This window comes from Leptospira selangorensis (genome assembly GCF_004769405.1).
Lineage (GTDB): Bacteria > Spirochaetota > Leptospiria > Leptospirales > Leptospiraceae > Leptospira_B > Leptospira_B selangorensis.
The window spans coordinates 1-115,343 of sequence record NZ_RQES01000010.1; the positions used below are offsets into that span (position 1 = coordinate 1).

Genomic DNA, 115,343 nt, shown 5'->3' on the forward strand with positions numbered 1-115,343 from the left:
GCCCCCTCCTCCACCAGAACCTCCTCTGGAAGTACTAGAGTTTCTCCCTCCGGAAGAAGACGTTAGGGTATAGCAGCCAGATTTACAATTATCGCAGACAACTTTACAAACAAATCCAATCCCAAGAGAATTCTCATTGGTTGCGAGCAATAGACAGATGGAAAAGTTTTTATCACAATCTCTCGTACAACGATCGTCATTCATACAAGATTCCAAAAAGAGAAGAACCAACACGATCTGAAATGCAGATTTCATTTTTTTGGACCGATTTCATAAGGAAGAAGTAGTTCTTTGATCTGGATGGATTCTTCTAAACTTGCTTCTGAAAATGCAGTATGACCTTGTTTACTTTTAATATTCACATTCGCGCCATTCTTCAGAAGAAGTTTTACTATATCCAAGTTCCGATTATAAACTGCCATCATGAGAGCAGTATGTCCATCCCTGGTTTTAGCATTGATATCTGCGCCGCTTCTGACTAAAAATTCTGCGATCTCTACTTCTCCCTCTCTGGCTGCTATCATCAAGGGAGTAAAATTTCTAGTGAATGGATCTCTTGTGTCCACGGAATAACCGGCCCTCAAACAATTCTGTAAACCGAATAGATCCCCTTTATAAACAAAATCGGAAGGATAAGGACTTCCTCCTCCACCTGCATACTGAGGAGAAATACAACTCGTTAAAAAAATCGCCATAAGGAGCAAACCACTCCTAACGTAAAAAGGAATGAATGTAAGTTTGGAAGTGAAAAGATTCATAAACATCCTCTTCAACAAGAGGACCGAGTTCGAAGAAGAACGTTCCTGAATTTTGAAATTTTTATAAAATTGGAAATATTTTATTTATTAATGAATCAATCAAGAGGAGGAGAATCTGGCATAAAGATAAGGATACGTCCGTCTTCCTCCATTTTTACATTGGAGAGAGACAATGCCTTTTTATATTCTGAAAAGCAGAACTCGAACAGAGAGGATTCTTCCCTGTCTTGGAGTAAGACCCTGCCTTGGTGAACTTGAATCCCTCCGAAAAGTAATTTTCCGCCGGTAACATAAATATAATTTTTAGAATTTGTTTTGGGAGAGGGAACCTCTTGTTCCGAAATGAATTCGATGCCTAGGGCATTTTCATCCAATTTAAGATCTTTAATCCTACCTTCTACTTCAGGATCAGGGAAAACGGAAAAAGGTTCAAAAAACACCTTGTTTCCGGAAAAGATCAACCCCCTCCCCTTGGGAAAACGGACTAAGTCCTCGATGGAAACACCTACAGTATTTAAAAGTTCTTTTGTATAAGGATTTAATAATGCTCGAACGGTTTCATTCTCTACCAGGATTCTACCGGACTCGGGATCGATCTTGACAGTTGCAATTCCTTCAAAGGAAACCCAGACTACAAATTTGACCTCTCCTGAAATTTTAAGTTTCCAACTGCCATTATGAAAAATTGGGCGAAGTTTAATTTTACGAAGAGTTGATTCGGGAAAAGAGAATAATTTTCCATTTATCAGTTTTTCCAAACTTTCAAAAGAGATCCGAATATTTCCGTTTAGGATTTTGAGAGTAAAAAGTTCAGGTCGATCGAAAGGAAGAATTTCTCCGCTTTTAGGAATTGCTTCCAAGGAAAGACGATTCGCCTCCACGAAAATATCCTTCTGCCAATAAAATCGAACATTTTTGAGAATTAGTCTAGGTCTGGCGAAATAATGAGAATCGGCAACACCTTCGGTTTTAGAGCCAATATCCGAAAAAGGTATTTCCATATTTTCTAAACCAAGTCTTCCCATCCAAAAGGAAAGAAATGCAGTTAAGATCAGGACTACAAAGTAAATCCAAGAACGTTCAATTCGATTCTGTTTCATTTAGCTTTTTGCCTAAAGGCACGGTATTTTTTAGAAGAACCGTGGTTCTTGGCTATTCTTTTCCAAGAAAGATATTTGGTTGGAAGTCAAACAGGTCGAAAAGAAATTTTATTTGGACTTTCTTTTAGTAGAACTTGCGGCTTTGAGAGCCTTTTTCTTGGATTTAAGTTCTGCTTTGTCATCGAACTTGAAGAAAAATTCCACTGGCTTTTTATATAGTTTTGCCAGGTTCCAGAACTCGATAACGTCTATCCTTCTGTCTCCCGCCTCGATTTTAGAAATGAAAGATTGAGGTGTTTTAAGTGCCTCGGCAACATCCACTTGAGTTAGGCCTGCCTCTTCCCGTGCTTTCTTAAGCAACTTTTGGAAAATTTTGTATTCTTCGGTGTAGATTGTTTTAGCCAAGCGAAGCTAATTCTACTTCCCAATTCAGAATATACCAAATTAGGATATTCAAACGAGGATTGTCTAATTGATTTTTATCAACACTGGACCTTCTCTCCTATTTGAATTTTAGAAAGAAGATCTCGTCCCAACTCCTCTAAAATTTTCCTTCGAATTCGACTTGAAGACTTCTCCTAGTCATATCCAATATATCTATGCAAGAAACGTTCAATATCGGATTACTTATTTTTCCGGATCTAACTCCATTGGATTTTGTAGGTCCTTACGAAGTATTTTCCAGAATGAAAAATTCCAAAGTTTACGTAATTGCAGAAACCAAAGAACCAATTACTTCCGAAAGAGGACTTCCTATTCTTCCCGACAAAACTCTGGATGAAAATATAGATTTGGATTTGGTCTTAGTTCCGGGTGGACTCGGCATAAATCGGCTCATGGAAAATGAAAAGGTCCTGAACTGGTTGAAAGAAAAATCTAAAACCTCCAAATACGTTAGTTCTGTCTGCACTGGTTCTTTAGTTTTGGCGGCCGCCGGTTTATTAAACGGATACAAAGCGACCACGCATTGGCTCTCCTTGGACGTTCTAAAACTTTTTCCGGAAATCGATGTGAAAGAAGATAGAGTAATAATCGATAGAGATCGAATTACCGGAGGAGGAGTCACCGCTGGGATCGATTTTGCACTCCAAGTTGTAGCGGAGATCCAAGGACAAAAAGCGGCAGAAGAAATCCAACTTATGATCGAATACAATCCAGAACCTCCTTTTTTAAGCGGGCATCCCAAAACAGCGAAACCCGATCTGGTTTTAGAAACTATAGCTTCTAAGAAAAAGTCACAAGATCTTAGAAAAGAAATCGCAGCTAGATCCATTGCAAGACTTTCCAAATCTTAAAACTCTTTCGTGAATTTACAGTTTAACTATGATCGAAAAAATCCCGGTCAAAGCTACGATAGCACCCAACATCCATCTTGTCTGTGCAGAAATAAGTTTGTAGATTTCTGCGAATTCGGTTTTCATTTCGACTCTTAGTGCGGAGATTTCCTCTTTAACTTCCATTTTGAACTCTGTCATTTCTATTCGCAATCCCGCGATATCTGCTTTTAACTCCAGTCGGAGTTCGGCAATATCTTCTTTTACCTCCGTACGGAGTGCATTCAATTCTTCCGAAAGTCTTTTCTCAAATCTATCTGAAACGAGTTCCACCACATTCTCCTTATTGGCCGAGAAAGAATCGTTGATAAAATCAATAAATTCATCCGTCCCTTCGTCACCCAATACTTCTTCCAATTTTCGCGGTATTCTGCGAAACATAGGCATTGCCATAATTATGCTCCTTACGGAGAAGCTTGCAATTCGAATTTCCCCGTTATTGGGCTCGGGTTCGGAATAATGATTTCCGCGTGTACTTTTTATTAGAAAAAATTTTTTCCGGAATCAATATTCCAGAAAAACTTTATAAAAATAGAATATAATAAAAAAGGAGTCCGAAGACTCCTTTCTGAAACTGGAATATGTTTCTTACTTACTTATTCGGTTGAGGAGTATATCTCAGATAAGGTTTAATTTTCTTAAAACCTTTCGGAAATTTTTTCTCAGCATCTTCATCAGAAACGGAAGGAACAATGATCACGTCCTCTCCATGTTTCCAGTTTGCAGGTGTAGCAACACTGTAATTCGCTGTCAATTGTAGAGAATCAATCACTCTCAAAAGTTCATCGAAGTTCCTTCCAGTCGATGCAGGATAAGTCAAAGTTAGTTTCACTTTTTTATCCGGACCGATTACGAATACAGAACGAACAGTCGTGGTCTCACTCGCATTCGGATGGATCATATCATAAAGACCGGAAACTTTTTTGTCCGCATCCGCAATGATAGGATAGTTTACAGTGGTATTTTGTGTCTCGTTGATATCTCCGATCCAACCTTTATGTGAGTCTACCGGATCCACGGATAACGCGAGAACCTTAACATTTCTCTTTTCGAATTCAGGTTTAATTTTCGCAACGTAACCAAGTTCTGTGGTGCAAACGGGAGTATAATCTTTCGGGTGAGAGAATAAAATTCCCCAACCTTCTCCCAAATATTTATGAAATTCTATCGGTCCATCGGAAGTTTCTGCCTGGAAATCCGGGGCCACATCACCTAATCTAAGTGCCATAATCGATACTCCTGATTTCAGTTATGCCCAACTTATCCGGATATTGCAAGAATTTTATTCACTATAACAGAATATTTATTTAAAATATAAGATTTATAACAATAAAGCAGATTTTTGAGGGATTTTCTTCCCTTTTCTAACGTTTTTATATCCTTTTAGGGCCATTTACACTGTACCGATCCTGGAAAATCAGGAAAGTTTAGAATCTTGGATCAAACGTTCCAGGCTTTCTAAGCAGCTCTTGAGCTCTTTTTCAGTTTGCTCATCCATGATATTTCCTTCCGGATCCACTTTCTTATTCACGGAAGGAATACTTAAGACACAATCATCGTTTATTTTCACTGTGAGTACATTCAATAAATGTAAAAAAGCTTCCTGTGCTTTGGAGGCTCCTCCATAACCCGGAGATGCGTTGATGAGCCCAACCGGCTTTCCATAAAGTTCCGCACTTGATACGATCCAATCCAATGCATTCTTCAAAACACCTGGGATCGCAAATGCATATTCAGGACTGGAAAAAAGAATTGCATCAGCTTCTTTGAGTTCTCTTCTCCATTCTTGTACTTCTTTAGGAGGAGAATCCGTATCTAAGTCGGGATTAAAGTGAGGGATCCGATCTATAGGATCTGCGAGTGTGATTTGCAAAGAATCATTTGCGATCCTTTTTGCTGCGAGTAATAAGGCTGTGTTGGAAGAACCTTTTCTTAAACTTCCGGAGACGGCGAGTACTTTCATTTTTATTCTAACTCGATTCTTTTTGTATTCGGTTAGACTTGTTTGGAGGAAGAAAAGAATTGGAAAGGGAATAAACTACCTTTTTTTTAATATGGAGGTAAGTTCTCCTAGGTCTCGGATATCTCCTTCCGCATGTTTATGAAATGCAGTCCATCCTCTGGATCTTGTTGGCACAATATCCAACTCCACCTTATCACCACAATAAACCAGTTTGTCTGGAGAGAGTCCCGCTAACTTCTCCGCTTCTTGGAATATCAAAGGAGAAGGTTTTTCGTATCCGAATTCTGCAGAAACTATTACCGGATAAAAATAATCCAGAACTCCTACACTCGCCAATAATTGTTTGAGTCTATGATCCCAATTGGAGATGATCCCAAGGCCGGAACCTCTTTGCTTCGCAAATTCTACTAACTCATAAAAACCCGGATCTATTTCCCAGACCGAAGGTTCATCAAAACGTTTGAATATAGATTGGAAAATAGGATCTGGTTCCAAATCGGATCCTATTTCTTTTAAGAAGAAGCCTAATAATTCTCTCCACCAGCCTTCGCTTCCATCCGCATGAGCATGGAACTTATCTTTGAAATCCGGGAGTGGATGACGCGTCATGTGGGCATATGCCTTACGAAAGGCCCTTTCCATATAACCGTTTGGATGTTTGGAGCCATCCAATCCGAATTCTTTCAGAACTTCGAAATACACTTCTCCTGCAGGCTTTTTCATCGTTAGGAGAGTATCTCCCACATCCAGAAAAATGTAATGCTCTTTGGAACTCATTTGGTTATCAGTAGAGAGCTTAGAATTAGAACTCTCTATAGTCAATATGCTTAGGCTATATTAAAGGAAAATCAAAAACCAGAATTATCCGAAGAATTCAGGAAGCTCTCGTGCAAACTTATGTGCATCTCCAGGCCATCTTGCGGAAAGATAAGACTTATCTAAAACACTGAACCCCGGTTTAATATTTGCGAAACTGTCTCTTGCAATAGGCATTGGCCCTTCTTGGAAATCCGTGCTGGATTCCAGAAAGGAAACAACCTCATCCTGCAATGGTGTAGGATAAGTTCTATAATAATCCCCAAGCCAAGCTCGAGTTAAATTCCAGGCCAGAAGTTCCTGGGATTTCAAAAGTCCTGTGGTTTTTAGTCCATATAAGCTGGACTTTTTTGTTTTAGGGTTTTTGGATCTTGCGGCGAGAAGCACACCATGGCAAATTGCAGCCACCGGTTTTCCTTCTGCGAATGTATTGCCCACTAATATCTGCAAAGATTCGGATTCCAGATAGACTCTCATTCCTTTTGCATGTCCTCCGGGTAGAAGTAGAACATCAAAATGGTCTGATTTGACAGACTCGTATTTTTTAGGATTCAGGAATTCATTCGATTTTTCTAATTCTCTATAAAGAAGTACATCATCATTCTTTGCTCTTAGAACGGGAGAAAGAATCCCTAAACCTTTTCCGGTTACCATTCTGAAATCGGCTTCGCCGGAGGTTCCACTTGGGGTTGCAAATATGATCTTATATCCGTTTTCTTTTAGGACCTTCCAAGGAACGGATACTTCTGTAGGATCGAAATCGATTTGAGGGATTGGGATTAGAACAGTCTTCATTTAAGGATGATTTTGTTTCATCCCTGGTTCCGCTGCAATCCTTGTTTCATCTGCTCCTTCTTTAAGCTTAGGGTCTAAAGAAGTTCTGGCAGATATTTTTAATTCTCTTAGAAGAGCTTCTTCCCTATCTGGAGAAGGGATTTTATCCGTAGATACCAAAGAGGCCTTGATCGCATCTAAGGCAGAAGTTAAGACTAAGTCAGGCGCCTTGTCCCAGATCGCACTGGTCATCACTAAAACGATCTTACGATGAGGGATCACATAAATGAACTGACCACCTTTTCCATTCGCCATGAAACTAGGCTTTCCTTCGAATTCATGAAGCCAGAATTGTAGTCCGTATCTTTTTTCCACTCCAGGTTCTAAGGTCATGGCGATCCATTCAGGTTTTAATACCTGACGACCATACCATTTCCCTCCGTCCAGATAAAGTTGTCCTAACTTTGCCATATCGATAGGCCTTAGGCGAAGTCCAAAACCTGCGGTCTGTCTGCCGGATTTGGATGTATTCCATTCTTCTCCCTTAAAACCTAACCAGGAGAATGCAGTGTTCTTAGAATATTCATATAATGTTTTGCCCGTCTTAGCTTCCAAATAACCCGCGACTAATTGGGTATCTCCATTAGAATATTCGAATTTAGTTCCGGGTGCGGAAGATACCGCGGGGATCCAGGCTATCGCAAGCGGGTCTGCGTCAGTTCTAATATCTTCTTTTTTAGGAAATGAATCCCATCCCATTCCGGAACTCATACGTAATGCATCTTTGAGCCTGATCGATTCTTTTCCTCTTAATTCGGAAGGAAGAAGGCCAGGTAAACTGGACTCGGCAGTGGAAAGACTGTCCTCTAAATCCACCCCACAATCATTCGTATAACAAATCCCTAATAACATGGAGACCACTGATTTGGTCACAGAATACATATTATGATTATGATTTCGCGAGATCCCTCCGGCATATCTTTCAAATACCAGGTTCCCTTCTTTCAAGATAAGAAGAGAGCGGACTTCCGTTTTTTCCTTTCTCAGCTTTTTGGAAAATTCCACCAAAGGTCTGGAATCCAGGCCCAATTCTTCCGGGAACTCTACTCGGAAACCTTCGACTGGGTTCCTATCTAAGGTTTCGTTTTGATCCCAGGCAAGTCCGGAAGGAAGTCTTACCCAGCCCCAATCCAGGGCGCTACAATTAGAAATAAAAAGAATAAGTAAGGAGAGAAGAAAGAAACGTTTTACTGATGTACTTGTAAAAAAACTACTCACTAAAAAGACCCTCCAATCGATTTCTTAGGTCTTAAGTACTACTTAGACAGACTCTATTGTAGGTTATCCTACATTCAATACTATTGAGACCTTGTTTGGAAATTTTTTTCCAGCCGATTTCAGTATAAAAGAGCGCAAAAATTATGTATTTATTTGTTAACCGACGAAAATATTTGGTTAATCCTAATCCCAAAGGTCTAGTTTTTAGAGTTCTGATGAAAATTAAATTCGGAATATTACTGTTCTTCTTTATTCTAAACTGCTTTTTCGCAGTAGATTGGAGTTCCGACGAATCAGGAAAGATTAAAGGAAAAGCTTCTGTAGAAGATTTTCCGGAAGCGGAAAATGCCAACCTGAGCAAACAAGAATTATCCAAAAGAGGCAAAAAGGGCGAATTCAAAACTAGAGAAGAGCAGGAACTTTTCGATATGATGATCTCGGCAGGGTCCGATCAGAACACTGCTCGGAATTGTGCCGCCAAATATGGAAACTGTAAAAGCCAATGCTGGACCCAATATCCTATCCCGAAGGTAGAAACTGTTTTTACTGCAGTCACTGTGGATCGTAAGAGAGAAGATTGTATAGCAAGATGCGGCAATCTTTGTGATGATTATACTCCTTCTAGCTCCAGAGGCTCTATGCCTAATTCCGGAAAAGGAAATTATTCGGATCCCAACGCTCCCAGATACTGATCCGATCTTTCCAAAGAAAGACTGGACAAAGAATGAATACTTCTTATCCTCCTTTTTCTCGGAGGAACCATGTCTTCATCTCAAGAAATTTTAGTCTTCACTACTCTGGCAGATCGTGACCTAGCGGAAGAATACATCGCAGAAATGCTTCAGCTTGGGATCATTGTGAGCGGCACCATCTTCCCTGAAGTAGCTCTTTTGTACCAATGGGAAGGAAAGCTCACAATCGATTCCGAAAACAAAATTCTTCTAAAAGCAAAAGCAGATAAGTATGCAGCGATCGAAGAATATATTATGAAAAAACATCCTTATCTCGCCCCTGAGATCATCAAAATGGATGTTAGTTTCGGTTCAGATAAGTTTAAGGCTTTTATAAAGGACAAAATCGCGAAAGGAGGCTGACCCTTTCGCATTTTAGAAAAAATTCATATAAACGCACTCAGCACATATTGGACAAAGGCAATCAATGAAAGCGGTTGTACTAAGATTGCAACCGCTAGTCCAGTGAGCGCACCATAAAAGTGAGCATCGTGATTGATCCCATCCTGTCTGTTTTTAGAAGCGTAATAAGAATACGCCAAATACAAGATCGCATATATAGGCCCAGGTATAGGGATCGGAATAAAGAAAAAGAAAATTTTAGAATAAGGATAGAATAAGATAGAAGCAAATACGATCCCCGAAGTCCCGCCCGAGGCACCTAAACTTGCATAATTCTCATCCGCTTTATTTTTCTGAAAAGAGACCAGATTTGCGATCAGGATACTTGCTAAGTACAATCCCATAAACCCCAAAGGCCCGAGCACCATATCCACATGCCTTCCGAAAAAATAAAGGGTCAGCATATTAAACAATAAATGAGTAAAATCCGCGTGAACAAACCCACTGGTAGCCAATGTATAATAGTTCCCTTCTTTAGAATCTCGAAAAGGTCTCAGGATCAGTTTGTCTAAAAGATTCTGATCCACATACAATGTATAAAGGGTTATGGCTCCCGTGGCAATTATAGTGATAAGTGTAATGTCTAATCTCATTTTTCCTCTGTAGGAGTCGCTTTGATCGTAAGCATTTTATCTCGGAGAAGTGCCGCCCTCTCGAAATCCAATTCTTTGGCTGCTTTTAACATTTCTTCTCTGATTTTCTCTTTCATTTCTTCTTTAGAAGAGAAGTTTTTCTCTCTGAACTTTTTATTGATCTCTTCCGCCGCATATTCTTCAGGAGCCAGTTCTTTTTCTGTTCTTTCGATCATATCGGCAATTTCCTTTTTGATCGTTTGAGGAGAGATCCTATATTTCAGGTTATGTTCTTCCTGGATCGTTCGTCTTCTTTTGGTCTCTTCTATGGCTCTCGTCATAGAATCAGTCATCTTGTCGGCGTACAATACTGCAGTTCCGTTGATATTTCTCGCGGCCCTACCGATCGTTTGTATTAAAGATTTATAATTTCTTAAAAAACCTTCTTTATCTGCATCCAAAATGGCAACAAGAGAGACCTCAGGGATATCTAAACCTTCTCTCAAAAGATTAATCCCTATTAGAACATCATAAATTCCCTTTCTCAAATCCCGGATAATCTCTATCCTTTCTAAGGTTTCTATCTCGGAATGTAGATAAGAAACTTTCAGTCCTAGCTCTTTATAATAATCGGAGAGGTCTTCCGACATCTTTTTGGTCAAAGTGGTAACTAAGACCCTTTCACCCAGATCTATTCTTTTTCGGATCTCAACAAGGAGGTCTTCGACTTGGTTTTTGGTAGGTCGAACTTCTACATTCGGATCTAAAAGTCCTGTAGGACGAATGATCTGTTCTACTCTTGTTTTACTCTTCTCCAATTCGTATTCCGCAGGTGTTGCAGATACATAAAGAGTTTTAGGAGTTAAAGATTCGAATTCCGTAAAGTTTAAAGGTCTGTTATCTAAGGCGGAAGGTAATCTGAATCCAAAATCCACCAGAGTTTGTTTACGTGCTTTATCTCCTGCGAACATTCCACCCACCTGAGGAATTGTTACGTGAGACTCATCCACTATAAGTAAAAAATCTCCGCGGAAATAATCTAGAAGGCAAGCAGGTCTTTCTCCTTCTTTTCTTCCGGTGAGATGACGGGAATAATTTTCAATCCCGTTACAATATCCCATTTCTTGGAGCATTTCCATATCGTAATTTGTTCTGGATACGATACGTTGTGCTTCTAAAAATTTACTCTCTTTGGTGAACTTGATCTCTTGTTCCGCCATCTCATCTTTAATTCTTTTGACTGCGTCCTTTATCAAAGGAGGAGACATGATGAAGTGTTTTGCGGGATAGATAAAACATTTTTCCTGTTTAGCGATTACCTGAGCAGTAACCGGATGAATTCTTGAAATCGAATCCACTTCGTCTCCAAAAAATTCGATCCGAAAAGCATCAGTGTGATATGCAGGATAAACTTCGATAGAATCTCCCCTAACTCTGAAATTCCCGCGGGAGAAATCGGTATCGTTACGATTGTATTGTATATGAAGAAGTTTACGAATGACCTGATCTCTATCTATAATATCTCCTTTTTGTAATGCGACGACCGAGTTCACATATTCTTCCGGAGACCCTAAACCGTAAATACAAGAGACGGAACTTACGATCACCACATCGTCTCTTTCCAACAAAGAAGAAGTAGCTCGAAGCCTGAGCTTGTCTATCTCCTCGTTCATTGACATATCTTTTTCGATAAAAGTATCCGAAGAAGGTACGTAAGCCTCCGGTTGGTAGTAATCGTAATAGGAAACGAAATATTCTACCGCATTCTCAGGGAAAAACTCCTTAAACTCTCGGAATAATTGAGCCGCCAAAGTTTTGTTATGTGACAGGACCAAGGTAGGAAGTCCCATATTTGCAATCACCTGTGCCATGGTGAATGTTTTTCCGGAACCGGTCACACCCACTAAGGTGACCTTATCTTCTCCCTTATTGAATGCCTGGCCTATTTTTTCTATAGCTTGGACTTGATCCCCGGCTGCTTTGTAGTTAGAATGAATTTTAAATATCGAAGACATACTCTTAGAAAGAAAGACCCGAAAATCGAAGAAGTGTAAAACTTAAAAAACTGCGGAATTTACTTCGGAAGGATTTTTTCGGCCATAAATAAGGCCTGTCTCTTATCCTCTAAGATTTCCAGATCCATTTTATCGAATAATTTTTGCATTACCATCATCCCTCTCATGAGAGTGGCTGTGGAAGAAAATTTTCCCCTTTCTATATCTTCTTCGATATTCAATTCTCTTAGGTTGTTCACCAGTCGGATCTTAAAAATTCCACTTTTTTCGATTGTATAGGCGACTTCTACATTTCCACCGTCACCGTATTTGACGGCATTTTCCACTGCCTCGATGGAACCGATAGTCAGGTCCACAATCATGTCCTCGTCTATTCCGTTGGCTCTTAAGAAAGATTCCATTCTGCTTCGAACATATTGCATTGGTTGGAATTCTGTGCGGCCAAGAAGAAGATACTCTTCATTCTTAGAAGTTTTTTTACGGAGAGAAGATTCAGCGGAGAGAGTATATTCTCTAGGATCTAATTTACTTTTTGCTGCTTCTCCGGAGGTAACAAGTTCGTCTAGAACTTTTGGAACCCAGTCAGGTGAGAAGGAAGGTTCTTCTCTGAATTTTCGGAGAGTGTCCATACGGATCCACGCATGGAAATCCTGGGAATTACCTGTTAAACCGTTTGCTAGGAGTTCCCGAATGCGGGTTTCTATCTCTCCTAGGGAAAAGGACATTCCCATATTTTTCCATAGGACTGGTTTTTTCGAGGGGTGTAAATCCGATTTTTTTCGGAAGACAGTTTCCGATTCACCAACGACGGATTTGGCGTAATGCCTCGTATGCGATTACCGCGACTGCGTTACTCAAATTTAAACATCTACAATCTTCTTCCATCGGAATTCTTAGGATTCCGTTAGGGATCTCGGATTGAAAAATTTCCTGAGGCAATCCTGATGTTTCATTTCCGAATAAAAATACGTCATTCTCCCCATATTGAGGAGTTGTATAAGAAACTTCACCCTTAGTAGATATTAAATATAATTTGGAATCGGCGTCCAAAGATTTTGAGAAATCCACCCAACTTGGATGGAGGGTCAATTTTAGTTTATCCCAATAATCTAACCCTGCTCTTCTTGCCGCTTTTTCAGACAACTCGAAGGCAGGTTCTCCTACGATATGCAACTCCGCTCCTAAGGCGACGCATAGTCGGGCGATATTTCCCGTATTGGGCGGTATCTCCGGTCTATACAGCGCTATCCGAAGAGCCATTTATCCCTTTTTCTGTCCTTTGTTTAAGGATTTTGCAAGAATCGCTCCGAAAGATCCGGTAGAAGAAGTTTCCTCGGAAAGATATCCGCTATAATCCAGTCTTTCCTGAACTTCTTTCGCTTTTATAAGAGAAAGAGAGATCTGTCTTTTTGTGGGATTCACTTCTGTTACAAATGCGGAAACTGAATCGCCTATCTTGAAATGTTGAGCAGCAGGGATACGATTTTGTAATCCAGTCTCTCTATTGGGAACCAGTCCGGAAAAATGTTCATTCAATTTTACGAATACTCCGAAAGGTTTCACACTTTCTACCGTTCCGGTGACCAAATCACCTTCTTTAAATGGAACATTTTGGGCCCAAGGATCTTTTAGAAAATCCTTAACAGTAAAACTATGTTTTCCTTCTTCCCAATCTAATTTTAAAACTTTTGCTCTCAGAACTTGGCCAGGATGAAAATCTTTAGAAAGATCCGCTCCTTTTTTGAAAGTGGCCTCGGATGCTGGAACAAGTGCGGTAAGTCCATCTGCTTCTACAATTAATCCGAAAGTATGGACGGATTTGACTTTGCAGGTAACGAACATTCCGGGCTTCAATTCTCCTTTCAGGACCGAAATTTTAGCCTCTCTTTCCTTATCTGCGATTTTCTTTTGGGAAACGATGATCTTTCCCTTATTTCCTACTTCTGAAATGAGGAAACGAACCCTTTTGCCTACTCCGTTATTCTGCTTTTTCAGTTCAGGATCTAATTGGGAAAATGGGCAGAAGCCGGTTTGTTCGCCTAACTTGACTTCTACGCCGGCTTCATTCTCCCCTACGATATGGCCTAAGACAGGGATCTCGGCAGTATGAGCTACCGATACCATATCTTTGGAGATTGTATCTCCGTTTAAACAAGTGGTGAAATATTGGTCTCCGGAAGATTCCTGTAAAAAATACGCCTCGATAGTTTCTCCCTGTTTCGGGAGAGCTTCCGTAAATTCGTCTGCGGCGATAATCCCGGAGATACCTGCTCCTTGGACCTTTATAAAAACGTAATCCGATTTAGAACTAGTGACTAACGCAGAAACTTTTGCTCCGGGCTCTAAAGCCGCTTTTTTCCTGAAACTTTCGTCCAGCAATTTTTGAAACAGTTCTTTTTGATCTTCTTTCATCGTTTCTGCCCCTTAGTTTTCTTTTTTTCCGGCGGAGATGAGATCTCTGTTTTCACTCTCTCCGTAACAACCGTTCTTAATGTTTTTAGTTTATCCCAATTTTGGAGAGGGTCTTCTCTAAAAACCAAAAGATGAGCCGGTTTTCCTACGCGGATCTTCCCCTCATGAGCCGCCCCCAAATATTGGCAGGTGGTTTCAGTTGCCGCTCTCAATGCTTCTTTGGGTCCCAGAAGTTCGGATAAAATTCTAAGTTCCTTCCAGCCGGAAATTCCAGGGAACTGTAATTGATGACCCGCACCCGAACCGAGTAAGATCCTTAAGGTCAGATTCTTGCGGGCCCTCAAGAAAGCAAGATAGGATTCGTATTCTTTCTCTGCTTCTTCTCTTTCCGACTCGGAAAGTGCAGGCAAAGTTGAGAGTACCTCTTTAGACAGCGCTCTTTCTTTAAAAGTCGGACTCCATTGGGTCCATTTTTCCCATTCTTCTGCAAAGGAAGAAGTTCCTATTCCCTTTCTAGTAAAATAGATCCCGAAAAGAGGAGCCCAGATCTGTTTCACCAAATTATGAGCGACAGGACGAATCGAAGAAGTTTCCGGAATAGGATGATATAACACCTTCGTTTCGGAAGACAGAGCTTCCCAATTTGCAAATTCTTCTCCGAAAGTAGAGACAGATAATTCTAATCCATTCTTCTCCGCTTCACTTCTCATTCGATAGAGAAGTTTTCCATCCACTTCGAAAGTTTCTCCTTCATTATGCCTTAAGAATAAATGGACCTTTCCTCTTTTACCGGAAACAGAAGACATCGCTTCTTCAGGTGATTTTAGGATTTTATAACCGGAAACTTTGGGGTCGGAAATTTCTTTGGACTCTGCAAGCAAAACAGGAGGAAGAACGGAAATTTTAGGATACTGAGAATTCTTTTTTCTGATCTCGGAAAGTTCGGAAGCCCAAGGAGGATCCGCAATACTCTGGATATGAGTGAACCCATGTAGCAGAAATTGTTTCAGATCGGATTCCAATTCGGAACGGTCTTTCCAACCTCCTAGAGAATTTGCTCCTAAGGTTACATGAGAATCACAGAATCCCGGTAAAATGAACAGAGGTTCCTTCGATGCGGGAGAAGAAGAGATTTTTTCCACCAAACCGTCCTTCACTTGGATCTGGACGGGTCCGGAATATTCCAAGGTTTCCGGTTGGATGAGATATGCCCCAGTCCAAGACCAGGAATCCGCATAGATGTTCCAAGAAAATAGAAGGCACCCTAAAACATAGGGGAAGAATTTCGGCAAAATTCGGACCGAATTAGAACGGACCTTTTTTAAAGCTATTAGAATGAGTCTCTTGACAAACAAATCGAGTTCCGAAAAGTTCAAGGTTAATGGGTCAGGAAATCCGGGATATATCAGACAATATCCGGCTTACGGTGGAGGACGGAAGAATCCTCTCTCTAAAGACCCATCGAATCACCAGATCGGTCGAGGAACATATCCAACAAGCGATCGAGCTTATCTTGGATAAGGTCACTTATCCCACCCTTGTTCCAACGATTTACACTATCGTAAAAGAATTATCGATCAACGCCTGCAAGGCAAATCAAAAAAGGATCTTCTTCGAGGAAAAAGGATACGATATAGAAAATCCTATCCAGTACAAAAAAGGAGTCTCCGAATATAAGCAGTTATTCTCCGAAAGTATGGCGGAAGAATACGGGAACAAATCCAAAAAGAAGGGATATTTCTGTCTGATCACATTCGACTATTCCATGGACGGAATTCGGGTCGAAGTTACAAACAATACACCAGTCACGATAGAAGAAGAAAAATCCCTCCGAGAAAAATTAGAAAAAGGGATGCAGTACGGAGACATCGCCCAATTCTATTTAGATAACGCCGACAATACGGAAGGAGCCGGATTGGGACTCGCACTTATATTAATCATGCTAAAAGGAGAAGGTATCGATCCTTCTTTTTTCAGGATCATCATCCGCAAAGACGTAACCATCGCCAGATTGGAAGTTCCTCTTTCGTCTAATTTTAAATCCGTAAGAGATCAGGATTTTTCCCGCGCTTGATGTTACCAATCTCAGCCTGTATCATCACATTAAACGAAGAAGATAATATCGAAAGATGTCTATCTTCTCTAGATTTCGTAAACGAGATCATAGTATTGGATTCGGGTTCCAAGGACAGAACTGAAAGTATCGCAAAACAAAAGGGAGCAAAGGTTGTTCTCCGAAAATTTGATGATTACGTTTCCCAAAAAAATCATGTAATCTCTTTAGCAGTAAGCCCTTGGATACTCACTCTGGATGCCGACGAAGAACTTTCTCCAGGCCTAAAAGAAGAGATCAAAAGTTTATTCAAGAACGGTGAACCTGAAGAGGACGGATTCATAATCCCAAGACTTACGATGTATATGGGAAAATGGATCAGACACGGGGGCTGGCATCCGAATTACAGAGCACGTTTATTCCAAAAATCCAAAGGAAAATTCGTGGGCGGAAAGGTCCACGAAGCAGTGGAATTATCCGGTAAAAGAAAAAAGTTAAAACATCCTGTATTCCATTATTCTTACGAAAACCTATTCGATCATGTTAGCTTTATTAATCGATACTCGGAACTTGCAGCCACTGAAAAATTCGGGAAAGGAAAACGTAGCGGCCTATTCTTAGCCCTATTGGAAGCAGGATACAAATCCTTTTGGATGTATTTTGTAAGACTAGGATTTTTGGACGGAAGAAGAGGACTGATCCTCGCAATTATGGGCTTCTATTATAATTTCTTAAAATACGCCAAAGTATTCGAAATGACTTTGGCGGAAAAAGCTAAACTTAAGAAATAAGTTTAGAGGTTTATACTTCCAAGACGAATCCCGGAAGCATCACAATAAGATTAAATCAGTCTCTACGTTCTTTATTATGATTGATGCGGTTCATAATATAGAGCATTGAGTAGCCGCCCAAAAGTACCGCGATCAAATTCACATTTGCAACCTGGTAGATTCCGATCTTTGGTGAGATTAACCAATACACCACTTCTCGGATCAGGTCTTGGAAGATAGAAAGAATGATCAGAGATCCCAGAATAGCGACTAAAAACGCTACCCAGTAACCGCCTAAAAGATCCTTTCTTTTATAATAATAAAAATACCAGGCTAATCCACCACTAATAGACAGAACAAACAGTATATCCGTGAATGTCGTCCACCAACCCGAAGAAGAAGCTAAAACTAAAAAGGGTTGAGTGCCGAGTAAAGGGAGAAAATCGTTGAGCGAGGCCAGGATTCCCATCTGCTTAACAGGTTTTTCGGGTTTTCGGATAAAGTCGAGAATTTTAGTAAAAAAGAAGCGGAACCCATTGAAAATCTTTCGAGACAGCTCAAAATACTTCGGGATCGTAGGTCACCCCCTATCACATACCTTATCACCCTTGCTACACAGCTCATGGTATGAAGACCTGAGTCTGGACTGCGGCTATTTGGTTTTTCCAGTGGAAACTTTGGAAAAAGAGGAACTTCTTTCTTTGTCCAAGTTCGGAGTCAAAGGTTTGTCAGTCACAATCCCTCATAAGGAAACCGCATTTCAACTCGCAGATAAAACGGATGAAACCTCACAAACAGTTAAAGCGAGTAACACTTTAGTTTTTGAAAATGGATCGATTAGCGCGCATAATACGGACGGAATGGGTGCCGTTCGCTCTATCCAAGAATCTTTTCCGGAAAGTTTAAAAGGAAAAGTCTTATTAATCGGAAGTGGAGGAAGTGCTCGAGGAATTTCTTTCACATTATTGAAAGAAGCAGGAGTAAATGATCTTACTATTGCGGCAAGAAATTCAAAAACTTCCGAAGAATTGACCGGATTACTTTCTAAAATTTCCTCCGCAAAAATCAAATCGTCGGATCTAAACGAAGTACAAAAGAATTTTTCAGAATATTCACTCATTATTCATACAACTCCTCTCGGAATGAAAGGAAAAGATCCAGGACCTGCCATCCCGGAGTCTTGTTTTAAAGAAGGGCAAGTCGTATTCGATATAGTCTATAATCCTCTGGAAACTCCCTTGGTCTTAGGAGCAAAGAAGAAGGGAGCGAATATTGTGCCTGGAACAGAAATGCTTCTCTACCAAGCAGTGGAACAATTCAGATTATTCACTGGTGTTAGTTTAAGCCCTGACCTAATCGAAAAAGGAAGATCCAGACTGCTTAAAGCACTCGGATATGCCTAAGAAGAATATTAAAAAACTTTAAATGTCTATCCCAGATTTTTTAGAATTCGGATCCAAATTAACCAATTTAGAGAAAACTAGGAATTTTAACGTATTTGGGGATTATTCTCTGGATCCATTCCGTAACCTAGTGGATTCACATGGTTGGAGAACTAGGAAAAAAGAAAGAATCAGGATCTCGGTAGTAGGTACAAACGGAAAAGGTTCCGTCTCTCACTTTTTAGCGGGAAGTTTTTCAAATCTTGGATATAAAACAGGTTTATATACTTCCCCCCACCTATTCGATCCAAAAGAAAGGATCCGTCTTAGTCCAAATTTCAATCCGGTAAACGAAGAAGATCTAAAAGAGATCTCTAATATACTATTTACACAAGGTACTGCTGAGGAACTTTCCTTTTTATCTTGGTTCGAATGGTTTACTCTCGGAGCTTTCGTTTTATTCGAAAAAAGGGATATTGCAGTCCAAGTATACGAAGCAGGCTTAGGAGGAAGATTAGACGCCACTAAGCTGGCGGATCCGGATATACTCGTAATTTGCGCTATCGGAGAAGACCATAAAGCAGTTTTAGGAAATACAAAAGAAGCGATCCTAAGAGAGAAACTTGGGATCGTAACTGAAAGAACTAAGATCGTATTTGCATTAGAACCGGAGCCTTCTCTCTTAAAGATACTGAAAGAGTTTTGTTCCGAAAAAAACTTGGAATTATATCTTTATCCTTCTTTGCCTGAAGGAAGATCCTATCTGGATCATAACCGAGAATATGTAAAGTTTATCGTACATAGATTAGAAGAGATCATTTCCAAAAACAAAATCGGGATCGAAAAAACAGAAAACGTAGTTACCGAACCACTTCCTCTTCCGCCCGGTAGATTGGAGATCATATCCGATTCTCCATTTATTGTATTCGATCCTGCCCATAACCCAGATGCAATCAGAGTCACTCTTGCTTCTTTATCTTCCGCATTCCCAGGCAAAAAATTCTCCGTCTTAGCTGGATTTTTGCCAGACAAAGAAGGAGAATCCATGGCTGAAAAACTTTTGGATTATACAAAAACCCAAAAGTCAAATTTGTACTTTTTAGATTCTAAAGAATTCAAACTTCCAGAAGGATATGGATCTTACTCTATCCCGCCTGAAAAACTTTCAGGAATCCTAAAAACTTCCGAACAAGATGAAGCTATCTTAGTACTCGGAAGTTTTAGATTATACTCTTATATCAAAGCTTAAATATTTTGGCCGATACGCCAAAGAACTCCGGAAGGATCGCTTAGAATAAAATCGATCATCTTCCAAGGTTGTTCTTCCGGGTCCGTTAATTTTACCTGGAACTTCTCTTCTATATTTTTACTTTTTAAAATTTTATGCCAAGCATATACGTCTTCTACCAAAAGATGCATCATCAAATTTTCAGCCATCTCTTGATTATAAAAATTTTGGAGAAGAAAACTACAATGATCCACGCAGAAGTAAGCGACCCCGCCACCTTCGGATCTTTTAGTGAATCCGATCTCCTCGTAGAAACTTTTAGAAATTTCGAAATTTTTTGCGGGTAGAAATACCTTAATTTCCACCGTCTTTAAAGAAGTTTGATCCATTGATTACCTGCGTAATATATCAAAATCTCATATTAAATTTTGCGTAAGATTCCGTTTCATACTGACCTTCTATACCTCTTACGAATGTAGGCATGGTTTTGACAGGAGCCACTCCTACTTCTAAGGTTTCGGAATCTAGTCCAAGAGCGTAGAACGTCGCGGATAAGAGAAGCATTGTCCCTATACCATACAACATGAGGCCACCTTGGATCCCTTGGTGTTTTCCGAATCTTCCGGAGATAGATCTGAAATAGTCCGACTTATTTCTAGCATCGTTATATATACTTTCCTGATAAAAATAGGAAAGTGCAAATGTTTGGAGATTCGGAGAAGATTGCTGCAATTCCTGAAGAGTCACAATATTCGTGATCTGGACCATTGGCCTTGCATTTTCCAAAGCTTGGTCTGCTCTTAAATTGAAATAATAATATCCTGCATAAAAGAACAAACTTCCATAGAGTGAATAGATCGCAAAATCATCATAAGTATGATCTAAGAATAAATACTTTTTATTTCTATAATAAGAAACGGACTCACCTTCTTTCAGCTTGGCCTTAATTTCGGAAACTTCTCCTTTTTTGATCTCCACTCCTTTGAACTGATCCACATGATCGGCTAAAACGAATCTTAATCTGTTCCAACCTATTTTGACCGGAACTTTTGCGAGCGGAGTAACTCCTAAGTATTCCGAACCCAAATATACTTTAGCACCTTGAGGGTCGGAATCAGCGGAGAGGAAGCCTTCTTTTTTATCTTTTTCTAATACGATATCCAGATCCTTAGCGGATTCTCTCAGATCTACCTGGCCCACCCAATCGGAATATCCGTTTTTAGTGATACGAATATCATGGATACCAGAAAGAACATCATTTCTTTTTAAAGGGGTTTTACCTATATAATTCCCGTCCAAAAAAACAAGTGAATCATATTGATTTCCGGTTTTGATAGAAAGTGCTTTAGTATGTTTCCCTATAAGTGTTTTGCGGATCTCTTCTATAACCGGTCCTAATTCCTGATAGGACCGCCTAATACTTGTTTTGTGAAAGAATTCCTTTTTAGATCCGTCTTTAGAAGATCTCATCCGGATACTAATTCGGATTTCTTCTCCCTTCTTCTCAAATTCTCCGTAAGTAGAATAGAAACAGTCGTATTTTCGGGAGATAGGAATTAGAAAACCCTCATCAGGTGCGGTTTCTGATTCGTAAGGTTGTACTTTTAAAACTAAATATCTAGGATCTTTGGATACATTTAAAGAAAGTTCTCCCTTCTTTAATTTCTCGAGCCCGGCATAATCCCATTCTCCTTCTCTTAAATTAGAAGTAACACCGGAAGGGTTCGGACCAAAAGGATGTTGGATAGATTTTGGGATCAGTGATTCGTCATAGATCTGGACTAAAGATTTTAAACCTGAATACAGAACGGAAGCATAACCGGAAGAATAAAAATCCAAAGAGGTATCTCCGGATAAATTCCTAAGTGGAAATATACAAAGTTTTCTTTCCTTTTCGAATTGTATCTTCTCAGGAGAAGAATATTCAGGAAAACGATAATACTCATCTAGACCATTCCCGTATGTCGGAATTCCAACAAACAATGGAGACAAACAAATCAATAAAACATAAGCGGATAATTTTCGGAAGAATAACAGTTTCAAGAACGTTTTCCTCCTACTGTCATTACTAAACCTAAAATTCCCAATGTAGGAAACACTAAAGACCAAGGAGCATTCTGCGCATAATCTTTAGAAAATGCAATTTGTTCTCCTAAGCCGGGACCGAATACAGAACCGCCTGCGGAAATTCCTAAAAATCCGAATATGGCAAGAGTCATTACCACAGCAGGAAGTCCCGTGAATAAAAGTACTTTCAGTATTTGAAATGCCTGTGGAAGAAGATGTGCCCTAAAAACATAGGACTTACTAGCTCCAAAACAAGAAGCTGCCAATGCATATCCGCTTGTACTTACCTCGTCAATCTTAGCTCGAACTGTTTCATAAGCCTGGGCCCAATCCCCAAGCACGATTGCTAAAAACAAAGGGGCCGGCCCTGCTCCGAATACTTGAACCACAAGTAATGCTAAAAGTAAGGAAGGTAGAGAAACAAAAACGGAAGACAAAGGAGAGAATATATTCTTTTTAAAAAATGGGTTAGTGTAAGAAACTAAACCGATCAAAGAAGCCACTGCTAATGTAAGAACTCTTGCCGGAAATGCGAATAAAAAAGTTGCTAAACTCCCATAGGCAAACATAGAGAACACGTCTCTTCCCAATCTATCCTTACCGAATGGAAAATCAAAAGAAGGAGGAAGAAAGGATTCCTTTAAATTCAATTCAGTAGGAGCAGACTTAAATAATATTCCGAATATAACTAAAACTAGATATAGGGATATTGTTCCATAACGAAGCAGGTTTAGAGTTTTCAAGCAGCACCTGCCTCCCAACCTAAAAGACCGTCCCGAACTCTTTCGGAAACTCTGGTAAGAATATAAAATACGGTTCCGCTATAAAATAAAAGTGCGGAGAGTAACGCAGAATCCATAGTCCGGATCGCATGATACATGGATTTTCCGATCCCGGGAAAGAAAAAGATCTCTTCTACTACAATTGCACCCGAAAGCAAAGAACTCAGATCCAATAAGATCAGGATTAAAAGTACAGGTGAAACTTTAAGTAGGATATGTTTAAACAATATTCTATTTTCCGAATATCCTCTCGCCTTCAAAACGTTCGTATACGCGGATTTTTTTTCAGTCCCGGCCAATTGGTAGGCAAAAATAAAAAGTCTGGCAAATACCCTAGAACCCAGCGCAATTCCAGGTAAGATCACATAAGCTGTATTCCCAGGTTCGTAACCACCGGGAGGAAACCAGCCCAGTATCAGAAAAAAAAACACCAATAAAAAAACGGAAACTACGAATACCGGGGTGGATAGGATGAGTTGACTGATAAATCCGAAAACTTCTCCCAAAAATCGCCAGCCAGGAAGAAGAGATACTAATGCTAAAAAAACGGAGAAGAATGTGCCCGTTAAAACTGCAAAGCCGGCCAAATGTAATGTAGGCCAAAATCTAGAAAGAATATGAGAAAGTACGGGATCTCCGGATTCAGTTTCTCCTAGATCAAAACTAATAAGCCCTTTCCAGAACTGTAAATATTCTTTCACAAAACTAGTGTTAGCTGATTTATCTAAGGAATCCTGGACTTGGATCCCGGAATCCGCCTCTAAAAATTCCTTATTTAGAGATCTAAGCTGGGAGAAAAATACTGAAATCGCGGAAAGAAAAACCGCAAAGATCAAAAAGCGTTTCGCTTCTTCTAACAAACTCTCACCCTCTCACGCAGAGAAAGCTTTCCGGATCTCTTCGAAATTTTTGGAAAGGATCAGTTTTTCACGATCCTCTTTTACGTTGAGGGTTTTTGCGATCTGCGCCAGAGTTTTGATATGTTCTTGGAATTTGGATTTAGGAACGATTAGAAGAATAAAAATATGAACGGGAAGATGGTCGATTGCATCAAAATCGATTCCCTTTCGAGAAAGACCCATCACACATTTGAGTTCATCCACAAGATTGACCGAACAATGCGGGATCGCTACCCCACTGCCGATACCGGTAGACATGGACTTTTCTCGCGCCATGAGAGATTCGTACACGAGATCCCTATCGTCTCTAGCAATTAGCGTAGAGTCGACGGCCTTTTGGAGAAGTTGGTTAATCACTTCTTCCTTAGAAGAACCTTCTATTTCAAAAATTACAGTCTCTGGCTTAAGTAAAGCGAGGAGCTGGTTCATGCCTCTGTCCTATCTCCTAGGAAAATACGAATCAGGATGGATTCAATGAAAAAAAACGATGAGACCCACAGGAATGTAGGAACAAATGCCGGGGGAAGGAAAAAAATTGCCAACCCAAGAGGCGCCAAGCTCAAAAAAGAAAGAGGCAAAAGTGAGCCCGTATTTCTTCCCGGTAAATTTAGAAGTAAAATGAAGGAGAAAGTCCCGAGCCATACCGGACCTGAAACTGTTTCCCAACCTGGAATTTTGGCGATATGGATCCAAGTAGCAAGAAGGATAAAGAATCCTAAAGGCAGAAGAAGAGCCAAACTTCTTCTTAATAATAATGGAACAGCCAGAAGTATCCCAAACCCGCCGCATGCTTCCAAAGCAGAGTATCTAAATCCAGGCAATGTATTTTCCGTAAAAAAACCTGGAGTATAAATATCAGGATAAGAAGATCCTCTAAACACTAAAGAAGGTTCTGAAACCCAGCTATCTATTCCAGGTAAAAAGTAGAATATTAGAAAAAGCAAAAATTGCAATAGGGCCAATGGAAATCGGATCTTAAATCTCTGTTCTAAACCCCACCAAAGGCCAAGTCCAATCCCCAGAGCAAAAACTGCATGCAAAGCATATCTTGGATCTCTGGGAAGAAGAAGAGCAAAACTCAAAGTATGATTCACCCAATATAAGGGGTAGGACTTCCCACCGGTGAGAAGAAAGTAAGCGGCTGCTCCGAATAAAAGTCCGAAACCTGCAGGAATCATCGGATAATAAGATCCGCCCGAGCCTAAAACCAAAAGACCAATTGCCAAAATCGTAAAAAGAATATCGGGTAAAAGAAGGTCCTTTCTTCTGAAAAAACCGTTTTGGGTGGAGAGAACATAACTAAAAGCCATGATTCGCCTCCTTCCAAGTCCTGATCTTATTTCTTAAAGAAATGGTAGAAGGGCAAAGAAATGTACAGATCCCGCATTCCATACAAAGAGAAGAATTAAAATTGCCGAAGCTGGAAACTAAGGCCATTGGATTTGCTTGGGTAGGACAATTATAAGAACATTCTCCACATTCTACACACGGAAATTCTCTTCTCCCCGAATCATGTTTAGTCAAAAACACTAAGGAATAATTTTGTCTGATATCCCAATAGAATCCTTTTTTGATATCCCTAACCGGATTTTTTTCGTAAAAGGAATTTAGGGTAAAGTTAGAATATTTAGGACCGTATTCTTCGAATAAAAATTTCAAACTTTGTCCGTTTCGAATACGAACGGTAGAATCGGCCTTTCTAAGCCCTCCATTTTTCCCTAAAAAATAAAGAGCGATCTCTCTTTCTATAAAAGGAAAATCCGCAAATAAAGCTCTATAAAGATTATATAATGTTTCCGGGCCTAAGTATAAGATTTCTTTAATTTTAGAAAAAGATAATTTTTCGGTCTGAGAAACGAAATATTCAGGAATTCCCCAAGGATATGCATAATTTTTAACGGGAGACTTCAGACCGAAAATATAATCTCTGATCTGTGCTTCCGGAAAAAGAGATTTTAAAACTTCTAAAAAACGAGTATGACATTCTGAATTTTTTCTTAACTCAGGAAGATAATCCACATCTTGGGTTCTTGTAAACGGAGCTAAGATGATTAGAGACGTTTTCTGTCTGGATTTAAAATAAGATAAAAGAGAATGTTCCGGAAAATCCAGACTGACCAAACCAAGTCTATCCATTGGTTCGAGTGCTTCTTCTTTTTTAAGAGTTTTAGGTATCCAAGGTTTGGAACCGATGAAATTTCCGTCTTGAACGATACGGATTTTGGATCCTTCTTCACTATGTTCTAATGAAGCGATCCCGTTTACAGGAGAGAGAACTGAACCTGAGGATTGTTTGTAGAGAGGATCTCCTACACTTACCCGGACTGGAAAATCCTTAAGTAATAAGGCGTCTTTATCCGGGAAGAGGGTGTAGGGTTCGTCCAGGACCGTTTTGCGATTTCCCGTTTCTTTTACGGTCCTGGGTTGGAGGAGGAACGGTTTTGAGAACAATGCCCTTTTTAGTTAGGCGACTTCACCATGTAGATTTCATCTTTGATGGGAAGTTCTTTCTTCAAATTTTTGATATAAGGAAGGATTTCTCCCATTGGCTCGTAGAATTCGCAATCAGTCTGCATACGGCGAGCCACTGTGAAGTATTTGTATAACTTCTCTTCGCCGGAACGTTTGGACCATTTTTTCTTGGTACATTTGACCCGGAGGATGTATTTGTCCGCCTCGGATTCATACTGTCTGACGGTTACACAATGCAGGCAGTTGGCGCAATAGACTTTCTCACTCATCGGTTATCCTGTTTCCTGGGGTATTTGACAGATTTAGGCGAGGGCACAGGGAGTCAACCCGTTTCTCGCCTTTTGTATGGCGGAAGCTGTGTCAGGCTTCCTGAGGGATCTCTTCCTGAGCCGCGTTTCTTGCTTCTTTATATTTCCAGGTAAATTCTTGGAAAGATTTAAAAGCTACGAAGAAGAAACCGATCCCGTAGATCAATAGGAAGCCCACGATATAAGGACGTCCCACTAAGAAAGATAGCACAACGGAAAACACACAATAACAACCAAGTAAGAACTCAAGAACTACATGGAAGTCCAAAGGAACGGTATATTTCAGCCTTTCTTTTAGAGAGTCAGAGTTGTTTTCGATTCTCAATTTAGGAGTTCTTTTGAAGGAAGATTGGATCCCTAAAACAGCCTCGAGCCATGCTCTGGTGTTTACGATTGCGATCCCGGTTCCGATCATGATCAGGATTGGAAGATACACTAATCTCTTTTTCCAATCTTTGTATAATGTCTTCTGTGAATAAGCGTAAAAGAATAGCGGCCCAACTGATCCGATAGAAAGGATCGCTGCAGTTCCGGACAATACTTCTAATGGAAGATCGTAGAAGCTAAAACCTGACCAGTATTCCATTAATAATAATGGAGCGCTGAATAGAATATTCACGATCATAAGAGGGTGAACAGAATAATTGATCAAGTGGGTCACAGCCTCAGCCTTGGTTTTCCAAGGTAGATCCGCTTTCCAGATACGAGGAAGAAGTTTCACTGCAGTTTGGATGGAACCTTTGCACCAACGGAACTGTTGAGACTTGTATGCGGACATCATTGCAGGAATTTCTGCAGGACAAACCACATCTTTAAAATAACGGAACTTCCAACCTCTTAATTCTGCACGATAAGAAAGGTCGAAGTCTTCGGTAAGAGTATCATGCTCCCAACCGCCAGCATCTTCGATAGTTTTCTTTCTCCAAGTACCTGCAGTACCGTTGAAGTTCATCCAAAGTTTAGAACCGTTTCTTGCTACCTGCTCGATCATGAAGTGACCGTCGATACCGAAACTTTGAGCTTTGGTTAGAATATTATAATCTGCGTTGATATGTCCCCAACGTGCTTGCACCATTCCGATCTGAGGATCGTCAAAGTAAGCCATAGTTTTAAGAAGGAACTCAGGATCCGGCATGAAGTCCGCATCGAAAATAGCGATATAATCGCCTTTAGAAACTCTCATTCCTTCGTCCAAAGCGCCTGCCTTATGGCCAACACGATTGGTTCTATGAAGGTGATGGATATCGAAACCTTGAGCCTTGTATTTTGCGACTAAGGAAGCAGCTTTTTGGATAGTTTCGTCAGTAGAATCATCCAAAACTTGGATCTCTAATTTATCTTTAGGATATTTTAATGCAATTGTGGAGTCAATGAGACGATCAACAACGTAAAACTCATTAAAAATAGGGAGTTGAACGGTAACTACAGGAAGGCTTGGATCGTCCAGAGAAAGGTTTCTGCTCGGGTCTGTATCACAATTGGTGTTGTACTTTTTGTAAAGATACACCATGATATACGTGTGAATTCCAAAGAAAAATAATCCGAGGATATCTAGGGCGTAAATTCCCAAAAACAGAACAGTGACTACAGTGAGCATTTGGGACAAAAATTTTGGAAATACCTAAAAAGTCAATGGATTTTGCAGCGCAACATTCGAAGCCAAATTTTTCGCTCCCGAATTAAATCAGTTTCCATCCGGAAAAAATGGGCGTAAACCCTAAGGTCCGAACTCTGAAATCCGATATTCTAAATCGGATGGACCTTTAACCTCCCTGGTTAAAGCCAATCCACTGCGAATTTTCACTTTCTTGTAGAGGGGATGGACGAAACCGTCCCTTATTTTTTTGAAAACGCTTGTCTCAAGGACATAATCTACCTAATTTGCTCCCATGCGTTCGGCCATCCTAGGTTTAATTGCCGCATTTGCTTCCGTACTTTTAGCAATCTTATTGGAAGAAGCGCATTTTCTTTCCTTCCTCAAATTATCCGCACTTGTATTGATCCTGGGAGGAACCGCGGGAGCAACATTCGCAAGTTACACTCCGGAAGAATTCGCAAACCTGATCATTCACTTAAGAGAATCTCTTTTTCCTAAGAGAGAATTTTCGCTTTCAGACGTATTCTTGGACTTCGCGGAGAAGGCCCGCAAGAACGGACTATTATCCTTAGAAGACCAACTCGCAGGAGTGCCAGACGCGTTCTTAAGAAAAGGGATACAACTCATCGTAGACGGAACAGACCCAAGAGCTGTAGAAGAAATCCTCTTCGAAGCGGCAGAAGGTCTGGAGAATAAGGAAACACGCTCCGCAAAAATTTTAGAAACCGCCGGAGGATTTTCTCCTACAATCGGGATCATCGGAACAGTGATGGGACTCGTAAGTGTATTAGAAAATTTGGGAGCCGGAACAAGGGCTCTGGGCGAAGGGATCGCCACTGCATTCATCGCAACTTTCTATGGAATCGCTTTTGCAAACTTAGCTTATTTTCCATTGGCAAACAGACTTAGAACTTGGGCATTTTCCAGAGACAGAAGAAGACAGGCAATCATCCGAGGAATTATTTCTCTGCAAACTGGAGACAATAGAAGGATCCTTGTAGAGAGAATGGCGCCGTTTTTGTAGGAATTCCTACATTTGCAAATGGGCGCCCCCACCCTGGTTTGGGTGGTGGAGGAGGGCCCGTGGGAGAGCACTGGCCCGCTATATCATAAAATTCTAATTCCTTCAATCAAATTTTCACGCAGAATCTTGTAGGAGCTCCTACATTTTTAGATCAAATTAATCTATTACATTTTCTCACGATTCCCTTCTGACCATATTTTCTTTTCGCGAACCTCATCGATCAGATAAGGCTCCTTATACTTGCGAAGAGAGCCGAATTGAAACTTCCAGAACAAATCCAATCTTCTGGAATCGAAAATTTCTCCCCTTGTCAACAGGTTCAAAGAATCATAATATTCCTTAAGTTTAGGATCTTGGATCTTATTTTCTCCGGATTCCAAGGACTCAAAATATCCTAAAGGTAATTGTCTGACCTTATGGCCTACCCTACCCTTCCCTTGGATCCTAGAAAGAAGAGGATCTCCTAACGCAATTATATCGATGATATACTGATCCTGAAGAAAAAACCCGATTACGCCTGTATTATATTTAATGAATACTTTCTGATCAGTCGGAGGGAAAAACGGTTTTTTATTCGCCAGATTAGAAAGGATAGAACCATTTCTATCATGCCAAGAAAGACCTGTTCCAGGATAATACCAAAACTTCTCATCCGTAATTCCTACTTTATCTAAAACCCAAGGATTTTTGCTCACTTGCTGTTTAATAGAGTGAATAGGAGTGGAGAATAAAAGAATATTATAAAGAATTAAAGCAGATCCTAAGATATATATCTCTTTTTTCTCTATATTTTCCAGGCGAACCAATGCGATCCCAAAAAGAAAAATCACGTAAGTGAAAAATCTTCCGGCCATAAAGTCTCCGCCTACAAAGAGGATATACATTAAATATGGCAAAGAAAAGACCAAAGATATTAAAATAGGATTCGAATTCTTTCTCAAAACCGCTCGAACGATCACCACGATCGGAAGGAAGATACATACGATAGAATCCCATTTCAGTTCGAAAATATAATACTGTAATCCTTGCGAAAGTATCTGAACGAAAGAATCCTCTACGTTCGTTTTGGAATAGTATGTATTCGGCAAAAGAGAACCGTAATACAAAGCGGAAAATAGAAACCAAAGAATAGCAGGTAAGCTGCAAAGAACGATTTTAGAACTTAAAGAAAAAGTAATTCTTCTTCTCTTCCAATCTTGAAAAAAAACGATCAGAAGAGGAATTATAAAGATTAGAATAAAATCGATCCTGGAAACTAGAGCAAAACTGGCAAGAAGGACCAGGCCAGGCAATTTAGAATCGGTTCCTTCTTCTTTTTTAAAATATAAATAGAAGAAGATCACTTCTATTAGATAATTCAAAGAATTTTCCAAACCTGAATAGGTATAATCCACAAAAGATCTGGAAGATAAAAGAAAACACAAACCCAGCCAAAAGGAAACTTTTGAGACGGAGATCTTTCTTAAAAAATAGAATGCGGAAAGTCCCCAGACAAATGAACTAAAAAAAGACCAGAATACTATATTCTGATACATAAAATAAAAAGGGGAAAGCACCAGGATCAGAAGCGGATTTGTGAATGCCTGCACACGCTCCGCGATATTCCATCGTAAACCGAAACCGTTTACAAAATGATCTAATACCCTAAAACTAATAAATGAATCATCACTTAGCCAAGCGTTTTGGTAAGAGATATAAGAGAAGATAAAAAGAACTAAGGTCAGTTCGAAATAATTAGATCGAATGATCTTCTTCCAATCAAAACGATCCATTACAATGAGAAGCTATGCTTCCTTTCTGTCTCCCATTCTGGAAAGAATTTCTCTGATCTTATCTTCTGCGCCTTCAGGGGTTAAAACTAGAAGAACGTCTCCGTCTTCCATTTTGGTTTTACCGGTTGGAACCAAGTGTGAATCTCCCCTGTAAATCAAGGTAATCAAAGAGTTTTCCGGGAAATCCAATTCGTATACGAACTTACCTACCGATGCAGAACCGTACGGAACGATATACTCTAGAAGTTGAGTATCACTCTTGTCCTTGTTCTCGAATTCGAATGGATAAGAAGCTCTTTGTTCCAAAGCTGCCTCGAGTCCTAAAATTCGAACTGCAAATGGGATCGTAGATCCTTGCAATAACAAAGAAGTTAAGACCGTAAAGAAGACTATATGAAAGATCATCTCCGACTCTGGAAGTTGTTTTGCAAAAGGGAATGTAGCCAGAATAATCGGAGCAGCACCTCTTAATCCCACCCAAGAGACCAAAAGTTTTTCTCTCCAGTCCACATTAAATCCTGTCAGAGCTAAAAACACTGCGGCAGGTCTCGCAATCACTGTTAGGAAAACCGAAAACGCTATTCCTAACGCGGCGACGGAAGGAATTTTAGACGGGAATACGAGAAGTCCTAAGGTAAGGAACATCACGATCTGCATCAACCATGCAATCCCGTCCATAAAACGAACATTACTTCGTTTATGAACGAAGGATCTATTTCCTATGATAATCCCTGCGATATACACTGCCAAGAACGGGTTTCCACCGATCAAATCGGTTGCGGCATATACAAATAGAACGGAAGCGGAAAGTAATACAGGATACAAACCTTCGTAATCTAGTTTGATCCGGTTCATACCTCGGTAGATCCAATATCCTAAAAGTAGACCTAAGATAATTCCTAAACTGAATTGTTGGAAGATAGTCCAAGCTAAGGTGTCCCAAGAGGGAGAAGAAGTTCCTACAAAACCTAAAACGGAAGTGGTCAATAAAACTGCAAGAGGGTCGTTACTTCCAGACTCCAATTCTAAAAGAGAAGTGAGTCCCTTTCTCATACCTATATTGCTGGTTCTGAGAACGTTAAATACTGCTGCAGCGTCGGTGGATGATACGATCGCACCCAAAAGAAATCCGATAATAGGATCGAAACCCATTACAAAAATTGCAAACAGGGCCACGAAAACGCAGGTGAGAAGTACTCCCAGGGTCCCGAGAGAAATCCCTTTACCAAGTATAGGTTTTACCTTAACCCAGTCGGTCTCTAAACCTCCGGAGAATAAGATAAATGCTAATGCAATAGAACCGACCTTACGGGTCAGATCCGCGTCATTAAACCAGATCTTTAGAATGCCGTCGGAACCTGCCAACATTCCGATCGTTAAGAATATAAGTAGAGAAGGAATTCCAAATTTTGTGGAAACACGCAATAGGCCTATGCTAAGAATGATAAGGCTCGAGAGAGCTAAAATTTGAAACTCGAAGTTAAGAGCGTTCAATTCCACTACGATAGATTCTAATCCTTTGAAAATTATGCGATTTCTTTTTTTATCTGAAAAAAACTATTTTCAAAACAAAAATCAAAAACATTGGACCCATTAGACTACGTCAGAGTTCAGTTCGTACAATAAATCTTCCAGCTCTCTGGAGTCCGTGACTTCTACCAATCTATCTTCTCCGAATTCGTCTGCTTCTATCTTCACAGCAAAGTATCCGAAACTTTCTTCTCCCTTTAAAAACCCTACATCCAGATTGATGAAATCCGTTTCATCTTCAGAGGAAGGTATGAGTAAGAAATATTGGTGCTCGTCTAACTCTACTACTTCTCCCACGATAAAAGAATATGGATTTCCATCCTCATCCAATAAGTGCAGAAGCTCGTCGCCTAGCTCCTCATGCTCTGTGGATTCGGTTTCCTTATCGTAAGATTCCAGCATAGAGTCATTCCTCACTTTAAAGATCGGCCCAAAAAAGGATTCGGCTATGCCGTAAAAGGTGGACAAACCTGAAAATACGTCGTTTATAGGATGAAATTCCGTCATTTATGTATTCGAATCGCGTAATTTTCCCAATTTTTATTCTCTGCACTCTGCTCTCTTGGAATTGCGGAAGGACAGATTATGATTTTGGAGAAATTCGAGAAGGTAAACTAGACTCAAAAACTTGGGATCCGAATAAAACTATTCTTTCTCTTAGAGGAGAATGGGAATTGGTTCCGGGAAAATTTCTGGCTTCGGAACCTGAGCCGGAACAAATCCAAGATCGGATTTACGTATCCGTTCCTCAAATCTGGAATGAATTTGTAAAAGACGGTAAACTTCTATTTCCGAATGGAAAAGGTTTCGGAACCTATTCTCTTCAAATTCAACTTCCAGAAAATTGTCCTGAGTTGATGTTAAAAGTCCCGGATCTAGGAACATCATACTCAATTTACGCGGATGGAAAACTTTTAGAAACCGTAGGCAAGGTGGGAAAAACTCCCGAGACTTCGGTTCCATTCCTGCAAACTTCGATCGTCCTTCTTCCTCAAAATCTGAAAAGATTAGATTTCGAGATCTCCAATTTCGCACATATTAACGGAGGACTTTGGTTTACTCCAGAGATCGGGACACCTTCTCTTATATTAAAAAAATTGCATTCTAGCCAAGCTGTGGACATTGCAAGTTCCGCTGCGGTTTTGGTACTTGCGATCTATCAGATCATGGCTTTTATCAGAACGAGAGAAGAAAAAAGTCAAATTTACTTTGCACTATTTTCTTTAGCTTCCGTATTTAGATTTTTCCTAACTGGGAACAGATTATTCAATTATGTATTCCCTGAAGTTCCATGGGAGATCAGTTATAGATTAGAATACCTGAGCACGTACGTTCTATGTTCGGGGTTTTTGTCCTATTCTGCCACCGCATTCAAACAGGATTTCCATCCAAAAACAGAAAGGATCTCATTGATCGTAATGTTATTCTTTGCAATTCCTACTCTGGTATTGCCAGCCGAATATTATGCGAGATTACTCTTCCCTTTCCAATTTACGATCCTTATAGGTGGAGCTTATACTCTATTGGGTTGTGCAAGAGCGGTCATTCATGCAAGACCCGGCTCCAGATTTTTCTTAGTAGGGATCTCCTTCATAATCATCGCTGGCGCAAACGACATTCTATCGTCTAATTACGTATTAAATAATCATTATATATTAGCTCCGGCGATCTTTTTATTCATATTCTTCCATAGTTTAGGTTTTTCATTCTCCTTCTCCAGAGTTTTGAGAACTTCTATGGAAGCGGAGAAGGGACTACAGATCGCGAACCAAAACCTGAACGAACTAAAAACAGAACTGGAAAACAAGGTGGAATCCAGAACCGTTCAACTTACCGCTGCAAAAGAAAAAGCGGAATGGGAAGCAAAATATAGATATGACTTCCTGGCTATCATGAGCCACGAGATCCGCACTCCTTTAAACGGACTTTTGGGGACTTCTAATCTTCTTTGCGAAACTTTTTTAACCCAAGAACAAAAAGAATACGCGGAAATTATACAAGCATCCGGAGAGAACCTTCTCCACTTAGTGAACCAATTATTAGATCTTTCTAAAATAGAAAACCATCGTTTCGTGTTAGAGATCTTACCTTTCGACCCGTTCGCTGTTTTACAAAAAGCGGCAAGAGTGGTGAAAGCAAGAGCGGAAGAAAAAAGAGTTTTAGTAGATATATCTTATCCGGAACACCACCCGGGGATTTTTTTAGGAGACGAAGGAAGGATCCAACAAGTACTTCTAAATCTTCTGAGTAACGCGATCAAGTTTACAAGCTCCGGAGGAAAGGTTTGCCTTGGAGTTCGTTTTTATGGAGAAGATCTTTTCTCGCGGGTTTTAGAATTTTGGGTACAAGATGATGGAGTAGGTATCGCGGAAGAACAGGCATCGGTATTATTCGAACCATTCGTCCAAGCGGATTCATCCGTTGCTAGAAAATTCGGCGGAAGCGGATTGGGTTTAACTATCTCTAAAAAATTGGTGGAGCTTATGGGGGGAAGTATCCGGATCACAAGTTCTCCGGGAAAAGGATCCAAGTTTTCATTCTTACTTCCGTTTCCTCAAGAAGAACCGGAAAAACAAGAATTAGAAGAAGAGGCAGCTCCACCTATCGTTCTACCTCCGCTCAAAATTTTGCTCGTGGAAGACCAGGAATTTTCCAGAAGAGTTGCATTCGATATTCTAACTAAGCTCGGAATGAAAGTACATTCTTTAGGAATGGGTAAAGACGCAATCGTTCAATTAGACAGAGAGACCTACGAGATCATACTTTTAGATATCGATCTTCCTGATATTAGCGGCTTAGAAGTTTCCAAAAGAATTAAGGAATCTTTCGCCCATCCTCCGTATCTTGTGGCTTGGACTGCTCACGCTTTACCGGGCTCGGAAGAATTTTTCGAAAGTTCCGGATTCGATTCTTATCTCAAAAAACCTTCTCTCAAAAGGGATTGGATCCTATTTTTAGAAAGATATGTGCAGAGTAGACCAAAACCCTCAGACTAATCCATTCAAAATGCGCAATATACTCTTCTCAGTCTTTATCGTATTTATGTTGTTCGCATCTTCCAATTGTAATTCGGGGGGAAAACAGGATTGTGGAAGGGCCACACCAAGTGATAAAAAGACTGCAGAAATATTGCAGACTGCTTGTTTGGCGGATCAGAGTAATAAGGCAGTATGTGATCTATATCTTTTAGAAGCCGTATACCACACACATTGCTGGTAAGAAGATCAGAATTCTTCGAAAGGAAGTTTGTTCTTTTTGGAATTATTACAATCTTTGCAAGCAGGGACCAAATTCGCTTTGATGGACTTTCCACCTTTTGCCAAAGGAATCAAGTGATCCATGGTGAGTTCATCAGGTAGAAATTTTTTACCGCAGTAATGACAGATACCGTCCGCTTTTTTCTTTCTCCACCAAGGAGTTTTGCGTAATTCTTTAGCGATCTGTCTTTGCTTTTTGATCTCGGATTCGCTTACCCAAAGAAGCGGCTCTTCCGAATATTCTCCTGGTCCATTCATGATCTAAGAATATTGAATCCAATCAGAACCTGGACCGGACCAAGCCAAACGTAAGAAAGAAGATTTAGATTCACAACTAATTCCTTCTTTGATACCGGAAGCAGTGACTAAAACAGTATCTCCAGTTTTCAGATCCAGATCTTCTAATTTACATTCTCCACTTAGAACCATCAAAACATGGAACACAGGTTCGGATGAAAAAGAAGGAAGTGAAAATTTTTTAACGGAATCGATCTCTAAAATTTCCATTCTGAACTTATCATTTGCAGTTAGAACGGAACGATTGAATTCCAAAGAATCAATTTGTTTAGGACTCAATCTGTCCTTAGGATCCGCAGAAGAAAAATCCAAAACGTCCAATGCTTTTTTGAGATGTAACTCTCTTGGTCTTCCGTAATCATACACTCTATAAGTGGAATCAGAAGATTGTTGGACTTCCATCAGAAGGATCCCACCGCCGATTGCGTGAATTCTTCCCGGATTCAAAAGAAAAGAGTCTAGTTCTTTTACTTCTACTTCGTTTAAAATTTCTTCTACTCTATTCGTTTCTACGTATTCGGAAAATTCTTCTTTATTTGTTTGTTTAGAAAATCCGCAAACTAGTTTGGAACCTTTGTCCGCTTGCAAAACTGTCCAAGCTTCTTTTTTACCTGCACTTTCTGGATCAAACTTCTCCGCGTATGCGTCATCCGGATGCACTTGTACGGATAATTTTTCTTTAGCATCAATCAATTTGATCAATAAAGGAAAGCTCTGTCCCTTAAAAGGTTTTCCGAGTACTGCGTCTGAATCGGAAGTATATACTTCTCTAAAAGTTTTTCCGGAACATTCTCCGTTCGTAATTTTGGAAAGATCCGAACCGTAATCCGAAATCTCCCAGGATTCACCGATATCTCCCGAAGGAATAGAACGTCCCAATATGGTTTCTAATTTTCTACCGCCCCATACTTTTTCCTTATAGATGGGCTCGAATTTTAAAACCTTCTGCATATATGCCTATTTTTTTTGACCCTGAAAGAGTTCAATTTTAACTTTTAAGATCCGCTTCTTGAAATGAGTAAATACATCGGGGCGAAACCCAGATAAGTCCAAGGTATAAATCCTTCCCGGCACCAATGTACCTGGCTCGGGGCTCCATTTTAGGTATCTATAACTTTTATAACTACCCTTTCCTCCGCAAGAGGCGCAGTTCAGATCAGAACCCCTACATTCCGGGCAGATAGATCTGACTACCAAAGGAATAGCGGCGAATATTCTGCCCAATAACTCTTCCGGTTTGAGGCAGATACGAATATCGTGGTAGATGCCTGTGTATTTTTTGCGATCCCTACTTCTCATTCCGGCGCGAAGAAGGCCCCTTCTTGCAAATTCAACCGCTTGGGTAGCGAATAAGATCCTGGAAGGTGGGATCAGATGAATTCCATTTTTTGCATGTTCTTGTCTTTTACGGATCTTAAATTCTTGGTCGAAACGAGAACGTTCTTCGGGTTTAGAAAGTATCTGATAAGATTCCAAAACTTTTAAGAACACAGGTTTGGAACCTGTGAGCCTATTATCAGGATGAAAAATTTTGGCGAGTTCTCTATATCTATGTTTAATAGAATCGGGGCTGGCACCGAAGTTCAGGCCTAGAACGCGATAATGATCTGTCCAGACCGAACTCATGGTAAAATTTTAGACTCGAGAAATAGTTTAACGATTCGAATTATATTCTTGAAAGGAACCGCCACTTTCCAAACCGTCCAGCATGGTATCCACATCCTTCCTGTCTGCACGGATCGTTCCTTCCACATACTTGTCTATAGCCTGAACCACTTCCGCAAGATTATCACGATAAGAACGGACAAACTTGACTCTTTGGTTCGGATTCCGAATATTTCCGAGACTATACACCTCTTCTTTAGTTCCGGCATCCGTTTTTCTTTTTACAACTAAAACAATATTAGCAAGATCTGAGGCTACAACCTTCTCGTTCTTTAATTCTCCGATCTCATCATTGATCGGTCTGAGTTTAGTAACCAGTGATTTTCTAGTAATGAAGCGAACTCCATCCAGTTTTAAGGAACCTTCTCCCCCTGAAACTTTTAGATAAAACTTTTTATCTACCAAAAATCTGTCGCGAACTGGGAAATTAAAATTTTCCATCGCGGGAACAAACTGGAAATACTCATTATCAATAATTTTCTTCCTTCTATTAAGAAAAGGGAGCATATCCTCTATTCTTTTATGAAAGTCCTTGATATCTTTAGTCAGTCCTTCGATATCACGGACCTGCATCGGTTCGTAAGGAAGAATTTTGATCTGACCGTCCTTCTCAAAGTCTTGAGAAAATATTTCCCAACTGAATAAGCAGATCAAAAGAAGTAAGATAGACGGTTTCTTCATTCGTATGAGTCCGGACGATTCCTACATTTAGTGTCGTCCATTCCGGTAAAAAGCCCGGATTTTTCCTAAAAATTCGTTGAATTCCGGCCGGATTCTACGAAAAGGGAAGGGACGGATATGGAAATCAGCATTAGAAAATCCAGCGAAACAAATATAATCAGCCTCTCCGGGAGCCTGGACATCTATACGTCCATAGATCTCAAAAACTTTTTCGAACAGAACATTGATCGAAATAACAATAACGTTGTGATCAACCTGGAAAAGTTAAACTATATCGATTCCTCTGGGATCGGGATGCTGATTAAACAACTGAATTATGTCCAAGAATTGAGCGGAAAATTTTTCATCGCGAACATGAAACCTGCGATCGAAAAAGTTTTCAAAGTGGCAGGACTGACTTCTTATTTCCAAACTCTTTCAGAGTCAGAATTCACCAGCCAGTTTCCCTGATCTTCAAGGATATTCCGGGGCTGTGTAGGACAAAAACACGTCCCAAACTCCCCAAAACCTTCCTTTTTCCCCAGCTAGCGGCGTAAGATTCAAATTTAATCTACCTTCTCTCAACTCTGAGGGATCCACTGTGATGTACACTGGAGGAGTTCCTGCATAAATAGACTTTGAGTATAAGTTCGCATCCGGAAAGCGGATCGTTCTTTTTAAGATCCCGTTTGCGGAAATTCTCAGCTCCCTTTCCGGCAAAATCGCCGCATTTTCCGTCTTAGAGAATAGTGTGAGGTCAAAATAAACGTAGATAATGTCTTTTTTATTCGAATCTGCGATGAGTAGGATATCCAACCCTGTTTCAGATACCATTCTACATTGGTTGTCGAATAATCTGCCTGTCCCGGCACCGGGAGCAGGATCTTTTCTATCCGGAGCTAATTTCAGACCGTTATGATAGGCCCAAATGGAAAGTTCGGGGAAGGTTTTATAATCCTCGGAAATATAGTTTTCTCCCCCCATCGGTTTGGAGAAATTCTCAAAATTTTTCGTTTTCCGATTTTCCTGACTGATCGGACCCTGTCCGGCAGCGGCAAGAATTAAGAATAAGAGTATTGCAATTCGGCGCCAGTCCATCTTTTTAGAATATCGACCGTCCTTTGGAGAGAAACTTGAAAATTCTTAGAAGTCTGGAGAACTTAAAAAGCAACCTAAAGACTTCCACAGTCGTAACTTTGGGGAATTTTGACGGGATCCATCTGGGCCACCAGGCTCTTTTAGAAAGAACCAAGGAAATTTCCCTGGAAAAAGGTCTCCCTTCCTGCGTAGTCACATACCATCCCAACCCTGCTCTTGTTTTAGGAAAAGACAAAGACCTGGGAGGGATTACCACACAAGCAGATAAAGAAAATTTAATAGAATCTTACGGGATAGACTGGCTAGTCGTTGTCCCATTCACATTAGAATTCGCCCAAATCGAGGCGGAAACCTTCCTAAAAGAAATTTTAATCAACCAACTCGGAGCAAAATCGATTCTGATCGGATTCAATCATTGTTTCGGAAAAGGAAGAAGAGGAGATTACGAACTTCTCAAACAATATTCTTCCGAATACGGATACGATTTGGAAAAACTGGATCCTGTGTTCCTTGGCGCTACAAAACTTTCCAGCTCCTATATTCGATCCTTATTGAGAGAAGGTAAGGTAGAAGAAGCAGAAGAATGCCTCGGAAGGGAATTCTCCGTCACAGGAACAGTTGTACAAGGCCACCAAAGAGGAAGAACGATCGGATTCCCTACTGCGAATGTACAGGCTCTGCCTGAACTTATTCTTCCTGGTGTAGGAGTTTATGCGGGAAGAACGGAAATAGAAGGTAAAACCTATCCTTCTATGATCAATATCGGAAATAATCCTACATTCGGTGACCAAGCAGTCACTTTAGAAAGTCATATATTCGATTTTTCTGATGATATCTATGGGAAGAAGGTAAACGTAATTTTTACCAAAAAGATCAGAGAAGAGATCAAATTTCCAGGAGTAGACGCTCTGGTCTCTCAATTGAAAAAGGACGAGACTCTTTCTAGAAAGATCCTGCAAGAAAGATAGTCGCTTCCCTCCTGAAGCCCGCGAAAGCGGACTATTAGCTTTTCTTAAAATTTAAATCCGCCGAATATAGGAATTCCCTTTCTTCCTAAAAGGATACCTTCTAAATCCTTAGGGGGCGTATATCTTAGAATATTTGCAAATAGATGAGTGGGGATATGGTCTGCCCAATTCGGCACGGATTGGAAGAATGGGTCCCAAGATAAACCGTCTGAATCCTCCCCTTCTGCCAAAATGATCTCTTTTCCTGAAAATTCTTCGAACCATGACTTTAAAGAATGAAGTAAATTCGATTTATTTAAAATACTGACCCCTTTTGGAAAATCTAAAAGGTACTTTTGAGAGTATTTTGTCCGACAGGATTCGTTTGAACAGATGATATATCTGACTTCTTCCAAGAATGCAGCCCAATCTCTGAGTCTACCTCTGGATTTATACCAAGGAGTTTTGCTGGATACCCCACATTCCGGGCAAATACATACTGGAGTAAGAGTTACTCCTTTAAAGGAAAGTATAGGGGCCTCTTTAGAGGGATAGGATATTGATTCTTGGATCAAATAATCGGAGCTAGGTTCCATCGTTCCTACCGAATCCAGTCCACTCATTCGATTTTCCTCTTAGGCCGCGACGGAGCGTTAGTCGCGTCAATCCTATATACAATGTCGTCTAACGCAATCCATTTTCTTAATAAACAAATCCTGTTTCCTGGATTTTAATCTCCCTAAAAACCGTGGTTTTCCGGCCCAAAAAAGGTCCGTCGACAAGTCATTCGGGATTGATTCCGAATTAGGACCCGGTTAGGATGCCTCGAAGCGTCAGGCCTATGAATTATTACCTTTTTCTGCCAATAAGCGCTCTAATCATAAATACTCTACTTATTTCATATGTTTTTGCGAGAAGGTTCCGAAGTGCAGTTATCCGGGACTTTTTACGATTCGTTCTATTCTTAAATCTTTGGCTGGTTTCTTATATTTTGTATTGGAGCATGCTTCCACCGGAATGGATGACTCCAATTTTCAAACTTTCTTGTTTCACCTGGATCCCAGTTGGCCTCTTATTCTTAGAAACAGTACATAGATTTTTAAACATTCGTTCGACAATCCTGCTCCCATTCTTCCGTTTTTCCGTGGTGCTCACTATCTTCCTAACCGCTTCTACGGATTGGATCATCAAAGGTTCTATTTTATATGATTGGGGTTACGAATTGGAACCAGGGATTTTGTTCGTTCCATTCAGTACGGTCGCAGTTAGTGGTCCTGCGATCTGGGGATTATATCTTCTTTTAAAAGAAAGATTCAGGACAAAACAAAGGAAGATCAGACAACAATTGAATTTTTGGATCTGGGGCACCACGATTGCCCTCGGGATCAGCGCTTATACTGAATTATTCAATCTGGATGAACAAGGTAGATTTTTATTCGTTCCTTTAAGCCCCGCAGCAATCAGCATACAGGCATTTTTTATTTTTGTGGCGATCACACGTTATGGATTTCTAAATATCAGTTTAGAAAGGATTGCAGTAGAATTATTCAGAGACATTCACGATGGGATCGTTCTTACGAAAGAAAACCATGAGTTCTTTTTTGCGAACCAGGCTGCAATCGCGATCTTAGACGGTTCTCCATCTAGAGAAGGTCTGTTCAAACCGGAATGGCATTTTGCAAATTATAGAAAAGAACAGGATCATATTCCTAGAGATTACCAATTAATAGGTAACTCAGTTTTACAGTTTATAGAACTTACTGTTTCCGAGATTAAGATCACGGAGAATGAATCCGGGACCTTATACCTTTTACGGGACATCACCGAAAAGAAGGCAGCCCAAGAAAAAATCCACCAACTATATTCACAAATTGTAAACGACTTGGAGATTGCAAGGGTCACTCAGGCTTCTATCATTACCCAAAAATTTCCGGATAAAGGTTCTTATAGGATACACTCTTTTTTCCAGCCCATAGATAAAGTAGGCGGGGATATGTTAAGGGTGATCGAACACTCGGAGAGAGTGGATATACTGTTTGCAGATGTTTCCGGTCATGGGATCGCCTCAGCCATGGTGGGCGGAATGCTTTCAATCGCATTCCAGATTGTTTCGGATAAAAAACTTTCTCCCAAGGAAAGTTTGTCCGAGATCCACGAAATGCTTTCTAAGGTAGTATTACACCATCATATCTCTGCCGTATATGCGAGTTTTTATCCAAAGGAAAACAGAGTTACATTCTCTTACGCGGGACATCATCCAATGCTCGTCTTCAGAGAAGGTAAAATTTACCCCCTAGAAGGAGAAGGTAGGATCTTACTCGCAGTTAAGGAATTACATCTGAACGATTATCATTTCGACCTACAAACTTCTGATAGATTATTATTCTATTCTGATGGTTTATACGAAGTAAAAAATGATCTAGGAGAAATTTTCGGTTACGAAGAATTTTTAGATTGGATCCAAGGAATGGCGGATAGGGATACTCGTTCTTTATTAGAAGCGGCTCATAGAAAGGCGCTCGAATTCGGGAACGGAAAACATAATGACGATTTGGCAATGTTGGCATTGGAGATCGGATCGTGAACCCATATCTAATCCTCCCATTATTCGCATTATTTATCAATCTATGGTTGTTCACCTATGTCCTAGCGTTAAAAGGAAAACATAGAGTAGTTCATTTATATCTTTTCTACTCCGCAGCATTAAGTCTTTGGATCATTTCTATTATTCTATACTGGTCCTTCTTACCATTTCATTGGATGACTTGGATCTTTAAGATCAGTTCTATTTCCTGGTTATTAGTCGGCCCTTTATTTTTAGAGTTCGTATTCGCATTCTTATCAAAAAACCCGAATATAGTTTTATATCTTTTGAGAGGATTGGCACTCGCTATATTTCCGATCACATTGACAACTGATTGGATCATAGCAGGTGTAGAAAGAAAATACTGGGGAGATATGTTGATCCAGGGTCCTCTTTACGTGTATGGGATCAATTTGCTCACGGTTTCTCCGCCGGTTTACGCGATCTTTCTTTTGATTTTTGAATCCAGAAAAGAAGAAATAGGATTCAGAAAACAATGTTATCTTTTGGCATTCGGAACATTCCTTTCTTCCGTGCTTGGATTTTTAACCACAGTCCTTCCTAGGATTCTATCCGAAGGAGATCTACATTATCCACCATTGAGCGGAAGTGTGACAGTGATCCAATCAGCGTGCGTATTTATAGCGATCGCAAAATACGGATTTTTAGAGATCCGATTGGAAAAGATCGCTCTCCAATTATACGCAAAGCTTAGAGAAGGTGTGATCCTATTATCCGCATCCGATGATCTACTGTATTGGAACGAAAGTGCAAAAGAAATGTTAGGTTTTCCTAAAATAACAGCAACTCCGGAGAAGCTGGACCTAGGAAAATTTTTAGAAGGATTTACGAGAAGACCCTTCTCTAGAATGGACTTCAAAAGAAAATTTTCCGAAACAAAAAAGATCTCCTCGGAAGAGGACATGCTCCCCTCCTCCGATTCGGTTTATTTAGAAGTTTCCAAATCCGAAATCCCAATCTCGGGAAGAGACTTAGGCAGAGTGTACGTACTTCGAGACATCACCGAAAAAAAAGAAGCTTCCGAAAGGATCAATATGCTCTACTCCAGAGTGATCCGAGATCTAGATATAGCGAGAGAAGTCCAAAATACGATTACCACCAGAGATTTTCCTTCTTCCGATAAATTTAAGATATTTTCCTATTTTCGTCCTTATGATCGAGTAGGAGGAGATGTTCTAAACTGTTCCGAAAGTGCAGATGGAAGTCTGGAGATCTTATTTGCGGATGTTTCGGGACATGGGATCTCTTCTGCGATGGTGGCTGCAATGGCATCCATCTCATTCAACGTATTTTCTAGAAAAGGAAACAAACCTAAGGAAGGTTTATTATTCACGAATGATCTACTTTCTTCCGTGGTAACCCAACATTTTATCTCTGCGGTTTTCCTTAAATATAATCCCAATACAAGAATATTAGAATATAGTTATGCAGGTCACCATGCTGGGCTTCTTCTCAGAGATGGGCAAACCTTGGATTTGCAAGGAAAAGGAGGGGTCTTACTTGCCGTAGGAACTCCTATCTTGGAGGATTTTCAGATCCAACTAAGGCCCGGGGACAGAGTGTTATTATATTCGGACGGTTTATTCGAGGTCAGGGGATCTAAAGGAATTCCGATGGGTAATACCACACTCGTGGAAGCGGTAAAAAAACTTTCTTACCAGGACTCGGACAGTCTGATCCGCTCCTTAGTATCCTATTCGGAATCCTTCGGAGACGGGATCATGACGGACGATCTCACCTTATTCTGTTTAGAAATTACAGGTTAATACGCCGAGTGCCGGTTTCAGGAACGTAGTGACTATACTGCGAGAGAATCAGCCTGTTCTTTTACTTTTTCCAAGAACGGAAGAAATTCATCCAGAACTGCAGGGATCTCATACTCGATAATATCTCCTGCACGAATAATATCTTTTTCTTCTAAAGCTAAAGCAACAGATGCAAGTGTATCGTTTAAATCGTTCGTTTTTTCTTCGAAAGTTCTTTCTGCGATCTGGATCTTAGAGAAATCCATACCGGGAAGTTTTTGTCTCAAAGTGATAAATGAAGTCAGAAGAACATTGATCTGAGAAACAGATTGAGTAAGAAGATGTGTTGCCACCTCGTCTTTTCCTGCCTGATAACTTTCATTTACTTTTACGAAACTCTCTTTCAATGCAGGAACAGCCTTGATAAAAGTATCTAAAATTTCTCTTAAAGTAGGAAGTTCAAGATCCAGAACGGAAGCTCTTGCTACCAGATCCATAACGAATAATTTCAGATCTCTAAGATATTCCAAAAATTCTTCGATTGCAGTTGTCCCATCTAGTTTGGAAGAATTACTACTCAACGCATCTAGGATATCACTTACTGTGGAGCCGGTTCCCATAGGTTTGATCTGATCGTATTTTAGTTTTAAAAGTTTACCTGCAGATTCCAAAAGACTACGGATCCATTCTATCCCGTCTGTTAATTCTTTAGATTCTTTTTCGGTCAAAGAATCTCTACCGAGTAAAGTAGTTCCGACCTTATCCACATAAGAATCCAACTCATGGAGAGAGCTGATCAGAATATCAAGCTCCTCTCCCACAAAAAATTCCATCTTGGAAACATTTGATATGGAAGAATCACGCATTGTGTTCTGGGTAAATTCCTCCCCATCCACAACGCAGGATAATAAAAATTTGCCGTTAGTTTCCACCCAACGACGTACAGCGTCGAAAACCTCTCCCAGGTTCTTCTCATTTTCGATGACACTTTCCAATTTTTGCTCGTTTACGAATATTTCCACGGTGATTCCTCCGTTTATATTATAATTCCTTTATTTATCATCTCCGCCCTGTCCCCTACTGAGATTATTATTCAGATAGGAACCGACGGCCTTATTTCTACCCACACCCTGCTCCATATACAGGAACTTTTCTTTGAGTTTTTTTTCATAACTCATCAGGTGGGATTCGAAGTTTTTGATCTTCTTATTATTATCGGAGACTTGCTCTTCCAATAACTTGATCTTGCTTGTGACCAGTCCACCGGCGAACTGGGTATAAGGTTTCAAATGTTCTACCAGATTTACGCCTACTCCGGTGTCCATTCTAGCATCAGAATTTGTATCCTGGGCGAATAAATGACGAACTGCGTCCGGATTCTCCGCAAGTTTAGCAGCGAGTTTTGCCTCGTCCAGAGCCAGAAGGCCTTCTTGGATATCCGCCCATTTACTTCCCACATCTCCCGTTGAAATTCCAACATCTGAAAGTGTTCGGATCTCAGAATTAGGATAAGCAGGAAAAGAAGAAGTGGTCACCGTTTTCATACCTGCGACCAAACGGATAACCGAATTCTCTCCGGCTAAAATACCTGTTTTAGTTTTTCTTTCCCAGAAGGATCTGGTAATATCCGGATCTTCCAGTTTAGAATCGCTGATCCCGCCTTCTCTATTAACTGCGGTAGCATCCTTGGAGTATTTTAGAACATTATTATATGCTTCTATAAATTCTTTGATCATTCGGATCCCTTTCACGGAATCCACCTTGATATCTACTGTAGCAGGACCACCTTCGCTCTTTTTGTTCAGGTTCAGAAGCACCCCATCCAATACGTCGGTTAAACCTTCGTTTTTAGGTCGAGTGATCTCGATTCCATCTACTAAAAATACGGCATCCTTAGCTTCTACGATTGTCTTTGCAGGTTTAGCACTGTTAAACTCAGCAGGAAGGACAAATCTGAAATTAGAGAATTCCTTCTCCTTTCCGGTCTGATTGATTACGATTACCTTATGGATCTTCTTTCCATCCATATTGGATTTGAAAGTAACGCGGACCTTTCCTTCTTTATGATAGGCCTGCTCTAAAAATACTTTGTCCTGCTCGTCCTGATCATAGATCACACCCAAGGAAATCGTTTCACCTTCTTCCAAAGGTTCGGAAAGAGTAGCTTCGATTCTTGCTCCCTTCTTCCCTTCTTTTGCATCCATATGAAATTGGAATGCTTGTTTAGAGCTTAATTTGATCTTAGAAGGTTCTTTTTTCTCGGGGTCGGCCGCAATAAATGTAGGTTTAGAAGTTGCTGTCATTCCATACTTATCCGGCTGGAAAGGATTTGTCTGACTTGCTTCCCAAGGAAGATAAAAAGACTGAGGTGGATCCTGAGGAAGCATTCCTCCTACAAGAGAGGCTGCCTTAAGCACACCGTTCGGATCATCAAACTTCAGTTGATTGTCCTTACCGGACTGAGAAGCGGCTAAAGTTAAAACCGTCTTATCTTGATCCACTTTTACGATAGTCGGCTGAATAATCCCTGCAGCAGCAGTACGAATTGTAAGATATAGATCTCGGATAGTTCCACCTTGGAATTCTATCTCCTTCTCTATCTCTCCCGAAAGAACTTTGAAAGTACCGGCAGGTATCTTTCTTTCAGAATCGATAGGATCACCTGAGATCTGATGATAGGTCGCAAGTTCTTTCACTTCTATCTTACGCTTTCCGCTGCTTGCAGAACGCGCAGCATCTCCAGTGATCACACCTTCCGGATCAGAAACGATCGACTTGGTCGCAAATGGCGCAGTGAAAGATATAATTTCTCTAGTTTTGTTTTGGAGGTCAGTAGTGAGGGTTTTAAGATCGGACCATGCTTTGACCTGAGCCTGATTAAAACCGTTTTGCCTTTCCAAACGGCGAATCGGCTTTGCTTCCAGCTCTACCAGTTTTTTTACGATTTGGTTCGTATCCTGGCCGGAACTCAGTCCCGGAATAGAGAATGCGGGCATAGTCCCCTCCTTCTAATTCCATCGACCGATTTCCTAAAAGTATAAGGGCAAAAATCGCTTTTTTCTGCGTTTTAAACCGTCTGTCTTGCCGAAACCTTTACTTTAAGCTTCGCCTTCAGACCTTCCATATAGCCAAGACTGTCCAGATTATACTCATCCACATAAGAAAGTCTTTCTGCCCTAAACTCTTCCGGAATACGAAGTGTGGAACGATAGAATAATAAACCGGAAAGAAGTCTGGCACTTGCCCATACGATCTCATCCGCAGTTTCTTCTCTTTCTTCGGAAGTAGCAAGATCCTTATACATAGCGACGGCCTCTTGGAAACCATCCCAAACTTCGGAAAGGACTTTGGTTTCTTCGATTGGGAAATGAGACCATTCATTATCTATATATTCTCTTAAAAAACCGTGACCAGTCATGCCGGTAACTACACCACCGATACTAGCATTGACTTGAATTTGAGAAGTTCCGTCATAGATGGTTGTGATCCTAGAGTCTCTGTAAATTCTGGAGACGTCATAGTCTTCGGTGAAACCTGCTCCTCCATGAAGTTGAACCGCATCACCCGCGATCTTTACGCAGGACTCTGAACAATAAAACTTTGAAATTGGCGTAAGTATTCCGGCTAACTTTTCCCAATACTTCAGGACCACGTCTGATTTTAGATCTCTTTCTGTGGCGCCTTTCTCTTTCAGATGATCTCCCCTGAAATAATATAGATCCATTGCACGGGCGCCTTCTAACATTAAGCAGCGCATTGCCATCGTTTCTCTTTCCATTCTGCGAAGGATCTTACGGACTGCGGGAATAGTCCCGATCGGTTTTCCGAATTGAATTCTTTCGGAAGTATATTTTTTAGTTTCGGCTAATGCCGCCTGCGCAATCCCAACTCCTTGTTGGGAAATTCCCATACGTGCACCGTTTAACATTCCCATCGTATGTTTGATAAGTCCGTGGCCTTCTTCTCCGATCAAGATACCGGGAGTATTCTCTAAAACGATCTCGCAAGTGGGAGAACAATGTAATCCCATTTTCTTTTCTATTCCGGCAACTTGTATGTCTTTGGATTGAACTAAGAAGAAAGAAAGTCCTCTTGCTCCACTTCCAGGATTTCCAGTTCTAGCTAATAGTAACAGTATCGCAGGAATTTCGCCAGTGCCGCAACCTTGGGTGATAAATCTTTTGGTTCCGTTTAGTAGATAGGTATTTCCTTCTTTATGGGTAGCCTTAGTACGAAGTCCCGGCAGATCGGAGCCATGATCGGGTTCCGTAAGTCCCATAGCGCAGGCAAATTCCCCCGCCGCTAAACGAGGCAACCATTCGTCTTTTAATTCTTCACTTCCATTTTTTTCTACGATCTCTGCCAAGTTCACACAACCTATCGAAATACAAACGGATGCATCCACTCTATATAAAATTTCGCTAAAGAATGCTCGAACTGTCCAAGGAACTCCTAAACCGCCGTACTTTCTAGAAAAACCTGTAGGTTGTAGTCCTGCATCTCTTGCTTTTCGGACGATCTCTAATAATTTTTCCGGGAATGTAACTTTTCCATTCTCGAATTTTACCCCAACTTTGTCCAATTCGGCAACATAAGGAGCGATCTCTTTACCCGCAAATTCTCCCACGGAGTCCAATAAAGTTTTATAATATTCTAATGCTTCTTCATGAGTAGAAGGGGCAGCAGCAAATCTTTCATCTCCCGCTTTATATTTTGCGGCATCAGTAAATCCGCCCTCGTAGGAATCTACAATTTCCTTCCAATTAATAATATGATCGAAATGTAACCTCAGGTCGGATACATCGTTGAAGTAGTTGTTTTGTAGCATGATTAGAAGATTCCTTTAGGAGATAATAAAGTATCTTCTTAGAATAGGAAAGGTCAATTCGTTTTCAAAAGTGAAACATCTGAATGAACTGGTGTTAGTTTGAAGGGCAAAATATTAAATCGGATAAATGTTTCCTGAGGCGATTTTCGTAACGCTCGCTCTAATTTAAATTACAACAAACTCGAACCGCTTCCATTAGCTTATTCACGTCCCAAGGTTTCGGGATCACTGTATAAGTCCCTGCTTCTTTTTTTACCCTGTCCACTGCAGCGGCATCCACATGACCGGTAATCAAAATGGATCGGATCTTAGGATACTTTTGGTGGACCAAAATTAAGAATTCATCTCCTTTAATCCCCGGCATCAACCAATCGGAAAGTATCAGGATCACGTTTACACCGGCGCCTACTAGATCATCTATGACTTCCATAGCTTCTTCTGCGTTTAATGCAGTCTCGTATTGGAATAAATTTCCAAGCTGCTTCTTTAATTCCTTTTGTAAGGTAATTAAGATGATCGCCTCATCATCCACACATAGGATCGCATTCTGTGATGTTTCAGTTTCCAATAGATTCCTCTTTTTTACGGTTCGCAGGTTTCAACCAAACCTCGAACTTAGTGCGTCCAGGCTCACTTTCAAACTCTATTTTTCCGCCCATCTTCTCTATGATCTTTTTGCATATATCCAGACCAAGACCGATACCTTCTCCAGGATTTTTAGTAGTGAAGAATGGATCGAAAATTTTATCTTGGATCTCTTTTGGAATTCCCGAACCGGAATCTGCGAAAGAAACTATAATCCAGGATTCTCTTTTCTCGATCGAAATTTCGATTTTACCTTTATAGTTCATGGCCTGCAATCCATTATTTAATAGATTGATCCATACTTGATTCAACTTATCCGGATCTCCCAAACAAAGTTCGTTCGTCCTATAATGTTTAACTACTTCTACCCCGTATTTGATCTTATTATGATATAGTGCGATGATTGTTTCCAGCTCCACCTCTATATCGACCGGAACAAGCTCCTCATCTCCGTTATGCGTTCCTGGGTTTAGATAATTTTTAAGTGCGTCCACAACGTAAGAGGCCTTTCCGGTAGCGATTGAGATTACATTACTGAATCTTACAACCGAAGCGATAGAAGAAACGGCCTCTAAAATTTTCAGAGAATTTTCAGTCTTTAAAAGTTCAGGAAGTTTTTCTCCCAATCTATGGATCCCCAATTCTAAGACCATATTTACGGCATTTTCCGGATCCTGAACGGAAGCTTCTTTAAATACACGAACGAGCTCCCTTCTCAAAGAACGATTCGGTAAAATTTCTGCTTGGGAAATTTCCTTTAAACTTTCATCTAACAAAAATTTGAAATATTCAATTTCCTTTTTATTTAAGCTAAGAAGAAGGTCAGGTATCTCCCTAATCTCTTCGTACAAAATATCCAAAATTGCACGATTTGAAGAAACGATCGCTCCCAAAGGGGTGTTTAATTCGTGAGTCATTCCGGCGGCAAGCTGGCCTAACGCAGCTAATTTTTCGGAAAGAAGAAGTTGGCTTTGAGTTTCATTCAACTCCTTGGAGATCTTCTTCTGATACTCCAAAGCTTCCGTCAGATCTCCATTTGTTCTTTTTAATTCTTCTGTTCTTTGATCGATTTTACGTTCCAGATTTGCATTTAGATCTAGAATAGTTTCTTCTGCTTCCTTACTCTTAGTAATATCATTAGATATACCGAAAATTTGTGTCGGAATTCCTTCCTGATCCCTCTTATAGACCAATTCCCTGGAAACGAACCAGCGCCATTTCTTATCTTTATGATGCATCCTATATTGGTGTTCGATTACGTCTCTATCTAGAGCGTTTAAATACTTTGGAATTATATTGGTTAAGTACGCTTGGAAATCATCAGGATGCATCAGTGATTTCAGAAGAGAATTCCCCATTTCCTGAATTTCTTCTACGGAATACCCTAATAGCCTTTCCACACCGATATTACTATAAACGTTCTTTCCGTCTTTTATATCATAAATATATAATATATCAGGACTGATATCCAAAATGGATTCTACAAATCTGTTTCTTTCTAAAAATTTCTCTTCTATACTCTTACGTTCAGTGATATCTACCATCACTCCGCGAAGCCATTTTTCCTTATTACCCTCTGCGATTACTTTTACCATATCCCTGAGCCAAACGACAGTTCCGTCTTTTTTCAAGAACCTATATTCGAAATCATGGGCTTCTAATTTTCCCGTACAAGCTACGCAATAATTTACCGCATAGTCTTTATCTTCCGGGTGAATATGGTCCGCCCAAAATCCGGGAGTTTTCCATTCTTCTACAGAATACCCCAATAGATCCTCAGCTTGTTTGCTCACAAATGTGAAATTAAAGGTGATAGCATCCGCCTCCCAAACAACACCAGGCGTAGTATCTACAAGATCTTTATATTGTTCCTCGCTTGCCTTTGTTCTACGGAACGCTTCTTGTAACTGCTCCGCCATATGATTGAATGAAAATGCAAGTATCCCGATCTCTTCCAATTTGCTGGAAGGAACCCTTTGGGAGAAGTCACCTTCTGCCATAGCTCTAGTAGCTTGAGAAATATTACGTATTGGTGATGTAACAATCCCTGCGAGAAATGCCGCAATCAAAAGGGAAAGAGTCAAGGCGACGGCAAATACTTTTGCAGACTCGCTATTACCGATCTGTACACCTTCTAAATAATAAGAAGCGGGCATTGCAGTGATCACTATCCAATCGTATTCCCCTGCATTGTCTCTATATGGAGTTACTTGGGTTAGCCAAGTCTCTCTGGAAACGGGTTTTGCATTTACTATATCAAATCTAAACTGAAATGCCGCCCTAACGGAATATAGATCTCCATAATCTTTCAGAACAGAAAGGACGGAATTTCTTATTACTGGATCCCCACTCTCGGAAGCAGAACCGATATTGCTAAAACGTAAGTCCGAAGAAGCAATAATCCTAGTTTCCCTATCTATAATAAAAGCTCTACCATGTCTGGCTATATTCGTATTTTTTAATAAAAGAGAGATCTCTTCCGGTTTTTTCCGGATAGAACGATCCAGATAATCATCCAGCCTAAGATTAATATTCTCCGAGATCTCTTGGTGTAATCTTGCCGCAAGTTTTCCGGATGCCGCTTCTGAACTTCTTAAAGTTAAATAAGCAGTGGCTGCCACCATGATCAAAACTAAAAGAATGAACGGAGTGACTAAGAACATCCGGATCGGAAGCCCTTGTCCCAAAGGAACCCCGTCTTTTCCGAATTTTTCTTCCTGCCAATACCATTCTTTATAACTTAAGATCAGCTCTCTTGTATGGCCTGGAATTTCTGCCCAAAATAATCCGTATTTTTTAGCCAAAGGTAATGCGATCAACATCGCGAAGGGAGCAACTACCCAAGTGACTCCGGTGGTAAAGAACAGTGCAGGAGTGATATTACGGTAAGAAATCTCCCTAGTAAATTGTTCAGAGCAGATGTATCCCCAAAGTTGAGGCTCTATACTCATGAAGATAATTACGAAAATCGAATATAAAATCCAGGTCTTTATTTTTTTGAAATCGGGATCTCTTCCGATCAACTGATATGCCACCCAGAAACAAGCCGGGTTGATAAAATAACCTAAAAGCCAATCGAATAAAAAATTGGGAGGAACACCTTCTATCAGATCCGAAAGTCCGTAGGCAAAAGGGACCGCAAGAAGTGCAGGATAACCGAATAAAAGAATACAAAGAAAAACTGTTAGATCTTTTAAAGACTCGAATGTCTGAGCCCCCGGAACCAAAACGATAAAGGAACCGATATAACCAGTGATAAAAATAAAAACAAAAGTGAATGGAATACTTAAAAATGCCTGGGTATCCCAACTTTGTTTTCGGCGACCAAAACCGAATTTGCCTCCGGGATTAAAAGTAAATCCTCCGTAGGCGCAGATCATCAAAAAGATCCCGACAATATAGCCGAATCTGCCCCAAATGTCTATAAAGGACAAAGGAAGGGAGGCGAATAATTCTTCAAACCAGTAAACGATCGAATTCACGGAAGGTTATCCTACAAAATTCCCTTCGCACCCGAGAGAATTTTGGAGTGCCGGAAGATTTCACACCTAACCTAAAGAAAGTCAATCCGGTTTAAAAAAAATCGAATAAATTACAAGCTTAGAAGAATACAAAAAAATCCGCTCTTAAGGGATATAAGGTTCTCTTAAGAATGTGCGTGATTATGAAGATGATTCTCGCAATATTCCTTATCTTCGCAGTCCACACAATAACGGAATTCCAATTGAGGATCCGTGGCTTCAGTAGCTCCACAAACATAACATTTATGAACCGTGAATACTTCGGATTGTTTGGCTTTCCAAGTAGAAGTTTTGTGCTCCCGGATCTTGGTGCCTAAGATATCTCTTCCGAAAAATAACAATAAGCTAGAGAATCCAAAAAACAATCCCGCCCAAGGTAGGATCGAATTAAACATTCTCATCTCGTCTCCTCTTTCCCAGAACAGATACACGAATAACGCGATCCCGATCCATTTCATTCGAATAGGAATAATGAAAAATTCCAAATTAGGCATACGGATCGCCAAGGCCAATAAAAGACAATCATAGATCATCTTAGTTTCCACGAACAACGGGTAGTATAGAGAAAGAACTCCACCTATCGTAATGAAGAACATTAAGGAAAACAAAAATAGATTAAATCGGAGAGAACCCATATCCTCTTCCAAAATTTTGCCGACCGAAAAAACCAAATACGTGTAGAAGATCAAGAAGATCCAAGGCATATAAGTTCCGGCCTGTATCTCGGCAGGAGATAGTAGATGAAAAACAAATAGTCCAGCATTCCACCATCTTCCTCCCTCTAACATATCAGGAGTTAATACGCCGATCTTAGGATCGATCAATAAGGAGAATAAACTTACAAAAAACGTAATTGCAGCAAAATACCCGGCCGCATTTTGGAATGAAATAATATCGATAAATTGGTTTCTTAATCTTCTCAATGGAATTCCTTAACAGGAGAATATTCAAAAAGTATAAATTATTTGACGTTGATAAATTCTAAAAATCCGCCGAATACGTATCCGTCTTTTTTCTTCCACTTCACTTTGACCCAACGGCCTTGTTTGCCGTCTTGGATCTCTAGTTCTCCTGTTTCGCCGAAAGTTTCGACTACATCACCGTCGGGAACCAGATCTATTTTTTTAGCTTCTATATTTGGAGAGATCCTCAAACGAAGACCTCCTCCTGCATGGACTTTCATGATCTTTTCTATCTTACGAGGTTCTACCTTTTCTACCGAGGCACAGTTCCAAACTAAAAGAGAGATAAAAGTTAAAAAGAATGCGAGGATCTGTTTCATTTGTTTGCCTGAATATATTATCTTAATTTTGGATAAAAAGGATTCCAAGGAATATCCGTGACTCCGTAATCCAATCCGCTCTGTAATAATGCCGTAGAGATTTGGCTGCGATGATGGGTCTGATGATTGAAAAAATGAGTGATCAAAAGCCAGATCGGCAATGTGATCTCCTTTTTGTACATGTAACTGTAAAACTTCAGATCTTGTGTAAGCCACTCTGAGGTTATGGTTTTTACCCATTCGGAAATCGTCGAATCTAATTCAGTCCTAAGTTTTTTGAGTTCTGTCAGATTAGAAAATTGCATTTCTTGGAAATCCAATTTTTGGATCGGCCTAGAATGAAATCTATCCAACCAAGAAAGATCCATCATGATGATATGATTCCAAGTCTTTGCCATTGAACCGAAAAATAGTTTTTTATCTTCTTCCAATTCGCCTGATTTTAATTTTTCAGAAACATTTAATAAGGATTCGTTTTGCCAACGATTGTATTCTGCCAAAGCGACACAGTATTCTGGATCTATCATGCTGAAATTTTGAGCAATGATCCAAATAGGTCAATACATATTAAAATTTGAAGACAACCACTACTCCTTCCAAATAAAAAGGAAACCTATCGATTAGATTCCCGGTCCAATCTTAAATGTTTGTCCGAGCTTTCATAGGATTACTCGTATTCTGTTTTTCGTTCGCAGTATCTGCTAACGGAACGGTAACAGCTTTTGCCGGAACAAAACATTCCAAACAAAGTTTTCATTTAGAGCTCTCTCATTCTGCTCTTTCTAACTTAGTAGTTTTAGAAAAAGAATCCGAAAGAATAGAAACGGAAGCTGCCTCCACCTACTGGAAAAATTTAGGTCTACTTTCTCATTCAGAATCTGCACCTTCTTTCTCGGACTCGGAAGCACCGTTACATATTTCCGCCTTCGATTCCAATCTATATACGATCCGACTTATCATTTAGAACCTTCTCCAAATATATTTAATTTTTATAATATAGGAGAATTTTATGCGCAACGTATTCGCATACATAGCCGCGGCATCCGTGGTTTCAGTTTCCGCTCCGGTAGCTGCGGAATCTTCAGAGTTGAGATTATTCCAAAGGCTTGTCGTATTTCATGAACAATTACTTTCAGGCGATGACAAAAGAACAAATCCGAAAGGGCTCTCCGAAATGATCCGCAAGGCCAAAGAAAGTTCCGGAGAAGAAAGGATCAAATATGCTAAGTCATTGACCTTTGCAGAATTATTGGAGAAAGCGAGCTCGAGAGAAGAGCAGGAATTTTTATATTCAGAGTTATGTTCTTCTCTAAAAGAGATAGCACCTAAATTACAATTCTATTCTTTTATTTGTCCTAAAACCGGAAAGGTTTGGATCTCTAAAACAAAAGAAGTCCGAAATCCTTATTTGATCGATGAAAGAGGAACAGGAAAACTAATAAGTTAACGTACAAGGAAGAAGCGGTTATCCTTAGGGATCCGCTTCTTTTGCCCTTAAAAGCAGACTTGACTCTCGGCCCGTCCATTTTAAACCAGAAGAAAGTAGGACTAAATTAGTGGCCCAAAAGATAAAATCTCCCGAAACCCAAACCTTAGGAAGCGGAGGAAACGGAAATAAGGGACCGATCCATATCGGTAACTCCGATATCTTTTTTGATCGTGAACTTTCCTGGGTGGATTTTAATAAGCGGGTTTTAGAAGAAGCGAACGATCCTGAAAATCCGCTTCTGGAACGTCTGAAATTTTTATGTATTACTGAATCAAATTTGGACGAATTTTATATGGTCCGCGTCGCAGGTTTGAGAAACATATTAGCCGAAGGTAACGACGAAAAAAGTCTGAATGGTCAAAGAGCTTCCGAGATCTTAACAGAGTTATCCAATAAGGTAAGAAATTTCGTAAATGTTCAATACGAAACCCTAACTTATACTCTGGAACAAATGAAAGAGAACGGGATCCATCTCATCTTAAATCCGGATGAATTAAATAAAAATGAAATAGAAGATATCAAACATTATTATAAAGAAGATGTTTCTCCGATCTTAACTCCACTTTCTATAGATCCATCACACCCGTTTCCTCATATACTTAATAAATCCTTAAACTTAGCGATCGTTCTTACCGCAGATGATGAAAAAACAGGATTAAAAAAAGACCTGTTTGCAGTGGTTCAAGTACCGTCCGTATTACCAAGATTCTTACAGCTTAAGGGAGAAGGTAAGACCAGAAGATTTTTCCCTCTGGAAGAGATCATCAAACTTCATGTGGATGACTTATTCTATGGAATGACGGTAAAAGAAGTTTATCCTTTCCGGATACTAAGAGATGCGGACATCTCCATAGACGAAGAAGCTTCCGTAAAGGATCTTCTCATTACTATGAAAAAGGAGATCCGAAACCGTATCTGGGGAGACGCGGTAAGAATGGACATTTACGAAGGAACTTCCGCTTTCGTAAGAAACACCCTAAAAGAACTCATGGAATTACAAGATCATGAGATCTTTGACGTATCTTCTATATTAAATATTAGTGATATGATGTATTTTTACGGACTGGAACATACTTCCAAGTTCAAATATACATTCTTCCAGCAGAAGACCACTTTAAAGTTCGAATCTCCTGAGAAAATTTTCGAAGCAATCAAAAAGAAAGACAGATTATTACATCACCCTTACCAATCTTTCGGAGCGATCGAAGATCTACTTAGGATTTCTAGCGAAGACCCGAAAGTTTTGGGGATCAAGATGACCCTATATCGTACAAGCGGGGACTCGCCTATTATCCAATATTTAGGGCAGGCAGCCGAAAACGGAAAACAGGTTACGGTACTTGTTGAGTTAAAGGCAAGATTCGACGAAGAACGAAATATCAAATGGGCCCAAAAACTGGAAGAAAGAGGAGTTCACGTAGTATACGGAGTAGTAGGACTTAAGATCCACAGTAAGATGCTTCTGATCGTAAGAAGAGAAGAAGAACACTTGGTACGTTACGTGCACCTTGGAACCGGAAATTATAACTCCACAACCAGTAAATATTATACGGATTTAAGTTTCTTCACCGTTAACAAAGATATTACTGAAGATGTTTCCACTATTTTCAATACTATCACTAGTTATGCAAAGATGCCCTTTTTGAACAAGCTGGCGGCTTCTCCACATAATCTAAAAACCGTATTTTTAACTCTGATCGAAAAAGAAACTGAAAATGCAAAGGCCGGAAAACCTGCGCGTATCATTTTCAAAATGAACAGTTTAGTCGATCCTCATATTATATTAGCAATGTATAATGCGAGTCGGGCCGGAGTGATCATAGAGTTGATCATTCGAGGGATCTGTTGTTTAAAACCTGGGCTCCCTGGAATTTCGGAAAATATCACAGTGATCTCCATCGTAGGTAGATTCTTAGAACATACACGTATTTATTATTTCCTTTCAGGCGGAGAAGAGAGTACCTTCCTCGCTTCCGCAGACTGTATGCCTAGAAACTTTGAAAGAAGGATCGAAGTCCTATTTCCTATCTTAGATGCAAAAAATAAAGATAGGATCAAAAAGATCTTAGATGTTCAGATCAGGGACAATGTTAAAGCCAGATTACTTTCTTCCGACGGTATCTATCGCAAAAGAGAAAGAGTAGAAGGCGAGAAGCCTGTGGATAGCCAGATCGAAAGAATGAACTTCACGGAATAAATATGAGTATTAGCCAAGAAAATAAAAATAAACTTAAATCCCTATTGGGAGAAGACAGGGTTTTTTTCAAAGACGAAACCCAAATGGATCAGGCGACATTCCTTTCTTTCGGAACGGACAGAACAAAAGTATATGTTCCGGATTATGAAATTCTAACATTCCCTAAAAACACCCAAGAAGTTTCGGAAATCGTAAAATTCGCATTCGAGAATGATATCAAGATCGTTCCATCCGGTGGAAGAACAGGTTATGCCGGTGGAGCGGTAGCTAAGTCCGGAGAAATAGTGATCTCCCTTACTAAGATGGATCAGGTTTTGGATTTCGATCCATTCTTCGGTTCCTTAACCGTACAAGCAGGGATGATCACTAAAAATCTGCATAAAGAAGCGGAAGAAAGAGGTTTTTATTTCCCTGTAGATTTCGCAGCCACAGGCTCCTCTCATATAGGCGGAAACATAGCGACTAACGCAGGCGGGGTAAGAGTGGTTCACTATGGACTGATCCGCCAATGGGTTTTGGGTCTGAAAGTAGTTACAGGTACGGGAGAGATCCTTGAATTTAACGGAGAGATCCTAAAAAACAATACTGGTTATGACCTTAAACATTTATTCATAGGTTCCGAAGGAACATTGGGGATCATCACCGAATGTACTCTTAAACTTACCAAAAAGCCCGCAGACAATCGTATACTTTTCACTGCAGTCCCTGATTTCCCTTCTATATTAGAATTATTTAAAGAAACTCATAATATGTCCTTGCCTATTCTGGCATTCGAGTTTCTGACCAAATATTGTTTAGACAAGGTGATGGATCATTTACATGTTCCAGATCCGTTCTCAGAAGTGAGTCCATACTATGTTTTAATGGAATTCGAGATCACTGAAGAATCTGATGATGAGAAACTATTCTCCTTTTTAGAAACCATTATGGAAAAAGGTTATGTTTCCGACGGAAGCCTAGCTCAGAACTCAAGACAAGCGGAAACCTTTTGGAAATATAGAGAAGGTATCAGCGAATCTATTTCCATAGATTATACGGTTCATAAAAACGATATATCTCTCCCGCTTAGGAATATGAATCCTTTCTTGGAAGATATGCAGGCTTTACTTTCTTCCAAATATCCCGGCTTCGAGATCGCACTTTTTGGCCATATAGGTGACGGAAACCTTCACTTAAATATAGTAAAACCTAAGGACCTTTCCGATACGGAGTTTTTCTCACAATGTAAGAAAGTAGATCCTTCCATGTTCGAACTATTACAAAAACATCATGGATCAATTAGCGCTGAACATGGGATCGGTCTTTTGAAAAAAGACTTTTTACATTTTTCTCGTTCTTCTGCCGAGATAGAAGTCATGAGAATGATCAAAAAAGCTCTAGACCCAAAAAATCTTTTGAATCCGGGGAAAATCCTCCCCTAAAACCATGGAAAAGAAACTATCCGGTTTTTTTAGGTTTCTAACCGTAATTACCTGGATCGTGTTTGCGGGCCTAAGTTATATAAAATCGGAACCACAAGTCTGGATCCCGACTTATCTAACTGTTAGTCTTCTGTATTCCACGGAATGGTATTCTTTCTTTCATGATCCCGGCAGAAGGATCTTAATCGCCGGTTTAGGAAAATCGATAGGGATAGGATATTTTGTTTGGGGATTTTATAATTTTTTAGATAATCCTAAACCGGATCTGGATTCAGAAGTTTTCAAAGACAGTATGGGACTTGCATTATCATCCATCTGGCTCTTTTTATTACCTTTTTTCCAAGGGAGAAATCGGCGATGAAGATCGCAATCGCTTCCTTCATCGCCACAACAATATTAAAAATTATTTATATAACTGTTCGTTGGACTCAAATCAATATCCCTAAAAAGTCGGAAGAGTTACTTCTTCAAAAAAAAGGATTCGTTCTATCTCTTTGGCATAATCAAATCCCATTCGTTATAGATTTTACGTATAAATTTTACGTAAAACGTTACGGCCTAGAGGTGATCCCGATGGCATCCCAATCCAAGGACGGGGAGCTGGCGACAAGAGTGATCTCTCATTTCGGAATGAGACCTAAAAGAGGTTCCAGTAAAAGAGGGGGAGCCGCCGCCTTAAAAGCATTGGTCCAAGACGCAAAAAAAGGAAATATCAGTTTGATCACACCTGACGGTCCTACTGGCCCGGTTTATACCCTCAAACCTGGGATCATTCAGTTAGCTTCTATGACCGGATTTCCTATATTATCCTATTATGCTAAATACGATCATTATAGGATCGTACAAAGTTGGGACAGAACTCCAGTCCCCAAACTATTCTCTAAAGCTGAGTTCTTTATTTCGGAACCATTTTACGTCCCAAAACTTAAGGGAGACAATGAACTGGAAATTTGGAGAAAAAAATTCGAAACATTCATGCTGGATCAAATAGGAATTTCCCAACAAGAGGCGGAAAATTTGAGGGAAGAGGTTCGACTGGCAGCGGAAACAAAAAGAAAAAGGTAAGTTAAATTATAATTTTCTAATCAAGCCACTCTTAGTCTGTAAAAACTCCAGTGAACTATAAAGATCCTGGACATCAAAAGATATAATGCCTTTCCGTTTTGTTTGGATTCTACAGCGGATTCGAAAGCGGAGATCAATTCTCTTAAAATTTCTCTTTCCCCCAGATCGGAAATCAGCTCCAAATCGATAGTGGATAAATTTTCATCTTCAGGAAACTTAAGATCGTTAGATTCTAAAAGTATTTCTAAAAGTTTCTCTGCTTCTATAAGTATGGATTCTACAGTTTTATCAGGTTCTTCAGGTCCGTTTAATAAAGAGTATATTCCGTCAGACAATTCTAAGATCAAACCGCCAATTGCAGAGTCATCTCCGTTCTCGAATGTATGATTGACTTCCTCTAATTTTTCTCTAAGTAAGGATCTTACTTGAGAGAAGGAGTTTGCAGCATATTGCATTTCTCCTTCGTCCATGGATTCCTCAAAACCTTGTAACCAATCAGGCCCAGTAGGCTCGAAGCCGTCCCAATCCGCCCATAATGACTCGCAAGCCAGAAAGACTTGATCCGTAGTACTTCCAACATGTTTATAAGTGGAAACTACCACGGCGAGACGAGCCAGAGCTTCGGACCATTCCGTTTCTCGGATCTCCATCATGTCGTATACCATACACTAGTAACAATCCGATGAAAGCAAGTTTCCCTATTATTTCAAATTAGCTAAGTTTTTATTTTACATTCCTTTAAAACTAATCTTTCGGTGTCACGAGAACTAATGTTTACTGTCGCAGTAAAATTAGACCGTTTGGATTAGTAGGCTTTTTAGAAACGAGAATACTTCCGAACCAGATCCACTCTAGAGTTCACTTGTAATTTTTTAAAAATACTTTTGATCTGAATTCGAACCGTACCTTCTTTTGTTCCAAAGTTACGCGCTATTTCTTTAGTTCTATAACCGTTGATAATATGGTTCAGAATTTCTTTTTCTCTAGGAGTTAAAGAATGTGTCTCCTTTGTGGGAGGTTTTCTGAAAAAGGAGATCACCTTAGCTGCAGCACCGGGAGAAAGTATTCCCCCTTCTCTCATTACCATTCTCGCTACTTCTTTTATGTCCTTCAGATCTTTTTTGAGAACGAACCCGACCGCACCTGCCTTCATTGCCTGTATCAAAGCATCGTCAGTATCTAACGTGGAAAGCATAATATACTTAGGGTCGCTATCAAAATCGGATCTTTCTTTTATATAATCGATCCCGGATTTACCAGGAAGGACGATATCCATAAATACAAGATCAAATTTATCTCGACGGTTTTGTGATAAGTCCTCAGTAGAAGAAAACACTTCCACTTGATCCACTTCTTCCATCACAGAGAGAGTGTTTGCACAGGTCTGAGCAAACTCGGAATTGTCTTCAACTATAGCGATTTTTACTTTTTCCATTTTCATCCGCCGACCGGCCCCTTGTATTACGGTTTTTCGATCCTAATTTCTATATTCGTTTTTCAAAAAACTCGGACGACGGTAGGAAGATTTTTTTCAATTTTATAAAATATGATGATGATCCATATTTTCCGGAACAAACGTATGCGAAATTTTTTCACGATTTTTTTTAATTCGAGTGTCTGTCTTTTATGTTTCCGAGATAAAATTTCCAATGGGAGAAATAGATAAAAAGCGTATTATCTTTTATTAATATATAATTTATTTCCAAACTATGACGAGTTCGTTTAATAAACGGTTCCCTCCCCTATTCGGGGAGTATAAACGTAACTAAAATATTGACCCTCAAAGCCAAGAATTGATCTTTTCTGCGACATCCTTTGGTCTTTCCATATGAAGAGCGTGCTTCGCGTTTGGAATCCAGACCAGTTTACTTTTCTTTAAATAGGAATGTAATTTTTTTACCATAGGAGGATCTGTGATCGGATCTTCTGTCCCGGATATGATCAGGGATTTTTGAGAAACTGCAGAAAGTTTTTTGCCCAGAAAAATTTCTTTCTCCCTGTCCAAAGTATTTTCCGTTAAAAATTGATGAGCCAAATTATTCCACTGACTGAGCAGCGCCTTTTTGGCGATACCACCCAATTCCGGAACATTCTCCTGATATAATGCAGTAAGAAGCCTTTCGATCTCTTCCGTTTTGGAAGGAAAAAGTAACTTCCTCATTTCGTCTCTTTGTGGGTGTGGAATTCCGCCCGGAGCGAGTAGCACAAGTCTCTGGATCCTCTTTTCTTTTTGAGAATCACGCATTGCGATCATCATCGCAATCAAGGATCCCATGGAATGTCCGGCCAAAACAACATCGTTTAACGCGAGTTTGCGGATCGAATTGTAAAGAAGGTCCGCAAATACATCAACTTGGTACAGATATTTCACTTTGGGAAGAGGACTTAATCCGAAACCGGGAATATCCGGGACTAAAAGATTGAAGTCATTTCGTAAAAAAGGAGCCAGTCTCCTGAAACCTGTGGCAGAATCCAGAAGTCCATGGATGAAAAAAAGAGTTTTGTTCGATCCTTGGGCAGAAGGTCTCTTCAAGAAGAAAATTTTGTGTCCACCGAGGTCAAGTTGCAGGCGCTGAAATCCCAGCTCCTTCTCCATAAACCGAATTTTTTGCCTGGTATAATTTCGAAGAAAAAGTTCGTATACAAAATCCATAGATTGGGTCAATGATTCCCTCTCTAGTCGAATCTAGCAAGGAATCCAAATCAATTTTACGATGCGGAATTCCGATATTATATACAATTCATGAAGAACCGGGAATTAGTTCTACTCTTAGAAAAGGCCTTCTTTCCCGCCCAGGAAGGAATTCTGATCTTAGAGCCTGGGAGTTATAATATACTCGGCTCGAATCCTAAGGCATGCTCTATCTTAGGTTATGATCCGGACGAACTAAAGAACCTTAGTCTAAGCAATTTACTCGCTCGCCCGGACAGCATCGGAAATTACGGGACCGGAGCAGAAGAACTTGGCATCTCTCTTCTTTGGAATTTGAGAAAAAGTAATGGATCACTTCTTCTTGCCGACTTTACGATCAACGCATTCTCGGAAACTCCTAATTCACCTTTAATTTTTCATATCTACCAAAGATCAGAGATTAGAGAAATTGAACTCAGATTATATTATTTACAAAGTATCTTAAGAACCCTTCGACTTTTAAAATTAAATTTAAGATCTCTTCGTTTGAGTTCTGAAAGTACTCTTTTCCAAAAGATATGTGATACACTTAAAGAAAATCCTCATTATAGTTTAGTCTGGGGTTTTTATAGAAGGGAAGACGGTGCAGATCAGATACTGATCCAATCGGATCTGGATTCTAAGTGGAGAAAAAATTTAGAAACCGCTTGGGAAGAAAAAAAGTCCAAATCTCCTTTCGAAACTCTCTTGGATGGAAAAGAACAATTCCATATTTATGAATTCGGTTCTAACATTTATCCCGAATGGGAAGAAGCATTAGTCGCAAAAGATTTCAGAAGATCCTTAAGTCTGATCATTCGAGAAGAAGGTAAAATTATCGGCGGGATACAGATCATCTCTAGAGAGAATATGGCGTTCGATTCCGGGGAAAACTATCTGTATTTCGAGATAGTGGAAGATCTTCTTTCTTCTCTCCAATATTTAAGGATAGAAAAACAAAGAAGAGAAACTGCAAAAATCCTACAATTCCAGGGTGCTCTCTTAAATTCCCTAGAAGTTCCCCTTTTGTCCACTGACGACGAAGGATTTATCACTTATGTGAATAATAATATCAGTTCTCTATTAGGAATTTCTAAAGAAGAGATCATAGGTGTCCAAGTAAGGGAACTTCTAAAATTAGAGCCGGAAGCAATGGACATGATCCTTTTGGGCTCCAGGGCAGAGACAAGGATAACGATCCGAGGCAGACACGAGGTTCCGTTTTTATTAGCTTCTTCTTCCTTGAAAGATGATTACGGGAATAGGATCGGAACAATCTTACTTCTTTTAGATATTTCGGAACAAAAGAAGAATGAAGAGTTGATCCGTGCTTCCGAAATGAAACTCCGGAACTTATTCGCCTCCATGAATAACGGGATCGTAATATTGGATCCTCAGGGAAAAGTTTTGGAAGTAGCCCCTATTCTGAAATTTTATTTATTCCAATTTTTAAATGTGGATGTGGACGATGAGTTTCCTTCTCTTTTCCCGGAAGAAGCTCAAAAAGGGATCTTAGTCAAATTAGAGGAATGTATCCGCACACAAAGAGCTGCTTATCTGGACTTTTCCATGGTATTATTGGGGGAAGAAGAAAATTACTTTTCTATAAAGTTCCTTCCACTCAAGAAATACCAAGATTTCCCTGTAGCGGCTATGTTAATTTTCTCGGATGTGACCCAAACCAAGGTATTGGACAGGCAATTATATGAGACCGCAAAATTTGCATCTATCGGAGAAATCGCAGCCGGTATCGCTCACGAAGTAAATAACCCGCTCCAATCCAGCTTATTATATTTAGAAGATCTTTTAGAACACGAAGATCCTGACCCGATCGAAAGAAAAAAAGTTTATAAAAGAATAGAAGGTGCCGCCTTAAGGATCAGAGATCTGATCAAAGGTCTTTTGGATTTGGGAAGAAGAGCTCCGAGAAAGAAAGAATTGGTTTCTCCTTATTTTATCCTTCTGAGAGCCTGCGAACTCATCGAGGTAAGTTGTAAAAAGAATGGGATCGAATTGAAACGGGTTACCAATCCTGAACTTCCTCAGATCCATGTTGCTTGGCAGGAAATCGAACAAGTATTGATCAACTGTCTAGTGAATGCAGTTAACGCGATTTCGGAAATGGAACATAAACCGGCCGTTCCATTGATACAAGTTTCCGCACGAAAAGAATTATATTTGAACGGAGAGATGGTGAGTTTTACCATTCAAGATAACGGTCCAGGAATGAACGCCGAGGTCGCAGAGAAGGCATTTCTACCTTTATATACGACAAGGAGAACTAAACAGGGGACTGGACTAGGATTGACTATCTCTCAACGTATCATCACTGATCACGGCGGGACGATTCACTTAGAATCCAATCCGGGACAAGGTACCAAGGTCACTGTCCGAGTGCCTGTAGGAAAGGTATGATGAACTTATTCTTTAAAACTTTATGACAAGGGAAAAAAATCCCAATGTATTGATCATTGATGACGAAGCGGAAATCAGAACCGCTTTAGAACGTGTAATCTCTCGAGAAGGATATCATGTTTTTCTTGCGGAAGACTTTGAGTCTGCAATGACAATCGTTAGAGATCATGCAGTAGATATTGTAATTTCCGATATTCTAATGGGCGGCAAAGACGGGATAGAAGTCGCCAAAGAGATCAAAAAATATAATTCTAATATTCCGGTCATACTTATCACAGGAAATCCCCAACTCCATACTGCAGAAGAAGCTCTTAGAAATAGGGTTTTTGATTATATTTCCAAACCTGTCAGTCGTCAGAATATTTTAGCCGCACTTGAGAATGCTCGTAAAGAAAAAGAAGATAGGGATAGAAAATCTAAAAAGATCATAAAAGCGGTCCGGGAAAAAACTCATTTCGCACAACAATCCAAAGATTTAAATTATCGTAATAGTTTAATTTTAGAAACTACCGGGGATTGTGTGATCACTCTCGATGAGGACCTTCTTATCCGAGGTGCAAACGAAGCCACCGTCCGAAATTTCGGATACGATGAAAATGAAATCGTGGGGCAAAAAATCACTCTTCTGATCTCTGATGAAAATACTGGCGCGTATCTGGAAAGAATCGCTCATTTGATGAGCCGTAAATCGGATCATAATATCGCTAGATTACATAATGCAGAACTGATTAGCAGAAGTGGAGAAAAATTTAATTTTGATATTTCCGTATGTAGATACGAATTGAACGGGAAAACTTATTATACCGGTATCGCGAGAGATATTACTCAAAAGAATATTATCTCTGAAAAACTCATCGATGCCGAAAGAAGAGCATTCTTAACTACAATCGCTTCCAGTATCGGCCATGAGATCAATAATGCACTCACTGCCATCCAAGGTTTTATAGAAGTAGCAAGACTTCCTGATGCGGATGAGCCTATCAAAGATAAGGCAATTTCAGTTACTTGGAATCAGATCACGAAATTAAAGAACCTAACTTTCAACTTATTACAACTCGGAAAACCGGGGGATTCAGGTAGAGACAAAGAAGACTTGGATCTAAACGAAGTAGTTGAATCCGTCATAGAAGTTTTTAGAAAGACCACTCGTTTAAAATATTGTGAGATTGTATTCGATAGAAGTCCCGAAAAAACAGCAGTACATTCTAATGCTGATCAATTGAGCCTTTTATTCTCTAATATCTTTTTAAATTCTGCGGATGCAACGGAGAATAAAGGAAGAATAGAGATCTCCGTGGGCGAAAAAAACCATCATCCTATGGTCAAGATCAGGGATAACGGGGTCGGGATGAGCAAAGATATTTTGAATAAGATCTTTCAACCCTACTTCACTACCAAAAAAACCGGCCAAGGTACAGGACTTGGAATGTTCGTTGCAAAAGAGATCGCTGATGTATTCGGGATACGAATAGAAATCGATTCTGAGCCGGAAAAAGGCACCGAATTCCGCTTGGTCTTTCCGGACAAATTGTAGAACTAGCCATACGTGGCTATGAACGAAGTTTTAAGTGAGATAGATTTTCGCTTCCTTGCGATAGACGGAAAGTTTCCTGAAAAGATAGACTCACTCAACCCGGAAGCATCCGCACGCAGATATTATCGTGCAATTTATCCTGACGGTGCCACAAAGATCCTGTGTAAAGACCAAGTCTTTCAACATGACTTTCAAGAAGTTGGACATTTTTTAGAACACCACGGCTTCAAAGTCCCTAAAATATATAAGACAGACGTATTCAATAAACTAATGCTCCTTTCCGACGAAGGAGATTCCGATCTAAGTTCCATCCAAGACGATGCGGAATACAGAACCTTCTTGGTAAAATCTTTGGAATTATTGGTCTCTCTTCAAAAGACTAGACCGGAACCTCCCGTTTCCACTCGTGAATTCGATTATGAAAAGTTGAATTTCGAGAATAAGTTTACATTTTCTTCATATACAAACTTCTCCGAGATGTTCAATCTTAAGACCAAACTCAGACCTGAGGTTGTTTTTTTCCTGGAGGAAGCTTCCGGGTTTTTAGCGGAATATAAAGAAAAGGTATTCTGTCACAGGGACTTTCACGCTCGAAACATCATGCTTTCTTCTTCCGGAGAATTAACCCTGATCGATTTTCAGGATGCAAGAATGGGGACTCCATTCTATGATATAGCGAGCCTATTATACGATGCATATAGGCCGATCCCATTCGCGATGAGACAGGGACTTTTTCTGCTCTTCTTAAAACTAAACGATAATCGATTTAAAAAACCAAGAGAATGTTATTATCTACAATGTTTACAAAGATCCTATAAGGCACTTGGATCTTATTTTATGTTGGTAGCGGAAAAGAAACAGGATAAATACAGACAAAGTGTATTAAGCTGTTTGGATAATCTATTAGAGATCGTGCAAGTGGGACTTTTCCCGGACCAACTATTCCTATTCTTTCATCTTCTAAAAAAAGAATTATCTGATAATAGCCTATTCTTGGAAAAACTCTAGGATGAAGGCATTCTTTCCATGCGCAGGTTTCGGGACCAGAATGGGAGAATGGACGAAATCTCTTCCTAAACCTCTTTTAAAAATAAATAATATTCCTCTCATCTATTATTCCTTATTTCACGCAAAATCCTGGGGAGTAAATGACGGGATCTTGAACTTACATTATTTCGGAGAAAAAATACAGGAAAAGTTAAAAGGTTTTCAAGACTTTCAACTTCACTTTTCCTTAGAAGCTCCTGAAATTTTGGGGACCGGCGGAGGAATTCGTACAGGAATCGAAAATTTTTGGAGCCTGAAAGATAACTTCTTGGTCTTAAATCCTGATTTTATTCTTTTCCCAGAACCAAACTTTAACCCTTGGCCAAACAAAGAAGACCAAGAAAAATTCGATTGTATATTATATTTATCTAAAATTCCTGAAAATACAAATTATACAGGATTAAGTTTGGATAACGATTTGGTTCGATTTACGGCGGGAGGATATTTTTATCTGGGACTTTCCTGGATGAAGGCAGAATGTCTTTCCGATTTAGAACCGAACAAACCTTATGATCTTGCAGACACATTTCGTAAACTTTCTGCTCAAAATCGTTTGGGTGGAAAAATTTTCCCAGGTACGTTTCTGGATCTGGGTGAAAAACAGTTTTATGAGAAATATAAAGATACTGATTTTTCGGACCGGCTTTCAAACGATTGGATAGAGTTTAGGAATAGAATTCTTTCTTAAACTTTTTCTAAACCCCAGGTCAATACTTCTATTTTTTTAGAAAAATGATATAATGGTTCTATATCCGGGAGTTGGATCCCATCTAGATCAGCCATTGTATTCTGAATAATGTTTGCATCCGCTTTTTGTAACGGCCAAGGTTCATGCAAAATTTCGCATCTATATAAAGAATTTTTATTATTAGCATACAAACAGTATCTTTCCGTTAACCAATAATCTATACTTCCCTTCTTAGCCCCAAAAACATCCGAAGTCGGTTCATATTCCGCCTGAAAACAAAATCTGCGATTAGAAGAAGTTCTTTGGGACCGATACGAAATTCTATTTCCCTTTTCAGTAACCTTAAATTTCGCCAGATAATAAGGAAGATGATAGAAAGCCCTTGCAACCTTCACTGCTAACCAACTTTCCGCGTCTAAACTGAAAAAATATACTCCGGGTTTTTCGTCCAAAGTAACGTACACTCTAACATTAATTTCAGGAAAACGAGAAGCAATCGGCATTACAGGTAATCCTCTCATTCGAATTCCACTCATATGAAATGGTACTACTCCAATCCAAGTTCGGTTTTCGAATGTATCAATTTCCAAACGTTTAGGAACGAAGGGTCGGATCATGGAAACAGGCAAAGGCCAATGAATGAATAATAGATCATGCCAAATCTGTTTCATTCTCCAACTTTGTTTAGGAATTGGCCAAGGCCTATGTTCGGAGCTGATTCTCATATTTTAAACTTTTCCTAATTTGCCAATTTAGCCGATCCTTTATTTTTACGCGAAGGCGCTAAGACCGCAAAGGTTTTGAATCAAAATAAAGTCGGGATTTCGTAGGAACTCCTACATGAATTAAACGTGGCCCCCACCCTGCATTTGGGATTGGGGGGAGTGGCTTGTGGGAGAGCTCATTCCCCATATCACAAAATCCTCCCTCCGTCAACAAAACACTCCTTCCTAAATCTATGTAGGAACTCCTACACGAAATAAACGTGGGCCCCACCCTGCGGTTGCCTTTTACCAGTGCCCGAGAACAAACTCGAAACATAGAGCTACTAAAGCGACAGGGATCGCAGCGGAAATCCGGCGATGCGCCATTATAAGGAAAAAAGTTTTAAATTAACGAATTTGTTATGGTGCTTCGCTGATTGAAGTGAAGAGCCCGGTCCTGACAAAGTCAGGAGTCGCCCCCGTTTTGCGATTGTAGGAACTCCAACATCGCGCATCACAACAAAATTTCCGAAATCTAGACCAGGGTCAGTAGTCCCAAAAATGCAAAAATAGTTTAGATCCGTACACCCCAAAATGGAAACTGGGACCCTCTAACAGATATGCGCGATTTTAAAGTACTAGTCACAGAAGCTTCCAAAGGAGAAGAACCGGCTTGGACGGAGTTGATGACCCGTTTCGAAAAATACGTCAGTAGTCAGGCTATCAAAAGGATCCGAGATCAATCCAAGGCAGAGGATCTAAGCCAAGAAGTATTTTTAGAAGCTTGGAAAGTTCTTCCATCCCTGAGGCAGCCGGAGGCATTTCCATTCTTACTCAGAAGGTTGGTGCTGAAACATTCGGATCGTATCTTGAGAAAAAAAGATCTGCTCGGTACTGAGTTAAATCCTGAGATCACCAGGGCAGCTCCTCGCTCCGGAGATACTTGGAGAACAGAAGTTTTGGAAGCATTGGAAGAACTTCCTAACGAAGAAAAACAACTTTTGAACCTGAGATACTTCGGCGAGATGAGCTACGAAGAGATCACTGAAAAAACAGGGATCCCAATCGGTAATTTGAAAAACCGTTTGAGAAGAAGTAGAGAGTTATTACGCAGACAACTTTTGAATAAATCGGACAGAAAAGATTGGTTGGAAGTCCTACATGGACCTATGGCAATCGCTTCCTGATTGGAGAATAGAATGACTGATACTTTAGTAGAACCGATCCAATTTCCCGGACTCCGTATGGAGGACAACCAACTCAAAGAAAGAAAAATTTTTCTTTGGGGACAGGTGGATGATTCTTCTGCAAAATATGTGGTGGAACGTCTATTATATCTTTCTAATCAAGATCCGGAAAAGGATATCACTCTTGTGATCAATAGCCCCGGAGGTGCGAATACTTCCGGTATGTCTATTTTGGATACTATGGATCTAATTCCGAACGATGTGAGCACGGTCTGTATGGGATTGGCCGCAAGTTTTGGTGCACTACTTCTCCTTTCAGGAACAAAAGGTAAAAGATTCGCATTCCCGCATAGTAGGATCATGTTACACCAACCTCATGTTCCGGGAACTTACCAAGCAAAAGCGACTGATATAGGGATTTTTGCTTCTATGATCGAAAGAGATAAGAAGGAGATCAATCGTATCGTTTCCGAAAGGACCGGCCAACCCTTGGAAGTTGTGGAAAGAGATACTGATAGGGATCTTTGGCTTACTCCAACTGAGGCACAAATTTACGGTGTGATTGACGGAGTTTTAGAAAACTGGAAATAATATTAAATTTGTTTAAACCTGAGGTTTACCTAGTTTAAACAAAAGATTTCCCCTGACGGTGGGCCATTCTTCTTTCGTAATACTGTAAACAACGGTGTCTCTTAAGGCGCCGTTTTTACTGATCCTATGATTCCTAAGTATCCCGTCTTGTTTTGCACCCAATCTTTCAATCGCTTTTCTGGATGATAAATTCATAATATGGGTCCTAAATTCCACAGCGATACAACCCAAGGTCTCGAAGGCATGTTCCAAAAGTAAAAGTTTACATTCCGTATTCACAAAAGTTTTTTGGACCGATTTAGGATACCATGTCGCTCCAATCTCCAACCTGCGAGCATCCTTTTCTATATTCAAATATCTTGTAGTTCCTAAAATTTTTGAATCTTCTTTTCGGATCACTGCAAATGGAAGAGAGAGACCTGCTTCTTGTTCTTCTAACGCTTTTTGGATCCAGGCCTTCATTCCTTCAGGTTCCGGAATATTAGTGTACCATAATTTCCAGAGTTCTCCGTCATGAAGAGCTTCCGTCAACGCGTCCGCATGTTCTAAAGAAAGAGGGACCAATTCAATACGGTCACCCAAAAGACGTATAGGTTTAGGAGGATAATATGTCGAAGAAATCATGTTTATAATATAAGAAGGATCGGGATCCGATTTATAACTTCAGGTAGCCTGATAAACACCAAGCACAAATTTCTTCCGTAAATGGAAGATCTTTCGCTTTTGCTACCACATCTGGAGGAACGGTATGAAAGAAGATCCTATCATCCACAGTTCTTCCGCAAATCTTACAAACGGAGATCTTCCACGGGGAAATGGTTTCTCCTTCCTTCTCGGCTTGGGAATGGAAACGAAAAGGTCGAACATCTTCGTCATTTTCCAATTTTGTTCTAAGAGAAAGATATTCCTCGCCAAAACTGATCTCTAATCTAAAGACATGTTCTCCTTCCATGGTATCAAATCTAAGAAGATTCGGATCCAATCCTATTTCCTTAAATTGTAATATTGCTAATGCGATCCCTATCTCTCTCCCTTCCTCGTCGAAAGGATAATCTTCGTAGTATTCTGAAAGATCTTGGTAGGACTTTGCTCTGGAAAGATATTCGGTTAGTGCTTCTTCCGCTTCAGAAGTAATCGGAGCTAAATTTGCGATCTCTAAGGAAACCCCCGAACCGGAATGGTGGATGGTGGTCCTGAGTATAGAACCTTCTTCTTTTAATCTATTCCTTAATTTTAATGGATCTGAGAAGTCCCAACTAGTCTCGAATTCGGCTTCTCTTTCGGTTAATGATTCTGAGCTGAGAGGATCCCAGCCCTTCTCCATAAAGTAGGAGTTCCTACAATTCTCTTTGAAGGCCATTTCTAATAGGGAATAAATGAGGGAAAGAGAAGGAGGAAGAATATCCGTCTTTTGGTAATATTCCAAGCAGAAACGTAGATAATTCTCCACGTTGGATTTATAATATTGGGAAAGTACCACTCCATGAAGGACGATCTTTTTTCCGAGTTCCATTCCTCGGACCAAACGTTCCTTTTTGGCTAATTCTATTTCCATCCGCTTACGGAGTTCTGGCTCCCCGCAAAAGTATCGGGAGATTGAGGTCCCTGTCTGCCTTTTTTTATAGATCTGAGATTGAAAAAGAAACCGGTCCCCGGAGAAGAACCTGAGCCCAAAACCTGGGACCGGCTAAATTGGTGCTATATTGGATGGGAAAATATTACGATGTGATCTCCAAAAATTCTATTTTGAGCGTAAGACTAGACAACGCTTAGCTGAAAGCGGAGTACGGCTAGGGCCATGACTGGCTTTCGAAACTTAGATTAGGAGATAGATGGTGGAGGAATATTCAACAGATGCTGAGATAATAATTTATTGTGTTGGAATTGAAACCTATCCTGGCGGGAAGGGTTTGAGTTAGAGAGACCTGGAGTGTTTATCTCAGAAGTTAAAAAATCTCCCCAAACCGTTTCCGAAGGATCGGAGGTTTCGGCGAGATCGCTTAATTCTTCTATATCGGTCTCTTGTCCGACGATTATTTGTGATTGGTCGGACTTCTTCCCGGGATAAGGGCTGTTGGATGGTCCGGAATGGATAAAGAATAATAGAGTAATTAAGGCTAAGGAAGCCGAGACGAACCTTAGTTTTTTTCCTCTTAGGACCATACTGAATCTAATCCGAAACCTGAATGAAACTCTGTCAAGCTTTTAGAAAAACCTTTTCGAAATGATAAACGAAAAAGAAATCTTTTAGCTTAGACTCCTTTTTTGCGAAGAAACTCTCTTAAATTTTCAAAACCCGGTTTCCCCAGTAATGCGAACATATTTTTCTTATAAGCCTCTACTCCAGGCTGATCGAATGGGTTTACGCCCAGCACATTCCCCGAAACTCCGCAGGCTAATTCAAAAAAATACATAATTTGGCCTAGACTTTTAGGTCCTGTGTCCGGAAACAAAATCTCCAAACATGGTATTCCGCCTTCCGAATGTGCTACTAAGGTACCAAGGAATGCCTGTAAGTTTACTTCTTCTAAATTTTTAGAAGCTAAAAAGTTGAGCCCGTCCAGATCATCGCCATCCTCCGGAACCAAAACTTTTGCTCCTGTGTTTTTGGAATAAAGAACCGTCTCGAAAATATTACGTTCCCCTTCCTGCAAATATTGCCCAAGAGAATGCAGATCGGTAGTCAATTCCACAGAAGCAGGAAAAATACCCTTACCCTGTTTGCCCTCGCTCTCTCCAAACAATTGCTTCCACCATTCGGTAAGGGTTCGGATAGAAGGATTATAATTTGCGATTACTTCTATCTTCTTTCCGGATCTATAAAATAGATTTCTGTAAGCCGAATAAATACATGCAGGGTTTTTATGCGGAGAAGTTTCCGAAATCAAAAAGTCGGCTGCCTCAGAGAACCCTTCCCAAAATGAAAATATGTCTACTCCGGAGGCTGCAATCGGAAATAGTCCGACAGGCGTTAAAACCGAGTATCTTCCACCTACGTTATCCGGAATGGAGAAGGTCGCAAATCCCAACTCGTCCGACATCTTACGCAAGGAACCTTTGGAGCTGTCGGTTGTTGCAACTATCCTATCCTTTGCCTTGGCACCGTATTTTTTTTTGGCAAGATCCCAAAGTAAACGAAATGCCAGAGCAGGCTCGGTAGTAGTTCCGGACTTGGAAACCACGTTGATTGAAAATTCTTTATTCTCTAAATATTCTAAAAGTTCGGAATGATAACGTGCATCTAAGTGATGTCCCGCATAAACGATCTCAGGTGATCCTAAACTTGGGGTTTTGAAATAAGGTTTTGAAGCTTCGATAACCGCCTTGGCTCCTAAATAAGAACCTCCAATCCCGATCACAATAATAGTCTCGGATTGTTTTCTAAGTCTTTGGGCTTCAGAATGAATTTTTTCTAATTCTGTTCTTTGGATCTCTTGAGGAAGTCGGACCCAACCCAAAAATTCGGAACCAGGAGATTTTCCGGAGAGAAGATTTTGTAATTTTAGGCCTGACTCTTTTAATAAGAGTTCGTAGGTTTTGGGATCTGCAAACTCCGAGGCAAATCTATCGTTTATTTCTAAAGAAAAGGCCATCGGTATTCCTCAAAATCGGACATCCGAGACAAATTACTTATGTTAATTGGAATAGCAAGGAAAAACGAAATAATTCAATGTTCTAATTTTCCAAAATCCCTTGTAAGTATTCAGTATTAGATTTTATTTTCCAGAATGACTCTTTCTGTCCGAGAGAATCTTTCTTCTTCTCTATCCGAAATTTTTCCAGACGCGCCTAGTCTTGGCCCAATTCGTTTTTTCTCTGCCCCGGGCAGGGTGAATATCATAGGAGAACATGTGGACTATGCGGGAGGACTTGTATTTCCTGCTGCAATCAATTTCAGAACACATTTTGCGATCCGAACAAATGGGCTTGGGACTTTTAGATTATATTCCTTGGATTTCCAATCCGAATTTGTAACAAACGATCTCAACTACTCCGAAAAAAAACCTTGGGCAAATTATATTCTAGGAGTTATATCGGAAGCTCTTAAATTAGATTTAAGGGTAGAAGGTTTCGATCTTGCTTTTACAGGAAACATTCCCCAAGGAGCCGGACTTTCTTCTTCCGCGGCCGTAGAAGTTGGAACCGCATATGCACTTTCTAAAATTTTCAATTGGGACATTACAAAGGAGAAGATCGCGCTACTCGCTCAAGCCGCAGAAAATAATTTTGTAGGAGTCAATTGTGGGATCATGGATCAGTTCGTGATCGCAGTGGCCAAACTTTCTTCTTGTATTTCTCTAAATACGGAAAGTCTGGAATATTCTTACCATAGTCTGGATCTTCCTGGTTACGAATTTTATCTCATCGATTCGAATGTAAAACATAGTCTTAAGGAAAGTGAATACAATGACAGAGGAAAGGAAGTAGAATCTGCGACTTCAAAATGTAATAAACTTTCGACTGAAGTCCGGACTTTAAGCCAAGCAGACTTCCTTCTAATTGAAAGGGCAGGGCTGACTCCTTCCGAATTTAAAAGAGCCACTCATATTTTAGGAGAAAGATCCAGAGCCCAAAACGTTATCCGCTCCTTAAAGGATAAAAATGCGGAGAAGGTTGGGGAAGAACTATTCTCTTGCCACGAATCACTCTCCAAAAACTTTCAAGTCTCCTGCGAAGAAACGGATTATATAGTAGAATGGTTCCGTTCTGAAAATGTATTAGGCGCTAGAATGATAGGAGGAGGATTCGGAGGTTGTGTTCTAGTCCTGGACAAAGAAGGCAGATCTTCTGACTTATTTTCTAAATTAGAAAAGGAATATTTCCAAAAATTCGGACTAAATGCAAAGATCTATAAATTCTCTATCTCAGAAGGAGTAAGAGAAGACTCTTAGATCGTTTAAAAAACGGGATAAAATCCTTGCAGAAACGGCTAGTAATTCGATAGTCTTCGCATTCGGTAAAAATAAGCGAACAATAATTATGGCAGATACTCCTTGGAACCTGGACAGTAAAGATTTTGATCATGACGCACCCGAGCTGGGCGTATTCCTAGATCAGGATAATATTCCGGAAGGTCTTCCAAAGGAAGCAGTGGTCGTGAAAATTTCTGGCGAGATCAATTTATACTCTGCACAGATCATGAAAGAAAGATTCTTTCATCTACTCGATCGAGGGTTCATTTACCTTCTAGTGAATATGGAAAATGTGAAGTATATAGATTCATCCGGGCTCGGAGTTTTTATGGCGACACATTCCAGATTAGTGAAGAGTGGCAAGGGAGGCATCGCAGTCTTCTCTCCTTCTTCTCAAGTGAATAAAATTTTAGAACTTACCAAATTAAAAAGTCTGATCCGAGTAGGGAGTACTTCCAAAGAAGCTTGGAAACTTTTAGCGCCTTGACCCGTTGGCGATGACCGATTCTCAAAAATTTAAAAAACATATAGAAACATTACTTCATTGTAGACTTTGTCCGGACATGGTGGGCAATCCTGTGCAAGGAGGAATTCCTGGCGCAAAAATTATGAGCATAGGCCAAGCCCCCGGCATCCACGAAGAAAAATTCGGAAGACCATTCGCATACACCGCGGGTAAAACTTTATTCAAATGGTTTTTATCTATTGGGATAGAAGAAGAAGTTTATAGATCCAAAGTGAATATGGCTGCGGTTTGTAGATGTTTTCCCGGCAAAGCAAAAAGTGGAGATAGAAAGCCGAATCCTTTCGAAGTACAAAATTGTTCCAGATACATTCGTTTCGAAGTGGAATTCAACCAGCCTGAGTTGATCATTCCGATAGGCAAACTCGCGATCGATCAATTGGTGGAGAATCAAAAGTATAAACTAGATGATGTCATCGGTAAAAAGTTTAAGAAAAATTTTTACGGAGTGGAATTAGATTGGATACCGTTACCACATCCATCCGGATTAAATGTTTGGAATCATTCCCCGGAAGCTAAGATACTGATCGCAAAATCCTTGGATCTGATCCGAAAACACCCCGCAGTCAAAAGAGAATTCTTTTCTAAAAAATAAGATCTGAACCGGAGTTAATATTCTGGCGAAACCATTGTTTCGGGCTAAAGCCAGTCTTCTTCCTAAATTCTCGGATAAAATGAGCTTGGTCATAATAACCGGCCTCTAATGCCAATTCGGTAAGATTGGAAGAAGAATTATAAAATCTGAATATATTTCTGAAACGTACAAGTCCTGCATATTCTTTCGGACTTAGACCGACTCTTGACCTGAAACCTCTTTCTAAACTGCTTTGGCTTATACCAAGATCTTCTGCCAAACCTTTGATCCCTATCTCTCCGAGTGAGGATTTGATCCTTCGAACCGCTTCCGGTAAGAATTTTTCTTTTTCTTCTTTTATAGGAAGAAGGTTCCGAAATTTTTCCAAGGTAAGAGAGGCCTCCTCCCCTTTCCAATCTGCTTCTTCGCAGTCTGCAATCAATCCAGAGATCGACTCTTTGGAAAACAGATCCTCTAAAGATAAACTTGAATCGCTGATCTGGTCCATTGGAACAGAGATCATTCTGGAAAGAACTAAGGGGGAAATATAAACTAAAAGTGATTTTGTATCTTTTTCGGAGATGAAAGTTCTTGGTCCTCTTAAGATCCCGGTAATCCCAGCCTTCGCAAGAGTTTTAGATTGTTTGCCTGAGCCTAAGGAAATTTTTCCCTTGATTTGAACTCCAATTACACATTCTTCTCCAGGAAGAACCGTATAAGTTTCGGGAGATTCTTTATGACTCCAGGAAATTCGGATCATATCAGGCAAGCTGTTTGTCCTTCCAGAACCACCATTTCATTTTTTCCGGTTCAGGATCGGGAGTCGCTGAAACGTATACTGCACAACGAAATACGTACAGCATACATGGATCTACTTTAGTACCTTGGTATTCGCAAATTTCTTCGTATAATTTTTCAGGATCCAATTTTGCGAGTTCTAATTTACTACGAACCCCCAAATTCCAGAGATCCTCTGCGATTACCTTGCCCACTCCGGGGAGAGTGCGGAATTCTTTTAATACCTCGGATTTATCCGACTTCATAGAAAGATCTTACAGGAATTCCGCCCAAAAATCAAGTGAGTTACTCGGTTTATTATAAACCAATACCGTAGTTCAGGAGAAAGTTTTTAACATTTCTTCGAATCTATTTTTGATCGGGGTTGGAACATTTGGGATTAGATATTTTGCCCAAATTTTCAGTTCATCTCCACCCAGAGAACTCATAATCTCTTTTTGGTGTTCATCTAATTCAGCATCTGAAAAGTACAAATGTAATCTAATTTGAGTTTCCTCTTCTTCTCTAGTCATATGGGAGAAGTAATCCGTTTGGAAACGAATTAGTTTTATATAAAATTCTTCGGAAATCGACTGAGCCTGTTCACCTTCTTCTTTGATCCGATCTAAAAGAAATTCCAGTTCTTCTATTTTTTCTTCCAGATATTTATGCTCTTCTTTATCTTTGAGAGAAGTTTGAGGATCTTTTTCTTCTAAATGTTTCAGACTCACCCCTTCCTCATCTCTTGCATGGATTTTTAACATTAAAAAGATCTCTTTTCCTAATTCTAAAAGTTGGAGTACATCTTTTGGATCCGAGTAATCAGTCCTGCCTGATTCTTGTACTAATTTCGAGATCCCATAACGGATTGCTTTATGAGGGAAATCGTATACTTTTTTACGGTTGTTCAACATTTCATTCTCCAGTAATGGAGAGATCCTAACCGTAAACATGGGAGAAAAATTGTATAAAATCGTCAGGAGTCGATTTTTTGAAAAACTACAGAAGAATCTAAGTATTGTATAAATCGGATTATTTAGTATAAATTCTATTTTTCAGAATAACCTAAAACTTCCCAACACCAGCGTTTTTCTAAAACTCTATCTGCAAACGTTACGGATTCAGGATCTGCATTTTCTTTTAGGATTTTCCACGCAGAGGTATTCTCATTTTTAGAAATGATCCTAGCTCCCGGGAATTCTCCTCCGAGTTCTACTGATTTTTGGGCTGCTTCTTCCCATTCCATTTCTTGGAAAACAGGAATATATTCCCTAATCTCGGAAACCCATTCTAACGGAAAAGAAATCCCATGAGGAAGAACAAGAACGATCCGATGAAGCATGTTCTCTCCTCGGTGAGCAAGTGTACGAGAAAGATAGGAAGCCGGCACCTTGGAAAATTCTTCCATGATCTCTGTAATCAAGTCAGGATCGAAAGAAGTTTTAGGATATAAAACTAGATCAGTGACTGCAAAAGGATCTTTGGTGAATCTATAATTCAATCTATCAAAGAATTCTTTTTTAGATTTTTCTAAATTATCTCCTCTCCACCAGATAGAAACGTGCCTTGCGCCTGAGATTGAAAAATCTTCCAATCCGAATTTTTCGGCAAGCCCTGGAGAAAAGGAGAATATATCTGAAACTGAAGGATCAGGATCGGACAATAGGCTTCGAGGAGTTTCATCCAACCTTCTATCCAATCTATCTTCTGAACGGAATAATGTAGAGCTAAGTGCTTCTGCACTAAAATTAGGAGTTCGGATGACTCTATAAGGAGGTTTAGGAAGATATACCAAACCTTCCGACTCTGCATCTTTTCTCATCGCGGTCCCAGGCAAAATGGATAACGGAAATACTTGGACCCATTCTCCCAGTCCATGTCCATAGAAGAATTCGATCCCTTCCATCACATCGTCCGGAGTATCTCCAGGAAGTCCGATAATCAAATCGAGCAGGAGTTCAATTCCTCTATCAGCCAACATTCTAGCGGCCTCGGCCACTTTTTCAGGACTCCCAAAACGTTTTACACGTTTTAAAGTTTCCTTATTGATGGATTGCATACCGAGTTCTATCCGATTAAAACCGGCCAATGCAAGTTTGTCCGCTATCTTTTCCGTAATTCCTTCGGATCTTAATTCTCCGAACATAGTCATGGATCTGTCCGAGTTCACATCTATGATCGCATCTAAAAATTCTTCGAAGCCCGGTCTATGATTGAATGTCGGATCTAAGAATACTAATTCTTTGGCTCCTTTATCTTTCAAACTTGATAGAAGTTTAATCGTTTCAGGTATATCTAAAGTTCTTAATACATTGCTACTCTTAGGATAAAAACAATAAGTGCATTGGGATCTACATCCTCTTACAGTTTCCAAATAAGTAGATCTTGCAGGATCCACCGGTACAAACCCTTGTAAATAAGGAGAAGGATAGCTAGTCAGCGGAAAGGAAGCATTCTCTTCTTTAGAAAACATTCCCATTTTTCCATCTAGTTCTCTGACTGCGATATTCGGTAATTTTCTAGGATCTTCTTTTTTAAGAAGAGTGTCCATAAGAGCAAAGAATGTATGCTCTGCTTCTCCCGAAACTGCTATATCATAACCTGTTTCGGAGAGAACGAACGGATTGTCCGGATTCACTTCAGGTCCACCAATGAGTATCTTAGTGGATGGAGATCTACGTTTTACTTCTTTTGCGAGATGAAGACTTCTTTCGGTATTCCAAAGATAAAGTGAGAAACCCAAAAACTCAGGCTCATCCTTTGCGATCCTGTCTGCAAGTTGGCTATCACCTTCTTTATCAGTGATATCTGGATCTAGGACTTCTAACTCCAGACCTTTTTTTTCCAGGCCATTCTCCCGAGCGGAAACAGCCAAACAGCCGGCAGCCAATGGGACATTTCCTGTAGCCGCAAAGGCTGTAGGAGGAGGAACAGGCAATTGTACTAATTTTAACTTTGCCATAAGAAGTCTTACTTACAAAACTTTAGACTTCTCCGGTTTATTCAATCCGGAAATAGAAGTCCAAAAACTAAGCTTCAACCCTCAGTTTCTGCCCTCTTCGGAGCGTGTTTTTTACATTCCTGGAGATCTGAAAACTTTTCCTTGGAAAGTTCGCATTGTACTTGGAGTAAACTTTTATTCTCCACACAACTTCTGATAATCGCTTCGCTGGTCTCAGGCTTTAGTATAGATCTTAACATTAAGGCTTGAACACCCTTCTCCATAGTTTCATCGTTCGCAATCAATTTGGAAATATGGATCTGAGCATCTGAACATTCTTCTAAATTCGGTTTCGTTCTGCTGCAATCCGACAAGAAGAATGCACTACATAAAAGAAAAGCGGACGTTATCCGCCCGCTTTTCTCGAAACCGAAAGAAAGTTTTACTTTCTTATTTTTCAGTGTCATCAACGGCAGCAGCCGCTTCTACACGTTTACGAAGTTCTCTTACGTAGTTCTTGTCAGCTCCAGTAAGTTTCATTGCATCTTCGTAATATTTGATAGCCTTTTCGAAGTCTCCGGCTTGGAAGTAGTAAGTTCCTAGGTTCGCTTTTGCTCCCCAAGACTTTCCACCAGCTTTTTTATCAGCTTTGTCCCAGTTCTCTTTCGCTTTTTTGAAGCTAGGAGTTTCTCCGGTGATCTCTTGGTATCCGTCGTCAAGGTATCCTGCAACTTCAGGATCTTCGTCGTCTTTGAATACTTTGATATACTCGGTTTTAACTTTTGGAGAAAGTCTGTCTTTGATGTAAAGAGCAGCTTCGTCTAAAGCTTTTCCGAAAGAGTCAAGAACGGAAGGACAATCTAAGTTACCAACTCCTGCATCAACTTTTGCAGGGTTAGAAACCACAGCCTTTTTAACTTCTCCAGTTTCTACTTTGATTAAAGTAGCATCTAGAGGAATAAGCATATAACGGATACCGGTTTGTTTGCTAACAGGTCCACTTCCGGTATCAACTTGTTTTCCAGTTGCCATAGAAGCGATTGCTCCACCCACTTTCAATGCAGCCGCGCCATAATCTACCATCATCTCGCTTCCACACTCAGTGTATGGTTTTTGATAACCGATATGAAGAATTGCCTCAGCACCTAATTGGTTTCCGAGTTTCACACGACTTTTAGTAATTCCGGTAAGAGTTAAAGAAGCCTCATTGATAGAGTCAGCTCTTTTGCTAAGGTCGATCAGTTTGTAATAAGTTTCCTTGTCAAAAGCTTCGAAAACTTTAGAAGGCATTTGATCGATAAAGCTGGAACCTGCTCCGAAAACGGTTTCCCAAAGACTTTTTTGGGGTTTTTCGACTGCTAATCCAACGTTGCGGATAGAGCCTAGGAATTTTTGAAGCTGGCGTCCCTCTTTTGATTTAGGAAAAACAGGGTATTCGACTTCAACTTTTTCGCCGCAGTTGGAAACCGAAAATGCAATAGCTCCTGCGAGGAGCAGAGCAGAGATTTTTTTCATTGGGTTAATACCAATCCTTTATGGATGATTTTTAGGAATAACTTCGTATTTGTTCCGGTATTTCTTTTTCTGTCAATTTATTTTAAGATACGGTCGGCCAGAGGCAAAAAACTTGGGGTCCAAAGAACCGCTGACAGGTTTTGGGCCTTAAACGGATTATAAACACTTGCAAAACCTAGTTCTCTCGGCAATTTTACATTTAGGTTGCCGGACTCCAAAATTTAGGAGTCGAAATTAAAAAAGAGATAGAACCGCCTAAAACTGGCTGGGGGCCTAATGAAAACCATAGAGGATATTCGAAAATCCCTGGAATCCACTTACATGGAACATGAGATAGAGGAGAAACTTCCCCTCATCCAGGAGATCAACCGTCTCAAAAAAGAAAAAAACGCAGTTCTTTTAGGGCATAATTATATGACTCCGGATGTTTTTCACGGAGTTTCAGACATACTCGGAGATTCACTTTATCTGAGTAAGGCGGCCGCGGAAACGGATGCAGACATTATTCTTTTTAACGGAGTCCATTTTATGGCGGAGACTGCAAAGCTTATGTCTCCGGAGAAGAAGGTACTCATCGCTGATCTAAAAGCAGGCTGCTCTCTTGCAGAAAGTATCACTAGAGAAGATGTTAAAAAATTAAAAAGCCAATATCCTGGAGTTCCGGTAGTGACTTATGTCAACTGCACTGCAGAAGTGAAAGCTGAAACTGATATTTGCTGCACTTCTGCAAACGCAGTCCAAATCGTAAATTCTTTGGATAGCGACACCGTTATCTTTCTTCCTGATGAATACCTTGCGGGGAATGTGCAAAAACAAACCGCCAAAAAGATTATCTCTTTCCCTGGGCGTTGTATGGTACATGAGATGTACACTGCGGAGGACATTCTTTCCGTTCGGAGACAATGGCCCGGTGTAACAGTAATCTCTCACCCTGAATGTAACACGGATGTTGTAGAAGTTTCCGATTTTGCCGGGTCCACTTCTCAGATGTCCAAATATATCCGTGATTCGGGAGCAAAAGATGTCTTCTTAGTGACCGAATGTTCTATGGGAGATAATCTAAGATCCGAGTTCCCTGATAGACAATTTGTTTCTTCTTGTAGGACCTGCCCTCATATGAAACGAATTACATTAGAAAAAATTAAAGATGCACTTCTATACGAACAATTCGAGATTAAGTTAGATCCTGAAATTGTAGAAAAAGGAAGAATGGCAGTCCAAAGAATGCTGGGAGTGAGTTATAAGTAACTTAATGTACAGAATAGGACAAGGATTAGACTTTCATAGACTGGAAACAAACAACTCTCGCCCATTAATTTTGGGCGGAGCAGTCATCGATTCGGAATATGCACTTATCGGTCATTCGGATGCAGATATAGTGATACATGCTTTAGCCGATGCTATTTTGGGAGCGATGGGTTTGGGAGATATTGGACAATATTTTCCGGATACTGACCCTTCTCTTAAAAATATGGACTCCAAATTGATTTTGCAAAAAACTTTAGACCTTGCTAAAGAGAAAAATTTCAGTTTGGTCAATATCGACTGCACTTTAATCGGAGAAAGACCTAAAATTTCTCCTCATAGAATTAAAATACAATCTTCTCTTTCTAATCTATTAGGACTTCCTGAAGATTGTGTTTCAGTGAAAGCGACTACTACCGAAAAAATGGGAGCCTTGGGCAGAACCGAAGGATTGGGCGCAAGTTGCGTGGTACTTTTGCTGAAAAACTAAAACCTTCCCATAAAATCGCGATCAAATGGACCGCAATTTTATCCGCATTCATTATAATATTCTTATATATTCTGAAAGATCCATATCTGGAGACTTCTTCCTATTTATTAAGAAGAGAAGTATTGGAAGAATTGCCACTCGGAAGTTCTAAACGAAAGGTAATGGATTATATCAAAAGAAAAAATATGGACCTGGTCGGTTTTCATCAGGGGCAATTTCCGGATGATCCGGAATACGTTTCCGATATTATGGTATTCACTAAAAAAGGAACGGTACAATCCAACGCATTTCATTGGATCCCGACCGAAAGTAGTTATACTGAAGTTAATTTAGGAATGTACGTAAATTTGAAAGAATTCAGATTTTGGAAAAAACCTTTTCCATTGAGAGTGAGATTGTACTTTTTATTTTCGAACCAACAATTAGTACAGATCCGAGTGATCAAAAAGTCGTTTCCATTCTAGCGGACCTTCTCCATTAAGATAGCATCTTCTCCCGGACCATAATAAGATTTCCTCCTTCCCGATTCCATAAAACCTAATTTAGTATATAACAAAATAGCGGAAGAATTCAAATTAGAAACTTCTAAAATGGTTTTGGGAAATAGATCACAAAGCGTTTTTAGAATGGATCCCGCTTCTCCTTTTTTACGTTTTTCGGGAAGGATCCCTATTCGTAATAATTCGGAAAAATCAATTAGATCCAAATAAAATACATAACCGGTATTTTCTTTGATCCAGGCCGGATGATTTTCGATATGACTCTGGATTGAATAATTGGACCAGGAAGAATTTCCAAAAACTGTTTTCTCCATTTGGATCAGAATTTGTAAATCTTCGGATTGGACCATTCTCCAACCTTGGGGTAGATCATTTTTTTTTCCAAGATCCAATCCATTTTCTCCTTGCGTGAGGCGGGATCTTCCATACTAATTAACGGTCGCTTTGCGAAAGCAATTTTCGATCAAACTCGAGGAGAAAATTTTTATGCAAACAATCGGGAAATATGTGTATGCTGTCCCGTTCCTACTTTTTGGACTGAACCACTTTGTAGCCGGAAGCCAAATGGCTGGAATGGTCCCTGTCCCAGGCGGAGTTATTTGGATCTATGTAACAGGAGCGGCAATGATCGCAGCTTCGGTCAGCATTTTTATAAATAAAAAAACCAAACTCGCGATGATCCTATTAGCGATACTTTTAGGAATTTACATTGCTCTTCTACACCTACCGGGAGCGATCAAAGGAGATATGTCTTCCACTATCAATACCTTGAAAGATCTGGGTCTTCTAGGTGGAGCTTTAGTAATCGCTGGAATTTCCAGAGACAACGCTTAATCTACAAAGGGAGAAGGACTATACCTTCTCCCTTCCCCCTCTAACCTTCCTTTTTTATTTTCAAAAAAATTCTATTTTCAGGATTTTCCGTGGACCATCCGCACAATTTTCGGACATGGTATTTCAAATACGATTTCTTCCCGAGGTGGAATCAAATGAGGATTATACTCCTTCTTCTTTTTGTATTTCTGATTTCCGATTGTAAGAACCTAAGTAAATTTTCAGGAAAGAATACAAAACCTCCTACAGTAGAGGATCTGGAAGCTTGGAAACGCCGTTTAAATATGGACGAATCCGAGATCATCGAATTAGAGAAGAAGATCCGTGAAATGGCTTCTAAGACCAGATCTGCAGGCGCTCTTAGCTGGAAGATCGCTCAAGGATATATGAAGATCGGTGATTATGATCTAGCATCCAAATATTATAATAAAGCAATCCAAGAACAAGGTTCCGGAAAAACGGAAGTGATCGGTGCCGACGTTCATTTTTTCGAGTCCTCTCTGCCCTATTTCGATAAGGCACAACTTCTGATGCCTGTGGACCAGCAGCTTCTTTTTGAAACAGCATTATCTTATGCAAACGCTTCTAAAGATAGAGGTTGGGAACCGAAAAGAAGGCAGATAGCTATCGAGATCTTCCAGTCGCTTTCCAGACAGGATATAAGAGATTCAAGATTTCCATACCAGTTAGCTCTCATCTATTTTGATTCCTCTATGGCGGATTCTTCATGGGAAGGGATCAATGCAGGATTCCAAGACCAAGAGAAGGCATTTACTCTTCTGGATTCTATCTTAAAGAAAGAACCTCGAAATGTTCCTGTGTTATTCGCAAAAGGGAATTTTTTATATAGATTCGGCAAAGCGCAAGAAGCAAAAGATATCTATCTACATCTAAAAAATACGATAGAAGGTCTCAAAAAAGACGGATTCATTAAAGAAGATCTAAACGAAAACGAATCTTATAAAAACGTAATTAACAATCTAAATAAAATGGAATCCCCCGAGAATTAATAAGTAGATCCTAGATGGATTTTCTTTCTCTTTCTTCTCCAAGCTTATACAAAATCCTTGTTAGATCTAGATTTTTATCCCAGAGCCTCTCTAAATCGGAGGTTCTGGAAAAATTAAAAGAAATACTTCCCAAGGATCTGAAAGAAAAAGTAGAATTCGATTCCAAATATTACTCTTCTTCCCTGAATAAGTTAGGGGCAGAGATTATTTCTTACTTTGATCCGGAGTATCCTTCTCTTCTCAAAGAAATTTACGATCCTCCGCCCAATTTATTCTGCTTCGGAAATGTTTCTCTTCTGAAACTTTCTTATTTAGCAGTAGTCGGAACAAGAAAAGTTTCTCCAATCACATTATATTATTCTAAATTAATTCCGGATTTCGTAAGTTCTCTCGGGCTGGACGGTATTGTTTCCGGTTTGGCATTAGGAGTGGATAAAGCTGCAATGTTACAAGCCTTAGATCAAAAAATTCCTGTGATAGGAGTGATGGGTACCGGGCCGGAAAAAGAATATCCTTATGAAAACAGGAATTTGTATAAAAGAATGAAATCTTCTGTCAATGGTTTAGTGATCACCGAATGTCCGCCAGGTTTCGAAGTCAGAAAATATGCATTCCCAAAAAGAAATAGGATTATCACAGGGATCTCACCTTCTCTTTTAGTAATGGAAGCTCCTTCTAAAAGTGGAGCATTGTCTTCCGCATCTAATGCAATCTCTCAAGATAGAGATGTTTATGTTTTTGATCATCCGTTACAAACTCAAAACCAAGGCGGGAAAAAATTACTCTTTGAAGGAGCTCATCCTGCTTCGTTTGATAATTGTCAAAAGTATGGAGATAGAATTTTTCATTTGGAAGAAATTCTTCCATCCAACTTCGAAGAAGTTCCCGGAATGCTTGCTCGATTGGGAAAAAACAAATTGAATGGTAATTGGATAGATCTAGGGAATGGTTTCATTCGATCCATTCAATAAATATAAAAAGGAATCAAATTTGTCTTTTTGGAATCGGTATAAGTCCGAACTATTCGAACAATCTCCTGCTTTGTCTTTAGGATTTTTCAGATTCGGTTTCGGTATTCTTTTATTTTTCACCTCGGCTCGTTATATTTATTATGGTTGGGTACAAAAATATTTCTTAGAGCCCGGTTTTCATTTTAAACATTTCGGTTTTTCCTGGATAGGAGTAGCCCCCGGGCCAATACTATATTCTATTTTTATAATATTATGTATCACCTCGATCTTCATATCTCTTGGAGTTCTTTACAGGACATCAATTTTCATTTATTGGTTGGGATTTTCTTATTTTAATCTTTTAGATGTCTCCACTTACCTGAATCATTATTATCTAATTTTCCTATTACTCTTTCTTTTGTTTTGGATCCCTGCAGATCGTTGTTTTTCTTTATCTCATTTTTTGGAAGCTTATCGAAACGGAAGATGGAGTATTCCTAAAATCCCAAATTGGTCCTTATGGATACTAAGATTCCAAATCGGTTGCGTATACTTTTTCGGTGGTTTAGCAAAGTTAGTCCCTGATTGGTTGTTCTCCGCTCAGCCCCTCAGAATTTGGTTAGTACGGAATACCGATTTTCCAGTGATCGGTGGATTTTTCTCTTATCCAATTGCAGGTTATGTTTTTAGTTATGCCGGATTATTTTTCGATCTACTTGTTCCATTCTGTCTTTTGAAAAAAAATCTGAGACCTTGGGCCTATAGTTTTGTTTTGATCTTTCACATTTTGACCTGGAGGCTTTTCCCTATAGGAATGTTTCCTTGGATCATGATCTTCTCCACTTTATTATTTTTTCCTCCGACTTGGCCGATTAAAGTTAGAGGATTTTTAAAAAGAAGAGGGATCTTTCCTTATGGAGAACTGAGAAATTTATTCAAAACTATTTGGAATAAACTTCCGGTTACCTTCCGTTTTCTTTCCGCAAAATTTCTGCTCGTAATTTTACGTGCTTTAGAAAAACCGAATGTATGGGGAAGAAGTTTCGAGACCAGACTTCTGGATTTCGCTTCTCGTTTTGTTTCCAGATTCGGAGTCTGGGCAGTGTCCCTTTATGTTTTGATCCAGATATTTTTCCCTCTTAGGCATTTTTTATACCCAGGAAACCATCTATGGACGGAGCAAGGTTTTAGATTTGCCTGGCATATCATGCTCATCCAAAAAAACGGGATCGCAAGTTTCCAAGTAGTAAATTTGCGTACTGGCGAGATCCAATATGTTTTGCCTGAATCTTATCTGAACGAAGTGCAAAAAACAATGATGAGCACCCAACCGGATCTAATCCTTCAATTCGCCCATTTTTTGGGGGATAGAGAAAAGAAAAGAACTGGGGACGATATCGCAGTCTATGCAGAAGTAAGAGTTTCTCTAAACGGCAAAAAAAGCCTCCCGTTCATTGATCCAAATCGAGATCTAATGAAGGTGAAAAATGACTTTTTCCACAAAGATTGGATCCTTCCGGACTTTAAATAATCTTGTTATTTGAATATTCTAATTCCTTGATTTAGGGATTTTGACTTCATTCTTATGAGACATAATATCAAAAAAATCTAACATATAACGTCTTATTTCAACGATTCTCTTTTTCAAACGAACGTCCGTTTAACTTCAAACGTGTTATAAATAAATTTTTTCCGCCAAATGTCGCCGAAAAGCGCTTTTCTTGTTGCAGAAATAACACATATGCGTTATACACCCTTCCTTACATACATATTTCTGCTTATCTGGGTCGGTGCAGAAGAAATCTGAAAGGATTAGATATTCTTAATTTAGGTCGCGCGATTACATGGGAATTTCGGTTAAAAGATATATTCTCCGGGCAATCATATCCTCAGTGCTTTTGCTCTCTTTTGGAGCCTGTTCTGCTTGGCCGGTACTCATTGGTGCTGCAGGTCTAGCTGCACGTAAAAAAAGCGGGGGTCTTTTATTCTTCCCTAACTCCACCCCAAGTGGACCGCCCGTTTTAGATCGGATCGAAATTTCTTCCCCTACGAATAGTTTTGCAAAAGCTACCAGTATCCAGTTAAAAGCGACTGCCATCTATTCAAATAACACCAATGTGGATATCACCAACGACGCGAGTTGGTCTACTGTAGATTCATCCGTTATTCAAATGACTGCTTTGATCACAGGCCAAGCAAAAGGAGTGAATGACGGGACCACTGATGTCTCGATTGATTACCTTGGTAAAACCGATGCCATTGCTTTGACAGTAACTGCTTCTCCGTTAACCAATATTTCTATCGTTTGTGATAATTCCCATACGGATCTTCCCCAGGGAACAACTAGGCAATGTAAATTGATGGGGGATTTTGCAGATGGAACACATCAGGATCTTACAAATGATCCGGATGTGTTATGGGATTCCGATAATAGTACGATTGCATCAGTTGACAGCCAAGGTTTAGTATATGGCGCTTCGGTAGGTGGGCCCGCACATATCACTGCGGATTTCGGATCCCTCTCCGCAAATATTGCAGTTACAGTAAGTAATGCGACTTTAGTTTCCATTTCAGTCACTCCTAGTAATAATTCTTATCCTTTAGGAAGCACCCAACAGTATTCTGCAGTCGGAACTTATAGTGATAATACCACCCAAAACATCACAGTCCAAGTTGCTTGGTCTTCTTCCGATACTTCCGTTGCTATCATTGATAATAGTACGAATAAGGGTCTTTTAGATACCGAGGCAATAGGAACAACAACAATCACCGCGAGCCTAGGGGCAGTCAGTGCGACCACACAAGCAACGGTAACCTCCGCGGTTCTTACAAAGATCATTATCACGCCTGCAAATCCGAAAGTAGCTAACGGGAATTATTTGAGTATGACCGCTACAGGAATTTTTTCGGACGGTACTTCTTCCGATATTTCCGCGCAAACAACCTGGTCTAGCCAAGACACCAATATAGCAACAGTGTCTAACGGAGCAGGCCTACAAGGAAGAGTTACCGGTAATAGTGTTGGCACTACGAATATTACTGCTGCAATTGGAGGAGTCAGCCAAACGATCTCTTTTGAAGTGACTGCTGCGACATTAAGCTCCATCCAAGTGATCGCGGACCAGTCTTCCATTCATAAAGGAACAATTACATTCGTATTAGCGACAGGTATTTATTCAGATGGCTCTTCTCGAAACATAAGCGATCAGGTTTCCTGGTCTATTTCAGGTACTAATGTATTGTTACTAGGCAATTTGAATTCTATTCCAAAACAGAAAGTACAATCTCCTGATTCGGGGTCATTGGGAACCGTGACTGTGACTGCAACTTCGGGAGCGATCAACGGCACTACAGACATCACTGTGACTGCAGCTAGTTTACAAGCTATCCAAGTAAATCCTACAAATCCTACGGTCGCGAAAGGATTAATGCAGGCATTCACTGCAATAGGTACATACTCGGATAATTCCACCCAAGATATCACTCACTCGGTGGCCTGGAGTTCTTCCGATACGAATATCGCTACAATCAGCAATGCCTCAGGAACGAATGGGCAAGCAACTACCGTGACTACAGGTAGCACAAATATTAGCGCCACCTTAAGTAGTGTTGTTTCTCCTGATAGTACATTAACGGTCACGAATGCGACTTTAGATTCGATCACGATCACTCCGGGTAATCCAAGTGTTCCGAAAGGTACTTCTCTTGGTTTAACTGCGACTGGAATTTATACGGACGGAACAAGTTCGAATATCACCACTCAGGTCACTTGGAGTAGTTCGAATCCTTCAATTGCTACTGTGGACAATACGGTTGGGCAAGAAGGTAAAGCCTCAGGTGTAAATACTGGAACCACGAATGTATCCGCACTTCTTTCGGGAAAAACGGCGACTGTTTCCTTTAAGGTAACTTCTGCCACTCTAACTTCTATCCAAGTGATCCCTAGTAATACATCTATTCCGAAAGGAACATTTACTTATGTGGAAGCGAAGGGTGTATACTCGGATGGAACTTCTCAAAATATCAGCGACCAAGTCATCTGGAATAGTTCTGATACAAGTATCGTACAGATTGGAACCTTAAATTCGGATCCTAGGATGAAAGTGTTCTCTCAGAACAGCGGAAATATCGGAACTTCTACGATCACTGCCTCTATCAATGGTACGAATGGAACTTCGAGTGTAGAAGTGACTAACGCGACTCTCTTGTCGATCCAAGTCAATCCTACTAATCCGAGTGTCGCATTAGGTGTAGGACAAAATTTCACTGCAGTTGGAACATATACCGATGATACTACTAAGGATCTTACCGATCAGGTCACCTGGGATTCTTCCGACACGAGTGTAGCAACAATTAGTAATAGTTCCGGAACAAGAGGCAACGCGACCAGCTTATCATTAGGAAATACGAATATAACTGCGACATTAGGAGTCACAACTTCTCCCGCGAGCGTATTGACTGTTACGAATGCAACTCTGCAATCTATTACAATCACTCCGGGTAATCCAAGTACTCCTAAGGGCAGAAGTATAAATCTGATTGCGACGGGTATTTTCACCGACGGTTCTTCCAGTGACATCACCACTCAGGTTACTTGGGCAAGTGATTCTAACTCTATTGTAAGTATTGATAATTGGCTTGGAACAGAAGGTAGAGCAACCGGTGTGAATACAGGGAACACCAATGTATCTGCGACATTAGGAAGTGTTACTGGAACTTCTCCTTTCAGAGTAACTTCTGCAATTCTTTCCTCAATTCAAGTGACTTCGGATGAAAATCCTCTGCACCAAGGAACATCCACTTTTGTATTAGCTACCGGCGTATATTCCGACGGAAGCACGTTGAACATAAGCGATCAAGTGACTTGGAATACTTCCGATTCTTCCGTCATCCAATTGGGAACTGTTAATTCAATACCTAAAAAGAATATCATGGCCACAGGAGGAAGCCTCGGCACTTCGACGGTCAGCGCTACTTTGGGAGCGGTCACCGGTTCTTCCGATATTACTGTCATCGCAGCCGCGTTAGTCTCTATCCAAGTCACTCCTACGAATCCGAGTGTGGCTTCGGGACTCACTCAAAGTTTTATGGCGACTGGAACTTATACGGATGGAACTACTCAAGACCTGACCAACCAAGTGGTTTGGAGTTCTGCAAATACGAGCGTCGCAACGATCAGCAATTCCGCAGGAAGCAGAGGTCTCGCTTCCACATTCTCCACCGGAACTTCGAACATCACTGCAACTTATAGTGGAGGTCCGAGTGCATCCACTACTCTGACCGTAACTGCTGCGATTTTAGAAACGATCACGATCACTCCTTCTCTTCCTTCCGTTCCAAGAGGAAGAAGTTTGGATCTAGTCGCTACCGGAACTTATTCCGACGGAAGCTGGATGGATCTGACTACTCAGGTCACCTGGGGAAGCAATAATACATCCGTAGTAACTGTGGACAATGCTAGCGGCAAACAAGGTAAGGCCACAGGTGTAAATGTAGGACAAACGAATGTTACCGCTACCTTAGGAGGAATTTCCGGAGTAGCAACATTCAAGGTTACGAATGCAGTCTTGACTTCGATAGAGGTTTTCTTAAACCAATCCACAATCGCACTCGGAACTTCTACGCAAGCACAAGCGATAGGAACTTATTCGGACGACACTACATTAAATATTACTGATCAAGTTTCTTGGAATAGTTCTCAAACAACAGTTATCCAAGTAGGTAACCTAGTCGCAGGTCCTTCTAAACTCATGAATTCTCCATCCGGAGGAAGCCAAGGATCTTCCGTAATCTCCGCTACTCTTGGTTCTCAAACCGGATCCGCAACTTTGACTGTAACTGCAGCGACCTTGGTATCCATTCAAATCGATCCGACAAATCCGAGTGTGGCTTTGGGGCTTCCTCAAAACTTCACGGCAACTGGAACTTATACCGACGGATCCACATTAAATCTTACAAATTTAGTTACCTGGACTTCTTCAGACACAAGCAAGGCTACGATTAGTAATGCGAACGGTTCCCAAGGAAAGGCGACAACGGTCAATACAGGAGCTACGAATATTACCGCTGCTTATAGCGGAGTGACTTCTCCGTCTAGCACGTTAACCATCACCTCTCCTACATTGTCTTCCATCACGATTGCTCCGTCTCCAAGCTTGAGTATTGCAAAAGGTAGAACACAAAGTTTTACTGCTACCGGAATTTATACGGATGGAACCACTCAAGACTTAACGATCCAAGCTACTTGGACCAGCACGGATACGAGCAAGGTTACTGTAGGAAATTCAGGAGGAACTAGCGGACTCATTACTGCGGTCAATACGGGAAGTGCACAGATTGTCGCAACTTATAGCGCAATCCAAAGTACACCGACGGATGTAACAGTCACATCTGCCGTTCTGAATTCTATCCAGATCGCTCCTGTGAATTATAGTCTTCCGAAAGGAAATACCGTAAACTATACGGCGAATGGAACCTACTCGGATGGAACCACATTAGATCTAACGTCTCAGGTAACTTGGGCATCGTCTAACACAAGCAGAGCGGTAATTAGTAATGCTTCCGGTAATAACGGCTTACTGACTGCGGTGAATAATGGGACAACCAGTATTTCCGCAACCTTGGGTTCCGTTACCGGTTCTTCTAACCTTACCGTGACTGCGGCACAGCTTGTTTCGATATCTGTGTCACCTACAACTCCTACTATCTATCAGACCCAAACACAAAACTTTACCGCTACCGGAACTTATACGGATGCGAGCACTCAAAACATTACTACATCCGTGGTATGGAGTTCTTCCGATACAAGCAAGGCTACGATCAGTAATTCTTCCGGAACAGAAGGTAGAGCAACAGGTGTCGCAGCAGGAACAAGTACGATCACTGCAACTAGCGGCATACTAAGTGGAAACACTATCCTTACTGTAGAAGCAGTAGATTTAATTCCTCCAACGGTCACAAACGTTGTGTCTCTCACTCCTACTACGATCCAAGTTACTTATTCCGAATCTGTGGCAAGCGGCCCTGCAACAACTGCTGCAAATTATAAGATAGTCTCCACTTCTGCATTGGCAGGAACTTGTTCGGATAATTCTAACTTCACTTCCAGCAGTTCTGCGCTTACTGTATCTTCCGTATCCGGAAATGGAGCCGTATATGTCCTAACCTTAGGATCTTCTCAAACAAGTGGAGCAGGATATACATTAATAGCGAATAAATCAGCCATCGTGGATCTATCTCCGATTCCTAATGCACTGACTTGCCCGAACTATGCGGACTTCTTAGGACAGGAACAACTCAAGGTAACTGCTGCGTCTTGTTCCAACGTAACTTCAGTGATTGTGAGTTTCTCCAAACCGATTAAATCCGGAAATAATACGACCGGCTCCGCTGAATGTAGCACGACTACTGAATGCGGAAAACGTTATTCTTTCATTGGAACAAACAGTTTAGGAACAGTGAACTCTGCTAAGATCCTAGACGGTATCGTTTGTAACGGGGCTCCTGCGAATTCTTCCAAAGTTTGTGTGACCCATAACCTGATACAAACGGGAGCACAATATACAGTCATAACGGCGAATAACGCGGACGGAGACGGATTCGATAATACTTCTTGGGGATCGATCAGAGACTCGGGTTCTACGGAGAATGTTCAGTCTTCTCCTAGAGACAGAGCTTCCTTCATCGGCTGCGGAACTTCTCCTGTTAATTTCTCGGACGGTCCTATCTCTATCGATCCGAACGGTTCTTCTTTCGGTTATCTGATAGACTTTAATAGTAAGATCTATAACGGTCCGAATAATGCGGGAAGTGGAGCTTTACGTTTCGGTTATGATGGAAATACTCCTGAAAACGTTCAGTTCAGTTTCACTAAGGATACTAATGCTCAGAACAGCGATGCCACTAACGTTAGTTCCAACACAGCGACCACAAGAGAGAATTCCATAGCGGTTCCTCCTTACGTGACTTTAGGACATACCTCTTGCACCACGAATAACGCAACTCTTGCAAGCGGTTGTGGTCCGGATAATGAGAATAGCAGAGGTATATTCACTACAGGTATCCTGGGCACAACTCCATACGTATTCATCGGTGGGGCTAGGACAACTCCTGACGGCTCAGGAAATTATCTATTCGATTATCTGTATTATTCTGCGGATACGTCTACGAACTTGAACTATAAATACATAGATATGTCCACGATCACAGGAACAGTAACTGCAGCTGCTTCTGCAATGGTGGTACAAAATAATAGGATCTATCCTGGATTTGCAAAAGCGAGTAACCAAGGAGGACCGATCGTAGGTGGTCTGTTAGGTGGCCTGAATGCTCCGGATCTAGGATTTATCACATTTAATAGTTCCGATTCGGGCACTACAGGTAACTGTACTCCAGGCTCGAATTGTGACGCTTATGATGGAAGTAATGGAAGAAGGTTCTTGATCAACCATATGCCTTACTTCGGAGGACCAACCGCAGGTGGATTAGTGAATAATAACTCTTCTCCAAACTGGGCTTATTATATCGGTGTGGACTCTCTTTTCGTATTCAATAACAGGATCTATGCTGCGAACGGTGGATTACATGCTGTGGATCATAACGGTACTATTATCAGGACCAATACATTGAATCCTACAACTGCGTGTAGTGCTCCGAATACTTGCACGGATTGGGTAGAGGTAGGACCAAGAGCGAATCAAAAATGGCATAATAGTCCTACGAACAACTACTTCTCCTTGGAGTTATCAAAACTTTACGATTTAACTCCTGGCGATAAGGCATTCTCTCAATTTGCGGAGTTTAACGGAAAACTTTATGTGACTCGGACCATTTGTGTCCAAAACACCCAAGCTACTGCAATACGAACAGCCGCAGGAACAGTCACAGGCTGTACGAATGGAAGTGATACGAATAGAAAGGCCCAACTTTGGAAATGTGATCCTACTCTGACCGGCGGCTCAGGTGATTGTGACTCCGGAGATTGGAGCGTGGTTGGAGATGATAATTCCGGTATAACAAACTTCGGCGATGCCACTAACAGAACCATGTCCATGATCGTTAAAAATGGATCTTATCTATACCTAGGTTTCGATCATCCGAGTGGAATCCGTATCTATCGGACCAACACTGCGGATCCAGGATCGGCATCTAACGTTTGGACGCAAGTAAGCGGAGCAGGATTGACCGATTCAACCAACGTGCAGCAGATATTCTCCGCGATCTCGGTCCCATCCGGAAGTATCAACTATCTGTATGTGAGCGTGGGTAAAAATAACGTTCCAGTAAGAGTGTATAGGCAGCAAAACTAATGAAGAAGTATCCGATTTTTCTTATATACTTACTCCTCCTCTGGCAAGCAGCTTGCAGCCATATGGGGAGATCCGAACCTTTAAGATTCGAAAGGATCCAAAAAGATGGATCTTCCGTTTTTCAAGCTCAGGTGGATAGTTCTTTAGTCTCAGGAAGTTGGGAATACAAGTTTAGGCTCAAACAAGCCGAAAGGGTCAATCTGGTATTGGATGTTTATTCCGCCAAAGAAGGACTCTCGATCAAATTAGTACGAAACCGTTTTATATTTCCCAAAATCTATCATTGCCCCCGCTCTTCTGAAAAAGAAAAATTTTGTAAATTAGAGATCTCTAATCCAGAAGAAGGAGAATATGCGTTAGTCCTGGATATAACCGGAAAAGAAGACTCCGGTCCCGTAGCTTATAGGATTTTTGCTGCAGTTCATGGTCCTGGATTCGCTTCTGTCGCATGGGAGGAAGAAATTGTACGCCGTTAAGAGATACATTACGATTTTATTAATATTATGTTTCTCCGTAGGATGTAGGCATGCCTGGGTAAATTATCCGCAAAAGGTGCCTGAACCTTGTAGATTGTACCAAGGCTCTAAAGAATGTAAATTAGCCCTGGAAGAAAGATCGAATCATACTACCCAAGCAGGACAGACCCATTCTCTCAATCAGACCTATTATTTATTCGGGCTCTACCCTTCCGAAATAGTGGTAAATTTGGAAAAATACTGCCCACACGGCCCTAAATCGGCCCATCAATTCCAATCGTTTTCGGATGCTTTTTGGGAACAAATCACACTTTTAATCTATTCCCCTAGGACTCTGGAGATAGAATGTTATCCTATATAAGAAAAATATGTTTCTTTCTTTACCTGATATTAGTCGGCATCTATTGCCATTCTACAGTTTTGGTGCACAAATCGGACGTCTTACCTCTTACCCAACAGGAAAAGCCTCCTTTGCCCGAAAAAAACCTGAAACAAAGTAGTACGTTATTCGGAACTTACTTCCTTTCTTCCAAAGAAGAAGCTATTTGTAAGAATAATATTCCGGCAGAAGTGAAGTTAGTAACCACTACCGGAGATTCTTTGATACATTTTTTTATAGGTCCGTTTTACAATACCAAAACAGTGATCGTGTATTGTAGGCCTTTGCGCGTCCTTGACGGAAATAATTTCGGTCAGTAGGGACATAACTTAGCGATTCCAAAAAAAAATCACGTTAGTCTCTTATTCCTAGAACAAGATCTTATTTGCTTTCCCGCAAATGGAAAAACATTTCATGTCCATATGTGTCAATTTAAGGACAAAACACTACATTAGAAAAACCTAATTCGTCCGAATTACGAAATCCGTATTGTAATCACTCGCTTACATGCCTGTTTTTAAATTTCAGTTTTATAACTCTGTTGGTTTTTTGAATTTTTAAGAGTAAATATTCTTAGAAGCAAATAGCAGAATCTAGCTCCTGATGAAAATCTCACTACTCAAGTGATGTTTTTGTAAATTAAAACAGATTCTGCAATTGGCCGAACTCCGCCGCCCACTCTTCGGGACGAAGTAAGCATTTACTTACAAAACTAATCCGTAATATTTATTTTTTCTTGAAATAGTAGTTAGGTATGTATCGTCCGATAGAATTAGGTCGATAGTAGATTAATAACAACTGTCGAACCGAAAGAGATAAATATGAGCTCCGGAATCAACCCCACCAAAAAATTCTACGCTGCACTGGCATGTTCCTTCCTTCTTTTCCAAGGATGTGTTGCCTGGCCTTTACTAACGGGAGCTGTTGGGCTCGCGGCAGGAAAAAAAGGAGGCGGTGGATTATTCTTCCTTCCTGGTGGAGGAACTCCTACATTAAGTAGAGTAGAGATCTCTTCTCCTAATTCAAGTTTCGCAAAAACTACGAGCATGTCTTTGGTGGCGACTGCTGCGTATTCTAACGGAACTCATAAAGATATTACTGCGGACGCTGTATGGAGCACCAGCGATTCTAACATTATCTCTATGGCTGCGGGTGGGCAAGCTACAGGAACGGGAGTGGGAGCTGCGGATATCAGCATCACTTACGAAAACAAAACCGCACTCATTTCTCTTTCGGTTACTTCCGCTCCTTTAAGCAGTATTTCTATTTCTTGCGTAAATCAAACGGATAATTTGCCTAAAGGGATCACCAGACAATGTACTTTAACCGGTAACTTTGCGGACGGTTCCAACCAAAATCTAACTAATGATCCAAATACTACATGGAGCACAGGAAGTTCTGCAATTGCTACAATAGATTCCGCAGGACTCGTAACCGCAGTAGACGCGGGAACAACTTCGATCCGAGCTTCTTACAATTCATTAAATGCTAGTAACTTATCTTTAACTGTTAGTTCCGCCGCTTTAGTTTCCATCGCAGTAACTCCTACGAACAAATCATTAGCGTTAGGAAAGAATCAGCAATACACCGCTACTGGAACTTATTCTGACAATTCTAACCAAGACATTACGAACTCTGTAACTTGGAATTCTTCCGATACGGTAGTCGCTACTATCAGTAATACTGCCGGGTCCAAAGGATTTTTATCCACAGAAGATATGGGATCTTCTACCATTACAGCTACTCTGAATTCAATCGGAGGAAACACTAATGTTACTGTTACTGCCGCTGTTTTAGAAAGTATTTCTATCACTCCTCCTAATCCAAGCACTCCGAAAGGAAGAACTTTAAATTTAGTAGCTACCGGTATTTTCTCCGACGGTCATAATGAAAACATCACAGACCAAGTTACTTGGTCTAGTGAAGATACTTCGATCGCAACTGTGGATAACGGTTCCGGATTTGAAGGTAGAGCTTCAGGGATCGCAGTTGGAACAGTAGACATCACTGCGGAAATAGGCGGGATAGAAGAAACAGTATCTTTCTCCGTAACTGCTGCGGTATTAGAGTCCATTCAATTAACTGCGGATGATTCCTCTATCGCAAAAGGAACAAGCACAGCTATATTAGTGACAGGAGTTTATTCAGACGGAACTTCTCAAAATATCACCGGTTCCGTTTCTTGGGGCACCTCTTCGACTTCTATTCTTCAGTTAGGAACTTTAACTGCGACTCCGAAAAAGCAGGTGAATTCTCCAAATAGCGGATCACTTGGAACTGCTACGATCACCGCTACTTCAGGAAGTATCAGTGGCACTGTTGATATCACAGTTACCGCTGCAAAATTGGTTTCTATCGCAGTAACTCCTACAAATCCGAGCGTAGCTAAAGGGTTGACCAAAGATTTTACTGCTACAGGAACTTATACAGATAGTTCTACTCAGAACTTGACCACATCCGTTACCTGGGCTTCTTCCGACACAAGCAAAGCTACAATCAGTAATGCTTCCGGAACGGAAGGTAAGGCAACGGCCGCTGCGGTTGGAACTACAAATATCACAGCGACCTTAGGAACAATCACTTCTCCTTCAACAACATTAACTGTTACCGCTGCGGTTTTACAATCCATCACGATCACTCCTGCAAGCCCAAGTGTTGCAAAAGGAAGATCCGAAAACTTAAGTGCAACTGGAACTTACTCTGATAATTCCACTCAGGATCTTACAACTTCGGTTACTTGGAGCAGCTCTAGCAACTCCACTGTAGGCGTAAGCAATGCAAACGGGACCAAAGGAAAAGCTACAGGTGTTTCTGTTGGAACTGCAACGATCACCGCAACCTCGGGATCCGTCTCCAACTCCATCACGTTTACTGTAACGTCTGCCGTACTGGATTCTATCGAGGTCCATATTTCGGCTTCTTCTATCGCTAAGGGAACTTCTACCCTTGCGGAAGCTACAGGAACTTATTCGGACGGAACCACTGCGGATATTACCGACCAAGTAGTTTGGGGAAGTTCTCAAACTTCTATCATACAATTGGGAGCGTTAACCGCTGCACCTAAAAAGACATTAACTTCTCCTAATAGTGGTTCTTTAGGAACATCTAATATTTCCGCTACTTTAGGAAGTATCAGCGGAAACGCCGACCTGACTGTGACTGCGGCAACTTTAGTATCTATCCAAGTAGATCCTACTAATCCAAGTGTTGCAAAAGGACTTACTCAGAACTTTACTGCAACCGGAACTTATACGGATGCAAGCACTCAGGATTTAACAACTTCCGTTACCTGGGCAAGCTCCAGCACAAGCAAGGCTACGATCAGCAATGCCGCAGGAAGTAAGGGACTTGCAACTACTCTTGCAACTGGAACTACGAATATCACTGCAACTTTAGGATCGGTAACTTCTCCTGCGAGTGTATTGACTGTGACAGCCGCGGCGCTTACAAGTATTACGATCGCTCCTTCTCCTACTTTAAGTATCGCGAAGGGACGCACTCAAAACTTCACTGCAACAGGACATTATACCGATAGTTCCACTTCGGATCTGACTACTCAGGTGACTTGGAGTTCATTCGATCAAACTAAGGCAAGTATTAGCAATACTTCCGGAACAAACGGTAAATTGACTGCTCTGCAAGAAGGAAGCACTCAGATTTCTGCAAGTTATAACTCGATAACCAGCACGGATACCGTGGTGACTGTGACTGCTGCAGTTTTAGATAGCATTTCGATCACTCCTACTAACTCAAGTTTAGCAAAAGGTTATACTACTCCATTCACTGCAAATGGTGTGTATTCCGATGCTACTACATTGGATATTACTGCTCAAGTGACCTGGGCTTCTTCCAATACATCTTCTTCCACGATCAGTAATGCAAATGGAAACCAAGGTGTGGCGACTGCTGTTGCGGTCGGAACAAGCACGATCTCAGCTACATTAGGTTCAGTATCCGCTTCTACTAACTTTACTGTTACGGCTGCGGTTCTAGTTTCTATCGCGGTATCTCCTACGAACAGTAACGTGTATACTACCCAAACCAAAGACTTCACTGCGACTGGAACTTACTCAGACTCGACAACTCAGAACTTGACTACGTCAGTTACCTGGGCTTCTTCCGATACAAGTAAGGCTACAATTAGTAATGCTTCCGGAACAGAAGGTAGAGCAACGGGTGTAGCGGCAGGAACAATCACTATCTCTGCAACCAGCGGTTCCGTAAGTGGAAACACTCAGTTGACTGTGGTATTCTTGGATACCACTCCTCCGACCGTATCTAACGTGGTTTCCTTGAGCCCGACTACAGTAAGGGTTACATTCTCGGAATCCGTGAATACAACTCAGGCAACGACTGCTACTAATTATAAATTGGCACTAACCTCTGCGGTAAGTGGGGCTTGTTCGGATAATAGTAATTTCTCCTCTACTTCTAATATTTCCGTTTCTTCCGTAAGCGGTAGCGGAGCTGTTTATACGTTGACCTTGGCTTCTTCTCAAACTTCCGGAACCAACTACACTGTGATCGTGAATAAGAGCGGCGTCCAAGATCTTTCCGGAGTTCCGAACAATTTAGGTTGTGCGAACTATGGAGACTTCGTTGGGCAAGAGCAATTAAAAGTAAGCTCTGCTTCTTGCGCAAGCACCGGCACCGTGATCATAAACTTCTCCAAGCCGATCAAATCGGGAAATAATGTAAGCGGCTCCGCAGAATGTAGTAGTACTTCAGAATGTGGAAACCGTTATGCATTTGTAGGGACCACAGACTTAGGCACGATCAGTTCTGCTAAGATACTGGATGGTGTGGTTTGCGGTGGTGCAACTGCAGATTCTGCGAAAGTTTGTGTAACTCACAGCTTATTACAAACCGGCGCACAATATACGATCATGGCTGCGAATAATGTGAACGGAGACGGATTTGATAATACATCCTGGGGATCCATCCGTGATTCAGGAGATTCCGAAAATATCCAATCTTCTCCGAGAGATAGAGCTTCCTTCTTAGGTTGTGGAACTTCTCCTGTAAACTTCGGAGACGGTCCGATCTCTATCGATCCGAACGGTTCCACTTTCGGCTATCTAGCGGACTTTAATAGTAAGATCTATACAGGACCGAACAATGCAGGTAACGGAGCATTACGTTTCGCTTATGATGGAGCAAATCCTGAATCTGTTCAGTTCTCCTTTGTAAAAGATACTACGGCTCAGAACTCCGATGCTACTAACGTTAGCTCCAACTCTGCGACCACTCGGGAGAATAGTATCGCAGTTCCACCTTACGTGACCTTAGGACATTCCGGCTGTACTCAAAACGATGCAACTCTTGCAAATGGTTGTGGTCCGGACAATGAAAGCGGAAGGGGACTCTTCACCACTGGTTCCTTGGGCAGCAATCCGTTCATCTTTATCGCTGCTGCAAAAACAGTTCCTAGCGGATCGAATTACAATTTCGACTATATCTATTATTCGAATGATACTTCGACCAACCTGAATTATAAATACATAGATATGGGTTCTATCACTGGAACTGTAACTGCAGGTACTTCTTCTATCAGCGTTCTGAATGATAGAGTATTCCCTGGGTTTGCAAAACCAAGTAATGATGGAACAGGAACCGGCGGAGGATTGAATGCTCCTGACTTCGGATATATCACGTTCAATACTGCGGATACCACAACAGGCAACTGTACTGCGGGTTCCAACTGTGATGCTTATGATGGTGGCAATGGTAGAAGGATACGTATCGATTATATGCCTTACTTCGGCGGACCGTCCAACGGAGGGAACGGAAATGTAAACAGTAGTCCGAACTGGGGATATTATATCGGAGTGGATTCTTCCATCGTATTCAAGAATAGGATCTATGCTGCAAACGGCGGTCTACATGCCGTTGGGCATAACGGATCAATTATTCGTTCCAATTCTTCCAGCCCTACGACTGCTTGTTCTACCAAGAACACTTGTGCTGATTGGACAGAAGTAGGTCCAAGAACAAATACGAAATGGCATAATAGTACCACGAACAACTGGTTCTCTCTGGAACTTGCAAAATTCTATGATCTGATCCCTGCAGATAGAGCTTTCGCTCAGTTTGCGGAATTCAACGATAAATTATATGTGACTCGGACCATCTGTATCCAAGGAACTCAGGCGAGTGGAATCCGCACAACTGCAGGAACCGTAGCAGGATGTACTGACGGAACGGACACAAACCGTAGAGCTCAATTATGGAAATGTGATCCTACAGCAACAGGAGGCAGCACAGAATGTGATGCTGGAGATTGGAGCGTAGTAGGAGACGACGGTAACGGTATCACAAACTTCGGCGATTCCACTAATAAGACAATTACCATGGTGGCTAAAAATGGATCTTATCTGTATGTAGGATTCGATAACCCGAACGGTATCCGTATCTATCGCACAAATACAGCTAATCCAGGTTCCGCTTCTAACGTATGGACTCAGATTGCCGGTAATGGACTTACAGATTCAGGTAATGTGCAGCAGATCTTCTCCGCCGTATCCGTAAGCACCGGCGGAGTATATTATCTTTATGTGAGTGTTGGGAAGAACAATACTCCTGTGAGAGTATACAGACAACAGAACTTATGAAAAAGAACTTAAACATCTATTTCATATTTGGCTTATTCTCTCTGGTCCTTCTTTATAATTGTAGGGAAGACCAGAGACATGAACCATTACGTTTCGAAAAAGTTACCAAGGCAGAAGCCTCCGCTTTCCAAGCACAAGTAGACGGGACAATCCTGGAAGGTTCTTGGGAATATAGATTTAGGATCAAACAGGCTGATAGAGTCACTCTTATAGTAGAAGTTCTAACTGATAAACCGGATCTGGCAGTATCCTTATCCAGAAAAGGAATCTTATTCGATTCTAAGATCAAATGTGGAGAAAAGATCAGCCAACTTTCTCCTTGCAAACTTGAAATAAACAATCCTGAAAAAGGAGATTATTCCTTGGTATTAAACCATCAATCTTCCGATCCATCGGAAGTTCTTTCTTACAGAATATTCGCCGCAGTGCATGGCCCTGGATATGCCTCGGTAATTTGGGAGGAAGAAGTTGCGCGCAGATAAAATTCTACCCATACTTGCCGTCATATTCTTAAGTTTAGGATTCGGAGAATCTTGCAGACATGCAATGGTACGTTATCCTCAAAGTCCTCCGGAAGCATGTAGGATCTATCCTACTTCCAGAGAATGTAAACGTGCCTTGGATTTAAGATCTGCTCAGGCGGAACAAGGCGGAGAAGTTCATAAGGTCCAACATACCTACTACTTCTTCGGACTTTATCCTGGAAATCTGGTATTAGACACTTCTAAATACTGTGCGGACGGACCAAAATCAGTTCATCAGTACACAAGTTTTTGGAATGGTTTTTGGGAGCAGATAACTCTTGCGATCTATTCCCCTCAAACGGTGGAGATTGAATGTTACAAGTAATCAAGATCCTAATATTGGTTTTGGTCCTCGGACTCGCAGCAGGCTGTCATACTACCACTGTGGTCCATAAGGGTGGAGAAACTCCTTATGCTTTGGCAAAGGAAACTCCTGGTCCGGATAAAAAAGCAAAACAAGGAAGTACGGTTTTCGGAATCTATCCTACCGGTGCTCCTATGGAAGCAAGCTGCGATCGAAACCATCCGGAAGTGATCATGAAGACAGGGTTTGTAGACTTAGTCATTCATGCACTGATCGGCCCCTTCTATACTACCAAAACCGTAGAAGTTTACTGCAAACCGTAAATTGCTGGCCAAGCGCCTAGGTTCCTCCAGAATAATCGAATGCCTAACTGGGCCTTCGATTATCTCCTTTTACCCCTTGGAATTTATTTAGCCAGAATGACGGACGTAAGCATAGGCACGGTTCGTATCATCCTAATCTCCAGAGAAAGAAAGATCCTAGCAGCAATGCTTGGCTTTATAGAAGTGCTTCTCTGGTTGATTGTAATCACTCAGATCATGAGAAATCTAAGCAATGTACTCTGCTATATCGCTTACGCAGGTGGATTTGCAACAGGCACCTTCTTAGGAATGGTGGTAGAAGAAAAACTCGCCTTAGGACATTCACTCATCCGTATTATCGTTCCGGAAAAGGGAGAAGAGATCGTCCAAAATCTTGCCCAAGCAGGCTATCGCACCACTACATTGGAAGCACAAGGAGCCAGAGGTCCGGTTAAAGTCATTTTATCCTTATTAAGAAGGAAAGAAATACCCATTGTGCTTGGAATACTAAAGAACACTGCGCCAGGTGCCTTTTATACGATTGAGAATGCTCGTAAGACAAGTGACCCGGAACTGTGGAAGACTTCCGGACAGGAAGGAGAGAGTTTTGCCCGTATTTTATGGAGAAGGCAATCCAGAATTAGGAAATGATCCGGGGACAAAGCCCCGGAAGCCCGGAAAAGAAAAAAGTCCCGCTTAGGCTGGGACTTTTACTAGGATCTTTTTAATTTCCTTATGCATGAAGGTCGGAAAGTTAAGATTGTACTGCGGGAGTAGAACTTTCCAATCATCCTTGCGGATGAATTTGCGGCAGTTAGAAGCCCCGCAAGCACATTCAAAAGTCTGGTCAAAGTTCACTACGAAGTTACCGTAGTCGATGTTCAGCTCTTCTCCAACTTCTATATCCCTTTTGGCGATAATATTGTCCATTTGATCGTACCACATGTTCGGATCGCAGGAATGGTTCATAAAGTTGGAGTGATTGATAACAAATTCAGATCCGGAAGGGCCGGTGACTAGGCCGAAGTCTACGTCATAGCCGTATTTCATGAAGATTTCCTTCTCCTCTTCCGGAAGTTCATCGGCTTCCGAGACGGAGAGTACTTTCCATCCGAATTCCTCATCTTCGATCCACTCGCTATAGCTGAACAGTAAAGTTCCCTTAGCGATTGGTTGAGAGGCGAAGATTCCGTTTTCCCCGAACTTGTTCGTGCGTCTTTCGATCATGCAAGATCAACCTGCTCTTCCCCATTAGGGGCAAAATTTTTATCAGTCAAGACCGAGATCGAAAAAACTTCAATTAAAAATATGAAATACCCCCTAGCTCGGCCCCTAAAAAAGAAAGACCGGTCCCGACGGGTCTTATTCATAATTGGAAAAAAATTTCAAACGCCTCGATCAGGAAGAAGATCCGAGATCAGTTCGTAGGTCCAGTCCCCGTACGGATCCTCATCCTTCTTCTCACTCTTGAGAGACCTCCAGTCCTTTCCCTTTCTTTCCATGACTAAAGAAGAAATCTTGAATAGAGATGTACGGCCGCTTGCCTCTTCCAGTCTGGAACTGTCCCTTCCTATTTCTAGAAAACAAGTCAGAGGAAAAATCCTGCTCCAATTTTCCCCCAAACCTAGGATTGCTTCTTCTAGATCTTCGGACCCGGAGCCTATACCGAGTCTAGTGACATCCACAAAAATAGGAAGTTCTCTCCCGGCATGACCAAGAGTACCGGATCGGATCTCTTTACAGAAGTGGATCGCTTGGGAAAAATTTTCTGCGAAGCCCAATACCGCGGATGAGTGATGATTAGAAATTCTGGAGATCATTCTTCCGAAACTAAGTCCATCTTCAAGACCCAAACTTCCTTTAGGAAGGATGAGTATCGGTCGAACGTCTTTGCGGACCAAACGAAACAGGTACTTAACTAATGCGAAGGATTTATTTCTAGTCGGCTGGAACAAAGTCAGGAACATGTCTTCTTCTTATGTCGAACCAAACTTATCTTTCGTTTAGTATAATTTATTATAAAGAAGAATTTCTATGTCGCATAAACGAATGCAATTTTCGTAAAATTCAAGAAAAGGAAAAACGCTTGAGTACATTACGCGGATATGTAAGTTTCGGATTTGTTTTATCGGGGAGGTACTGCGCTATGAGTGGTAAAAGATTTCTTTCTAAGAATGATCATCAAAGGATCCTTTCCACCCTTGAGGTTTCCGCCCAAGCAGCAGCAGTTCAACCGAGTATCTTAGAAATTATACGTAAGACGTTATCTAAAGCCAAAAAAATAGATCAGAACCAAGTTCCCCAGGACCTGATCACTATGAATTCCAAATTCGTGCTCAAAGATCTTGGCAACGCAGAAGCATTCCAATTCACCTTAGTATATCCTGACGATTATAGTGAAAATGCTCCTGCTAACGGCAAACTATCCCTATTTTCCGCTCATGGTTCGGCGGTATTAGGAGCCAGAGTAGGAGAAGTAGTTCGTTGGGAGATCAACGGAATGGATAAATACCTAAGAGTCCAAGAACTACTCTACCAACCGGCTGCTATTTAGGATAACCGTACAATCCTCCAAGTTCCTTAGAGAGAATATCCTTATAATCTACCTCGCTGATCTGTCCGTTTCGGATATCGTAAACCCAACCATGTATCTCCGGAAATCCATACTTAGCCAAAGCATTCTGTATCATTCCGGTCTTGTATAAGTTCACTACCTGCTCTGCGACATTCAGGTGGATCAGTCTTTCCTCTCTTTTGTCTTCAGGAAGAGCATCCAATTCTTCTCTATGTTTTAGGTACACATCCTTAATATGAGTGATCCAGTTGTCTATTAGGCCTGTGGCCTTTCCTTGTAGAGCGGCCCTAACCCCGCCGCAGCCGATATGACCGCAAACAATGATATGTTTTACGTTCAATGCATCTATCGCATACTGAACCACACTAAATAGGGACATATCGTCCACGGAGACCACGTTGGCAATATTCCTGGTTACGAAAATTTCCCCCGGATTTGTTTTAGTGATCACATTTACCGGGACCCTGGAATCGCTACATCCGATGAATAATGTTTGAGGTGCTTGGCCCTCGGCATGTCTGGCAAAAAATTCAGGATCTTCTGCAGTCCTTTCTTCTACCCATTCTTGGTTGTTCTTTAATAATTTTTGATAAGACTCGCTCATTTCTTTTTTCAAGGATTCGATATCATTTTCCATATTCGGTATCCCTCCTAGGATCACCGTAATCCCTTTACGGTGGGCATTTTTTCTAAATTCGTGGATCAGTTCTTTAATATCCTGATCCATATGAAGTGTTCTAGTTCCGTCTATCTCCAAAGTGATCCCGGAAGGTTGGCTTTCTAAAATCGCCTTGATCTTTGCCTTATGGAAGAAGCCTAAGTTTTCTCCTAAAACGATCCTTCTAAACTTACCATGGCGCTCTTCCCTATAGATTGCCGTCCTATGATCTTCATATAGAACGAAAACTAAAGCCACCAAGATACCGCAGAACGTTCCGATCAGAACATTCGTGAAGAATGTGACGACTACAGTTACTAAGAAAGGAAGGAACTGGGAATATCCTTTTTGGAACATCAGCTTAAACATCGCAGGTTTCGCGAGTTTGAGCCCCGTAAAAGTTAAGATCGCAGCTAAGGACGCAAGAGGAATGGTATTCATAAATTTAGGAAAAAGTAATACACTGATCCCTATCCATGCCCCATGAAAAATGGCGGAAAATTTAGTTTTTGCACCTGAAGAAGCGTTTACCGAGCCTCTGACCACCACACTTGTGATCGGGATCCCGCCTGCAAGTCCGCAGGCCATATTCCCTAAACCTTGTGCGATCAATTCCTGAGACATGGGAGTTTTCCGATTTTCTTCATCCAGTTTGTCTACCACTTCAACGGAGAGTAAAGATTCTAAAGAAGAAGCAAACGCGATCGTCAATGCCAAAGTCCATACCGGACCCTGATCCCAATAGGAGAAGTTCGGAAAATCCAAATGGGCAAATAATTCGGAAGGATTTTTGAAAACTGGAAGAGTAACTAAGTGATCTTGGCTTAAAGCTCCGCCAGGAAGAAGATGACCTAAAAGTAAATTCGAGCCGGTTCCGATAATGATCGCAGCTAAAGAAGCAGGGACATATTTGAATTTTTTAGCAAAATATTTATCCCAAATCCAAAAGGATAAAAGGGAGATAACCCCGATCACCAATACATTACTTTGTAAATTTCGGAAAGCATGTATGATCAACATGAGAGAGTTTGTTTCTTTTGCTTCATGAGGATCATGGTAAGATTCATTCACGTCTTCTTGAGTGATATCGAATTCTTCTACCCCGAATTCCTCTACGTCGTAACCGATCAAGTGAGGTAATTGTTTGATAACCAGAAGTAAGCCGATCGCGACGGACATTCCTACTACTGTTGCAGAAGGAAGATAAGCAGATAAAGCGCCTGTTCTTAAGATCCCAAGCAGAGTTTGTATCATTCCCGCAATAAGAAGTGCGAGAAGAAATGCTTCGAAATTCCCCAGATCTTTGATGCCTGAGAGAACGATAGCAGTCAAACTTGCCGTGGGCCCTGAGACACTTAAGGCGGATTTACTAAAAGTCCCTACTACGATCCCACCAACAAAACCGGAGATAATCCCTGAAAATAAGGGAGCGCCGGACGCATGAGCTATCCCCAAACAAAGAGGAATAGCTACTAGAAAGACTGCGATACTTGAGGAAAGATCGTAAGGAAGGTTGGAAAAAAATTGTTTTGTTTTTAAATTCATCGATACTCGCACGGGCGGGCTTCTATTCTATATCAAGGAATAAAAACCCAGAATTGGAAACGGTTGATAAGTCCGTAACTTTTTCCGACGTCAGTCGAAAGTATCCATAACTACTGAAATTGATATAGCTTGTGCTTACCAGGATTTTTTGAAAAAAATCAAAATACGAACAACTGATCAGTAAGAATAGTTAGATTAAAAATTCATAAAAAAATGAAACTATGAGGAACCATATGAGAACAAATTTGTTCAAACTTATAAGATTAGAATCCATACTTATAATATTCATAATATTTAGTTTTTCGAATATACTTCACTCCAAGGAGAATCCAAAAACAGAGACAGCCATTTTTGCAGGTGGATGTTTTTGGTGTATGGAAGGACCTTTCGAAAAACTACCCGGTGTCATATCCGTAGTCTCGGGATACACAGGTGGAAAAGAGAAAAATCCAACTTACGAAGATGTAGGTTATGGAAGAACAGGACATAGAGAATCGGTCCTTATCACTTACGATCCTAAAAAAATCGATTATACAAAACTTTTGGATACGTATTGGAGACAAATAGATCCGACCGATTCAGGAGGACAATTTGCAGACAGAGGCAACCAATATAGGGCAGCCATCTATTATAAGAATGAGGCTGAAAGAAAATTAGCCCAAGAGTTTAAGGATAAAATAGGGGCTTCTAAAAAATTCTCTTCTCCCATCGCGGTGGAAATATTACCTGCATCGGAATTTTATCCTGCGGAAGAATATCATCAGGATTATTATAAAAAGAACCCTACGCATTATAAACAATACAGAAAGGGTTCCGGGAGAGAGGATTATGTGAAAGGAGTTTGGGGCGTTAAGTCAGATTAGAAGACGCAGAGGTTTTTTCCACGCAGAGACGCTAAGCCGCTGAGAGATTTTTTAAACGCAGACGAAAACCCTCTGTGTCTTTGCGACTCCGCGTGATTCATCCCTGCGTCTCTTACAAACTCTGCGTCTCATTCCCCAAGTAAACGGAAGAGATAAATTGTAAGCCTTTGCAGTTTATCTCTTTCAGGACCTGGGATCTCTTTTTCTAGATCGATCGTCTTTCTATAAATCGATTTGAGATGGTTTTTCATAGTCCCAGGATGGATACCTAAGTCTTCGCTGATCCGACTCTTATCCTTACCGGAAGCGATTCCCGCACAGATCTCTGTTTCTTTTTTAGTAAGTTTAGTTTTATCTCTTAAAATTCCGATCAGAGCTTCTCTATCCATACCTTCATATTTTCTGAAAGTATCAGATGGAGATTTTGCAAAATCCGAGTTGTTCTTTGCTTCTCCGGATTCCGAAAGTTCGGGATTCGCAAGTATAGTGCTTAAGAAGCTGGAAACTTCTCCATTACGATCTTTGATAGGAAGAACATTTTGTTTCCAATCTTTTACGAAACCGTTTTTAACATTCGAGTTAGAGATCGAAACAGAACCTTGCAAAACGGATTCCCAAAACTCATCATAAAAAGTTTTGGATGCTCCCGCTCCGGATTGGAATGCTTTTGGGGTTTTTCCAATGAGTTCATTCTCTTTTAAGCCGGAAATTTTTTCGAACTGCTTATTCACCGCAAGGATCACTCCTTCCTTATCGGTTAAGAACATTCCGTTCTGGGATTGCTGGAATGCTTTGTATAAAGCTTCCTTCTTCCCCGCCTCTGATTCTTTATCTTCCGTGAATACGAATAGATAAGATTTCTCCGGCATTAGATAAGCATGTTGTTTTGTTTGAAGGAAACTTCCATCTTTCTTCATTAGATGAAGTCCTCTTCCTTCGAACTCTCCCGACTTACTTACATTTGGTAGTATAACTGATTCGAAATATTTTTGATCCGTTTCTGAAAGAAGATCGGTAATACTCATACTCTTAGCCGATTCGATAGAGGCGATGCTAAGTATCGTCCTTCCATTCTCGTTAATATGAAGGATCCTTCCACTCGAATCGCAAATTAACAAAATATCGGGCATACTTTCTTGTGTTTGAATAATTTCTTTAACGTTTTCCAAGCTTAGATCCATCCGATTTGTTTTGTATCTAAGAAACCACTCGATTCTTTTCGAAAAGATTTCTCTCTTATTAATAACTTAAGACATGGATTTTTAAAAAAATCCTACAAAGCATTCCTAGAATACTAAGAAGAAGCTTCGCTGTTAAATGAAGAGCCCTAACCTTTGCGGGATTATGTGCACTTGATCATTTAAATTCCCGAAGCCAATTGTTGCAAAAGAAAGGCAAACCAGTTGAAGACGTCTGTATCAATCTCTACAAAAACAACCTCTCTAAAGTTTCTAATTCGAAAGGATTAGTTTCTTGCAGAATCATCCCGCCTTAGGAGATCTTTTAGTTATGAGCGATCTGAAACTTGTAATAGGAAATAAAAACATCTCCTCCTGGTCCTTCCGTCCATGGATCCTACTCACTCAATTTGGAATTCCTTTCGAAGAGATTTCCTTAAAACTATTCACACCTGAATACGCAGCCATAATCGATAAGTATTCACCTTCTAAAAAAGTCCCTGTCTTAAACGACGGGGACCTAAGAGTTTGGGACAGCCTTAGTATCGCGGAATATTTGGCAGAAAAATATGCGGAGAAGGGTCTTTGGCCAAAGGATCAGATCGCAAGAGCCAAAGCAAGATCCATCACCGCAGAAATGCATTCCGGATTCACAGGCCTAAGATCTAATCTGAGCATGAATTTTCATGGTAAAAAGCCCGACTTCTCCGTTCCGGAAGATGCGAAGAAGGATATAGATAGGATACAAACACTTTGGGAAGAATGTTTGAGCTCCTACGGCGGACCATTCTTGTTCGGTCAAAACTTCTCCATAGCAGATGCATTCTATGCCCCGGTGGTTTCTAGATTTATAACGTACGGAGTAAAACTAGGACCTAAATCAAGTGAGTATGTGCAGACTATCTCTAATTTACCTTCTTACAAATCTTGGGGAGAAGGAGCCAAATTAGAGATTAACTAAGTAAGATCTTTTTGTAGGATCTTCGACAATATATATACATATTTTTACTTGTTTTTTGATTAGTATTTCTTAGAATTCAAACTTATGAATTCTAAGAAAAGAGGCACAGAAGAACTTCCTCCAAGTAGATTCGATAAGACCCAAAGGGAAGTTTGGCTGGAAGATAGGATAGATCTAGGAGAGGAATCTTCTCCTTCTACCCAATTCTTTTGGGAAAATTCCAAATCGGTCCTGACCCGAAATAAATCACCCGATATTCCATTCGATGCAAGTATCAATCCATACAGAGGTTGTGAGCATGGATGTATTTATTGTTTTGCAAGGCCGAACCATTCCTATATGGATCTTTCACCGGGATTGGATTTCGAAACAAAAATATTCGTGAAAAAAGAACCTGCCAGACTGTTGGCGGATGAATTAAGAAAGAAAAAACAAGCGCTCGAACCGATCACGATAGGTACTGCGACGGATCCTTACCAACCGGGAGAGAGGATTTATAAAAACACAAGATCACTATTGGAAGTGATGTTGGAATTCAAACAGCCTACCGCAATCATCACAAAGTCTTCTCTCATACAAAGAGATATAGATATTCTTTCCGAAATGGGAAAATTAGGAATTCTGAAAGTATTTCTTTCCATCACCACCTTGGACAAGGAACTTTGGTCCAAATTAGAACCTAGGGCCCCTGCTCCCGCAAGAAGAATGGAAACTCTTCGAAAACTTACGGATGTTGGAATTCCAACAGGTGTATTATTCGCTCCTGTAATTCCGTTTATCAATGATTTCGAAATGGAACATCTATTGGAACAGGCATCTTTATCAGGTGCAGAAGCAGCCGGAATGGTATTCGTAAGACTTCCTTTCGAAGTAGCGCCTTTATTCGAGGACTGGCTTACCCGACATTTCCCACTCAAAAAAGAAAAGGTCTTAAAAGTTATCTCGGAAGCAAGAGGAGGCAAATTATATAAAGCCAATTGGGGAGAAAGAATGAAAGGAGAAGGGAATTATGCGGAACTTCTTCAAAAAAGATTTTCTATCTGCATCAAAAGGTTCGGACTCACCAAAAGAAGAGAATTGAGAAAGGACTTATTTGCTGTTCCTTCTCGTTATCTTTTGAAAAAGAAAAAACAAGAGGAATTCCTACCCGGGCTTTTTCCGGAATAATGACTGTAGCAAAGGCCACAGCCATTACGTTCGTTCGAAATAGTAGAAAGAAAGAAGCGGATTAGATAGAAATTTCCTTCCCCATTTTTCAGACAGATCGGATATTTACCGAATGAATTGGGAACAAAACTACCATCTGGAAGACGGAACCTTTGTAGGAGCCGGTGACGTATCCATCTATTATAGAGCCTACCGCGCAAAAGACGCAAATAATCCTAGAACCTTAGTGGTTCATCATGGGATTGGAGAACACGGAAAAAGATACGACAATTTACTCGAAGCACTTTCCGGAAAAGGATATAATGTTTATCTAATAGATGCTCGCGGCCACGGAAAATCCGGAGGAAGCAAAGGTGTAGTCACTCATTTTAACCAATTTTTAGCCGACTTGGACAGATTGATCAGCATCGCAAAACAGAAAGAAGGAGTGAAACAAGTCACTTTGATGGGACACTCCATGGGAGCGCTGATCTCATTATTCTATGCCGGAGAACCTTCTCACCAAGCAAGTTTAGATAGACTCGTGCTAAGCGGATTGCCAATTGCTGTAAAGACTGACTTAGTTATGAATATCAAGAAAGGCGCAGGAAGTTTACTCGCTGGAGCATTCCCCACTCTTACTGTTCCAACCGGATTAGATGTCAACGCTCTCTCTAGAGACAAGTCGGTTGTAGAGGCTTAT

The 115,343-nt window shown here is 40.6% G+C and carries 111 protein-coding genes (1 of these 111 running past the window's edge); 50 read left to right on the forward strand and 61 right to left on the reverse strand.

All coding sequences use genetic code 11. From position 1 onward, the window contains the following. The 4 genes from EHO58_RS19655 to EHO58_RS05595 form a co-directional block, all read right to left on the reverse strand. A partial coding sequence (locus EHO58_RS19655; protein WP_135679170.1) for a hypothetical protein occupies positions 1 to 255 on the reverse strand: 255 nt, incomplete at its 3' end. Then, on the reverse strand, positions 252 to 695 hold the full coding sequence (locus tag EHO58_RS05585; protein WP_425269430.1) for an ankyrin repeat domain-containing protein: 444 nt from the start codon (positions 693 to 695) through the stop codon (positions 252 to 254). The genes EHO58_RS19655 and EHO58_RS05585, both read right to left, overlap by 4 nt. Before the next feature lie 158 nt (positions 696 to 853). Continuing rightward, complete coding sequence (locus EHO58_RS05590) at positions 854 to 1,858, reverse strand: hypothetical protein (RefSeq protein WP_135628449.1); 1,005 nt, start codon at positions 1,856 to 1,858, stop codon at positions 854 to 856. A gap of 108 nt (positions 1,859 to 1,966) precedes the next feature. Beyond that, on the reverse strand, positions 1,967 to 2,263 hold the full coding sequence (locus EHO58_RS05595; RefSeq protein WP_135628448.1) for a helix-turn-helix domain-containing protein: 297 nt from the start codon (positions 2,261 to 2,263) through the stop codon (positions 1,967 to 1,969). 194 nt (positions 2,264 to 2,457) lie between these two features. On the opposite strand from EHO58_RS05595, the gene EHO58_RS05600 reads away from it, so the two are divergent. Next, positions 2,458 to 3,153, forward strand: a complete 696-nt coding sequence (locus EHO58_RS05600; protein ID WP_135679175.1) for a DJ-1/PfpI family protein — start codon at positions 2,458 to 2,460, stop codon at positions 3,151 to 3,153. Positions 3,154 to 3,168: 15 nt separating this feature from the next. On the opposite strand, the gene EHO58_RS05605 is transcribed toward EHO58_RS05600, so the two are convergent. From EHO58_RS05605 to EHO58_RS05630, 6 genes are all read right to left on the reverse strand, one after another. After that, positions 3,169 to 3,573, reverse strand: coding sequence for an LA_3696 family protein (locus EHO58_RS05605; RefSeq protein WP_244241081.1), 405 nt, complete (start codon positions 3,571 to 3,573; stop codon positions 3,169 to 3,171). 211 nt (positions 3,574 to 3,784) lie between these two features. Beyond that, on the reverse strand, positions 3,785 to 4,420 hold the full coding sequence (locus EHO58_RS05610) for a peroxiredoxin (protein ID WP_100709186.1): 636 nt from the start codon (positions 4,418 to 4,420) through the stop codon (positions 3,785 to 3,787). Between the two features lie 189 nt (positions 4,421 to 4,609). After that, positions 4,610 to 5,155 carry an NADPH-dependent FMN reductase gene (locus EHO58_RS05615; protein WP_135679177.1) on the reverse strand — a complete coding sequence of 182 codons (546 nt, stop codon included), beginning with the start codon at positions 5,153 to 5,155 and terminating at the stop codon, positions 4,610 to 4,612. A gap of 75 nt (positions 5,156 to 5,230) precedes the next feature. After that, a complete protein-coding gene (locus tag EHO58_RS05620) occupies positions 5,231 to 5,932 on the reverse strand; it encodes an HAD-IA family hydrolase (RefSeq protein ID WP_135628445.1) in 702 nt (233 codons plus the stop codon). 84 nt (positions 5,933 to 6,016) lie between these two features. Further along, positions 6,017 to 6,766 carry a type 1 glutamine amidotransferase domain-containing protein gene (locus EHO58_RS05625; protein ID WP_135679180.1) on the reverse strand — a complete coding sequence of 250 codons (750 nt, stop codon included), beginning with the start codon at positions 6,764 to 6,766 and terminating at the stop codon, positions 6,017 to 6,019. Further along, positions 6,767 to 8,023 (reverse strand): serine hydrolase domain-containing protein, encoded by a 1,257-nt coding sequence (locus EHO58_RS05630; RefSeq protein WP_135628443.1) that lies wholly within the window; start codon positions 8,021 to 8,023, stop codon positions 6,767 to 6,769. A 215-nt stretch (positions 8,024 to 8,238) separates the two neighbouring features. On the opposite strand from EHO58_RS05630, the gene EHO58_RS05635 reads away from it, so the two are divergent. Together EHO58_RS05635 and cutA are read left to right on the forward strand one after the other, a co-directional pair. Beyond that, positions 8,239 to 8,715: an LIC_10730 family protein gene (locus tag EHO58_RS05635; RefSeq protein WP_135679183.1), complete on the forward strand. Its 477-nt coding sequence runs from the start codon at positions 8,239 to 8,241 to the stop codon at positions 8,713 to 8,715. 69 nt (positions 8,716 to 8,784) lie between these two features. Continuing rightward, complete coding sequence (gene cutA, locus EHO58_RS05640) at positions 8,785 to 9,117, forward strand: divalent-cation tolerance protein CutA (protein ID WP_008593982.1); 333 nt, start codon at positions 8,785 to 8,787, stop codon at positions 9,115 to 9,117. A gap of 23 nt (positions 9,118 to 9,140) precedes the next feature. Here cutA and EHO58_RS05645 read toward each other — a convergent pair whose 3' ends face one another. The 6 genes from EHO58_RS05645 to EHO58_RS05670 form a co-directional block, all read right to left on the reverse strand. Beyond that, complete coding sequence (locus EHO58_RS05645; RefSeq protein WP_135679185.1) at positions 9,141 to 9,749, reverse strand: rhomboid family intramembrane serine protease; 609 nt, start codon at positions 9,747 to 9,749, stop codon at positions 9,141 to 9,143. Continuing rightward, positions 9,746 to 11,743, reverse strand: coding sequence for an excinuclease ABC subunit UvrB (gene uvrB / locus EHO58_RS05650; RefSeq protein WP_135628440.1), 1,998 nt, complete (start codon positions 11,741 to 11,743; stop codon positions 9,746 to 9,748). The genes EHO58_RS05645 and uvrB overlap by 4 nt, the downstream gene beginning before the upstream one ends. A gap of 59 nt (positions 11,744 to 11,802) precedes the next feature. After that, on the reverse strand, positions 11,803 to 12,468 hold the full coding sequence (locus EHO58_RS05655) for an ATP-binding protein (RefSeq protein ID WP_135628439.1): 666 nt from the start codon (positions 12,466 to 12,468) through the stop codon (positions 11,803 to 11,805). Positions 12,469 to 12,541: 73 nt separating this feature from the next. After that, positions 12,542 to 13,003 carry a tRNA (cytidine(34)-2'-O)-methyltransferase gene (locus EHO58_RS05660; protein ID WP_135628438.1) on the reverse strand — a complete coding sequence of 154 codons (462 nt, stop codon included), beginning with the start codon at positions 13,001 to 13,003 and terminating at the stop codon, positions 12,542 to 12,544. Continuing rightward, positions 13,004 to 14,155: a S1 RNA-binding domain-containing protein gene (locus EHO58_RS05665; RefSeq protein ID WP_135679187.1), complete on the reverse strand. Its 1,152-nt coding sequence runs from the start codon at positions 14,153 to 14,155 to the stop codon at positions 13,004 to 13,006. It lies immediately after the preceding gene. Further along, positions 14,152 to 15,510, reverse strand: coding sequence for an amidohydrolase family protein (locus tag EHO58_RS05670; protein ID WP_135628436.1), 1,359 nt, complete (start codon positions 15,508 to 15,510; stop codon positions 14,152 to 14,154). Before EHO58_RS05670 ends, EHO58_RS05665 begins: the two co-directional genes overlap by 4 nt. 26 nt (positions 15,511 to 15,536) lie before the next feature. On the opposite strand from EHO58_RS05670, the gene EHO58_RS05675 reads away from it, so the two are divergent. Together EHO58_RS05675 and EHO58_RS05680 are read left to right on the forward strand one after the other, a co-directional pair. Then, positions 15,537 to 16,229, forward strand: a complete 693-nt coding sequence (locus EHO58_RS05675) for an ATP-binding protein (protein ID WP_100721833.1) — start codon at positions 15,537 to 15,539, stop codon at positions 16,227 to 16,229. Next, entirely contained in the window at positions 16,226 to 16,999 is a 774-nt protein-coding gene (locus EHO58_RS05680) for a glycosyltransferase family 2 protein (protein WP_167483193.1), read from the forward strand. The genes EHO58_RS05675 and EHO58_RS05680 overlap by 4 nt, the downstream gene beginning before the upstream one ends. Before the next feature lie 55 nt (positions 17,000 to 17,054). Here the strand turns inward: EHO58_RS05680 and EHO58_RS05685 are convergent, their stop codons facing one another. Beyond that, positions 17,055 to 17,447 carry a hypothetical protein gene (locus EHO58_RS05685; protein WP_036090145.1) on the reverse strand — a complete coding sequence of 131 codons (393 nt, stop codon included), beginning with the start codon at positions 17,445 to 17,447 and terminating at the stop codon, positions 17,055 to 17,057. Between EHO58_RS05685 and aroE the strand changes: the two genes are divergently transcribed. Together aroE and EHO58_RS05695 are read left to right on the forward strand one after the other, a co-directional pair. After that, positions 17,425 to 18,381 carry a shikimate dehydrogenase gene (gene aroE, locus EHO58_RS05690; RefSeq protein ID WP_425269431.1) on the forward strand — a complete coding sequence of 319 codons (957 nt, stop codon included), beginning with the start codon at positions 17,425 to 17,427 and terminating at the stop codon, positions 18,379 to 18,381. The genes EHO58_RS05685 and aroE overlap by 23 nt on opposite strands. Before the next feature lie 22 nt (positions 18,382 to 18,403). Further along, complete coding sequence (locus tag EHO58_RS05695) at positions 18,404 to 19,609, forward strand: bifunctional folylpolyglutamate synthase/dihydrofolate synthase (RefSeq protein ID WP_135679195.1); 1,206 nt, start codon at positions 18,404 to 18,406, stop codon at positions 19,607 to 19,609. Here EHO58_RS05695 and EHO58_RS05700 read toward each other — a convergent pair. The 9 genes from EHO58_RS05700 to EHO58_RS05740 form a co-directional block, all read right to left on the reverse strand. Further along, positions 19,606 to 19,977: a VOC family protein gene (locus tag EHO58_RS05700; RefSeq protein WP_135628432.1), complete on the reverse strand. Its 372-nt coding sequence runs from the start codon at positions 19,975 to 19,977 to the stop codon at positions 19,606 to 19,608. The genes EHO58_RS05695 and EHO58_RS05700 overlap by 4 nt on opposite strands. 19 nt (positions 19,978 to 19,996) lie before the next feature. After that, entirely contained in the window at positions 19,997 to 21,631 is a 1,635-nt protein-coding gene (locus tag EHO58_RS05705; RefSeq protein ID WP_135679197.1) for a PEGA domain-containing protein, read from the reverse strand. After that, positions 21,628 to 22,398: an ABC transporter permease gene (locus EHO58_RS05710; RefSeq protein WP_135679199.1), complete on the reverse strand. Its 771-nt coding sequence runs from the start codon at positions 22,396 to 22,398 to the stop codon at positions 21,628 to 21,630. Before EHO58_RS05710 ends, EHO58_RS05705 begins: the two co-directional genes overlap by 4 nt. Further along, positions 22,395 to 23,297, reverse strand: coding sequence for an ABC transporter permease subunit (locus EHO58_RS05715; protein ID WP_135679201.1), 903 nt, complete (start codon positions 23,295 to 23,297; stop codon positions 22,395 to 22,397). Before EHO58_RS05715 ends, EHO58_RS05710 begins: the two co-directional genes overlap by 4 nt. Positions 23,298 to 23,309: 12 nt before the next feature. Next, positions 23,310 to 23,765, reverse strand: a complete 456-nt coding sequence (locus EHO58_RS05720; RefSeq protein ID WP_100705620.1) for a PTS sugar transporter subunit IIA — start codon at positions 23,763 to 23,765, stop codon at positions 23,310 to 23,312. Further along, positions 23,762 to 24,646, reverse strand: a complete 885-nt coding sequence (locus EHO58_RS05725) for a hypothetical protein (protein WP_135679203.1) — start codon at positions 24,644 to 24,646, stop codon at positions 23,762 to 23,764. The genes EHO58_RS05720 and EHO58_RS05725 overlap by 4 nt, the downstream gene beginning before the upstream one ends. Further along, positions 24,636 to 25,787, reverse strand: a complete 1,152-nt coding sequence (locus EHO58_RS05730; protein WP_135679206.1) for a 4Fe-4S dicluster domain-containing protein — start codon at positions 25,785 to 25,787, stop codon at positions 24,636 to 24,638. The genes EHO58_RS05725 and EHO58_RS05730 overlap by 11 nt, the downstream gene beginning before the upstream one ends. An 8-nt stretch (positions 25,788 to 25,795) precedes the next feature. After that, a complete protein-coding gene (locus EHO58_RS05735) occupies positions 25,796 to 26,077 on the reverse strand; it encodes a hypothetical protein (protein WP_010414765.1) in 282 nt (93 codons plus the stop codon). A 91-nt stretch (positions 26,078 to 26,168) separates the two neighbouring features. Then, positions 26,169 to 27,713: a cellulose synthase family protein gene (locus tag EHO58_RS05740; RefSeq protein WP_135628493.1), complete on the reverse strand. Its 1,545-nt coding sequence runs from the start codon at positions 27,711 to 27,713 to the stop codon at positions 26,169 to 26,171. Positions 27,714 to 28,005: 292 nt separating this feature from the next. On the opposite strand from EHO58_RS05740, the gene EHO58_RS05745 reads away from it, so the two are divergent. Beyond that, a complete protein-coding gene (locus tag EHO58_RS05745) occupies positions 28,006 to 28,737 on the forward strand; it encodes a motility protein A (RefSeq protein WP_100721844.1) in 732 nt (243 codons plus the stop codon). A gap of 164 nt (positions 28,738 to 28,901) precedes the next feature. Here the strand turns inward: EHO58_RS05745 and EHO58_RS05750 are convergent, their stop codons facing one another. The 3 genes from EHO58_RS05750 to EHO58_RS05760 form a co-directional block, all read right to left on the reverse strand. Then, positions 28,902 to 30,509: a hypothetical protein gene (locus EHO58_RS05750; RefSeq protein ID WP_135679209.1), complete on the reverse strand. Its 1,608-nt coding sequence runs from the start codon at positions 30,507 to 30,509 to the stop codon at positions 28,902 to 28,904. Between the two features lie 12 nt (positions 30,510 to 30,521). After that, entirely contained in the window at positions 30,522 to 32,009 is a 1,488-nt protein-coding gene (locus EHO58_RS05755; protein WP_244241082.1) for a potassium/proton antiporter, read from the reverse strand. Positions 32,010 to 32,102: 93 nt separating this feature from the next. Continuing rightward, positions 32,103 to 32,441 (reverse strand): DUF1292 domain-containing protein, encoded by a 339-nt coding sequence (locus tag EHO58_RS05760; protein WP_100709161.1) that lies wholly within the window; start codon positions 32,439 to 32,441, stop codon positions 32,103 to 32,105. 107 nt (positions 32,442 to 32,548) lie between these two features. Here EHO58_RS05760 and EHO58_RS05765 point away from each other — a divergent pair, with 107 nt between their 5' ends. Together EHO58_RS05765 and EHO58_RS05770 are read left to right on the forward strand one after the other, a co-directional pair. Beyond that, entirely contained in the window at positions 32,549 to 35,035 is a 2,487-nt protein-coding gene (locus EHO58_RS05765) for an ATP-binding protein (protein WP_135679214.1), read from the forward strand. A 10-nt stretch (positions 35,036 to 35,045) separates the two neighbouring features. Beyond that, on the forward strand, positions 35,046 to 35,258 hold the full coding sequence (locus tag EHO58_RS05770; RefSeq protein ID WP_135679217.1) for a hypothetical protein: 213 nt from the start codon (positions 35,046 to 35,048) through the stop codon (positions 35,256 to 35,258). Between the two features lie 5 nt (positions 35,259 to 35,263). On the opposite strand, the gene EHO58_RS05775 is transcribed toward EHO58_RS05770, so the two are convergent. Genes EHO58_RS05775 through EHO58_RS05790 form a run of 4 tightly spaced genes read right to left on the reverse strand, consistent with a single transcriptional unit; the run spans position 35,264 to position 37,939 of the window. Then, a complete protein-coding gene (locus tag EHO58_RS05775; RefSeq protein WP_135679219.1) occupies positions 35,264 to 35,554 on the reverse strand; it encodes an HNH endonuclease in 291 nt (96 codons plus the stop codon). A gap of 3 nt (positions 35,555 to 35,557) precedes the next feature. Continuing rightward, positions 35,558 to 36,544 carry a type I phosphomannose isomerase catalytic subunit gene (locus EHO58_RS05780; protein ID WP_135628422.1) on the reverse strand — a complete coding sequence of 329 codons (987 nt, stop codon included), beginning with the start codon at positions 36,542 to 36,544 and terminating at the stop codon, positions 35,558 to 35,560. 6 nt (positions 36,545 to 36,550) lie between these two features. Beyond that, entirely contained in the window at positions 36,551 to 37,219 is a 669-nt protein-coding gene (locus tag EHO58_RS05785) for a J domain-containing protein (protein WP_135628421.1), read from the reverse strand. Positions 37,220 to 37,246: 27 nt separating this feature from the next. Then, the gene (locus tag EHO58_RS05790; RefSeq protein WP_135679221.1) at positions 37,247 to 37,939 is read right to left on the reverse strand and encodes an LIC_12936 family protein; all 693 of its coding nucleotides are present in this window, start codon (positions 37,937 to 37,939) and stop codon (positions 37,247 to 37,249) included. A gap of 117 nt (positions 37,940 to 38,056) precedes the next feature. Here EHO58_RS05790 and EHO58_RS05795 point away from each other — a divergent pair, with 117 nt between their 5' ends. Continuing rightward, entirely contained in the window at positions 38,057 to 38,389 is a 333-nt protein-coding gene (locus tag EHO58_RS05795) for an STAS domain-containing protein (RefSeq protein WP_008595407.1), read from the forward strand. Between the two features lie 3 nt (positions 38,390 to 38,392). Here the strand turns inward: EHO58_RS05795 and EHO58_RS05800 are convergent, their stop codons facing one another. Beyond that, positions 38,393 to 39,016, reverse strand: coding sequence for an LIC10729 family protein (locus EHO58_RS05800; RefSeq protein ID WP_135679224.1), 624 nt, complete (start codon positions 39,014 to 39,016; stop codon positions 38,393 to 38,395). Positions 39,017 to 39,051: 35 nt separating this feature from the next. Between EHO58_RS05800 and EHO58_RS05805 the strand changes: the two genes are divergently transcribed. After that, positions 39,052 to 39,984 (forward strand): bifunctional riboflavin kinase/FAD synthetase, encoded by a 933-nt coding sequence (locus EHO58_RS05805; protein ID WP_135628418.1) that lies wholly within the window; start codon positions 39,052 to 39,054, stop codon positions 39,982 to 39,984. Positions 39,985 to 40,028: 44 nt separating this feature from the next. On the opposite strand, the gene EHO58_RS05810 is transcribed toward EHO58_RS05805, so the two are convergent. Then, on the reverse strand, positions 40,029 to 40,586 hold the full coding sequence (locus EHO58_RS05810; protein ID WP_135628417.1) for a hypothetical protein: 558 nt from the start codon (positions 40,584 to 40,586) through the stop codon (positions 40,029 to 40,031). A 218-nt stretch (positions 40,587 to 40,804) separates the two neighbouring features. Here EHO58_RS05810 and EHO58_RS05815 point away from each other — a divergent pair, with 218 nt between their 5' ends. Both EHO58_RS05815 and EHO58_RS05820 read left to right on the forward strand, forming a co-directional pair. Then, positions 40,805 to 42,547, forward strand: coding sequence for a SpoIIE family protein phosphatase (locus EHO58_RS05815; RefSeq protein ID WP_135628416.1), 1,743 nt, complete (start codon positions 40,805 to 40,807; stop codon positions 42,545 to 42,547). After that, complete coding sequence (locus EHO58_RS05820; protein WP_135679227.1) at positions 42,544 to 44,334, forward strand: SpoIIE family protein phosphatase; 1,791 nt, start codon at positions 42,544 to 42,546, stop codon at positions 44,332 to 44,334. Before EHO58_RS05815 ends, EHO58_RS05820 begins: the two co-directional genes overlap by 4 nt. 32 nt (positions 44,335 to 44,366) lie before the next feature. On the opposite strand, the gene EHO58_RS05825 is transcribed toward EHO58_RS05820, so the two are convergent. The 8 genes from EHO58_RS05825 to EHO58_RS05860 all read right to left on the reverse strand — a co-directional run bounded on the left by EHO58_RS05825 (position 44,367) and on the right by EHO58_RS05860 (position 55,056). Continuing rightward, positions 44,367 to 45,335: a hypothetical protein gene (locus EHO58_RS05825; protein WP_135679230.1), complete on the reverse strand. Its 969-nt coding sequence runs from the start codon at positions 45,333 to 45,335 to the stop codon at positions 44,367 to 44,369. 30 nt (positions 45,336 to 45,365) lie between these two features. Beyond that, a complete protein-coding gene (gene fliD, locus EHO58_RS05830) occupies positions 45,366 to 47,309 on the reverse strand; it encodes a flagellar filament capping protein FliD (protein WP_135679233.1) in 1,944 nt (647 codons plus the stop codon). A gap of 71 nt (positions 47,310 to 47,380) precedes the next feature. Then, entirely contained in the window at positions 47,381 to 49,141 is a 1,761-nt protein-coding gene (locus EHO58_RS05835; RefSeq protein WP_135679235.1) for an acyl-CoA dehydrogenase family protein, read from the reverse strand. A 160-nt stretch (positions 49,142 to 49,301) separates the two neighbouring features. After that, positions 49,302 to 49,709: a response regulator gene (locus tag EHO58_RS05840; protein WP_135615132.1), complete on the reverse strand. Its 408-nt coding sequence runs from the start codon at positions 49,707 to 49,709 to the stop codon at positions 49,302 to 49,304. Further along, positions 49,699 to 53,208 carry a PAS domain-containing protein gene (locus EHO58_RS05845; RefSeq protein WP_135679237.1) on the reverse strand — a complete coding sequence of 1,170 codons (3,510 nt, stop codon included), beginning with the start codon at positions 53,206 to 53,208 and terminating at the stop codon, positions 49,699 to 49,701. The genes EHO58_RS05840 and EHO58_RS05845 overlap by 11 nt, the downstream gene beginning before the upstream one ends. A 164-nt stretch (positions 53,209 to 53,372) precedes the next feature. Then, entirely contained in the window at positions 53,373 to 54,170 is a 798-nt protein-coding gene (locus EHO58_RS05850) for a hypothetical protein (RefSeq protein WP_135679240.1), read from the reverse strand. Between the two features lie 38 nt (positions 54,171 to 54,208). After that, the gene (locus EHO58_RS05855; RefSeq protein WP_135628409.1) at positions 54,209 to 54,529 is read right to left on the reverse strand and encodes an SH3 domain-containing protein; all 321 of its coding nucleotides are present in this window, start codon (positions 54,527 to 54,529) and stop codon (positions 54,209 to 54,211) included. 17 nt (positions 54,530 to 54,546) lie between these two features. Then, positions 54,547 to 55,056, reverse strand: coding sequence for a DinB family protein (locus EHO58_RS05860; protein ID WP_135679242.1), 510 nt, complete (start codon positions 55,054 to 55,056; stop codon positions 54,547 to 54,549). 116 nt (positions 55,057 to 55,172) lie between these two features. Between EHO58_RS05860 and EHO58_RS05865 the strand changes: the two genes are divergently transcribed. From EHO58_RS05865 to EHO58_RS05890, 6 genes are all read left to right on the forward strand, one after another. Next, a complete protein-coding gene (locus EHO58_RS05865; protein ID WP_135679244.1) occupies positions 55,173 to 55,493 on the forward strand; it encodes a hypothetical protein in 321 nt (106 codons plus the stop codon). A 45-nt stretch (positions 55,494 to 55,538) separates the two neighbouring features. Beyond that, positions 55,539 to 55,976, forward strand: a complete 438-nt coding sequence (locus tag EHO58_RS05870) for an LIC13259/LIC11441 family protein (protein ID WP_135628406.1) — start codon at positions 55,539 to 55,541, stop codon at positions 55,974 to 55,976. A 121-nt stretch (positions 55,977 to 56,097) separates the two neighbouring features. Then, positions 56,098 to 58,215: a polyphosphate kinase 1 gene (ppk1, locus tag EHO58_RS05875; protein ID WP_244241103.1), complete on the forward strand. Its 2,118-nt coding sequence runs from the start codon at positions 56,098 to 56,100 to the stop codon at positions 58,213 to 58,215. 2 nt (positions 58,216 to 58,217) lie between these two features. Next, the gene (locus EHO58_RS05880; protein ID WP_135679250.1) at positions 58,218 to 59,636 is read left to right on the forward strand and encodes an FAD-binding oxidoreductase; all 1,419 of its coding nucleotides are present in this window, start codon (positions 58,218 to 58,220) and stop codon (positions 59,634 to 59,636) included. 4 nt (positions 59,637 to 59,640) lie between these two features. Next, positions 59,641 to 59,997, forward strand: a complete 357-nt coding sequence (locus tag EHO58_RS05885) for a hypothetical protein (protein WP_135679252.1) — start codon at positions 59,641 to 59,643, stop codon at positions 59,995 to 59,997. Further along, positions 59,994 to 60,701 carry a lysophospholipid acyltransferase family protein gene (locus EHO58_RS05890; protein WP_135679254.1) on the forward strand — a complete coding sequence of 236 codons (708 nt, stop codon included), beginning with the start codon at positions 59,994 to 59,996 and terminating at the stop codon, positions 60,699 to 60,701. The genes EHO58_RS05885 and EHO58_RS05890 overlap by 4 nt, the downstream gene beginning before the upstream one ends. A 20-nt stretch (positions 60,702 to 60,721) precedes the next feature. On the opposite strand, the gene EHO58_RS05895 is transcribed toward EHO58_RS05890, so the two are convergent. The 3 genes from EHO58_RS05895 to EHO58_RS05905 all read right to left on the reverse strand — a co-directional run bounded on the left by EHO58_RS05895 (position 60,722) and on the right by EHO58_RS05905 (position 63,354). Then, positions 60,722 to 61,354, reverse strand: a complete 633-nt coding sequence (locus tag EHO58_RS05895) for a hypothetical protein (protein ID WP_135679590.1) — start codon at positions 61,352 to 61,354, stop codon at positions 60,722 to 60,724. 164 nt (positions 61,355 to 61,518) lie between these two features. Further along, entirely contained in the window at positions 61,519 to 62,136 is a 618-nt protein-coding gene (locus tag EHO58_RS05900; RefSeq protein ID WP_135628400.1) for a response regulator, read from the reverse strand. Positions 62,137 to 62,481: 345 nt separating this feature from the next. After that, positions 62,482 to 63,354 carry an alpha/beta fold hydrolase gene (locus tag EHO58_RS05905; RefSeq protein ID WP_135679257.1) on the reverse strand — a complete coding sequence of 291 codons (873 nt, stop codon included), beginning with the start codon at positions 63,352 to 63,354 and terminating at the stop codon, positions 62,482 to 62,484. Between the two features lie 90 nt (positions 63,355 to 63,444). On the opposite strand from EHO58_RS05905, the gene EHO58_RS05910 reads away from it, so the two are divergent. From EHO58_RS05910 to EHO58_RS05925, 4 genes are read left to right on the forward strand one after another with little or no spacing between them, the layout of a single operon-like run. Beyond that, positions 63,445 to 65,787 (forward strand): ATP-binding protein, encoded by a 2,343-nt coding sequence (locus EHO58_RS05910; protein ID WP_135679260.1) that lies wholly within the window; start codon positions 63,445 to 63,447, stop codon positions 65,785 to 65,787. A gap of 22 nt (positions 65,788 to 65,809) precedes the next feature. Continuing rightward, positions 65,810 to 67,321, forward strand: coding sequence for a hybrid sensor histidine kinase/response regulator (locus EHO58_RS05915; protein ID WP_135679263.1), 1,512 nt, complete (start codon positions 65,810 to 65,812; stop codon positions 67,319 to 67,321). A gap of 18 nt (positions 67,322 to 67,339) precedes the next feature. Continuing rightward, positions 67,340 to 68,329 carry a phosphotransferase gene (locus EHO58_RS05920; protein ID WP_135628396.1) on the forward strand — a complete coding sequence of 330 codons (990 nt, stop codon included), beginning with the start codon at positions 67,340 to 67,342 and terminating at the stop codon, positions 68,327 to 68,329. A 1-nt stretch (position 68,330) separates the two neighbouring features. Continuing rightward, entirely contained in the window at positions 68,331 to 69,056 is a 726-nt protein-coding gene (locus tag EHO58_RS05925) for an NTP transferase domain-containing protein (RefSeq protein ID WP_135679265.1), read from the forward strand. Here the strand turns inward: EHO58_RS05925 and EHO58_RS05930 are convergent. After that, positions 69,053 to 69,781: a YqjF family protein gene (locus EHO58_RS05930; RefSeq protein WP_167483194.1), complete on the reverse strand. Its 729-nt coding sequence runs from the start codon at positions 69,779 to 69,781 to the stop codon at positions 69,053 to 69,055. The genes EHO58_RS05925 and EHO58_RS05930 overlap by 4 nt on opposite strands. A gap of 599 nt (positions 69,782 to 70,380) precedes the next feature. On the opposite strand from EHO58_RS05930, the gene EHO58_RS05935 reads away from it, so the two are divergent. Together EHO58_RS05935 and EHO58_RS05940 are read left to right on the forward strand one after the other, a co-directional pair. After that, positions 70,381 to 70,947 carry an RNA polymerase sigma factor gene (locus EHO58_RS05935; RefSeq protein WP_135628394.1) on the forward strand — a complete coding sequence of 189 codons (567 nt, stop codon included), beginning with the start codon at positions 70,381 to 70,383 and terminating at the stop codon, positions 70,945 to 70,947. Between the two features lie 12 nt (positions 70,948 to 70,959). Further along, complete coding sequence (locus EHO58_RS05940; protein WP_086448101.1) at positions 70,960 to 71,538, forward strand: ATP-dependent Clp protease proteolytic subunit; 579 nt, start codon at positions 70,960 to 70,962, stop codon at positions 71,536 to 71,538. Positions 71,539 to 71,550: 12 nt separating this feature from the next. On the opposite strand, the gene EHO58_RS05945 is transcribed toward EHO58_RS05940, so the two are convergent. The 3 genes from EHO58_RS05945 to EHO58_RS05960 all read right to left on the reverse strand — a co-directional run bounded on the left by EHO58_RS05945 (position 71,551) and on the right by EHO58_RS05960 (position 75,131). Continuing rightward, positions 71,551 to 72,162 carry a GNAT family N-acetyltransferase gene (locus EHO58_RS05945; RefSeq protein ID WP_135679268.1) on the reverse strand — a complete coding sequence of 204 codons (612 nt, stop codon included), beginning with the start codon at positions 72,160 to 72,162 and terminating at the stop codon, positions 71,551 to 71,553. Positions 72,163 to 72,193: 31 nt separating this feature from the next. After that, positions 72,194 to 73,093 carry a hypothetical protein gene (locus EHO58_RS05950; protein ID WP_135628391.1) on the reverse strand — a complete coding sequence of 300 codons (900 nt, stop codon included), beginning with the start codon at positions 73,091 to 73,093 and terminating at the stop codon, positions 72,194 to 72,196. 697 nt (positions 73,094 to 73,790) lie between these two features. Continuing rightward, complete coding sequence (locus EHO58_RS05960; protein WP_135679272.1) at positions 73,791 to 75,131, reverse strand: glucose-6-phosphate isomerase; 1,341 nt, start codon at positions 75,129 to 75,131, stop codon at positions 73,791 to 73,793. 135 nt (positions 75,132 to 75,266) lie between these two features. On the opposite strand from EHO58_RS05960, the gene galK reads away from it, so the two are divergent. From galK to EHO58_RS05975, 3 genes are all read left to right on the forward strand, one after another. Continuing rightward, a complete protein-coding gene (galK, locus tag EHO58_RS05965; RefSeq protein WP_135679275.1) occupies positions 75,267 to 76,430 on the forward strand; it encodes a galactokinase in 1,164 nt (387 codons plus the stop codon). Between the two features lie 88 nt (positions 76,431 to 76,518). After that, positions 76,519 to 76,938: an STAS domain-containing protein gene (locus EHO58_RS05970; RefSeq protein WP_086448095.1), complete on the forward strand. Its 420-nt coding sequence runs from the start codon at positions 76,519 to 76,521 to the stop codon at positions 76,936 to 76,938. Between the two features lie 10 nt (positions 76,939 to 76,948). After that, entirely contained in the window at positions 76,949 to 77,569 is a 621-nt protein-coding gene (locus tag EHO58_RS05975) for a uracil-DNA glycosylase family protein (RefSeq protein ID WP_135628387.1), read from the forward strand. Here the strand turns inward: EHO58_RS05975 and EHO58_RS05980 are convergent. The 6 genes from EHO58_RS05980 to EHO58_RS06005 all read right to left on the reverse strand — a co-directional run bounded on the left by EHO58_RS05980 (position 77,559) and on the right by EHO58_RS06005 (position 82,781). Further along, positions 77,559 to 78,308 carry a helix-turn-helix domain-containing protein gene (locus tag EHO58_RS05980; RefSeq protein ID WP_244241083.1) on the reverse strand — a complete coding sequence of 250 codons (750 nt, stop codon included), beginning with the start codon at positions 78,306 to 78,308 and terminating at the stop codon, positions 77,559 to 77,561. The genes EHO58_RS05975 and EHO58_RS05980 overlap by 11 nt on opposite strands. A 1-nt stretch (position 78,309) precedes the next feature. After that, positions 78,310 to 78,591 carry a helix-hairpin-helix domain-containing protein gene (locus EHO58_RS05985; RefSeq protein ID WP_135679278.1) on the reverse strand — a complete coding sequence of 94 codons (282 nt, stop codon included), beginning with the start codon at positions 78,589 to 78,591 and terminating at the stop codon, positions 78,310 to 78,312. Positions 78,592 to 78,663: 72 nt separating this feature from the next. Continuing rightward, entirely contained in the window at positions 78,664 to 79,239 is a 576-nt protein-coding gene (locus EHO58_RS05990) for a hemerythrin domain-containing protein (RefSeq protein WP_135679280.1), read from the reverse strand. A gap of 134 nt (positions 79,240 to 79,373) precedes the next feature. Next, positions 79,374 to 81,287, reverse strand: a complete 1,914-nt coding sequence (locus tag EHO58_RS05995) for a B12-binding domain-containing radical SAM protein (RefSeq protein WP_135679281.1) — start codon at positions 81,285 to 81,287, stop codon at positions 79,374 to 79,376. Between the two features lie 74 nt (positions 81,288 to 81,361). Then, the gene (gene lep, locus EHO58_RS06000; RefSeq protein ID WP_135628382.1) at positions 81,362 to 81,733 is read right to left on the reverse strand and encodes a LipL41-expression chaperone Lep; all 372 of its coding nucleotides are present in this window, start codon (positions 81,731 to 81,733) and stop codon (positions 81,362 to 81,364) included. After that, positions 81,717 to 82,781: a lipoprotein LipL41 gene (locus EHO58_RS06005; protein WP_135628381.1), complete on the reverse strand. Its 1,065-nt coding sequence runs from the start codon at positions 82,779 to 82,781 to the stop codon at positions 81,717 to 81,719. Before EHO58_RS06005 ends, lep begins: the two co-directional genes overlap by 17 nt. A gap of 276 nt (positions 82,782 to 83,057) precedes the next feature. Between EHO58_RS06005 and nadA the strand changes: the two genes are divergently transcribed. Genes nadA through EHO58_RS06020 form a run of 3 tightly spaced genes read left to right on the forward strand, consistent with a single transcriptional unit; the run spans position 83,058 to position 84,980 of the window. Beyond that, the gene (nadA, locus tag EHO58_RS06010) at positions 83,058 to 84,029 is read left to right on the forward strand and encodes a quinolinate synthase NadA (protein WP_135679284.1); all 972 of its coding nucleotides are present in this window, start codon (positions 83,058 to 83,060) and stop codon (positions 84,027 to 84,029) included. Positions 84,030 to 84,033: 4 nt separating this feature from the next. Further along, on the forward strand, positions 84,034 to 84,516 hold the full coding sequence (gene ispF / locus EHO58_RS06015; protein ID WP_135679286.1) for a 2-C-methyl-D-erythritol 2,4-cyclodiphosphate synthase: 483 nt from the start codon (positions 84,034 to 84,036) through the stop codon (positions 84,514 to 84,516). Beyond that, positions 84,489 to 84,980, forward strand: a complete 492-nt coding sequence (locus EHO58_RS06020) for a hypothetical protein (protein ID WP_135679288.1) — start codon at positions 84,489 to 84,491, stop codon at positions 84,978 to 84,980. Before ispF ends, EHO58_RS06020 begins: the two co-directional genes overlap by 28 nt. Here EHO58_RS06020 and EHO58_RS06025 read toward each other — a convergent pair. Next, entirely contained in the window at positions 84,977 to 85,408 is a 432-nt protein-coding gene (locus EHO58_RS06025) for a GNAT family protein (RefSeq protein ID WP_135679290.1), read from the reverse strand. The genes EHO58_RS06020 and EHO58_RS06025 overlap by 4 nt on opposite strands. 94 nt (positions 85,409 to 85,502) lie before the next feature. On the opposite strand from EHO58_RS06025, the gene EHO58_RS06030 reads away from it, so the two are divergent. The 13 genes from EHO58_RS06030 to EHO58_RS06090 all read left to right on the forward strand — a co-directional run bounded on the left by EHO58_RS06030 (position 85,503) and on the right by EHO58_RS06090 (position 106,365). Beyond that, positions 85,503 to 85,850: a DoxX family protein gene (locus EHO58_RS06030; protein ID WP_135679293.1), complete on the forward strand. Its 348-nt coding sequence runs from the start codon at positions 85,503 to 85,505 to the stop codon at positions 85,848 to 85,850. Positions 85,851 to 86,005: 155 nt separating this feature from the next. After that, positions 86,006 to 86,860, forward strand: coding sequence for a tetratricopeptide repeat protein (locus EHO58_RS06035; RefSeq protein WP_135679296.1), 855 nt, complete (start codon positions 86,006 to 86,008; stop codon positions 86,858 to 86,860). Between the two features lie 14 nt (positions 86,861 to 86,874). Next, positions 86,875 to 87,831 (forward strand): DNA-processing protein DprA, encoded by a 957-nt coding sequence (locus EHO58_RS06040; protein WP_135679297.1) that lies wholly within the window; start codon positions 86,875 to 86,877, stop codon positions 87,829 to 87,831. Further along, positions 87,806 to 89,341 (forward strand): HTTM domain-containing protein, encoded by a 1,536-nt coding sequence (locus EHO58_RS06045; RefSeq protein ID WP_244241084.1) that lies wholly within the window; start codon positions 87,806 to 87,808, stop codon positions 89,339 to 89,341. The genes EHO58_RS06040 and EHO58_RS06045 overlap by 26 nt, the downstream gene beginning before the upstream one ends. A gap of 313 nt (positions 89,342 to 89,654) precedes the next feature. Continuing rightward, complete coding sequence (locus EHO58_RS06050) at positions 89,655 to 97,118, forward strand: beta strand repeat-containing protein (RefSeq protein ID WP_135679300.1); 7,464 nt, start codon at positions 89,655 to 89,657, stop codon at positions 97,116 to 97,118. Next, complete coding sequence (locus EHO58_RS06055) at positions 97,118 to 97,594, forward strand: LIC_10463 family lipoprotein (protein WP_135679303.1); 477 nt, start codon at positions 97,118 to 97,120, stop codon at positions 97,592 to 97,594. Before EHO58_RS06050 ends, EHO58_RS06055 begins: the two co-directional genes overlap by 1 nt. Beyond that, positions 97,542 to 97,955 (forward strand): Bor/Iss family lipoprotein, encoded by a 414-nt coding sequence (locus EHO58_RS06060; RefSeq protein WP_135679306.1) that lies wholly within the window; start codon positions 97,542 to 97,544, stop codon positions 97,953 to 97,955. The genes EHO58_RS06055 and EHO58_RS06060 overlap by 53 nt, the downstream gene beginning before the upstream one ends. Next, complete coding sequence (locus EHO58_RS19870) at positions 97,940 to 98,293, forward strand: LIC_10461 domain-containing protein (protein WP_135628369.1); 354 nt, start codon at positions 97,940 to 97,942, stop codon at positions 98,291 to 98,293. Before EHO58_RS06060 ends, EHO58_RS19870 begins: the two co-directional genes overlap by 16 nt. Positions 98,294 to 98,794: 501 nt before the next feature. Further along, on the forward strand, positions 98,795 to 104,584 hold the full coding sequence (locus tag EHO58_RS06070; RefSeq protein ID WP_135679308.1) for a beta strand repeat-containing protein: 5,790 nt from the start codon (positions 98,795 to 98,797) through the stop codon (positions 104,582 to 104,584). Beyond that, positions 104,581 to 105,066: an LIC_10463 family lipoprotein gene (locus tag EHO58_RS06075; protein ID WP_135679310.1), complete on the forward strand. Its 486-nt coding sequence runs from the start codon at positions 104,581 to 104,583 to the stop codon at positions 105,064 to 105,066. Before EHO58_RS06070 ends, EHO58_RS06075 begins: the two co-directional genes overlap by 4 nt. Beyond that, entirely contained in the window at positions 105,053 to 105,433 is a 381-nt protein-coding gene (locus EHO58_RS06080; protein ID WP_135628366.1) for a Bor/Iss family lipoprotein, read from the forward strand. Before EHO58_RS06075 ends, EHO58_RS06080 begins: the two co-directional genes overlap by 14 nt. Continuing rightward, positions 105,421 to 105,735, forward strand: a complete 315-nt coding sequence (locus EHO58_RS06085) for an LIC_10461 domain-containing protein (protein ID WP_135679312.1) — start codon at positions 105,421 to 105,423, stop codon at positions 105,733 to 105,735. The genes EHO58_RS06080 and EHO58_RS06085 overlap by 13 nt, the downstream gene beginning before the upstream one ends. Positions 105,736 to 105,774: 39 nt before the next feature. Then, on the forward strand, positions 105,775 to 106,365 hold the full coding sequence (locus tag EHO58_RS06090) for a DUF2179 domain-containing protein (protein WP_135679315.1): 591 nt from the start codon (positions 105,775 to 105,777) through the stop codon (positions 106,363 to 106,365). Positions 106,366 to 106,410: 45 nt separating this feature from the next. On the opposite strand, the gene EHO58_RS06095 is transcribed toward EHO58_RS06090, so the two are convergent. Both EHO58_RS06095 and EHO58_RS06100 read right to left on the reverse strand, forming a co-directional pair. Then, positions 106,411 to 106,941, reverse strand: coding sequence for an SET domain-containing protein (locus EHO58_RS06095; protein WP_135679318.1), 531 nt, complete (start codon positions 106,939 to 106,941; stop codon positions 106,411 to 106,413). A gap of 158 nt (positions 106,942 to 107,099) precedes the next feature. Beyond that, positions 107,100 to 107,681 carry a hypothetical protein gene (locus tag EHO58_RS06100; protein WP_135679321.1) on the reverse strand — a complete coding sequence of 194 codons (582 nt, stop codon included), beginning with the start codon at positions 107,679 to 107,681 and terminating at the stop codon, positions 107,100 to 107,102. Between the two features lie 179 nt (positions 107,682 to 107,860). Between EHO58_RS06100 and EHO58_RS06105 the strand changes: the two genes are divergently transcribed. Further along, complete coding sequence (locus EHO58_RS06105) at positions 107,861 to 108,268, forward strand: GreA/GreB family elongation factor (protein ID WP_135628361.1); 408 nt, start codon at positions 107,861 to 107,863, stop codon at positions 108,266 to 108,268. On the opposite strand, the gene EHO58_RS06110 is transcribed toward EHO58_RS06105, so the two are convergent. Continuing rightward, positions 108,261 to 110,492 (reverse strand): SulP family inorganic anion transporter, encoded by a 2,232-nt coding sequence (locus EHO58_RS06110; protein WP_135679323.1) that lies wholly within the window; start codon positions 110,490 to 110,492, stop codon positions 108,261 to 108,263. The genes EHO58_RS06105 and EHO58_RS06110 overlap by 8 nt on opposite strands. 233 nt (positions 110,493 to 110,725) lie before the next feature. Between EHO58_RS06110 and msrA the strand changes: the two genes are divergently transcribed. Further along, positions 110,726 to 111,355 carry a peptide-methionine (S)-S-oxide reductase MsrA gene (gene msrA, locus EHO58_RS06115; RefSeq protein WP_135628359.1) on the forward strand — a complete coding sequence of 210 codons (630 nt, stop codon included), beginning with the start codon at positions 110,726 to 110,728 and terminating at the stop codon, positions 111,353 to 111,355. 128 nt (positions 111,356 to 111,483) lie between these two features. Here msrA and EHO58_RS06120 read toward each other — a convergent pair whose 3' ends face one another. Then, positions 111,484 to 112,536 carry a PAS domain-containing protein gene (locus tag EHO58_RS06120; RefSeq protein WP_135628358.1) on the reverse strand — a complete coding sequence of 351 codons (1,053 nt, stop codon included), beginning with the start codon at positions 112,534 to 112,536 and terminating at the stop codon, positions 111,484 to 111,486. Between the two features lie 328 nt (positions 112,537 to 112,864). Between EHO58_RS06120 and EHO58_RS06125 the strand changes: the two genes are divergently transcribed. The 3 genes from EHO58_RS06125 to EHO58_RS06135 form a co-directional block, all read left to right on the forward strand. Further along, positions 112,865 to 113,494, forward strand: a complete 630-nt coding sequence (locus tag EHO58_RS06125) for a glutathione S-transferase family protein (RefSeq protein ID WP_208728730.1) — start codon at positions 112,865 to 112,867, stop codon at positions 113,492 to 113,494. Positions 113,495 to 113,578: 84 nt separating this feature from the next. After that, positions 113,579 to 114,661 carry a PA0069 family radical SAM protein gene (locus EHO58_RS06130; protein WP_135679325.1) on the forward strand — a complete coding sequence of 361 codons (1,083 nt, stop codon included), beginning with the start codon at positions 113,579 to 113,581 and terminating at the stop codon, positions 114,659 to 114,661. A 112-nt stretch (positions 114,662 to 114,773) separates the two neighbouring features. Then, on the forward strand, positions 114,774 to 115,343 hold the 5' portion of the coding sequence (locus EHO58_RS06135; protein ID WP_135679327.1) for an alpha/beta hydrolase. Its footprint extends 297 nt past the window's final position; only the first 570 of its 867 coding nucleotides appear in the window; its start codon is at positions 114,774 to 114,776; its stop codon lies off the right edge, out of view.

Bases quoted from the DNA above. Each gene is read 5' to 3' on its own strand.
- EHO58_RS05585 (WP_425269430.1), bottom strand. From the start codon at position 695: ATGGCGATTTTTTTAACGAGTTGTATTTCTCCTCAGTATGCAGGTGGA.
- EHO58_RS05590 (WP_135628449.1), bottom strand. From the start codon at position 1,858: ATGAAACAGAATCGAATTGAACGTTCTTGGATTTACTTTGTAGTCCTG.
- EHO58_RS05600 (WP_135679175.1), top strand. From the start codon at position 2,458: ATGCAAGAAACGTTCAATATCGGATTACTTATTTTTCCGGATCTAACT.
- EHO58_RS05605 (WP_244241081.1), bottom strand. From the start codon at position 3,573: ATGTTTCGCAGAATACCGCGAAAATTGGAAGAAGTATTGGGTGACGAA.
- EHO58_RS05610 (WP_100709186.1), bottom strand. From the start codon at position 4,420: ATGGCACTTAGATTAGGTGATGTGGCCCCGGATTTCCAGGCAGAAACT.
- EHO58_RS05615 (WP_135679177.1), bottom strand. From the start codon at position 5,155: ATGAAAGTACTCGCCGTCTCCGGAAGTTTAAGAAAAGGTTCTTCCAAC.
- EHO58_RS05620 (WP_135628445.1), bottom strand. From the start codon at position 5,932: ATGAGTTCCAAAGAGCATTACATTTTTCTGGATGTGGGAGATACTCTC.
- EHO58_RS05625 (WP_135679180.1), bottom strand. From the start codon at position 6,766: ATGAAGACTGTTCTAATCCCAATCCCTCAAATCGATTTCGATCCTACA.
- EHO58_RS05635 (WP_135679183.1), top strand. From the start codon at position 8,239: ATGAAAATTAAATTCGGAATATTACTGTTCTTCTTTATTCTAAACTGC.
- cutA (WP_008593982.1), top strand. From the start codon at position 8,785: ATGTCTTCATCTCAAGAAATTTTAGTCTTCACTACTCTGGCAGATCGT.
- EHO58_RS05645 (WP_135679185.1), bottom strand. From the start codon at position 9,749: ATGAGATTAGACATTACACTTATCACTATAATTGCCACGGGAGCCATA.
- uvrB (WP_135628440.1), bottom strand. From the start codon at position 11,743: ATGTCTTCGATATTTAAAATTCATTCTAACTACAAAGCAGCCGGGGAT.
- EHO58_RS05655 (WP_135628439.1), bottom strand. From the start codon at position 12,468: ATGTCCTTTTCCCTAGGAGAGATAGAAACCCGCATTCGGGAACTCCTA.
- EHO58_RS05660 (WP_135628438.1), bottom strand. From the start codon at position 13,003: ATGGCTCTTCGGATAGCGCTGTATAGACCGGAGATACCGCCCAATACG.
- EHO58_RS05665 (WP_135679187.1), bottom strand. From the start codon at position 14,155: ATGAAAGAAGATCAAAAAGAACTGTTTCAAAAATTGCTGGACGAAAGT.
- EHO58_RS05675 (WP_100721833.1), top strand. From the start codon at position 15,537: ATGGGTCAGGAAATCCGGGATATATCAGACAATATCCGGCTTACGGTG.
- EHO58_RS05685 (WP_036090145.1), bottom strand. From the start codon at position 17,447: ATGGGAATCCTGGCCTCGCTCAACGATTTTCTCCCTTTACTCGGCACT.
- EHO58_RS05695 (WP_135679195.1), top strand. From the start codon at position 18,404: ATGTCTATCCCAGATTTTTTAGAATTCGGATCCAAATTAACCAATTTA.
- EHO58_RS05700 (WP_135628432.1), bottom strand. From the start codon at position 19,977: ATGGATCAAACTTCTTTAAAGACGGTGGAAATTAAGGTATTTCTACCC.
- EHO58_RS05720 (WP_100705620.1), bottom strand. From the start codon at position 23,765: ATGAACCAGCTCCTCGCTTTACTTAAGCCAGAGACTGTAATTTTTGAA.
- EHO58_RS05725 (WP_135679203.1), bottom strand. From the start codon at position 24,646: ATGGCTTTTAGTTATGTTCTCTCCACCCAAAACGGTTTTTTCAGAAGA.
- EHO58_RS05735 (WP_010414765.1), bottom strand. From the start codon at position 26,077: ATGAGTGAGAAAGTCTATTGCGCCAACTGCCTGCATTGTGTAACCGTC.
- EHO58_RS05740 (WP_135628493.1), bottom strand. From the start codon at position 27,713: ATGCTCACTGTAGTCACTGTTCTGTTTTTGGGAATTTACGCCCTAGAT.
- EHO58_RS05745 (WP_100721844.1), top strand. From the start codon at position 28,006: ATGCGTTCGGCCATCCTAGGTTTAATTGCCGCATTTGCTTCCGTACTT.
- EHO58_RS05750 (WP_135679209.1), bottom strand. From the start codon at position 30,509: ATGGATCGTTTTGATTGGAAGAAGATCATTCGATCTAATTATTTCGAA.
- EHO58_RS05760 (WP_100709161.1), bottom strand. From the start codon at position 32,441: ATGCTGGAATCTTACGATAAGGAAACCGAATCCACAGAGCATGAGGAG.
- EHO58_RS05765 (WP_135679214.1), top strand. From the start codon at position 32,549: ATGTATTCGAATCGCGTAATTTTCCCAATTTTTATTCTCTGCACTCTG.
- EHO58_RS05770 (WP_135679217.1), top strand. From the start codon at position 35,046: ATGCGCAATATACTCTTCTCAGTCTTTATCGTATTTATGTTGTTCGCA.
- EHO58_RS05775 (WP_135679219.1), bottom strand. From the start codon at position 35,554: ATGAATGGACCAGGAGAATATTCGGAAGAGCCGCTTCTTTGGGTAAGC.
- EHO58_RS05780 (WP_135628422.1), bottom strand. From the start codon at position 36,544: ATGCAGAAGGTTTTAAAATTCGAGCCCATCTATAAGGAAAAAGTATGG.
- EHO58_RS05785 (WP_135628421.1), bottom strand. From the start codon at position 37,219: ATGAGTTCGGTCTGGACAGATCATTATCGCGTTCTAGGCCTGAACTTC.
- EHO58_RS05790 (WP_135679221.1), bottom strand. From the start codon at position 37,939: ATGAAGAAACCGTCTATCTTACTTCTTTTGATCTGCTTATTCAGTTGG.
- EHO58_RS05795 (WP_008595407.1), top strand. From the start codon at position 38,057: ATGGAAATCAGCATTAGAAAATCCAGCGAAACAAATATAATCAGCCTC.
- EHO58_RS05800 (WP_135679224.1), bottom strand. From the start codon at position 39,016: ATGGACTGGCGCCGAATTGCAATACTCTTATTCTTAATTCTTGCCGCT.
- EHO58_RS05810 (WP_135628417.1), bottom strand. From the start codon at position 40,586: ATGAGTGGACTGGATTCGGTAGGAACGATGGAACCTAGCTCCGATTAT.
- EHO58_RS05815 (WP_135628416.1), top strand. From the start codon at position 40,805: ATGAATTATTACCTTTTTCTGCCAATAAGCGCTCTAATCATAAATACT.
- fliD (WP_135679233.1), bottom strand. From the start codon at position 47,309: ATGCCCGCATTCTCTATTCCGGGACTGAGTTCCGGCCAGGATACGAAC.
- EHO58_RS05835 (WP_135679235.1), bottom strand. From the start codon at position 49,141: ATGCTACAAAACAACTACTTCAACGATGTATCCGACCTGAGGTTACAT.
- EHO58_RS05855 (WP_135628409.1), bottom strand. From the start codon at position 54,529: ATGAAACAGATCCTCGCATTCTTTTTAACTTTTATCTCTCTTTTAGTT.
- EHO58_RS05860 (WP_135679242.1), bottom strand. From the start codon at position 55,056: ATGATAGATCCAGAATACTGTGTCGCTTTGGCAGAATACAATCGTTGG.
- EHO58_RS05865 (WP_135679244.1), top strand. From the start codon at position 55,173: ATGTTTGTCCGAGCTTTCATAGGATTACTCGTATTCTGTTTTTCGTTC.
- EHO58_RS05870 (WP_135628406.1), top strand. From the start codon at position 55,539: ATGCGCAACGTATTCGCATACATAGCCGCGGCATCCGTGGTTTCAGTT.
- EHO58_RS05880 (WP_135679250.1), top strand. From the start codon at position 58,218: ATGAGTATTAGCCAAGAAAATAAAAATAAACTTAAATCCCTATTGGGA.
- EHO58_RS05885 (WP_135679252.1), top strand. From the start codon at position 59,641: ATGGAAAAGAAACTATCCGGTTTTTTTAGGTTTCTAACCGTAATTACC.
- EHO58_RS05890 (WP_135679254.1), top strand. From the start codon at position 59,994: ATGAAGATCGCAATCGCTTCCTTCATCGCCACAACAATATTAAAAATT.
- EHO58_RS05895 (WP_135679590.1), bottom strand. From the start codon at position 61,354: ATGATGGAGATCCGAGAAACGGAATGGTCCGAAGCTCTGGCTCGTCTC.
- EHO58_RS05900 (WP_135628400.1), bottom strand. From the start codon at position 62,136: ATGGAAAAAGTAAAAATCGCTATAGTTGAAGACAATTCCGAGTTTGCT.
- EHO58_RS05905 (WP_135679257.1), bottom strand. From the start codon at position 63,354: ATGGATTTTGTATACGAACTTTTTCTTCGAAATTATACCAGGCAAAAA.
- EHO58_RS05910 (WP_135679260.1), top strand. From the start codon at position 63,445: ATGAAGAACCGGGAATTAGTTCTACTCTTAGAAAAGGCCTTCTTTCCC.
- EHO58_RS05915 (WP_135679263.1), top strand. From the start codon at position 65,810: ATGACAAGGGAAAAAAATCCCAATGTATTGATCATTGATGACGAAGCG.
- EHO58_RS05920 (WP_135628396.1), top strand. From the start codon at position 67,340: ATGAACGAAGTTTTAAGTGAGATAGATTTTCGCTTCCTTGCGATAGAC.
- EHO58_RS05925 (WP_135679265.1), top strand. From the start codon at position 68,331: ATGAAGGCATTCTTTCCATGCGCAGGTTTCGGGACCAGAATGGGAGAA.
- EHO58_RS05930 (WP_167483194.1), bottom strand. From the start codon at position 69,781: ATGAGAATCAGCTCCGAACATAGGCCTTGGCCAATTCCTAAACAAAGT.
- EHO58_RS05935 (WP_135628394.1), top strand. From the start codon at position 70,381: ATGCGCGATTTTAAAGTACTAGTCACAGAAGCTTCCAAAGGAGAAGAA.
- EHO58_RS05940 (WP_086448101.1), top strand. From the start codon at position 70,960: ATGACTGATACTTTAGTAGAACCGATCCAATTTCCCGGACTCCGTATG.
- EHO58_RS05945 (WP_135679268.1), bottom strand. From the start codon at position 72,162: ATGATTTCTTCGACATATTATCCTCCTAAACCTATACGTCTTTTGGGT.
- EHO58_RS05950 (WP_135628391.1), bottom strand. From the start codon at position 73,093: ATGGAAATAGAATTAGCCAAAAAGGAACGTTTGGTCCGAGGAATGGAA.
- EHO58_RS05960 (WP_135679272.1), bottom strand. From the start codon at position 75,131: ATGGCCTTTTCTTTAGAAATAAACGATAGATTTGCCTCGGAGTTTGCA.
- galK (WP_135679275.1), top strand. From the start codon at position 75,267: ATGACTCTTTCTGTCCGAGAGAATCTTTCTTCTTCTCTATCCGAAATT.
- EHO58_RS05970 (WP_086448095.1), top strand. From the start codon at position 76,519: ATGGCAGATACTCCTTGGAACCTGGACAGTAAAGATTTTGATCATGAC.
- EHO58_RS05975 (WP_135628387.1), top strand. From the start codon at position 76,949: ATGACCGATTCTCAAAAATTTAAAAAACATATAGAAACATTACTTCAT.
- EHO58_RS05980 (WP_244241083.1), bottom strand. From the start codon at position 78,308: ATGATCCGAATTTCCTGGAGTCATAAAGAATCTCCCGAAACTTATACG.
- EHO58_RS05985 (WP_135679278.1), bottom strand. From the start codon at position 78,591: ATGAAGTCGGATAAATCCGAGGTATTAAAAGAATTCCGCACTCTCCCC.
- EHO58_RS05990 (WP_135679280.1), bottom strand. From the start codon at position 79,239: ATGTTGAACAACCGTAAAAAAGTATACGATTTCCCTCATAAAGCAATC.
- EHO58_RS05995 (WP_135679281.1), bottom strand. From the start codon at position 81,287: ATGGCAAAGTTAAAATTAGTACAATTGCCTGTTCCTCCTCCTACAGCC.
- lep (WP_135628382.1), bottom strand. From the start codon at position 81,733: ATGACACTGAAAAATAAGAAAGTAAAACTTTCTTTCGGTTTCGAGAAA.
- EHO58_RS06005 (WP_135628381.1), bottom strand. From the start codon at position 82,781: ATGAAAAAAATCTCTGCTCTGCTCCTCGCAGGAGCTATTGCATTTTCG.
- nadA (WP_135679284.1), top strand. From the start codon at position 83,058: ATGAAAACCATAGAGGATATTCGAAAATCCCTGGAATCCACTTACATG.
- ispF (WP_135679286.1), top strand. From the start codon at position 84,034: ATGTACAGAATAGGACAAGGATTAGACTTTCATAGACTGGAAACAAAC.
- EHO58_RS06030 (WP_135679293.1), top strand. From the start codon at position 85,503: ATGCAAACAATCGGGAAATATGTGTATGCTGTCCCGTTCCTACTTTTT.
- EHO58_RS06035 (WP_135679296.1), top strand. From the start codon at position 86,006: ATGAGGATTATACTCCTTCTTCTTTTTGTATTTCTGATTTCCGATTGT.
- EHO58_RS06040 (WP_135679297.1), top strand. From the start codon at position 86,875: ATGGATTTTCTTTCTCTTTCTTCTCCAAGCTTATACAAAATCCTTGTT.
- EHO58_RS06045 (WP_244241084.1), top strand. From the start codon at position 87,806: ATGGTTTCATTCGATCCATTCAATAAATATAAAAAGGAATCAAATTTG.
- EHO58_RS06050 (WP_135679300.1), top strand. From the start codon at position 89,655: ATGGGAATTTCGGTTAAAAGATATATTCTCCGGGCAATCATATCCTCA.
- EHO58_RS06055 (WP_135679303.1), top strand. From the start codon at position 97,118: ATGAAGAAGTATCCGATTTTTCTTATATACTTACTCCTCCTCTGGCAA.
- EHO58_RS06060 (WP_135679306.1), top strand. From the start codon at position 97,542: ATGGTCCTGGATTCGCTTCTGTCGCATGGGAGGAAGAAATTGTACGCC.
- EHO58_RS19870 (WP_135628369.1), top strand. From the start codon at position 97,940: ATGTTATCCTATATAAGAAAAATATGTTTCTTTCTTTACCTGATATTA.
- EHO58_RS06070 (WP_135679308.1), top strand. From the start codon at position 98,795: ATGAGCTCCGGAATCAACCCCACCAAAAAATTCTACGCTGCACTGGCA.
- EHO58_RS06075 (WP_135679310.1), top strand. From the start codon at position 104,581: ATGAAAAAGAACTTAAACATCTATTTCATATTTGGCTTATTCTCTCTG.
- EHO58_RS06085 (WP_135679312.1), top strand. From the start codon at position 105,421: ATGTTACAAGTAATCAAGATCCTAATATTGGTTTTGGTCCTCGGACTC.
- EHO58_RS06090 (WP_135679315.1), top strand. From the start codon at position 105,775: ATGCCTAACTGGGCCTTCGATTATCTCCTTTTACCCCTTGGAATTTAT.
- EHO58_RS06095 (WP_135679318.1), bottom strand. From the start codon at position 106,941: ATGATCGAAAGACGCACGAACAAGTTCGGGGAAAACGGAATCTTCGCC.
- EHO58_RS06100 (WP_135679321.1), bottom strand. From the start codon at position 107,681: ATGTTCCTGACTTTGTTCCAGCCGACTAGAAATAAATCCTTCGCATTA.
- EHO58_RS06105 (WP_135628361.1), top strand. From the start codon at position 107,861: ATGAGTGGTAAAAGATTTCTTTCTAAGAATGATCATCAAAGGATCCTT.
- EHO58_RS06110 (WP_135679323.1), bottom strand. From the start codon at position 110,492: ATGAATTTAAAAACAAAACAATTTTTTTCCAACCTTCCTTACGATCTT.
- msrA (WP_135628359.1), top strand. From the start codon at position 110,726: ATGAGAACAAATTTGTTCAAACTTATAAGATTAGAATCCATACTTATA.
- EHO58_RS06120 (WP_135628358.1), bottom strand. From the start codon at position 112,536: ATGGATCTAAGCTTGGAAAACGTTAAAGAAATTATTCAAACACAAGAA.
- EHO58_RS06125 (WP_208728730.1), top strand. From the start codon at position 112,865: ATGAGCGATCTGAAACTTGTAATAGGAAATAAAAACATCTCCTCCTGG.
- EHO58_RS06130 (WP_135679325.1), top strand. From the start codon at position 113,579: ATGAATTCTAAGAAAAGAGGCACAGAAGAACTTCCTCCAAGTAGATTC.